This window comes from Nitrosomonas communis (assembly GCF_001007935.1).
GTDB classification, from domain to species: Bacteria; Pseudomonadota; Gammaproteobacteria; order Burkholderiales; family Nitrosomonadaceae; genus Nitrosomonas; species Nitrosomonas communis.
Window position 1 is genome coordinate 230,687 of the sequence record NZ_CP011451.1, and the last position, 115,343, is coordinate 346,029.

At 43.4% G+C, this 115,343-nt stretch carries 106 protein-coding genes, 6 tRNA genes and 5 pseudogenes (2 of these 117 running past the window's edge); 26 read left to right on the forward strand and 91 right to left on the reverse strand.

Translation table 11 applies throughout. From position 1 onward, the window contains the following. Positions 1-1,065, reverse strand: the 5' portion of a protein-coding gene (locus AAW31_RS00985; protein WP_046848816.1) for a nitrite/sulfite reductase. Its footprint begins 1,032 nt before the window's first position; the window shows 1,065 of its 2,097 coding nt (coding positions 1-1,065); it begins with the start codon at positions 1,063-1,065; its stop codon lies beyond the left edge, outside the window. A 350-nt stretch (positions 1,066-1,415) separates the two neighbouring features. On the opposite strand from AAW31_RS00985, the gene cysB reads away from it, so the two are divergent. Then, complete coding sequence (gene cysB, locus AAW31_RS00990; RefSeq protein ID WP_046848817.1) at positions 1,416-2,378, forward strand: HTH-type transcriptional regulator CysB; 963 nt, start codon at positions 1,416-1,418, stop codon at positions 2,376-2,378. A gap of 42 nt (positions 2,379-2,420) precedes the next feature. Here the strand turns inward: cysB and AAW31_RS00995 are convergent, their stop codons facing one another. Both AAW31_RS00995 and AAW31_RS01000 read right to left on the reverse strand, forming a co-directional pair. Beyond that, positions 2,421-3,698, reverse strand: a complete 1,278-nt coding sequence (locus AAW31_RS00995; protein ID WP_235264442.1) for a c-type cytochrome — start codon at positions 3,696-3,698, stop codon at positions 2,421-2,423. An 8-nt stretch (positions 3,699-3,706) separates the two neighbouring features. Then, complete coding sequence (locus AAW31_RS01000) at positions 3,707-4,420, reverse strand: c-type cytochrome (protein ID WP_046851388.1); 714 nt, start codon at positions 4,418-4,420, stop codon at positions 3,707-3,709. 29 nt (positions 4,421-4,449) lie between these two features. Here AAW31_RS01000 and AAW31_RS01005 point away from each other — a divergent pair, with 29 nt between their 5' ends. Beyond that, positions 4,450-4,938: a DUF3293 domain-containing protein gene (locus tag AAW31_RS01005; protein ID WP_052751988.1), complete on the forward strand. Its 489-nt coding sequence runs from the start codon at positions 4,450-4,452 to the stop codon at positions 4,936-4,938. A gap of 14 nt (positions 4,939-4,952) precedes the next feature. Here AAW31_RS01005 and ftsH read toward each other — a convergent pair whose 3' ends face one another. Then, positions 4,953-6,770, reverse strand: coding sequence for an ATP-dependent zinc metalloprotease FtsH (gene ftsH / locus AAW31_RS01010; protein ID WP_046851390.1), 1,818 nt, complete (start codon positions 6,768-6,770; stop codon positions 4,953-4,955). A gap of 526 nt (positions 6,771-7,296) precedes the next feature. On the opposite strand from ftsH, the gene AAW31_RS01015 reads away from it, so the two are divergent. The 7 genes and pseudogenes from AAW31_RS01015 (at position 7,297) to AAW31_RS20315 (ending at position 12,485) form a co-directional block, all read left to right on the forward strand. Continuing rightward, a complete protein-coding gene (locus AAW31_RS01015) occupies positions 7,297-8,640 on the forward strand; it encodes an IS110 family RNA-guided transposase (RefSeq protein ID WP_046848818.1) in 1,344 nt (447 codons plus the stop codon). 350 nt (positions 8,641-8,990) lie between these two features. Further along, entirely contained in the window at positions 8,991-9,341 is a 351-nt protein-coding gene (locus tag AAW31_RS01020) for a hypothetical protein (protein ID WP_046848819.1), read from the forward strand. A 126-nt stretch (positions 9,342-9,467) separates the two neighbouring features. Then, the gene (locus AAW31_RS21045; protein ID WP_158441319.1) at positions 9,468-9,638 is read left to right on the forward strand and encodes a hypothetical protein; all 171 of its coding nucleotides are present in this window, start codon (positions 9,468-9,470) and stop codon (positions 9,636-9,638) included. A gap of 178 nt (positions 9,639-9,816) precedes the next feature. Further along, positions 9,817-10,694, forward strand: a pseudogene (locus tag AAW31_RS01025) (IS982 family transposase). Positions 10,695-10,970: 276 nt separating this feature from the next. Then, positions 10,971-11,177: a hypothetical protein gene (locus AAW31_RS21630; RefSeq protein WP_046851391.1), complete on the forward strand. Its 207-nt coding sequence runs from the start codon at positions 10,971-10,973 to the stop codon at positions 11,175-11,177. 7 nt (positions 11,178-11,184) lie between these two features. Further along, positions 11,185-12,144 (forward strand): ISAzo13 family transposase, encoded by a 960-nt coding sequence (locus AAW31_RS01035; protein WP_052751990.1) that lies wholly within the window; start codon positions 11,185-11,187, stop codon positions 12,142-12,144. Between the two features lie 134 nt (positions 12,145-12,278). Continuing rightward, positions 12,279-12,485 (forward strand): hypothetical protein, encoded by a 207-nt coding sequence (locus tag AAW31_RS20315; RefSeq protein ID WP_144412801.1) that lies wholly within the window; start codon positions 12,279-12,281, stop codon positions 12,483-12,485. Here the strand turns inward: AAW31_RS20315 and AAW31_RS01040 are convergent. The 3 genes from AAW31_RS01040 to AAW31_RS23325 all read right to left on the reverse strand — a co-directional run bounded on the left by AAW31_RS01040 (position 12,438) and on the right by AAW31_RS23325 (position 16,631). After that, on the reverse strand, positions 12,438-13,328 hold the full coding sequence (locus AAW31_RS01040) for a universal stress protein (protein ID WP_046848821.1): 891 nt from the start codon (positions 13,326-13,328) through the stop codon (positions 12,438-12,440). The genes AAW31_RS20315 and AAW31_RS01040 overlap by 48 nt on opposite strands. Positions 13,329-13,349: 21 nt before the next feature. Then, the gene (locus tag AAW31_RS01045; RefSeq protein ID WP_046848822.1) at positions 13,350-16,085 is read right to left on the reverse strand and encodes a cation-transporting P-type ATPase; all 2,736 of its coding nucleotides are present in this window, start codon (positions 16,083-16,085) and stop codon (positions 13,350-13,352) included. 453 nt (positions 16,086-16,538) lie between these two features. Continuing rightward, positions 16,539-16,631: a hypothetical protein gene (locus AAW31_RS23325; protein WP_392390567.1), complete on the reverse strand. Its 93-nt coding sequence runs from the start codon at positions 16,629-16,631 to the stop codon at positions 16,539-16,541. On the opposite strand from AAW31_RS23325, the gene AAW31_RS22440 reads away from it, so the two are divergent. Beyond that, positions 16,599-16,808, forward strand: coding sequence for a hypothetical protein (locus AAW31_RS22440; protein ID WP_235264443.1), 210 nt, complete (start codon positions 16,599-16,601; stop codon positions 16,806-16,808). The two genes, AAW31_RS23325 and AAW31_RS22440, sit on opposite strands and share 33 nt — an antisense overlap. Before the next feature lie 70 nt (positions 16,809-16,878). Here the strand turns inward: AAW31_RS22440 and AAW31_RS21050 are convergent, their stop codons facing one another. The 9 genes from AAW31_RS21050 to AAW31_RS01090 all read right to left on the reverse strand — a co-directional run bounded on the left by AAW31_RS21050 (position 16,879) and on the right by AAW31_RS01090 (position 24,745). Next, a complete protein-coding gene (locus AAW31_RS21050) occupies positions 16,879-17,034 on the reverse strand; it encodes a hypothetical protein (RefSeq protein WP_158441321.1) in 156 nt (51 codons plus the stop codon). A gap of 132 nt (positions 17,035-17,166) precedes the next feature. Continuing rightward, entirely contained in the window at positions 17,167-17,652 is a 486-nt protein-coding gene (locus tag AAW31_RS01055) for a hypothetical protein (protein ID WP_052751991.1), read from the reverse strand. 65 nt (positions 17,653-17,717) lie between these two features. Continuing rightward, the gene (locus AAW31_RS01060; RefSeq protein WP_046848824.1) at positions 17,718-19,739 is read right to left on the reverse strand and encodes a CopD family protein; all 2,022 of its coding nucleotides are present in this window, start codon (positions 19,737-19,739) and stop codon (positions 17,718-17,720) included. After that, positions 19,732-20,145: a copper resistance CopC family protein gene (locus tag AAW31_RS01065; RefSeq protein ID WP_052751992.1), complete on the reverse strand. Its 414-nt coding sequence runs from the start codon at positions 20,143-20,145 to the stop codon at positions 19,732-19,734. Before AAW31_RS01065 ends, AAW31_RS01060 begins: the two co-directional genes overlap by 8 nt. 96 nt (positions 20,146-20,241) lie before the next feature. Continuing rightward, a complete protein-coding gene (locus AAW31_RS01070) occupies positions 20,242-20,799 on the reverse strand; it encodes an LPXTG cell wall anchor domain-containing protein (protein ID WP_046848825.1) in 558 nt (185 codons plus the stop codon). An 81-nt stretch (positions 20,800-20,880) separates the two neighbouring features. Beyond that, positions 20,881-21,459: a hypothetical protein gene (locus AAW31_RS01075; protein ID WP_046848826.1), complete on the reverse strand. Its 579-nt coding sequence runs from the start codon at positions 21,457-21,459 to the stop codon at positions 20,881-20,883. Between the two features lie 108 nt (positions 21,460-21,567). Continuing rightward, positions 21,568-22,830: a methane monooxygenase/ammonia monooxygenase subunit B gene (locus tag AAW31_RS01080; protein ID WP_046848827.1), complete on the reverse strand. Its 1,263-nt coding sequence runs from the start codon at positions 22,828-22,830 to the stop codon at positions 21,568-21,570. Continuing rightward, positions 22,830-23,747, reverse strand: coding sequence for a methane monooxygenase/ammonia monooxygenase subunit A (locus AAW31_RS01085; protein ID WP_235264445.1), 918 nt, complete (start codon positions 23,745-23,747; stop codon positions 22,830-22,832). The genes AAW31_RS01080 and AAW31_RS01085 overlap by 1 nt, the downstream gene beginning before the upstream one ends. A 185-nt stretch (positions 23,748-23,932) precedes the next feature. After that, on the reverse strand, positions 23,933-24,745 hold the full coding sequence (locus AAW31_RS01090) for a methane monooxygenase/ammonia monooxygenase subunit C (RefSeq protein ID WP_046851396.1): 813 nt from the start codon (positions 24,743-24,745) through the stop codon (positions 23,933-23,935). A 662-nt stretch (positions 24,746-25,407) separates the two neighbouring features. On the opposite strand from AAW31_RS01090, the gene AAW31_RS01095 reads away from it, so the two are divergent. Continuing rightward, positions 25,408-26,427 (forward strand): L-threonylcarbamoyladenylate synthase, encoded by a 1,020-nt coding sequence (locus AAW31_RS01095; protein WP_046851397.1) that lies wholly within the window; start codon positions 25,408-25,410, stop codon positions 26,425-26,427. Further along, positions 26,424-27,221, forward strand: a complete 798-nt coding sequence (locus AAW31_RS01100) for an HAD family hydrolase (protein WP_046848828.1) — start codon at positions 26,424-26,426, stop codon at positions 27,219-27,221. The genes AAW31_RS01095 and AAW31_RS01100 overlap by 4 nt, the downstream gene beginning before the upstream one ends. A gap of 399 nt (positions 27,222-27,620) precedes the next feature. Here AAW31_RS01100 and AAW31_RS23830 read toward each other — a convergent pair. From AAW31_RS23830 to AAW31_RS20320, 5 genes and pseudogenes are all read right to left on the reverse strand, one after another. Then, positions 27,621-28,317 (reverse strand): annotated as a pseudogene (locus AAW31_RS23830) (IS982 family transposase); the annotation flags it as partial. Between the two features lie 355 nt (positions 28,318-28,672). Then, positions 28,673-29,185, reverse strand: a complete 513-nt coding sequence (locus AAW31_RS22445) for a hypothetical protein (RefSeq protein ID WP_235264447.1) — start codon at positions 29,183-29,185, stop codon at positions 28,673-28,675. A gap of 9 nt (positions 29,186-29,194) precedes the next feature. Continuing rightward, positions 29,195-29,401, reverse strand: a complete 207-nt coding sequence (locus tag AAW31_RS22450) for a hypothetical protein (RefSeq protein WP_235264449.1) — start codon at positions 29,399-29,401, stop codon at positions 29,195-29,197. After that, the gene (locus AAW31_RS22455; protein ID WP_235264450.1) at positions 29,353-30,303 is read right to left on the reverse strand and encodes a transposase; all 951 of its coding nucleotides are present in this window, start codon (positions 30,301-30,303) and stop codon (positions 29,353-29,355) included. Before AAW31_RS22455 ends, AAW31_RS22450 begins: the two co-directional genes overlap by 49 nt. A gap of 196 nt (positions 30,304-30,499) precedes the next feature. After that, positions 30,500-30,753: pseudogene (locus tag AAW31_RS20320) on the reverse strand (transposase domain-containing protein); the annotation flags it as partial. A 243-nt stretch (positions 30,754-30,996) separates the two neighbouring features. Here AAW31_RS20320 and AAW31_RS22975 point away from each other — a divergent pair. From AAW31_RS22975 to AAW31_RS22480, 9 genes are all read left to right on the forward strand, one after another. Beyond that, positions 30,997-31,128, forward strand: coding sequence for a hypothetical protein (locus tag AAW31_RS22975; RefSeq protein ID WP_258920405.1), 132 nt, complete (start codon positions 30,997-30,999; stop codon positions 31,126-31,128). A 128-nt stretch (positions 31,129-31,256) separates the two neighbouring features. Next, positions 31,257-31,988 (forward strand): reverse transcriptase domain-containing protein, encoded by a 732-nt coding sequence (locus AAW31_RS01125; protein ID WP_200899680.1) that lies wholly within the window; start codon positions 31,257-31,259, stop codon positions 31,986-31,988. 106 nt (positions 31,989-32,094) lie between these two features. Continuing rightward, on the forward strand, positions 32,095-32,286 hold the full coding sequence (locus AAW31_RS01130; protein WP_046848830.1) for a hypothetical protein: 192 nt from the start codon (positions 32,095-32,097) through the stop codon (positions 32,284-32,286). A 168-nt stretch (positions 32,287-32,454) separates the two neighbouring features. Further along, positions 32,455-32,955: a reverse transcriptase domain-containing protein gene (locus tag AAW31_RS22980; protein ID WP_200899602.1), complete on the forward strand. Its 501-nt coding sequence runs from the start codon at positions 32,455-32,457 to the stop codon at positions 32,953-32,955. A gap of 55 nt (positions 32,956-33,010) precedes the next feature. Next, complete coding sequence (locus AAW31_RS22985; protein ID WP_200899681.1) at positions 33,011-33,790, forward strand: reverse transcriptase domain-containing protein; 780 nt, start codon at positions 33,011-33,013, stop codon at positions 33,788-33,790. Between the two features lie 46 nt (positions 33,791-33,836). Next, positions 33,837-34,403, forward strand: a complete 567-nt coding sequence (locus AAW31_RS01140; protein ID WP_258920427.1) for a group II intron maturase-specific domain-containing protein — start codon at positions 33,837-33,839, stop codon at positions 34,401-34,403. Between the two features lie 65 nt (positions 34,404-34,468). Further along, entirely contained in the window at positions 34,469-35,419 is a 951-nt protein-coding gene (locus tag AAW31_RS22470) for a transposase (RefSeq protein WP_235264450.1), read from the forward strand. Next, positions 35,371-35,577: a hypothetical protein gene (locus tag AAW31_RS22475; protein ID WP_235264449.1), complete on the forward strand. Its 207-nt coding sequence runs from the start codon at positions 35,371-35,373 to the stop codon at positions 35,575-35,577. Before AAW31_RS22470 ends, AAW31_RS22475 begins: the two co-directional genes overlap by 49 nt. 9 nt (positions 35,578-35,586) lie before the next feature. Then, complete coding sequence (locus tag AAW31_RS22480) at positions 35,587-36,099, forward strand: hypothetical protein (protein WP_235264447.1); 513 nt, start codon at positions 35,587-35,589, stop codon at positions 36,097-36,099. A gap of 59 nt (positions 36,100-36,158) precedes the next feature. Here AAW31_RS22480 and AAW31_RS01155 read toward each other — a convergent pair whose 3' ends face one another. From AAW31_RS01155 to AAW31_RS01190, 8 genes are read right to left on the reverse strand one after another with little or no spacing between them, the layout of a single operon-like run. Beyond that, the gene (locus AAW31_RS01155; RefSeq protein WP_187426935.1) at positions 36,159-37,661 is read right to left on the reverse strand and encodes a proton-conducting transporter transmembrane domain-containing protein; all 1,503 of its coding nucleotides are present in this window, start codon (positions 37,659-37,661) and stop codon (positions 36,159-36,161) included. Further along, on the reverse strand, positions 37,658-39,100 hold the full coding sequence (locus AAW31_RS01160; RefSeq protein WP_046848831.1) for a complex I subunit 5 family protein: 1,443 nt from the start codon (positions 39,098-39,100) through the stop codon (positions 37,658-37,660). The genes AAW31_RS01155 and AAW31_RS01160 overlap by 4 nt, the downstream gene beginning before the upstream one ends. After that, positions 39,097-39,474 (reverse strand): NADH-quinone oxidoreductase subunit K, encoded by a 378-nt coding sequence (locus AAW31_RS01165; protein ID WP_082110300.1) that lies wholly within the window; start codon positions 39,472-39,474, stop codon positions 39,097-39,099. Before AAW31_RS01165 ends, AAW31_RS01160 begins: the two co-directional genes overlap by 4 nt. Further along, positions 39,471-40,181: an MnhB domain-containing protein gene (locus AAW31_RS01170; protein WP_046848832.1), complete on the reverse strand. Its 711-nt coding sequence runs from the start codon at positions 40,179-40,181 to the stop codon at positions 39,471-39,473. The genes AAW31_RS01165 and AAW31_RS01170 overlap by 4 nt, the downstream gene beginning before the upstream one ends. 4 nt (positions 40,182-40,185) lie before the next feature. Beyond that, a complete protein-coding gene (locus AAW31_RS01175; RefSeq protein WP_144412803.1) occupies positions 40,186-40,407 on the reverse strand; it encodes a Na(+)/H(+) antiporter subunit B in 222 nt (73 codons plus the stop codon). A 17-nt stretch (positions 40,408-40,424) separates the two neighbouring features. Further along, positions 40,425-40,739 (reverse strand): cation:proton antiporter, encoded by a 315-nt coding sequence (locus tag AAW31_RS01180; protein ID WP_046848834.1) that lies wholly within the window; start codon positions 40,737-40,739, stop codon positions 40,425-40,427. Continuing rightward, complete coding sequence (locus AAW31_RS01185; RefSeq protein ID WP_046848835.1) at positions 40,736-41,005, reverse strand: monovalent cation/H+ antiporter complex subunit F; 270 nt, start codon at positions 41,003-41,005, stop codon at positions 40,736-40,738. The genes AAW31_RS01180 and AAW31_RS01185 overlap by 4 nt, the downstream gene beginning before the upstream one ends. Beyond that, positions 41,002-41,454 carry a Na+/H+ antiporter subunit E gene (locus AAW31_RS01190; RefSeq protein WP_046848836.1) on the reverse strand — a complete coding sequence of 151 codons (453 nt, stop codon included), beginning with the start codon at positions 41,452-41,454 and terminating at the stop codon, positions 41,002-41,004. The genes AAW31_RS01185 and AAW31_RS01190 overlap by 4 nt, the downstream gene beginning before the upstream one ends. Before the next feature lie 577 nt (positions 41,455-42,031). Between AAW31_RS01190 and AAW31_RS22485 the strand changes: the two are divergent. Then, positions 42,032-42,721 (forward strand): annotated as a pseudogene (locus tag AAW31_RS22485) (IS982 family transposase); the annotation flags it as partial. 23 nt (positions 42,722-42,744) lie between these two features. On the opposite strand, the gene AAW31_RS01200 reads toward AAW31_RS22485, so the two are convergent. After that, on the reverse strand, positions 42,745-43,278 hold the full coding sequence (locus AAW31_RS01200) for an IS630 family transposase (RefSeq protein ID WP_309567612.1): 534 nt from the start codon (positions 43,276-43,278) through the stop codon (positions 42,745-42,747). Continuing rightward, positions 43,211-43,570, reverse strand: coding sequence for an IS630 transposase-related protein (locus AAW31_RS01205; protein ID WP_046848838.1), 360 nt, complete (start codon positions 43,568-43,570; stop codon positions 43,211-43,213). Before AAW31_RS01205 ends, AAW31_RS01200 begins: the two co-directional genes overlap by 68 nt. 40 nt (positions 43,571-43,610) lie before the next feature. Between AAW31_RS01205 and AAW31_RS19420 the strand changes: the two are divergent. Further along, a pseudogene (locus AAW31_RS19420) lies at positions 43,611-43,796 on the forward strand (transposase); the annotation flags it as partial. 325 nt (positions 43,797-44,121) lie between these two features. Here AAW31_RS19420 and AAW31_RS01215 read toward each other — a convergent pair. The 33 genes from AAW31_RS01215 to rpsU all read right to left on the reverse strand — a co-directional run bounded on the left by AAW31_RS01215 (position 44,122) and on the right by rpsU (position 79,621). Beyond that, on the reverse strand, positions 44,122-45,279 hold the full coding sequence (locus AAW31_RS01215) for a peptidoglycan DD-metalloendopeptidase family protein (RefSeq protein WP_046848840.1): 1,158 nt from the start codon (positions 45,277-45,279) through the stop codon (positions 44,122-44,124). 78 nt (positions 45,280-45,357) lie between these two features. Next, positions 45,358-46,020: a protein-L-isoaspartate(D-aspartate) O-methyltransferase gene (locus AAW31_RS01220; RefSeq protein WP_046848841.1), complete on the reverse strand. Its 663-nt coding sequence runs from the start codon at positions 46,018-46,020 to the stop codon at positions 45,358-45,360. A gap of 40 nt (positions 46,021-46,060) precedes the next feature. After that, positions 46,061-46,810 carry a 5'/3'-nucleotidase SurE gene (gene surE / locus AAW31_RS01225; RefSeq protein WP_046848842.1) on the reverse strand — a complete coding sequence of 250 codons (750 nt, stop codon included), beginning with the start codon at positions 46,808-46,810 and terminating at the stop codon, positions 46,061-46,063. A gap of 183 nt (positions 46,811-46,993) precedes the next feature. Beyond that, positions 46,994-47,070, reverse strand: a tRNA-Pro gene (locus tag AAW31_RS01230). 415 nt (positions 47,071-47,485) lie between these two features. Further along, positions 47,486-47,794 carry an integration host factor subunit alpha gene (locus tag AAW31_RS01235; protein WP_046848843.1) on the reverse strand — a complete coding sequence of 103 codons (309 nt, stop codon included), beginning with the start codon at positions 47,792-47,794 and terminating at the stop codon, positions 47,486-47,488. A gap of 244 nt (positions 47,795-48,038) precedes the next feature. Beyond that, the gene (pheT, locus tag AAW31_RS01240) at positions 48,039-50,417 is read right to left on the reverse strand and encodes a phenylalanine--tRNA ligase subunit beta (RefSeq protein ID WP_046848844.1); all 2,379 of its coding nucleotides are present in this window, start codon (positions 50,415-50,417) and stop codon (positions 48,039-48,041) included. A 44-nt stretch (positions 50,418-50,461) separates the two neighbouring features. Further along, a complete protein-coding gene (pheS, locus tag AAW31_RS01245) occupies positions 50,462-51,481 on the reverse strand; it encodes a phenylalanine--tRNA ligase subunit alpha (protein WP_046848845.1) in 1,020 nt (339 codons plus the stop codon). A gap of 87 nt (positions 51,482-51,568) precedes the next feature. Then, positions 51,569-51,928: a 50S ribosomal protein L20 gene (gene rplT / locus AAW31_RS01250; RefSeq protein WP_046848846.1), complete on the reverse strand. Its 360-nt coding sequence runs from the start codon at positions 51,926-51,928 to the stop codon at positions 51,569-51,571. Between the two features lie 11 nt (positions 51,929-51,939). Continuing rightward, a complete protein-coding gene (gene rpmI, locus AAW31_RS01255; protein WP_046848847.1) occupies positions 51,940-52,137 on the reverse strand; it encodes a 50S ribosomal protein L35 in 198 nt (65 codons plus the stop codon). 193 nt (positions 52,138-52,330) lie between these two features. Next, complete coding sequence (gene infC, locus AAW31_RS01260) at positions 52,331-52,876, reverse strand: translation initiation factor IF-3 (protein WP_082110304.1); 546 nt, start codon at positions 52,874-52,876, stop codon at positions 52,331-52,333. A 24-nt stretch (positions 52,877-52,900) separates the two neighbouring features. Further along, on the reverse strand, positions 52,901-54,811 hold the full coding sequence (gene thrS / locus AAW31_RS01265; RefSeq protein WP_046848849.1) for a threonine--tRNA ligase: 1,911 nt from the start codon (positions 54,809-54,811) through the stop codon (positions 52,901-52,903). Positions 54,812-55,103: 292 nt separating this feature from the next. Next, entirely contained in the window at positions 55,104-55,772 is a 669-nt protein-coding gene (locus AAW31_RS01270; RefSeq protein WP_046848850.1) for a NapC/NirT family cytochrome c, read from the reverse strand. Between the two features lie 24 nt (positions 55,773-55,796). Further along, positions 55,797-56,513 (reverse strand): cytochrome c-550 CycA, encoded by a 717-nt coding sequence (cycA, locus tag AAW31_RS01275; RefSeq protein WP_046848851.1) that lies wholly within the window; start codon positions 56,511-56,513, stop codon positions 55,797-55,799. A 120-nt stretch (positions 56,514-56,633) separates the two neighbouring features. Further along, on the reverse strand, positions 56,634-57,662 hold the full coding sequence (haoB, locus tag AAW31_RS01280; protein ID WP_046848852.1) for a hydroxylamine oxidation protein HaoB: 1,029 nt from the start codon (positions 57,660-57,662) through the stop codon (positions 56,634-56,636). After that, the gene (locus AAW31_RS01285) at positions 57,659-59,371 is read right to left on the reverse strand and encodes a multiheme c-type cytochrome (RefSeq protein ID WP_046851043.1); all 1,713 of its coding nucleotides are present in this window, start codon (positions 59,369-59,371) and stop codon (positions 57,659-57,661) included. The genes haoB and AAW31_RS01285 overlap by 4 nt, the downstream gene beginning before the upstream one ends. A gap of 744 nt (positions 59,372-60,115) precedes the next feature. After that, complete coding sequence (gene rpoC, locus AAW31_RS01290) at positions 60,116-64,378, reverse strand: DNA-directed RNA polymerase subunit beta' (RefSeq protein WP_046848854.1); 4,263 nt, start codon at positions 64,376-64,378, stop codon at positions 60,116-60,118. A 52-nt stretch (positions 64,379-64,430) separates the two neighbouring features. Beyond that, a complete protein-coding gene (rpoB, locus tag AAW31_RS01295; RefSeq protein WP_046848855.1) occupies positions 64,431-68,504 on the reverse strand; it encodes a DNA-directed RNA polymerase subunit beta in 4,074 nt (1,357 codons plus the stop codon). Between the two features lie 166 nt (positions 68,505-68,670). Continuing rightward, positions 68,671-69,051, reverse strand: coding sequence for a 50S ribosomal protein L7/L12 (rplL, locus tag AAW31_RS01300; protein WP_046848856.1), 381 nt, complete (start codon positions 69,049-69,051; stop codon positions 68,671-68,673). A 77-nt stretch (positions 69,052-69,128) separates the two neighbouring features. Then, the gene (gene rplJ, locus AAW31_RS01305) at positions 69,129-69,644 is read right to left on the reverse strand and encodes a 50S ribosomal protein L10 (protein ID WP_046848857.1); all 516 of its coding nucleotides are present in this window, start codon (positions 69,642-69,644) and stop codon (positions 69,129-69,131) included. Positions 69,645-69,903: 259 nt separating this feature from the next. Then, positions 69,904-70,599: a 50S ribosomal protein L1 gene (gene rplA / locus AAW31_RS01310; protein ID WP_046848858.1), complete on the reverse strand. Its 696-nt coding sequence runs from the start codon at positions 70,597-70,599 to the stop codon at positions 69,904-69,906. A gap of 1 nt (position 70,600) precedes the next feature. Next, entirely contained in the window at positions 70,601-71,032 is a 432-nt protein-coding gene (gene rplK, locus AAW31_RS01315) for a 50S ribosomal protein L11 (protein ID WP_046848859.1), read from the reverse strand. A 108-nt stretch (positions 71,033-71,140) separates the two neighbouring features. Next, on the reverse strand, positions 71,141-71,674 hold the full coding sequence (gene nusG, locus AAW31_RS01320; protein ID WP_046848860.1) for a transcription termination/antitermination protein NusG: 534 nt from the start codon (positions 71,672-71,674) through the stop codon (positions 71,141-71,143). A 21-nt stretch (positions 71,675-71,695) separates the two neighbouring features. Beyond that, positions 71,696-72,040 (reverse strand): preprotein translocase subunit SecE, encoded by a 345-nt coding sequence (gene secE / locus AAW31_RS01325; RefSeq protein ID WP_046848861.1) that lies wholly within the window; start codon positions 72,038-72,040, stop codon positions 71,696-71,698. A gap of 187 nt (positions 72,041-72,227) precedes the next feature. Then, positions 72,228-72,303: transfer RNA gene (locus tag AAW31_RS01330), tRNA-Trp, on the reverse strand. Positions 72,304-72,386: 83 nt separating this feature from the next. After that, a complete protein-coding gene (gene tuf, locus AAW31_RS01335; RefSeq protein ID WP_046848862.1) occupies positions 72,387-73,577 on the reverse strand; it encodes an elongation factor Tu in 1,191 nt (396 codons plus the stop codon). 57 nt (positions 73,578-73,634) lie between these two features. Further along, positions 73,635-73,709: transfer RNA gene (locus AAW31_RS01340), tRNA-Thr, on the reverse strand. 39 nt (positions 73,710-73,748) lie between these two features. Then, positions 73,749-73,822 (reverse strand) — tRNA-Gly (locus AAW31_RS01345). 86 nt (positions 73,823-73,908) lie between these two features. Further along, positions 73,909-73,993: transfer RNA gene (locus AAW31_RS01350), tRNA-Tyr, on the reverse strand. A 276-nt stretch (positions 73,994-74,269) separates the two neighbouring features. Then, positions 74,270-74,346 (reverse strand) — tRNA-Ile (locus AAW31_RS01355). Positions 74,347-74,544: 198 nt separating this feature from the next. Beyond that, positions 74,545-76,425, reverse strand: coding sequence for an RNA polymerase sigma factor RpoD (gene rpoD / locus AAW31_RS01360; protein WP_235264550.1), 1,881 nt, complete (start codon positions 76,423-76,425; stop codon positions 74,545-74,547). A 594-nt stretch (positions 76,426-77,019) separates the two neighbouring features. Continuing rightward, the gene (gene dnaG, locus AAW31_RS01365) at positions 77,020-78,816 is read right to left on the reverse strand and encodes a DNA primase (RefSeq protein ID WP_046848863.1); all 1,797 of its coding nucleotides are present in this window, start codon (positions 78,814-78,816) and stop codon (positions 77,020-77,022) included. 102 nt (positions 78,817-78,918) lie between these two features. After that, positions 78,919-79,365 carry a GatB/YqeY domain-containing protein gene (locus AAW31_RS01370; RefSeq protein ID WP_046848864.1) on the reverse strand — a complete coding sequence of 149 codons (447 nt, stop codon included), beginning with the start codon at positions 79,363-79,365 and terminating at the stop codon, positions 78,919-78,921. Positions 79,366-79,408: 43 nt separating this feature from the next. Continuing rightward, positions 79,409-79,621, reverse strand: coding sequence for a 30S ribosomal protein S21 (gene rpsU / locus AAW31_RS01375; protein ID WP_046848865.1), 213 nt, complete (start codon positions 79,619-79,621; stop codon positions 79,409-79,411). A 254-nt stretch (positions 79,622-79,875) separates the two neighbouring features. On the opposite strand from rpsU, the gene tsaD reads away from it, so the two are divergent. Beyond that, complete coding sequence (gene tsaD / locus AAW31_RS01380) at positions 79,876-80,892, forward strand: tRNA (adenosine(37)-N6)-threonylcarbamoyltransferase complex transferase subunit TsaD (RefSeq protein ID WP_046848866.1); 1,017 nt, start codon at positions 79,876-79,878, stop codon at positions 80,890-80,892. A gap of 17 nt (positions 80,893-80,909) precedes the next feature. On the opposite strand, the gene plsY is transcribed toward tsaD, so the two are convergent. Then, positions 80,910-81,518, reverse strand: a complete 609-nt coding sequence (gene plsY, locus AAW31_RS01385) for a glycerol-3-phosphate 1-O-acyltransferase PlsY (RefSeq protein ID WP_046848867.1) — start codon at positions 81,516-81,518, stop codon at positions 80,910-80,912. Between the two features lie 114 nt (positions 81,519-81,632). Here plsY and AAW31_RS01390 point away from each other — a divergent pair, with 114 nt between their 5' ends. Further along, positions 81,633-81,983 carry a dihydroneopterin aldolase gene (locus AAW31_RS01390; RefSeq protein ID WP_046848868.1) on the forward strand — a complete coding sequence of 117 codons (351 nt, stop codon included), beginning with the start codon at positions 81,633-81,635 and terminating at the stop codon, positions 81,981-81,983. 109 nt (positions 81,984-82,092) lie between these two features. Here the strand turns inward: AAW31_RS01390 and queC are convergent, their stop codons facing one another. From queC to AAW31_RS01475, 17 genes are all read right to left on the reverse strand, one after another. Next, positions 82,093-82,770 (reverse strand): 7-cyano-7-deazaguanine synthase QueC, encoded by a 678-nt coding sequence (gene queC / locus AAW31_RS01395; RefSeq protein ID WP_046848869.1) that lies wholly within the window; start codon positions 82,768-82,770, stop codon positions 82,093-82,095. 51 nt (positions 82,771-82,821) lie between these two features. Continuing rightward, positions 82,822-83,511: a 7-carboxy-7-deazaguanine synthase QueE gene (gene queE / locus AAW31_RS01400; RefSeq protein WP_046848870.1), complete on the reverse strand. Its 690-nt coding sequence runs from the start codon at positions 83,509-83,511 to the stop codon at positions 82,822-82,824. Positions 83,512-83,559: 48 nt separating this feature from the next. Continuing rightward, the gene (ybgF, locus tag AAW31_RS01405; RefSeq protein WP_046848871.1) at positions 83,560-84,381 is read right to left on the reverse strand and encodes a tol-pal system protein YbgF; all 822 of its coding nucleotides are present in this window, start codon (positions 84,379-84,381) and stop codon (positions 83,560-83,562) included. After that, positions 84,381-84,908: a peptidoglycan-associated lipoprotein Pal gene (gene pal / locus AAW31_RS01410; RefSeq protein WP_046848872.1), complete on the reverse strand. Its 528-nt coding sequence runs from the start codon at positions 84,906-84,908 to the stop codon at positions 84,381-84,383. Before pal ends, ybgF begins: the two co-directional genes overlap by 1 nt. Before the next feature lie 15 nt (positions 84,909-84,923). Continuing rightward, the gene (gene tolB, locus AAW31_RS01415; RefSeq protein ID WP_046848873.1) at positions 84,924-86,243 is read right to left on the reverse strand and encodes a Tol-Pal system beta propeller repeat protein TolB; all 1,320 of its coding nucleotides are present in this window, start codon (positions 86,241-86,243) and stop codon (positions 84,924-84,926) included. Between the two features lie 36 nt (positions 86,244-86,279). After that, the gene (locus AAW31_RS01420; protein WP_046848874.1) at positions 86,280-87,443 is read right to left on the reverse strand and encodes a cell envelope integrity protein TolA; all 1,164 of its coding nucleotides are present in this window, start codon (positions 87,441-87,443) and stop codon (positions 86,280-86,282) included. Between the two features lie 14 nt (positions 87,444-87,457). After that, positions 87,458-87,874, reverse strand: coding sequence for a protein TolR (gene tolR, locus AAW31_RS01425; protein ID WP_170828944.1), 417 nt, complete (start codon positions 87,872-87,874; stop codon positions 87,458-87,460). A gap of 18 nt (positions 87,875-87,892) precedes the next feature. Further along, on the reverse strand, positions 87,893-88,576 hold the full coding sequence (gene tolQ, locus AAW31_RS01430; RefSeq protein WP_046848875.1) for a protein TolQ: 684 nt from the start codon (positions 88,574-88,576) through the stop codon (positions 87,893-87,895). A gap of 6 nt (positions 88,577-88,582) precedes the next feature. Then, on the reverse strand, positions 88,583-89,017 hold the full coding sequence (gene ybgC / locus AAW31_RS01435) for a tol-pal system-associated acyl-CoA thioesterase (RefSeq protein ID WP_046848876.1): 435 nt from the start codon (positions 89,015-89,017) through the stop codon (positions 88,583-88,585). A gap of 37 nt (positions 89,018-89,054) precedes the next feature. Then, positions 89,055-90,095: a Holliday junction branch migration DNA helicase RuvB gene (ruvB, locus tag AAW31_RS01440; RefSeq protein ID WP_046848877.1), complete on the reverse strand. Its 1,041-nt coding sequence runs from the start codon at positions 90,093-90,095 to the stop codon at positions 89,055-89,057. Positions 90,096-90,119: 24 nt separating this feature from the next. Then, on the reverse strand, positions 90,120-90,704 hold the full coding sequence (ruvA, locus tag AAW31_RS01445; RefSeq protein WP_046848878.1) for a Holliday junction branch migration protein RuvA: 585 nt from the start codon (positions 90,702-90,704) through the stop codon (positions 90,120-90,122). Further along, positions 90,701-91,216: a crossover junction endodeoxyribonuclease RuvC gene (gene ruvC / locus AAW31_RS01450; RefSeq protein ID WP_046848879.1), complete on the reverse strand. Its 516-nt coding sequence runs from the start codon at positions 91,214-91,216 to the stop codon at positions 90,701-90,703. Before ruvC ends, ruvA begins: the two co-directional genes overlap by 4 nt. A 20-nt stretch (positions 91,217-91,236) precedes the next feature. Beyond that, complete coding sequence (locus tag AAW31_RS01455) at positions 91,237-91,962, reverse strand: YebC/PmpR family DNA-binding transcriptional regulator (RefSeq protein WP_046848880.1); 726 nt, start codon at positions 91,960-91,962, stop codon at positions 91,237-91,239. Positions 91,963-92,372: 410 nt separating this feature from the next. After that, the gene (gene glmS / locus AAW31_RS01460) at positions 92,373-94,220 is read right to left on the reverse strand and encodes a glutamine--fructose-6-phosphate transaminase (isomerizing) (protein ID WP_046848881.1); all 1,848 of its coding nucleotides are present in this window, start codon (positions 94,218-94,220) and stop codon (positions 92,373-92,375) included. A 43-nt stretch (positions 94,221-94,263) separates the two neighbouring features. Then, positions 94,264-95,637 (reverse strand): bifunctional UDP-N-acetylglucosamine diphosphorylase/glucosamine-1-phosphate N-acetyltransferase GlmU, encoded by a 1,374-nt coding sequence (glmU, locus tag AAW31_RS01465; protein WP_082110306.1) that lies wholly within the window; start codon positions 95,635-95,637, stop codon positions 94,264-94,266. Positions 95,638-95,784: 147 nt separating this feature from the next. Beyond that, complete coding sequence (locus AAW31_RS01470; RefSeq protein ID WP_046848883.1) at positions 95,785-96,198, reverse strand: hypothetical protein; 414 nt, start codon at positions 96,196-96,198, stop codon at positions 95,785-95,787. 57 nt (positions 96,199-96,255) lie between these two features. Further along, positions 96,256-98,382: an Agd3-related carbohydrate deacetylase gene (locus AAW31_RS01475; protein WP_046848884.1), complete on the reverse strand. Its 2,127-nt coding sequence runs from the start codon at positions 98,380-98,382 to the stop codon at positions 96,256-96,258. 907 nt (positions 98,383-99,289) lie between these two features. Between AAW31_RS01475 and AAW31_RS18585 the strand changes: the two genes are divergently transcribed. Then, positions 99,290-100,630, forward strand: a complete 1,341-nt coding sequence (locus AAW31_RS18585; protein ID WP_052751998.1) for an endo alpha-1,4 polygalactosaminidase — start codon at positions 99,290-99,292, stop codon at positions 100,628-100,630. 240 nt (positions 100,631-100,870) lie between these two features. Here the strand turns inward: AAW31_RS18585 and AAW31_RS01485 are convergent, their stop codons facing one another. The 9 genes from AAW31_RS01485 to AAW31_RS18590 form a co-directional block, all read right to left on the reverse strand. Then, positions 100,871-101,263: a hypothetical protein gene (locus AAW31_RS01485; protein ID WP_046848885.1), complete on the reverse strand. Its 393-nt coding sequence runs from the start codon at positions 101,261-101,263 to the stop codon at positions 100,871-100,873. A gap of 57 nt (positions 101,264-101,320) precedes the next feature. Next, on the reverse strand, positions 101,321-103,447 hold the full coding sequence (locus tag AAW31_RS01490) for an Agd3-related carbohydrate deacetylase (protein ID WP_046848886.1): 2,127 nt from the start codon (positions 103,445-103,447) through the stop codon (positions 101,321-101,323). Positions 103,448-105,216: 1,769 nt separating this feature from the next. Further along, positions 105,217-107,997, reverse strand: coding sequence for a bifunctional glycoside hydrolase 114/ polysaccharide deacetylase family protein (locus tag AAW31_RS01500; protein ID WP_052751999.1), 2,781 nt, complete (start codon positions 107,995-107,997; stop codon positions 105,217-105,219). 81 nt (positions 107,998-108,078) lie between these two features. Continuing rightward, the gene (locus AAW31_RS01505; protein ID WP_158441327.1) at positions 108,079-108,891 is read right to left on the reverse strand and encodes an endo alpha-1,4 polygalactosaminidase; all 813 of its coding nucleotides are present in this window, start codon (positions 108,889-108,891) and stop codon (positions 108,079-108,081) included. A gap of 160 nt (positions 108,892-109,051) precedes the next feature. Continuing rightward, on the reverse strand, positions 109,052-110,434 hold the full coding sequence (pelG, locus tag AAW31_RS01510) for an exopolysaccharide Pel transporter PelG (RefSeq protein ID WP_046848889.1): 1,383 nt from the start codon (positions 110,432-110,434) through the stop codon (positions 109,052-109,054). Continuing rightward, entirely contained in the window at positions 110,434-111,963 is a 1,530-nt protein-coding gene (pelF, locus tag AAW31_RS01515; RefSeq protein ID WP_235264452.1) for a GT4 family glycosyltransferase PelF, read from the reverse strand. Before pelF ends, pelG begins: the two co-directional genes overlap by 1 nt. Continuing rightward, positions 111,945-112,955: a hypothetical protein gene (locus AAW31_RS01520; protein ID WP_046848890.1), complete on the reverse strand. Its 1,011-nt coding sequence runs from the start codon at positions 112,953-112,955 to the stop codon at positions 111,945-111,947. Before AAW31_RS01520 ends, pelF begins: the two co-directional genes overlap by 19 nt. Before the next feature lie 9 nt (positions 112,956-112,964). After that, positions 112,965-114,347 (reverse strand): hypothetical protein, encoded by a 1,383-nt coding sequence (locus AAW31_RS01525; protein ID WP_144412805.1) that lies wholly within the window; start codon positions 114,345-114,347, stop codon positions 112,965-112,967. Between the two features lie 783 nt (positions 114,348-115,130). Then, positions 115,131-115,343 carry the 3' portion of a hypothetical protein gene (locus AAW31_RS18590; protein WP_144412806.1) on the reverse strand. Its footprint extends 102 nt past the window's final position, so only the last 213 of its 315 coding nucleotides appear in the window; its start codon lies off the right edge, out of view; the stop codon is at positions 115,131-115,133.

Consider the following 115,343-nt stretch of genomic DNA (forward strand, 5'->3'; position numbering starts at 1 on the left):
CAATATCAAATTCTGATCCTGCGTGGCACGAACTTCTGGCAAGTCATATTGCTTTAATATGCTGGCAATGCCACGCATCTGGATCGAAGTCAATTGCCCGAGGCGTACGCTGACCGGCACTACGTACAATCCGGCTTGCTTTTGCGCGAACAGCGCCCGGGGAGCGCCAGGACCGGGCACCTCACTCTCCTCCATACCACCTGTCCACTCCCCTTTGGGATAATCCTGCTCGACCAATACTTCTTTGACACGCGCGAGTTCTTCCCGATACTTCTCGATAAACCCATCTGCACCAAATTTGTCGACTAGAAACTTGATACGCGATTTCGCACGTTTACTGCGATCAGAATACTTGTTATGCAGGGTGAGAACAGCTTCTATCACCAACAACAAGTCCTTTTCTTCGATGAACGATTCAACCTCAATTCCCTCACGAGGTTTATGCCCAAGCCCCCCACCTACCAGGACTTTAAATCCAAAACGCGTACCCTGCCTAATTGCTATCACGCCAAGATCATGAATCATCCCTTGCGCACAATCCGACTCGCATCCAGAGAAACTGATCTTGAATTTGCGCGGCATCAGCTGATTCAGAGGTTTACGTAGAAAATGTTTAACTACTCCATTAAGATGTGCACTGATATCAGTATGCTCACGTGAACAAATACCTGTCAGAGGGCAAGCTGTTACATTGCGTATGGTGTTTCCGCACGCCTCACGTGTCGTGAGCCCGCCTTTCGCCAAATGACGCATCACAGCCGGTGTATCTGCTAATGGCACATAATGCAGTTGAATATCTTGCCGCGTGGTAATATGCGCTTCGCCATGCGGCACATAATTCTCCAGTACGTCTGCAATTGCATTTAACTGCATCGGAATTAACCGTCCCCCAGGAATTTTGACACGCACCATATTGACGCCTTCCTGACGTTGCCCATAAATCCCCATTTGCAATCGGGTAGCGGTGAAACGATCGGTATCCATACGTTGCGCAAAAAAATCCTGCAATGATTGATCGTATGAATCGATTTCCTCATCATTAGCGAGATCAGTTAAATAATTCATCCTATTTCTTCTCTCCGTAATTTCTTTACCACATCAGCTTATTGCCAATGAGGATAAAAATATTAATAATTTTTATTGTTATTTTATCTGATATCTATCTTCTGGCGTTAGTGGTTATCAACATTCATTTTTTTCAAAGAAAAAGCAGTACTGGCAAACAAGTATCAGACCATTTTTATATCCTTCCCTTAATTGACTCTTCCCACCTTAAAAATTTGACTTCTCATACGATTTTATGTTTTTTGCAAGATTTCCTCTAGCTGGATGGATGCATCATAACAGCATCATTATATTTCTCATAATAATATTAAATTAGATTATTATAATATTATGTTATAATGAAAAACATTATGAGATTGCAACAATTACGTTATTTGCGTGAAATCGTTAACAAGAATCTGAATCTGTCGAAAGCTGCCGAAAGTCTGCACACATCACAACCTGGAATAAGCCGGCAAATTCAACTTCTTGAAGAAGAGCTAGGTGTGGATATTTTTGTTCGTAATGGCAAGCGTATTGTAAAAATTACCCCCCCAGGCGAGGTTATCGTCGAGATTGCTGAGAAGATGCTCAAAGATGTTGAAAACTTGAAGCAAATCAGCCAGGAATTTAGTGATAAAGCGAGCGGCACCCTGATTATTGCCACGACCCATACCCAGGCACGTTATGCACTCCCACCCGTTATCAAGCGTTTTACCGAAAAATACCCTAAAGTTAAACTCATACTACGTCAAGGTAACCCAACCCAAATCTCCACTTTGGTATCTTCAGGCGAAGCTGATTTAGCCATTGCGACAGAGGCAATCGAGTTGTTTCAAGAACTCGTCATGCTTCCCTGCTATCAGTGGAATCGTAGTATTATCGTTACCCCAAAGCACCCCCTGCTCAAACAACATCCGCTGACATTAGAAGCGATTGCGCAATATCCCATCATTACCTATGATTTCGCGTTTACCGGTCGCTCAAAAATTAACCAGGCGTTTGCATCTAAAGGACTGACTCCCAACGTGGTGCTCACTGCAATAGATGCGGATGTAATTAAAACTTATGTAGAACTTGGTTTAGGTATTGGCATTTTAGCAAAAATGGCTTTCGACACGCACCGCGACAAACATCTGCGCGCAATTGACGCCAGTCATTTGTTTGAACCTAGCACGACGCGTATCGGCATCAGCCGTAATAGCTATATTCGCAGTTATATCTATGACTTCATCGAAATGTTTGCTCCCCACCTTGATGAAGCTACGGTCAAAGCTGCTATGAAAAACCAGCTGATAACACCTGCACAAGATACACCGCAAACAATTAAATAAACCTGTATAGCATTCGCTTGCGCAGGCTATATGAACAATTTCTTAGTAGCTGTTTCCTCTGCTCTGACCTACATCTATCGCGGACACCAAACTACTCCGATTTCCCCAGGCATTTCGGATAAAGGATACTACTTGAGCGACTTCTTCGTCCCGAATGATCTGCTGAAATGGAGGCATGCCATAAGGTCTGGGATTTGCTGCTGTAGTAGGGGGATAACCTCCATTCAGTACACTGCGAATGACGTTAGTAGGAATCGTCATGATAATGCTACGATTACCCGCCAATGCAGGATAAATGCCTGACGCCCCTTGGCCTGTTATGCCATGGCATCCCTCGCAGTATCTCTTATATAACTTCTCCCCCTGTGCTAAGTACTTCCGGACATTTTCAGGCATTTCCGGATAACTCACTTCAGGCTGAGCATTACTCTCAGGTATTGACTTAAGATAAACAGCCATGGCACGCAGGTCATCCTGTGATAAGTACTGCAAGCTTTGCCTGACAACCGTTCCCATTGGCCCCGATGTCATAGCACGCTGAGATACGCCAGATGAAAGCAGCTCGATAATCTCCTCAATAGCCCAATGCATGCTTCCCGCTTCCTGCCGAGAAGTCAACGAGGGTGCATACCAGTTCGACCCCATGATTTGGCCTCCACCAACAGTATCTTCTTGAATTGCACCCAGCACATTTCTGGCAATGTGACACGCATTGCAATGGCCTAGTCCTTGTACCAAATAAGCACCTCGGTTCCATTCGTCACTCTTGCTCTGATCCGGTTCGTAGACTCCTTGTTTGAAAAAGAGGGCGCGCCACAGATATAAAAGCGGTCTAGAGTTATAAGGGAAGCGGATTTCATGAGGTGGGTTGGATTGCGACACAGCAGGAATTGACTGCAGATAGGCAAAAATCAGGTCAGCATCCGCACGTGTCACCTTCGTGTATTCGGTATAAGGAAATGCAGGATAGAGGAGTTTACCATCGCGCGATTTGCCCTCATGCATCGCCTTCCAGAAATCCTCTTCGCTCCAGGAGCCGATACCCGTTTCTTTATCAGGCGTGATATTGGGAGTGATAAAAGTCCCAAATGATGTTAGCAATCGATGTCCTCCTGCAAATGGTCGACCTCCTTTGGCAGTATGACATCCCAAGCAATTCCCCACACGTGCAAGATACTCACCTTGTGCTTGTCGCTGTTCTGATAGGATGGAATTTTCAGGAGAAGCATTGACCACAGCGGTATGAGTCACCATCAGCAAGGTCAGCATATAGCCAAGAAATAAAAAATTATTTTTTGATCCCCGAGCAATAATCATCATGGTTGGTATCATCGAGCCTCTCCATTTTCCGAAACGATACTGACACAGCGCTGCGCCATTTCAGGCGGAAGTTGATTAGCCGGCTTTCCCGAAACAGGTTGGGTAGCCAGCCATTTTGCCACAGCATTGATCTCTTCATAAGTCAATTCTTTGGCGATATCCGCCATGCAATTCGTAATTTTTCCACGAATCAACCCTCCGCTATGCCATCCTCCCAATTGTGCTATCAAGTAAGTGCTATGCAACCCCAACAAACCCGGTACAAAAGGTGCTGTTCCCATCAAATCCTCTCCATGGCAAGCACTACATGCCGGTATATTTCGTTTAAGATCACCTGAATAAACAAGTTTCTCCGCTAGATTTGCTTCCGAGGGTTGCAGGGTAATAGATTCTTGCGGAGGGTAAGGTAAATTTAATGACGCAAAATACCGGGCTATCTCTTGCAAGTATTCATCGGACATATTCTCCAGCAAAATAGCCATCGGCTGGTAATAACGTCGACCGTCCCTGAAGTGGCGCAGCTGGTTAAAGAGATAGCCCTCCAATTTTCCCGCGATACGCGGATAATATGCATCTCTGCTATACTTGTCCTCTGCACCGTGACAAATGGTACAAGCCTTGACACGTTCAGCAAGCGTATCGGGAACATTCACCGATAGCATTTCTGTAGCTTTTGCCAGACTACTAAAAAACAATAAGATAATTAAAATAGAATGTTTCATGCCGTTATTTTTATAGATGAGCAATGTCTATGCCATTTACTTTTATTAAAGATTTGTATCAACATGGCACAATTATTCTGGACGAAAGTTTAAAACAATCCATAATTTCGGCCAAACTTATCCAATGCTATGTTACAGCTCACTACCAGACAAGCGTCGATTCAATCATGTTGACATTGCTCTTGGGTCAGCATAACGAATTATTAGCCAAGCTCATGAAAAAGCATGGGAAACAGTGCGCCCTCTATATTACTGCCTGTAATCCTCATAGTAGACCTCATGATGAAGAAACGAATCTCACAGCAAACAATCAGTTATTCGCACTGTTATCGACTCTTTCCAGTTGCATTTTTGTAGGCAAAAGCTCAGATCCAGCGGGTAAATGGCCAGCAGAATCGAGTTTTTTAGCATTAGGCATTGATTTTGTTACCTCTAAAATACTCGGCAGACAGTTTGATCAGAATGCTATTGTATGGGTTGATTTTGATGCAATTCCCAGATTAATTTTATTGCGCTAGAAACTCCGCTGCTATCATACCTCACGCACCATCGTCTGCTTTAATGCTTCGATTTGAGACTGATTGAGCGTCTCAATTTTGATTAACTCTTCAGCAGTCTTTTCAAGCAGCTCACGATTCTTGCGCAGGATACTCATCGCTCGTTCAAGCGCCTGATCCACAAAGGTACGCACAGTCGAATCAATCTTGTTGGCCGTCTCCTCGCTGTAATCTCGACTCGACGGTAGCGGGAAACCCTGCTGTAAAAAAGGAGAGCGATCACGATCATATGCAACGTTACCTAATGCATCACTCATGCCATAACGCAGCACCATAGCGCGCGCCATATCAGTTGCACGCACCAGATCATCAGAGGCTCCCGTAGACACCTCATTGAATATCACCTGCTCGGCTGCTCGCCCCCCCATCATCACGGCCATTTTGTTCTCCAACTCAATCCGTGTCATTAGATATCGATCTTCGGTGGGGCGCTGAATGGTATAACCCAGTGCACCCACTCCCCGCGGAATAATAGATATCTTATGCACCTCATCCGTGCCAGGTAATGCCAGCGCCACCATAGCATGTCCTAATTCATGAAACGCCACAATCTTACGTTCTTTTGGATTAAGCAGACGATTACGCTTTTCAAGACCCGCAACAATCCGTTCTATTGCGTTATTAAAATCCTCCATTGTGACGGAATCTACTTTACGCCGAGTTGCTAGCAACGCCGCCTCATTGACTAGATTAGCTAAATCTGCGCCTGTAAACCCTGGTGTCAGAGCAGCGATCTGCTCCAGTCTCACATCCACATTCATCTTTACTTTTTTGATATGAACCGCCAAAATCTGCTCACGCCCAATCTTGTCTGGTCGGTCTACCAGTACTTGTCGATCAAAACGCCCGGCACGCAGCAGTGCGGCATCCAAGACTTCCGGACGATTAGTTGCGGCCAGCAATACGATACCGCTTGATGGATCAAAGCCATCGAGTTCTGCCAGCAACTGATTCAGAGTCTGCTCCTTTTCATCATGCCCACCCCAGGCATAGGAACCACGCGCGCGCCCCAACGCATCAAGTTCATCGATGAAAATAATCGCTGGCGCCATTTGCCGCGCTTGTTCGAAAAGGTCACGCACTCTGGCTGCACCCACACCGACAAACATCTCGACGAACTCCGCTCCCGAGATTGAAAAAAATGATACCCCCGCTTCACCGGCTACCGCACGTGCCAGTAATGTCTTGCCTGTTCCGGGTGGCCCTACCAGCAAAATTCCCTTTGGTACTCTCCCACCCAGACGAGTATAGTCAGCAGGGTTTTTCAAAAAATTAATGATTTCAAGGAGCTCCTCCTTGGCCTCATCGACACCTGCCACATCAGCAAAGGTAACCTTGGTTTCTTTCTCAACATAAACTTTGGCCCGGCTCTTCCCAATCGACATTAATCCACCGCTCATGCCGCCGCTCATGCGCCGGATGATGTACAACCAGACTCCGATGAAAAGCAGCATCGGCAAAATCCAGGACAACAAATCGCGCAACCAGGTACTCTTGACGACTCCGCTATAAGTTACATTATGTTGATCTAGGATATCAGCAAGATCGGGCTCAACACGTGTCGTGACAAACTCCTTGAATCCTTCAGATTCGAATTCTTCTTTCAACGTACCGTAAATCTGGTTCTCTGTAATCGCCACCTCGGCAACTTTACCTTGCTCTAGTAGCGTATGGAATCGGCTATAAGGGATCGGCTCAATTCGGGTATATTGCTCGTAAAAATCGCGTAAAAACATCATCACAAGAATAGCAATGACGATGTACCAGAAATTGAACTGCACTTTCTTATCCATTAAATTTTTATCCATAAGACATTTCCTTCTTTATTGGGAAAATGATTAAATTCGTGAGAATCAGCCAGTTCAGCTACGGTCCAAGCTACGATTAAGCTATCTCTTTATGATCTTATCTTATGAGAATAAATCCTGTCCATATTCTTCCTGAGTGAAAAAATAAATTTTGAGAATAGTGCTAATTATTAGTTTTCAATCTGATGTAATGGATTGTGTCATTTTGCGAGTTTAACTGTGATTAGAGATGTTTGCCCCAAGAGCAGCCCCATGTGGAAGCGTTTTTAGCGTAGTAATCCGCTAGAGGCGGCAAGGCGCGCAGAAGAAACAAGCGGCGTCAGAGCTTGAGGAGTAAAGTTGGAATGTCGCGCTGGAGAAGACCGACCCATCACTGGTGCTAATCCGCCCGTTTTTTAGCGTGGTCATGGGTCACGTCGGCGACATTGGTGAGTCCGTGGCAACGGGCATCCCGTTTGAAAGAGTGAGTACAACGACGTACCTGAACCAGCGCGACATTCCAATAGAGATAATGGAGGATGTCATAGCAAAGTTCAAGCAAAGTAAATTGGAGTTAATCCATCCGAATGCAGCGGGGATTGATATTGGCTCTGCGAGCCATTTTGTGGCGGTACCGCCGGATCGAGATAACAAGCCGGTAAGGGAATTCAAGAGTTTCACCGCAGACCTGAATGGTTTAGCGGACTGGTTAGAGGCCTGTGAAATTGACACTGTGGCAATGGAATCGACGGGGGTATACTGGATTCCACTGTATGAACTTTTGGAGTCGCGCGGGCTGACTGTGTATCTAGTAAATGCGCGGCACGTTAGAAATGTTTCTGGCCGGAAGTCGGATGTACTGGACTGCCAATGGTTACAGCAACTGATGAGCTTTGGGTTGTTGTCTGGCGCATTCCGTCCGAAAGATGAGATATGTGCACTACGAGCCATATCTCGTCAACGCGATATGCTGATCCGTTATCAGGCGCGACATGTGCAACATATGCAAAAGGCTCTGGCGCAAATGAACATACAATTGGCGAACGTGATTTCGGATATTGTGGGCGAAACCGGTCAAAAGATCGTTCGTGCCATCATTACTGGTGAGAGAGATGGGCACATCCTGGCGAATCTCAAGAGCAATCGCATCCGGGCTGGCAAAGACGAGATTGAGAAATCGTTAGTCGGGAATTGGCGGGAAGAACACCTGTTTGCACTCAAGCAAGCGATGTCACTCTATGACGCCTACAGCGAACGACTCACCGAATGTGACCGGCAGCTTGAAACCATGCTGGCGGCACTTCAGGTGCACAAGGTAGAGATCTGCCAGAAGAAGCGCCGCTCCAATGTCAAGAACGCTCCCAAATTTGATTTGCGTGCCCATCTGATTGGCATGTGTGGGGTTGATTTGACGCGAATTGACGGCATCGAAGTGACGACTGCGATGAAAGTCCTGAGTGAAGTGGGCGCTGACATGAGCAGGTTCAAGAGTGCGAAGCAGTTTGCCTCGTGGCTTGGGTTGTGTCCTGGAACAAAGATATCGGGCGGAAAAGTGCTATCGGGGGCAAGCAAGCGCACAGCGAACCGTGCGGCTCAGGCACTGCGCATGGCGGCAGTTTCATTGAAATCCAGCCAGTCTGCACTGGGTGCCTATTACAGAAGATTATGTGGCAGACTCGACAAGGCAAAGGCAATCACAGCGACAGCACACAAACTGGCGCGCTTGATCTACACGATGCTAACGAAAGGAACCGAGTACGTCGATAAAGGGCAGGAGTACTATGAGGAGCGATATCGTCAACGCGTGTTGCATCATCTGACTGTTCGCGCTCGGAAGCTGGGGTTTAATCTTACCCCTGTTCCTGAGGCTACTTAATATTTGCTGTAAAACCATTGTGTTACATTTGTTTCTTGAAAGATATCTGTATATGTTATTAAGGAAGAATAATCGGAGCAGCTTAACGGCCCTTAGAACAATTCGAAAAGAAAATTAAGCTACGAAAAATATTAAATGCGAATTGAGAGCTGAAATAGAAACCAGTTCATCAATAACCGTTAAACTACCCAGTTAAGAAATCAAGGATGATATAGGCTTTAACCTTCTCAAAGACCGATAGAATGTTCTATGTATCTTCCTATTGCCTGGATCAAAATAATTTAAACATGCTAAATATTTATAAATAATAGTGAAATTTCCTTTTATCTATCTCTCCAAGGAGACTCATCATGAAAACAAAAATATTCTTCACAAGCTTGGTTATTCTTATTTTTCTGGCTTTCATCACTCCTGTACACGCTGAATCACAAAATCCAGTTGATACCAAAGTAAAAACAATTGCTTCCCCTGATCATAATAAATTAGCTGAATACTATGAAAATGAGGCTAAAGAAATGAGTTTAAAAGTGGAAGAGCAAAAAAAGCTACTTCATGAATACGATATTCATAGTTATTACTATGGCCGTGAGGGCCAGGATTTTCAGGCACATCATGAAGCCTTATTAGACAAATATGAAAAAGCGGCAGAACGAAACAGTGAGATGGCCGCTGCTCACAGGAAAATGGCAAAAAAACGTTAAACCTGTTTTCCTCAGCTGAACCTATAAAAATAGCTGCACGTATAGTGCTGTGAAGGTTTTACGGTTGAATAAAGGAATCACCTAATGGGTGAAAAGGATTTTTGAGGAAAAAGAGTAATAAAGGCGGTGGATAGCATCGGGCAGGAGATGGAGCAATCTGCAGAGGAGTTGTGCTCATCTACTTCTGGCGGTCGACTTCATCTACGCCAAGATAAAAACGGGAGTGCCACAGCTATGGGTCAGTTGGCACTTTTTGCCAAGCTCTTGGAAGTGACAGGCTTATTCCCAGTTAGGTAAAGGAATAGTGCCCCGCCCCGCTCCGCTCCGCTCCCTGACACTAACTCTCATGTGCCTGCTGTGGTTGATTTATTAGGTAACGTGAGTTCGACATAAGAAAAGCTGTAAAAGAAACCTGAATTCCTTATGATGAAATGGTTTTGCAAAAGAATTTCATCATGAGAGGAGTCAGATTTCCATGGATACTACAACGATTTTTTGTGAGAGTGACGAATTTTGTAAAGAGTTTGAACCACATGGGAGCAGCACTTATTAGAGTCATCGCTGAAACAGCGTCGGCGGCAAGGAGCGCTGTGTCTAAGCGAAATCATGACCATCATGGTCGGGTTTCATCTATCCGGCTACCGGACGTTTAAACACTATTACCTGAATTACGTGTTGAGGTATCAGCGCGATTATTTTCCAGGGTTGGTGAGTTACCACCGCTTTGTGGAGCTGTTGCAAGGTAGCCTGGTGCCTTTGTGCTGTTTTCTGACCAGTCGCTTTGGGCAATGTAGTGGGATCAGTTTCATTGATTCGACTAAGATTAGTGTGTGCCATAATCGCCGTATTGGGTCTCATCAAGTAATGGCAGGGTTTGCTGCCCGGGGAAAGACCAGCATGGGTTGGTTTTATGGATTCAAGCTGCACCTGGTCATTAATGACCAGGGAGAATTGCCAGGGGTAAAAATAACGGCGGGCAATGTGGATGACCGTGACCCGGTACCAGAGGTGACCCGCTCCTTGTTTGGCAAACTCTTCGGTGACCGGGGCTACATTTCGCAATCACTCTTTGAGCAACTCCGCGAGCAAGGTGTGCAGCTCATCACCAAAGTACGCAAGAACATGAAAAACAAGCTGTTGCCGTTGTTTGACAAGCTGCTGCTACGTAAACGTTCGATCATTGAGAGCGTCAATGACCCATTGAAGAATATCTCGCAAATCGAGCACTCCCGCCATCGCAGCCCAGTTAACTTTTTTGTTAATCTGATAGCCGGATTGGTGGCTTACACCTTTCGCGAGAAGAAACCCTCACTTAATATCAGGCTCCCTCAAGCTCTTCCAGTCGTGATTTGATGATTCTTATGTCGAACTCACGTTAGGTAGTAGGTTGCTATCAATTCTTGGTAGGTAGCGACGTCATGCTTACACCGCTGAGCTACGAGGAGACAAAGTAGCCCCTGAGATACTTGGCATGGGCAAGATTGTCAGCGATAAGAGCTTAGTATGTCGTCAAAAATAACTTCCAGAAATTGGATTAGAATGTTCATGCAGGATTATGGATAATAAAGCCAATTTATAATTGGTGAATGACAAATTGTGGCTGTTTACGATAAAAGCATTGAACTGAAGATGCAGCGGTTGTTTCTGCTGCTATCAGAAAAGGATCGGCGGCGGTATGCGGGGATTGAAGCGGCCAAGCTAGGGCACGGCGGTATTGAGTATGTGTCTGGGTTATTTGATATGGATCCCAAGACGGTGCGACGTGGTCTGGTAGAACTGGAAGTGAGTGAGGATCCTGCGCCGAGCCGGATCAGAAAAAAAAGGTGCGGGACGTAAAAATGCAATGGTTCACAAGCCTACCCTGGAAGAAAATTTCCTCAGGCTACTTGCGGAATTTACCGCCGGCGATCCGATGCGCGAAGGTGTCTTATGGACCAATCTATCACGTTGCGAAATTAGTCGCCGCCTGGCTGAAATGGGCACATCAGCAAGTCGGTACACGGTACGTAAATTATTAAAGAAACATGGTTTAGGACAGCGTAAAACGCGTAAGAAAAAAACGCTGGGAGCCCATCCTGATCGGGATGCCCAGTTTCAAAACATTGCCAGACTTAAGGCAGCGTATATGGCCAAGGAAGAGCCTGTGATCAGTATTGATTCCAAAAAGAAGGAATTGATTGGCAATTTCAGTCGAGAAGGTTACACCTATACACAGACGCCTGTAGATGCTTTGGATCATGATTTTCCCAGTGCCGGTGAAGGCAAATTGATTCCGCATGGCATCTATGATCTGGCGCGAAACGAAGGGCATATGAACCTAAATACCAGCCACGATACCAGTGAATTTTGTTGCGACAGTATTGCGCATTGGTGGAAACAGCAGGGTTGCCAGCACTATCCCAAGGCCCGGCGGTTGTTGCTTCTCTGTGATGGTGGCGGCAGTAACGCCGCCAATCGACATGTGTTCAAGGAAGCTTTGCAGGTGCTTGCCAAACGGCTGGGACTGGAAATTCGTGTTGCCCACTATCCGCCTTACTGCTCAAAGTACAACCCTATTGAACACCGGTTGTTTTCGCACATTACGCGTGCCTGCCAGGGTGTGGTGTTTCATTCGGTCGCCATTGCCAAACAATTTATGGAGAAGACTAAAACCTGCAAGGGTTTAAAAGTAACCGTGGATATATTGACCGGGGTTTACGTTACAGGAAAAAAGTGTGCAGAGAATTTTCTTGAAAATATGAGGATCATCTTTGATGACTATCTTCCTCGCTGGAACTACCGGGCAGTCCCACAAACAATCTGATTTCGGGAAGTTATTTTTAGCTAAATCCTTACGCCGCACAATGAGCGCTTGCGCCAAGTTTACCCAGATGTTGTGAGTAAGCACAATGCTGTTTATCAGGATCATCCTGCATACATACGAAGGACAAGTCACTGATGCTGCGCAAGGAAGGCCTGGTAACCGGTACCATCTTCTTTAGTGATGAGGAACTAGTCAAAGGTATGGCAGGGCAAGTATTGCACGCTTTGCCCTTTAATCGAAAGGCCAGCCCAGGGCCGTGTCCATGCCTAAACCCTTCCCGACCTGAGCTGTATTCACCCCCTGGCGCGGGGATCAGGGACGAGCAGCATATCGCATGGTAGCCAGTCGAGCAGCTTGGCAGCGGTGCTGCCAAGCAACAGGCTCATGATCCCGCTATTGCCATGGCTGCCCATGACCACGAGATCGATCTCATGCTCACGTACGTAGCGGGTCAGCGTTGTTTCGATAGCTCCGTCCTCCACCATCGTCCTGAGCTTCGTTCCCTCGGGCAAGACCGTAGCAGACAGGAAAGATGCGCATTCGGCATCTTCGATGCTCACGCATACGTCGGAGGAGCGGGTGGAAACATCAGCCAGCCCTGCCATCGATAGAGTATGGGCGTGATAAACGATCAGCTCGCGCCCTGGAAAGAACCGCACGGCGGCCAGGAGGGCATGTCGAGAGGATTCCGAAAAATCGGTAGCCACAACGATGCGCCGATAAAGTCCATATGCACGGTTGTGCACCACCAATAATGGGATGGGCAGAGAACGTGCCAGCTTTTCGACTGTCGATCCGAGCAGGAACCGCCCCAAGGTTTCATTGCGGGAGACACCGGTGACAACCACATCCGATTGCGTTTCGGCAGCCATTCGGCGAATGGTTGCCGGGACATCTTTGCTTCGGCTGATATAGAGTTTCACTGGAACCTTGACGGTCTTGAGGTCGCGGGCAAGCTGCTGCCGCGCCACACGCAGCAGCTGCTCATCACCAGTTCCGCTGGCCCAGGCCAGCACCTGGTCAGGCGACGCAGTAGGGTCGAGGATATTGAGCGCAATCAGTTCAGCGCTCCATTCTTCGGCCAACTGGCTCGCCTGATCCAAAGCACGGTCGCATCGGGCGCTTAGGTCGGTGGCCAGCAAGAGGCGCCGGGGCGCAGTATCGGATGAAGCAATGGTGGTCATGGATATATATCTCCCTAAAAATTATTTGTTCAAGCGCGCAGCCAATGGGCTGTGGCGGATCACGAACTTTTCAAACTCGGCCACGCTGAATACAAACAGGCCAGCTGCCACAACCTTACACCACTCCAGCTGCGTCAAGTCGGTTGAATTGAAAATGGCCTGCATGGTCGGTGCGTGGGTATAGGCAATTTGGAGCGGGATACAGGCGGCGATAGCCAGTAGCACGTAACGGTTGCCGGTCAAACCGTCGAGGCTGATAACCGAGGCAAGAGTAAAGCGACTGTTGACCAGATAGAACATTTCGGCTGCCACCACCGCATTAACAGCCATCGTGCGCGCTGCCTCCATACTTGTTCCATTGTTCAGCTCCCACAGGAATAAACCCAACGCGCAGATCATCATCAGAACCGAAACCATCAGCACCCGCCAGACAAAGAAGCCCGACAATAGTGCCTCGCCGGGTGGGCGTGGCCGGCGGCTCATGATGCCGTACTCAGCTGGTTCAAAGGCAAGGGCAAGACCAAGCGTGCTCGAGGTGACCATGTTGATCCACAACACCTGTGCTGGCGTGAGCGGCAAGGCCAGCTCAAACAGGATGGCGGCGATCACCACCAGCACCTCACCACCGTTGGTTGGCAACATGAAGAGGATAAACTTCTTCAGGTTGTCGTAGACTGCTCGGCCTTCGTGTACGGCGCTGACAATGGTGGCGAAATTGTCATCGGCCAGCACCATACCGGCGGCTTCCTTGGCCGCCTCGGTGCCTTTCATTCCCATCGCTACACCTACGTCGGCGCGTTTCAATGCTGGAGCGTCGTTCACACCGTCACCAGTCATAGCAACCACCTGGCCTTCTTCTTGGAGTGCCTGTATCAAGCGCAGCTTGTGTTCGGGGCTGGCTTGCGCGAACACGTCTACATCCCACGCCAAGCGGCGCAGGGTAGCATCATCCATCATTGCAATTTCAGCGCCAGTGACAGCAGGTTTACCAACACCGATACTGAGCTGGGCGCCGATGGCGCGCGCCGTTTCGGCATGATCGCCAGTAATCATCTTGACCCGGATGCCGGCGTGGTGACATTCACGCACAGCAAGGATAGCCTCTGGGCGTGGCGGGTCGATGATGCCAACTATAGCCAGCATCACGTAACCGGATTCGGTATCAGTAAAGCTCAGGCACCCTCCCAGCGGGGATGCTCGCTTGCACGCAAGAGCCAGCAGCCGTAGCCCTTGGGCCGCTGTATCGGCCGCCATGCGTCGCCAGTAATTGATCTCCAGTGTCCGCTCGCCGTCATGGCTCCACTGCGCACCGCACATGTCGAGTATGCGCTCTGGCGCGCCTTTGACAAATATCCATGGCTCATCGTCGCTGTCACGGTGATAGGTAGCCATGAAGCGATGCTGTGACTCGAAGGGGATGGCATCCAATCGTGGCCACGCCTCATAGCTCACGTGTTGAGTAAAGCCGGCCTTTTCCCCAAGCACAAGCAAAGCCCCTTCGGTGGGATCTCCTTCTACCCGCCACAAACTGTCCTCTTCGCGTAATCGGGCGTCGTTGCACAACACGCCAGCACGGATCGCCATAGCCAGTGCAGGATAGTGATCAGGGTCAATGATGCGGCCATCGATACTCAAATTACCTACCGGAGCATAACCAACGCCGCCCACGTTGAATACATGTTCAGCGCAGACCACGTGCTGGACGGTCATTTCATTGCGCGTCAGCGTACCTGTCTTATCTGAGCAGATCACTGTCACCGAGCCCAAAGCCTCCACCGCTGGCAAGTGACGAATGATAGCATTACGGCGGGCCATGCGCTGCACACCAAGCGCCAAGGTGACGGTCATAATCGCCGGCAGCCCCTCGGGGATCGCGGAAGCAGCCAACGCCACAACCATCATAAACATTTCGGATGGGGGCTGTCCGCGCCACCAAGCCCCAAGCACGAAGGTCGCGGCCGACATGCTCAGAATGGCCAACGCCAGCGTCCTGCCGAAACGGTCCACCTGGCGCAGCAGAGGCGTGGACAGCATACGGATGCTGGACAGCATTTGGTTGATCTCGCCCAGCTCGGTAGCGGTGCCGGTCGCAACCACGATGCCGCTGGCCTGTCCATAGACCACCAGCGTTCCCGAGTAGGCCATGCTGTATCGTTCTCCCAACGGGGCGTTGATAACCACGGCTTCATGACACTTTTCCACCGGCAGTGACTCGCCAGTCAGAGCGGCTTCATCGACACGCAGTTCCTTGACCTTCACCAGCCGCAGGTCGGCTGGTATCCGGTCACCGGAGGCGAGCGTTACCAGATCTCCTGGTACCAGCTCAGCAGCGTCGATCTCACGCCACCGTCCATCCCGGATCACCGTGGCATGGGGGGATAGTATGGCGCGGATGGCGTCGAGAGCCGATTCGGCCTTGCCTTCCTGAATGAAGCCGATGATGGCGTTGATGACCGCCGCAGCCATCAGCACGCCCGTGTCGATCCAATGCCCAAGCAGGGCCGTGATGACGGCGGCACCGATCATTACGTAGAGTAAGATATTGTGGAACTGCATCAACAGGCGCTGCAACGGGCCATGCCGCTTCGGTGGAGGCAACTGATTCGGCCCGTAGTGCGCGCGGCGATTCCGGGCTTCCGCATCCGTCAGGCCACCTACTCCGGTTTGCAGCACGTGCTCGATCTGTTCCTTAGACAGTGCATGCCAATGAGTGCGTAGCGGAGTTTCCTGGTGATCAGGGATCAAGTGCTCGGCCATAAATCAGTTTTGTTGTTATTATGAGGGCAGGAATGTGCGCATTACAGAGCAAAAGAAAATCTTTGAAAATTTAAAATTTGTAACTATTCAGTCACTAGATATAGATTTTAGGGATGTTTTTTAGTCAAGAATACAAGAAATATAGTAACGTGCGTTCGACACAAGAATCATCATACTAGGACTAGAAGAGCTTGAGAAATCTAATGTTAAGTAAGGGTTCTTCTCCCGAAAGGTGTAATCCACCAGCCCGGCTATCAGATTAACAAAAAAGTTAAATGGGGTATAATGGGCGGAATGTTCGGTTTGCGAGAGGCCGTTGACTGTCTCAATAGGAGAGCGTTACGTAATAAGAGTTTAGCGAATAGCAGCAGCAGCTTGTTTTCCAAATTCTTACGTACTTTGATGACGAGCTCATGCCCTGCTCACTAATTGCTCAAAGAGTGCCAGCGAGAGTTAGCCCTGATCATCAAAGAGTTTCCCAAACAAAGAGTGTGCAAACTCCGGGCGCGGATCATGGCCCTCGACATTTCCTGTCGTGATTTGCACTCCCAGCAACTCCCCTTGATCATTGATGACCAGGCGCAGTTTGAACTCATAAAACTAACCCACACTGGTCTTTCCGAGGCAGCAAACGCTGCCATTACTTTATGCGAACAGAGTCGGCGGTTGCGGCACACACTGATCCGGCTCGAATCAATGAAGCTGGTTCCAATACTTACCTAAAGCGCCCAAAGCGGCTAGTCAGGAAGTAGCACCTCTGGTGCCTCTCAACACCTCACTCAAATATGAGTGCTTAAATGCCCGTTAACCCGACAGATGAAATCCCATCATGATCGGCCATTACTTCACGTAAATCTCTTCCCTCCTTGCCGACGCCATCCCAGCGATAATTACGACAAGTACTGCTCCCACCACGACTCAAACTCTTGACAAAAGTCGTCAATCGCACAAAAAAATCAATACTATAATATCCATTGGAATCTGACTCCTCTCGTGATGAAGTTGTTTGCTAAAAGGGCATCATCAGAAGGAAATCAGATTCCCTGTGCTGCTTTTCTTATTCCGAACTCATGTTAATTTATTAGTGTGTATGCTTATTACTCTCCTCCTCAGCAGCGTCATGGTCATAATGATGATGATGCTCTCCTCCTTCTCCATTCGACGCGAGCGGCATGAAAGTTGCGCCTTGAGTCTCATAGCCAGGAATGGCTAGAAAGACAGCTACTGTCGTCTCAGGCGTAATTTGAAAATCTCCCTTCGCTTTCATTATATTTGCATAAACTGGCTCCAATACAACGGATTGTCTTTTCTCTTCCTTACCTACTTGGATATTTGCTTTTCCTTGCCCCCCACTCGTGGGGATGGGACTATCTCCATGATCAGTTATATACAGCGTTAATTCGCCATCCTTCGCTACCAACTCTAAATGGAACGGACCAGATGCGCGAAGTTGACCACCGTTGGGTGGAGTTAATGTGGCTAAATGCCCTTCTGTATGGGCCAGAGCAAAATGTGACACCATCAACATCATACTCAATAAAACAGATGTAACAACCAGTCTTCTCATTCAGTTTCTCCTGGAGTATTAATTAAGACACAGATAATACTTTAAAAATTTTAATAATTTACACATTAGTGCACATGATCACGTGGTGGCGGAAGGATTTCCTTTTCACTATTAAGCTGAACCAATTGTTGTTTTAGAAAATCCATATTATCCCACCCACTATCATCTCTATCTGGTATCCATCTTGCACGTAAGTAGCCAAAGCGATCTACCAAAAACTCCAAATGTTCTGGAATAACTCCCTCACCAAGGATATCTGGATGAGTTAATGTCCTTCGGTATAGAACATAACTATTTTTGATCTCCTCAGCTCCTTCTGTAGCTACAGGGAAAGGCATATCTGCTGCAATCTGCATTATTTCCTGTTGATCGAGCTTATTCATTGGAACAGCCAGGATGACTGTATTGAGTTCACGTAGCTTGTCATAAGACGCGATCAATTCCTGTAAACGAGCTTGTGATTGTGGCCATGTAAATAACACGAGCATCACATTCCTTTTCTGGCGGAAATCCTTCAAATAGCCGCTGGAGCCATCATGTGCAAAATAGGAAAAAATAGGCGGCCCAATCGATGGTTTCTCAGGAACAACCATCGGACTTAGTAAACGCGCCTGATAGCCGCGTGACATACAATGCATATAATTGACCACATCCCAGCGATCTTCTTCCGACATATTATTGGAAAAACCAGGCATACCTGTTTCCGCTATGCCATAGGTTAACCAATGGAAAAAATCCCCGGCTGTATGCCTAGCTGTGTGAGGCTCGGTCAGTAAATCTGCGGGTGGTGGATTAAATGTTTTGGCAAGCATTCCATTCCCTTTACCTTGCGGGCCATGACAGGAAGTACAATTTTGCGAGAAAAGGATTGATCCATTAGAAATGGAAATAGCATCAAAAGGTACTGGCGTATTTTGATAAGTTTCCGGATAAGCGTCTACTGCTAAAGGAGGCAAGGCTATGGCTAAAGAAGCAATTGTTAAGCTAGCTGGTATTCCAACTCTCTTTTTAATTTCCCATTTATTTTTAATGCCTAACCACACCGAACCAGCTGCAAGTATCAATAACACCACACCACTCCAGACGAGAAGAGGGGTATTGGGTTCATTCCAAGTGGCATCAATTGAAAACCTAAAGGAATAAGGCCAATTTTCTACGATGGCATGCTTTGCCGGTATGGTATTAGACAAAATGGTCGCACATAACACCATGATAATGGCAAGTATGAATTCAATACTGACCCATTTCTTCAGTTGCTGCCCGCCTCTTTGGATTTGCTCAACGTAATCTACTTGCGTGAGTGAAGGTAACCATTTAGCACGTGCTCGATATGCGATGACGAGAATTATTGCTAGTAGCATAAGTTTCATGTTTATTAACCAGCCATACGCACTAGCTACTAACGCATGATAATCATCCTCTACCATTCGATCCGCAATAATAAAACCTGTCAGCATTAACACGACCATTACCGGTAAGGCGATCGTAGAAAATTTCTTCAAACTTTCAGTGCTTAATAAATCCAAGGGTTTGTCAGACTCCTTCTTATTGAATATGATCAATAGAAATGCTGGTAAAGCGCCGAACCAGGCACCTGCCAGAAGAATATGCAGGGCATAAGGAAATATTGATATAACAGATATTTCCTCTGCCGCCGAATGACTGACCAGTGAACCTGCAATCAGCGGAAGGGAAGCTGTCACCGCACCTAGGATATAGTGCCACCTCACTCTGTAAGTATGCCGAATGTATAAAATGGCCCCTAGCAAAACTAGCGCAAATAATGCACGAGCTGCCCACATTTGTCCCATGCGAGTCTGTTGCACTACTTCTAACCAAGCATCAGGTCGCCAAGCATTCGCAGCAACACCCGTCGCTTCACCGGCCGTTGTCGCTAAAATGCCGAGCAACCCAATTAGAATAATACCAGCTAACCATGGAAATCCACGTTCCAAGCGGGTTGCCCAGGGGGTCCCAAATACAGCTTTTTCTTGTCCAGCTATAGCAAGAAAAATACAACTACCAAAAATAATCAGATTAGCTACCAGCTGTGACCAACGAGCAAATGCAGCAACGATCTCAATCATCTCTTTTTTCTTTATCCGTAACTGTAAAGTTATATTCAGAATCAACCACATGACCATCTACAGAGAGTACCCGAAATTTCACTGTATATCGTCCTGAGCTCAATTCTGGTAATTCCAGAACGATAGACTTCGGATCTTCTGGATGAATCTTTACTTTATTATCAGTAACAGATTTTTTATCTTTATCCAGTACGGAAAGCGACGCATAGGCAGGCTCAATCTCTTCATTAAACCAGAGACGAACTTGTGCTGGTGCGGTAGAAAGTACAGCACGACGAGCAGGTTCAGCCTTGACCAGAGCAGCATGCGCAAATGCTTGGTTCGCATGCATAAGTGTCATTACCATAACGGTTATAGATAATGCTAAAAATTGTGTTAAATTTAATTTTGGCCATTTTATTTTCATTCGAGTACTCCTCATTTTAAAACTGATAATTTAATAAACTATTATTATTTAGATTATCAAGTATGAGCATGGTTCTAATGTGCTTTCGCTAACTTATTATGCAACTTCTGCTTTATTCTTTTTGCCGCGCATCAAGAAGAAGGCAGCAGCCACTGCCAGCAGGATGACACCGATGATATAAGGCAGGTTCGATTTTCCACCTGTTCCCACAGCAAACGGAAAGCGTGAAACATATTCTTCCTTGTCACCTCTTACTGTGACCAGTCCTACAAATTTGCCTGGCTCCGGAAAGGTATGCTCAAAGGTCACCGATCCATTCGAATAGACTTTCGGTGGTATATGAAAGATGGTTGCGGCATCCGGATTCTCTTCTGACCCGGTATCCCGTATGATGCGCACTTCGGTGGTCATAGGCCGCAGCTCCTCATTGATGTAATCCAGTGCCACCACGGTGCGGCCTGTCATGGGAATATCTTCACAAAACTCCTGCTCTTGCGTGCTCTCAGGCTGGTAACCCGTAAAATGCATGGTGTAAGGCCCGATCGTAAGCTTGCACATATCCTCAGCCAGTGACAGTCCACCATGCGCAGACAGCTGCATGGAATACATCATGCCTAATGCAACCAGTAACATTGATTTATAGATAGATTTCATTACGTTTACAAACACTCTTCTCTCCCCAGGGCGATAATAATATTTTTATTATAGGATCATTTCTTTGGCAGTACACTTACTTTAATCTTGTGAGCGTTGTGCCGTTCGCCATTTGCGCAACCGTTGCAATGGCTTGATTTTATAGATAAGCCATGCCAATAGCAGCAATACCATCACAGGCAGAATGGAAGCACGCACTATCTTCATATAATCTACCATTTCCACCCGCAGTCGATATTGATATTTTAGCGGTGGAACGCCTTCTGCCGTCACAATCACTGAATATAACCCTTTTTCCAGGTTAGTTATGCCGTTAATGACGCCATCGGGATGCAGTTCTGCAGGCAACTGCAGCACGCTTTCTCCCTCTGTCTCACTACCACGATAAACGTTGACTTTGACAGGCATGTTACGTATGGCAGCATCAATCAGATCGATGACTAAATAGGTATCGCCTGCTAACGGGATCTCGGTACAATAATGCGCGCTTTTGTCATGTTGCGGCTGATAAGTACTTAGATGCACCATATTTTCATTTATTTGGCGCGTACATGGATCTTCCTCTAAAGAAACTTTTCCGTGGGCAATTACACTACCCGCGTAAAGCATCGCAACAAGAACGAAAGCCGCAATACCCGCTTGTGTTAATTGCTTTACCACGACAATTCTCCTATTGATGATTAAAACTATTATGGTTTAAAAAAAAACCGGCACACCTTGCTGCCTCTCGACAGGGGTGCACCGGTTTGTGTTGCTTTCTGCTATTTATTAAAGCTTGGTAAAGACCGGGATAACCGCACCAGCAATACTATTAATGTGGCGATTTCCATTTTCATCCCAAGACATCAACAAACCACCAAAACGGCTTTCCGGATCACCCAACAGCGCCATCAGACGTTGAATTTCCCATAAGGCGTCCTTAGCTTCCATTTTGATTTCTTTAGTTTCACCAGGTTGAATCGCTGATTCGTCATCAAACGTCAAGCCGATTGCGATCAATTCCCGTGGATAGGATGGATCAAGATATTGACGGCCAGTGGAGTTGATGAAACGAATACCCGCTGTGGTGAATTCTCCAAATGTGACTGGGCTGTCACCATTGTTAGTCACTTCCATAGTCACACGCAGTGCACGTCCCGGTACGTCATAGTTAGCGTAAGTTACGCGAATAGCGACTGGGTTGGGTGCAACCGGCAACGGCGCTACTTTGGATTCACCTGCCTGGATGGGCACGGTATACGGATGTTTAGTTTCCGTGTAGCGATAGCCGCCCCACACCAATGCGATCGTTGCAATGGCAACACCCCAGGCCAGTTTTGTGTCCAGCGGATCCACCAGCGGGTCATCACCATAAGCCAACAACACACGGCTACGTGGCAGGAACATGGGACGTGCCACAAAGATGCCGATCCAGAAGCAGGCTAACGTCATCCAGATAATGTGCCAGGTCATCCCATTGGCAAAGTTGAAGGTTTCGGTATCAACGGTTTCGCCCGTCAATAATTTGACCGGGTTGGTAAAGTCGTCCCAGCTACCTGTGATATTCATCCATGCACCGGGTCCTGCGATCGGGCCAGCATCCTTCACATTCAACATCGCATGCATGTGATGACGACCTGGAATACGTGCTCTCAGGTTGACTTCAACTTCATAGTCACGACCAATTTCCAATGGCCCGGCGATGAACCAGGGCTGGCCATTGATCCGGGTGCTCATACGCACAAACACCGGGCTTGGGCTACCTACGTTGAAGAAGGATCGATCTGGCTTAGCTGCTGCACGCGGCCAATCCTCAGCCAGGTGGAATTTACCCTTGATCGTGGCAGAGTCATTGACTTTGGTGACTTCTGGTGACCATTTGATGTCATACCATTGTACCGTACGCATCCGCAAGAAAGGTTCTTGCGAACGTTCCCCGTGGGCTGCCACCGGTGTGACATCGACTACCAGGCTGACTGCTAATGCTGCTGCTGCGTAAGCGACTCCGTAAAGCCCCAGCACGCTTCGTTTGTATATGTTTTTTAAATTCATTATTTGATCCCCTGTGCGAAACCTTCTTCACCAAACGCGGTAACGTCATCTCTTTGCACGATACGTCCTCTTTTGCCTTTAACATAGTAGAAGGCTGTGCAATAAATTTTACCGAGATACCACCAGACGACGAACATCAGCATAGATACAAACGCCGCAAAGAAGGCAGCAATGACAGTGGTATGGCCACCAAAGGTACGCAGTGAGCCTTGCTCAATATTACGGACATATTCTGGTGTACCGGTACGCACATACAGGTGCCCCATGAAGTCTGCCATTGAAAGTAATACACCATCAGCTACGACTGGCAGATGGGTGGGTCCAAAAATTGGCCAGTTTCCTGGATAAAACAACAAACCAAAAAATCCACCGCCGACTAACGCGGTAACCAGCCAGTTACGGGTTAGATACATAGTGATATCCAGCATCAGTGCGCCTGGGAGCATGATGCCAGGGGTCACGAAGTTAAGTGGATAGTGCGACCACCAGTAAAAACCCCAGTAACGTGTTAGCCATTCTCCCACCAGCAGACAGACGATACACAGTGTCGCGCCAAATGGTTGACGATAGTTAACCCAAAGGTAATACATGATGGCTGAACAGTAGGTAATGCCTACAATCGGGGTCACGACCGGCCACCATTGACGGTCTTTCCAATCCATCCAGAAATCCCAGTCACCTGCCAGCAACATAAAATGCATGTGGTATGTTCCAACCAGCAGTATGCACAGAATCGGAAAATAAATCAGATCAATTGATCGCGACATGTGGATTGCTTCCGGTGGCATCTTGGCAGCTTGCAGAATGTCCTTGGTTTTGAACATATCTGCAAAGTAGCCTTCACTTTTTGACAGCAATGGCACAAATAGAAACAAAACAGGTATGAATATTAGTACCCATACTATACTTTCATTCATGATTCAACTCCCTCCCTTTTGAAGCTTTTAATATTTAAATATGACATGACGATTCCTTTCTTTTCTAAGTGTTTTTAACCGCCGACCATTCTATGTTTCCCTCACATAGGTCGACTCACTTTTATTTCATTCCCACTTCTGGTTTGCCAGAAGCAGGAATGATAAGCAGGTATAAACCCAGAGAATTAAGGAACAATCCGGTTGTTAAGGATTTCCTTGTTAGCGTTGTTCCAAACCACGTCTGTCAGATTGGAGTAACGGGTGATGATCTGAGCTGCAATACCGCCTGCGAATAATCCCGACCAGCCCAGAATCACAAAGCCCCAATGCAATGGTGCACTGAAGAGTTCTTCCATGAACCAGAATGCATGACCCCATTCATTCAAGCCTACGTTTGGCAGAATCATGAGCGGACCTGCAATGGCCAACACCAGTGGGAAGGAAATCCCTCTGCTGTATAAAGGCAGGCGAGTCATTGCGTACAGGTATGAAGCCACACCACATACGATATACATGGGGAAAGAACCATAGAATACGACTACATGGCTAGGAGTAAAACTAGTATCCCGGATAATTACCTGGTGCCATGATGCATCTTGCTCGGTGAAGAAGCTACCACCCCAGTATACGCCAAAGAGGTAAACACCAAGCCACATCATCCAGTAAAAATAGCGTTTGATTTCCAGTTTTGGATCCAGATTGTCCAGTTGCTCTTTGGTATCACGGGTTTTCCAAATCCAGCCCCAGGTAATCAATGCAAATAACGGCATAATAGTCATGTGAACACGCCACAATCCCATCCATACGCGATCAAATTCCGGCTCCATTGAGTCCATACCATGAGAATACGCGAATGTTCGTTGATACCAAATCCAGAATATCGCTACCAGCAGCATGGTAGCCATTCCAAATTTATACCATTTTGAGTCATACCATACCGACGTGTCATAGCTTTGGGCGCTTGACGCTGCGCTGCCCGTTCCATATGTTGTTGCCATTTGTACTTCCTCCTGTTTTTCATTCACTTATAAAAAGTAATATTCTTTCCTAGCATATTACCCTTACTCGTTAACTATCGCAGTATCCCATAAAAACCTTTTTGTCTTCAGGGTTTATCGATAGCCTTCCTTCTAAACTACTCTTCTTGTTGTTCCAGCTAAAAAGTGCTACACCCTTTGCTGGCTACACTCTACAGGCTAGTCACCTTCATCGTTTTAGTCAAGTAGTTTTTCCATATTTATAGCAGGGTATTTCAGAAAATATTAATTTCCATTACTACTTCAATAGTTTGGGTAAAGGTTCGGTTGTCGGCTGTCCTTTCAGAATTTAAATTTTTTAATTCTTTTTTGAATAGAGGTCGACAAAACGAATTTCCTAATTTTGAAATTAAGTAAACTCATTTAAAATATGACATACTCCTTGCGAACTTTAATTATCTGCAAGCACTCTTAATTAACCTACAATAAAATCTAGTAAGATTACTTAAAAACGATAGTCCGCATCGTTGTATTTGATATTTAACAATAATCTCTTACTTACCATGCTCATATCAGGCAGTGACATCATGGATACGGCACCAATTAATCCAGAATTCTAAAACTAGCGCTAAAAGAGAAAACACAATTTTTGTTTTTTTTTGTGTATATTTATTACCAAAAGTATGAGTAATAGGGAATCATTACTTTCGCTGAATGATAAAATTACTGCGGCTGTTACTCTTCTAAAAGCGGGTAAAAACGTCGCCTTTCCTACAGAAACTGTTTATGGACTCGGAGCTGATATCACCAATGTTTCAGCGATAAATCAAATCTTTGAAATAAAAGGTCGACCTATCGACCATCCTCTTATAGTGCATTTCGCAGAGGTGCATCTATTAGATTATTGGGCAATTGATATTCCGGATTCAGCCTGGTTATTAGCCGAGCATTTCTGGCCGGGGCCTCTTACCCTAATCCTGCCCAAAAGCTCACATGTACCGCTTAATGTAACGGGTGGCCAAAATACTGTCGGCTTACGCATTCCCGATCATCCTATTGCACTTGCTCTACTAAAAGCACTTGGGGAAAATAAAGCGCTTGCCGCACCTTCAGCAAATCGCTTTGGTAGAATAAGCCCCACTTCGGCAAATCATGTATATGAAGAATTTGGCAGTGAAGTGAGTATGATTTTGGACGGAGGACCTTGTAAAGTTGGCCTGGAAAGCACCATCATTAGCTTTTATAATTCTGAAGCCATTCTTTTGCGACCCGGCGGTATTCCTGTAGAATTACTTGAAGAGACACTAAAGCAAAAAATTAAATTGAAAGAAAACCTAAATACATCTTTACGGGCTCCAGGTGGTTTATCCTCCCATTACGCTCCCGTGACAGCTCTCGAAGTTTGGCCCACCGAATACATTCAACAACGTGCACAGCAATTGAATAAAAATGGGCTAAGAACTGCTCTAATTGCATGGTCTGGTTCCGATTATTTCTCCCAAGTCACAAATGAAAATACTCATCTTTTCTTAATGCCAGCTGATCCGATCGGATATGGCCATCAATTATATGCGACACTCCGTGAACTAGATCAAGACGATTTTTTTTGCATGTTAGTAGAAGCTCCTCCTACAGACCCAGCATGGCTAGCAATTTCTGATCGTCTGCAACGTGCCAGCTATAAAACATCAATTCATCTATGAAAAAAAATAATATCCCGCTTTCTGCAGTACTATTTGATGTTGACGGCACTCTTGCCGAAACAGAACGAGACGGGCATCGCCCTGCTTTTAACGCTGCATTTAAAGAGTTTGAACTTGATTGGCATTGGGATACTGAACTATATGGTAAATTACTCAAAATTACCGGCGGCAAAGAACGTATCCGTTATTACATTGAAAAATACGCGCCAGACATATTAAGCAAGCGTGATTTGTCCAATTGGATCGCTGAATTACATAAAACTAAAACTAAATATTTTGTTGACTTATTAGCAAAAGGGAATATTCCCCTGCGCTCTGGTATAGCACGACTAATTCATGAATTGCGTGAAAATGAAATAAAAATAGGAATTGCTACAACCACAACATTAGAAAATGTAACCTCCCTATTAAAATACACACTGGGGGAAGAATCTATTAGTTGGTTTGATGTTATTGGTGCTGGAGATATCGTAGCCCAAAAAAAACCTGCGCCAGACATTTATTACTGGACACTTAAAGAACTTGGGCTACCACCTCAACAATGCATCGCAATTGAAGATTCAGAAAATGGATTACAGTCCTCCTATGCTGCAGGAATTAAAACTATCATCACGATAAGCGAATACACATATTCACAAAATTTCAATGGTGCAGCAATGGTTTTAACTGATCTGGGAGAACCGGGCAAATTGCCTTCTATTATCTCAGGTGATATTGCTAACCTCAATAACAGATGGATTGATGTCTCGACCTTGATGACTTTATTAGCACCTAATGATCGGCAAACTTTATAGTTCTAGCACGATAATAATTCAACTATTAAAGTTTTTTAATTGGCTGTGGATTCAAATTCAAAGTACAGCTTTTGATATTTGTACTCGTAGGAATGTGACAGATTGCTGATCCTTTCTATTATCTCTTTAGCATGCTTAGCTGGTAGTCGGCTCGTCAAGATATGGCGCGAGTTTCGCTCTGTCAAGATGACCAGGTGCTACTGACAACGCTTGCCGACCAAGTATCGCTTTCCTAACCACCTATACGCGCACCCTGCTTCTACATAGCGCTTGCGTCGAGGTTTCTGGCAGCGCATAGATTGCCTGCCACTAACCATCCCCTGCCAGTTTGTCTGCATAGAGGTATTGACAGGGGGAGTTCATGGTTTATAGTAATTCAACGTGAGTTCGACATAAGGATTACGCTACCACAACTGGAAGAGCTTGAGGGGATCTGATATTAAGTGAGAATTCCTTCTCGCGAAAAGTGTAAGCCACCAATCCAGCTATCAGATTAACAAAGAAGTTAACTGGACTGCGATCACGGGAATGCTCGATTTGCGACATATTCTTCAATGGGTCATTGACGGTTTCAATAATCGAGCGTTTACGTAACCGAGGCTTGCCAAACAGTGGCAACAGCTTGTTTTCATATTCTTGCGTACTTTATGGTAACGAGCTGTATGCCTTGATCCCAGAGTTGCTCAAAGAGTGACGGCAAGAGATAACCCCGGTCACCAAAGAGCTTTCTAAATAAGGAGCGCATCAACTCTGGTACTGGGTCACCGTCATCCACATTGCTCGCCGTGATTTTGACTCCCAGCAATTCCCCCTGCTCATTGATGACCAGGTGCAGCTTGAACCCATAAAACCAACCCACGCTGGTCTTTCCTTAGGCAGCAAACTCCGCCATTACTTGATGAGACCCAATGCGATGGTTGTGGCACACACCGTTCTTGGTCGAATCAATGAAGCTGATCCCACCGCAGTGCCCAAAGCGGCTGGTCAGAAAACAGCATAAAAGTAGCAGGCTACCTTGCAGCAAATCAACAGAGCAGTTGTAGCCTACTCACCCTAGAAAATAATCCCACTGATATTTCAATACGTAATTCAGATATAGCTTAACCAGTTAAGAATGATTCAGAATGTATAAGATTTGAAAAGCATCTCAACGGATTGATTTTGTTGTTTACGCAGCGCTTTGGTAGAGTAAAGGACTGGCTTTCAATCGCCATTAGGAGTTGCTTATCTGTTTCCGCCCCTTTCGTTTGGCGGTGCCTCAATAGCCATTCCATAGTCAATTTCACCAGCCCTTCCTCATCAAACTGTGCATGCGTTATTAACGCACACGGCTTTCCGATGCTCTTCACGTCGAGGCATGCGCCATCTTCCAGCCAGCTATCGTTGATAATTTGTAGAGTCCATGCTTCTCATACAGTACGCACCTCGGAAATTGAACCTAAATTCCTCTTTTAACCCGAATTGGAAGCCAAATGAAAGGTTGGCAAATCGAGAACTGGTGGATTTTTTGGTCCGGCTGCAAAGATTTTGTCGATAATGTAGCGTACCAAGGTAGGCCAACGTTCCACTTTTGGCAACTGAGGCGCATTTGCTAGAATGAAATCAAAACCCTTACGGATACTGCTGATCATTGTTTTGATTTGATCACCCGCCTCATGAGTTAATGTAAGCAATAGTCGAGATTGACCTGCATGTCGAGTCAGACGAGCAACCCCATTTAGTAGTAAAGGGCGACTGGTAATTGCTTCCAGATGTGTTTTGGGGTGTGCCAGGCGAACATACCCGCTCCACCAGTTATAAATGAGCGCGACTGCTCGTGCTGAGAGGTTACAGCGCTCCAGGTCATGAGTGGTATAGCCACCCCAACCCCATTGGTTTTTCAACTCATCAAAGCCATTCTCGCAATCTGCCCGATCCCGATACCATTGACCGAAGGCTTCCAATGAATAATCAGCATTGGTCACTAAAACAGCCTATTCCCATACTTTGATCTTATCTAGATGGTCAACGAAGTGCAGGGTTCCCTGTTGAGTATCAGCATTCATTTCGACTGCCAGATTGTTTTTGACTTGACGCCGCAGCACCACTATCCGCCGCGCGCGACTCCAGCCTGCCAATTGGATTTGATCCTCTACTGCGTCAAAGCCTTGCCCCACGGCTGCCACTGGTTTTGCTGCCATTTCCGCTCGATCAAACGTTTAATTCCAGCAGTCTGGCGCAGTTTGAACAGATAACGCTGATTAATCTGTTCCATTCCAGCCATCACGCCTTCATTGCCAAAAGCACTGTCGCCACGCACCAACGCAGGACGCTTTTCAAGAGCCAAGTCTTCGATTAACTGCCGCAGACGGGGTAGGCTATGTTTGGCAGCATGAGATTTACCGCTTTGCACTTCGACATCAAGCACCAGACGAACATTGCTAATCCAATACGTATGCAAGGTGTGGCTTGGCCGTCCCGGCTTGCTAGGATTGTAGCCGATCTCAGCACCTGTTTGACGGCCATATAACAGCTTGACGCTGCTATCAGCGTCAAGAATCCAGGCAGTATTCAAGGCTTCACGAGTACTCTCGCTGAGCGCTGTATCCATCCAGCTTGTACTCTTCATCAGTTGAGCCAGGCAGACAGCACGTTGCGATTCATCGCAACGTTTGGGTAAACCTGGCGCAAGCGCACTCAGCGCGCGACGCAAGCTCTCATCGCTGACAATCTTGCCCATGCCAAGTATCTCAGGAGCCACTTCGTCTCCTGGTAGCCCGGCGATGTGGGCATAGCGTCGCTGCCCATCAAGAATGGAGAGCAACCAGGTACCCAGTAAATCAACCACAGCAGGCGCATTAGGACTCGTGTAAGAAAGCGGGCATCCTTCTACCCAACGGGCAAATAAGCCGGTAACTTCCAGGAATTCAGCAAAAAATGCCAACTGACCCATGGCTGTGGCACTTCCGTTTTCATCCCAGCGCACGTGAAATCGACCACCAGGAGTCGACAAACACATCTCCTCTGCAGATTGCTCCATCTCCTGCACGGCGTTACTTACCGCCTTTGCCGCTCCTTTTTCCTCAAAATCCTTTTCACCCATTGGGTGATTCCTTTATTCAGCCATAAAGCCTTGACAGTACTACGTTTTCGGTTGTTTTTATAGGTTCAACTGAGGAAAATAGGATTAACTTATCAGTTCACGATGATGGTACAAGCGTCTTCATAAAATAGTTGAACAACTTCTAGGCGCCTATAAAATTCAGAGTTGTAAAGTAAGCGCTCAACGACACCACCTGTCATTCTCTCTGGCTTAGTGATTTAATGAACTCCGGTGTTAGGGGTAACAATTCATCGATACGGCTATTAGGCCAGGCGGGAAGTTTAATGAGCGTATCTTTGAGCCATGCAGATGGGTCCAGTCCATTGAGTTGAGCGGTACCGAACAGGGTTTGGATAGCGGCTGCGCGTTGGCCGGCACGCTCTGAGCCGGTAAATCGCCAATTTTTTTACCCAGTGCAATGGGACGGATAGCATTTTCCACCGGCTTGTTGTGTGTGCCTTGCTAAGGCGCATCTGATTCGTCGGTGCAAATCCGACCTGGCTAACTATCGCTCCAGCCGGAAGTACTTGTAGCGGTCCAGGAGGTAACAAATGGGCTGAAGCACTACAAGAAAAGGTCTCCCCGGGAGATCAACGGGCCATGCGGGCCGTAACGAGAGTGAACACTGAGCAGGCCTCGAAATGTCGTCGTGGGAGCCGACCCGCCACAATAACGGGGAAGGCCGTTGTTCTTGTGGAAGCTGAGCGACTTAGCCTCAAGAATCCCACCGGGGTAGTAGTGACAGCACGCATGGGAGAGATCAGATGCGCAACAAGGGAAGTCCTCAAGGGTGTCCGGTGGCAACGGACAACGATGATCCTGTGAGGGATGGAGCCGGCCAATGGGGATGACGGATGGGCGTGTATTAGTGTTGAGGCCGGGTAATGCCGGAAGAGCGAAGGCGCCCTGTTTCGAAACGCGATGAGGAAAGTAATAAGAGCGAGGGGATTGATGTGAGTCTACCAACCTTGATGAGTAAAGTTCAGACATTACAGACTTCATTACAGACGAAAGCCAAGGCAGAACCAGCCTTTCGTTTTTACAGTCTATGGGACAAGGTCTACCGGGCCGATGTACTGCAGGTCGCTTATCGGCGTTGCCGCGCGAATCGTGGAGCGCCGGGCTACGACGGCATCAGTTTCAAGCAGATCGAGGGCCAAGGGGTGGACGAGTGGCTGGAAAGATTGCAGCAGGAGTTGCGGGTGGGTGGCTATCAGCCCCAGCCCTTGCTGCGCGTATGGATACCCAAAGCCCAGGGGGGACAGCGCCCTTTGGGCATTCCGACGATTCGGGATCGAGTGGTGCAGATGACAGTACTGCTGGTTTTAGGTCCGATTTTCGAAGTCGACCTATTGCCGCGGCAATATGGATTTCGCCCAGGATTGGATGCCAAGATGGCGATTAGGGCGATTCATTTCGGCATTACTCAACGGGGGAAGCGGGAAGTGGTAGACGGAGATTTATCCGATTACTTCAACACGATTCCTCATGGCGAGCTGATGCGCTGCGTGAGCCGCCGAGTGAGCGATGGTACTGTGCTGTCAGTGATCCGGAAATGGCTGAAGGTCGCTGTCATTGAACGCGACGAGCGCGGCGAACGCCGAACCACCGAAGCCAAGGACAAACAACGAGGCACACCACAGGTGCGCTGTAGACGCGCAACAAACGCAAAATTATTTGCGTAAAGCTGAGCTTAAGCTCTATAGATGATGGAGGAATCGACCCTCCGATATCGGCGTTCAGGTGCTGGTATCAAACCACTTCAAGCGGCTGCTGTAAAAGGCGGTGGTCGTGAGCGTTGAAGAAAGTCAGAGGATAAAATCTGGCGAGGTATGGACTAGAGAGACGAATGAAACTGAATCTCTGTTGAAGCATCGTAAAGCCCTTATGACATCAAAACTGCAGCTATTTGTGGGGCGGCGGGATAAATCCACAAGCAACCTGATTACTGGGTGGGTGGTGTCCGGTGTGCAGGAGGCGTGAGTCTAGTTCAGGCATTTATAGGGAACTACAGGAAGCAGTCGCTTGGATGAAAAGGGAAAAATTCAAGGAAGTGACCTTCCAAGAATGAGCGTACCAAGGCCAAGAACTGTGGCGGGACTACTCGTAGTAGTGATGAAGTTTCTGTAATGGAAATGGAGCGAAGGGGTAGTGTTAAACAAGCTTAATTTATTATTCAACTTGCAGAAGGATGAAATAATGAAGGCAGCAAAACCATTTGATATTCCCAAGGCATTAGTGTGGGAAGCGTTCAAATTAGTCAAAGCCAATCAAGGGTCTGCTGGTATAGACCAGGAGTCACTTGAGGATTTTGAACAGAACTTATCGGGAAACTTATATAAACTTTGGAATAGATTATCATCAGGTGCTTACTTTCCTCCGGCCGTTAAGGGGGTAGCGATACCCAAGAAACAAGGAGGAGAAAGAGTGTTAGGCATTCCAACGGTCTCGGATCGAATAGCCCAAATGACAATTAAACTGGCGTTTGAGCCATGCGTTGAACCTCACTTTTTGGACGACTCCTACGGATATAGACCAAATAAGTCTGCACTAGACGCGGTGGGAGTCACGCGGCAAAGATGTTGGCAGTTCAATTGGCTATTGGAGTTTGATATCAAAGGCCTGTTTGACCATATCGACCATAATTATTGATGAAGGCGGTGAGGAAACACACCAATAATCGGTGGATAATACTGTACATAGAACGATGGTTGAAAGCTCCTATGCAGATGCCAGATGGAAAGCTCGTCAAGCGGGCGCTAGGTACGCGCCTCAGGGCGGTGTGATAAGCCCCGTGTTGAGTAATTTATTTATGCACTATGCGTTTGATGTGTGGATGACACGTAATCATCAAGAAAAACCATGGTGTCGGTATGCCGATGATGGGATAGCCCATTGCAGAACAAAATGGTCGGCAGAAAAGTTGTTAGCTGAGCTTAATCAACGTCTTGTCGAGTGTGGTTTAGAACTGCATTCTGAAAAGACAAAAATAGTCTACTGTCAAGATGGCGCACGAAAAGGGTACCATCAAAGCACAAAGTTTAAATTCTTAGGTTATGAATTTCGCCGAAGAATGGTGAAAGGCTTCGAAGGCAGAATGTTTTTGAGCTTTACGCCGGCGATAAGTAAAGAAGCCAAGAAATCAATAAATAGAACGATAAGAAGAACGGGGGTGCGAAACAGAAGCGATTTGAGTTTAGAAGAAGTAGCTCTTTGGCTCAATCCTATGCTTAATGGATGGATCAACTATTATGGGAGGTTCAATAAATCAGCATTGAAACCTGTTATGCGTCAAATAAATTTCACACTTATAAAATGGTGCATGCGCAAATACAAGCGGTTCAGATACAGTAAGGCCAGAGCGTGTCAATATCTGATAAAGACTTTTGAGACGCGCCTTACCTATTTGCGCACTGGAAAAGGGGAATACAAGGTTCATTTGTTTAATGGGAGCCGGATGAAGCGAGAGCTTCACGTCCGGTTCTAAGAGCGGCTGAGGGGAAAGTACTCTCGGCCGACTCACCGGAGGAGTCATATCGCCGTTGCTATCGAACATCTACCTGCACCTGATGGATCGTATCTGGCAACGCGGGGAACTGGCAAAGAACCAGCAAGCGAAGTTGGTGCGATATGCTGACGACTTTGTCGTGCTGTGCCGGAAAGACGTTGCCACGCCGCTGCGCATCGTCAGGGAAATACTGGGGAGGCTGGAACTGGAACTCAATGAAGGCAAGACAAAGATTGTTGATGCCGGCAAAGAGAAGTTTCGCTTTCTGGGATTTGAACTGAAGATGAATGTCGGCTCAAAGGGGATGGCTTACCCGCACATCAATCCGTGCGATAAGGCGGTAGAGAAGGTAAAGACCCGCATCAGTGAGATAACGGCGAGGAACCAGACATGGAGACCGTTGGACGAGGTAGTGCGTGATATGAATCGAACGCTGCGCGGTTGGTCGGAGTATTTTCATTTCAGGAATTCATCGGCGGTATTTCTCAAGGTGAAACGTTTTGCTGAAGAGCGGTTGAGAATTCATCTACGCAAGCGGTACAAGGTGACAAATTGGAAATCAGCAATGATTCAACCTATTTTCCTCAGTTGAACCTATAAAAACAACCGAAAACGTAGTACTGTCAAGGCTTTATGGCTGAATAAAGGAATCACCCAATGGGTGAAAAGGATTTTGAGGAAAAAGGAGCGGCAAAGGCGGTAAGTAACGCCGTGCAGGAGATGGAGCAATCTGCAGAGGAGATGTGTTTGTCGACTCCTGGTGGTCGATTTCACGTGCGCTGGGATGAAAACGGAAGTGCCACAGCCATGGGTCAGTTGGCATTTTTTGCTGAATTCCTGGAAGTTACCGGCTTATTTGCCCGTTGGGTAGAAGGATGCCCGCTTTCTTACACGAGTCCTAATGCGCCTGCTGTGGTTGATTTACTGGGTACCTGGTTGCTCTCCATTCTTGATGGGCAGCGACGCTATGCCCACATCGCCGGGCTACCAGGAGACGAAGTGGCTCCTGAGATACTTGGCATGGGCAAGATTGTCAGCGATGAGAGCTTGCGTCGCGCGCTGAGTGCGCTTGCGCCAGGTTTACCCAAACGTTGCGATGAATCGCAACGTGCTGTCTGCCTGGCTCAACTGATGAAGAGTACAAGCTGGATGGATACAGCGCTCAGCGAGAGTACTCGTGAAGCCTTGAATACTGCCTGGATTCTTGACGCTGATAGCAGCGTCAAGCTGTTATATGGCCGTCAAACAGGTGCTGAGATCGGCTACAATCCTAGCAAGCCGGGACGGCCAAGCCACACCTTGCATACGTATTGGATTAGCAATGTTCGTCTGGTGCTTGATGTCGAAGTGCAAAGCGGTAAATCTCATGCTGCCAAACATAGCCTACCCCGTCTGCGGCAGTTAATCGAAGACTTGGCTCTTGAAAAGCGTCCTGCGTTGGTGCGTGGCGACAGTGCTTTTGGCAATGAAGGCGTGATGGCTGGAATGGAACAGATTAATCAGCGTTATCTGTTCAAACTGCGCCAGACTGCTGGAATTAAACGTTTGATCGAGCGGAAATGGCAGCAAAACCAGTGGCAGCCGTGGGGCAAGGCTTTGACGCAGTAGAGGATCAAATCCAATTGGCAGGCTGGAGTCGCGCGCGGCGGATAGTGGTGCTGCGGCGTCAAGTCAAAAACAATCTGGCAGTCGAAATGAATGCTGATACTCAACAGGGAACCCTGCACTTCGTTGACCATCTAGATAAGATCAAAGTATGGGAATAGGCTGTTTTAGTGACCAATGCTGATTATTCATTGGAAGCCTTCGGTCAATGGTATCGGGATCGGGCAGATTGCGAGAATGGCTTTGATGAGTTGAAAAACCAATGGGGTTGGGGTGGCTATACCACTCATGACCTGGAGCGCTGTAACCTCTCAGCACGAGCAGTCGCGCTCATTTATAACTGGTGGAGCGGGTATGTTCGCCTGGCACACCCCAAAACACATCTGGAAGCAATTACCAGTCGCCCTTTACTACTAAATGGGGTTGCTCGTCTGACTCGACATGCAGGTCAATCTCGACTATTGCTTACATTAACTCATGAGGCGGGTGATCAAATCAAAACAATGATCAGCAGTATCCGTAAGGGTTTTGATTTCATTCTAGCAAATGCGCCTCAGTTGCCAAAAGTGGAACGTTGGCCTACCTTGGTACGCTACATTATCGACAAAATCTTTGCAGCCGGACCAAAAAATCCACCAGTTCTCGATTTGCCAACCTTTCATTTGGCTTCCAATTCGGGTTAAAAGAGGAATTTAGGTTAATAAATCAGTATTTGCTTTTTTACTAAGGAAAAAAGATGACCTTAAAGCAAGTATTCGCGTTTAACAATCAGTTTTACCCAGTATAAGGGACTCCAGTCGGTATCCGCAAATATACCCGCTAATAAAGTTGCAGTAGCAGAAACAAGAGGCGGTATCAGTAAGAGTCCATGAGTTTCCCATCGACCCTTGGTGTAGATACGTTCTTGTACCCAAGTCTGTGGCTGAGTTTTAAACCAGAATCGATACATGATTGGCAAAAAATAAGCTGCATTAAGGAGGCTCGAAACAGTCAATACCCAGCTTGCCCACATCTGATCTGCTATCTCTGCACCCTGGTTGAGATAGAGTTTACTAATATAGCCCGCCGTCAATGGCGCCCCAATCATACCAAGAGCAGCTATGCAAAAAGCTATTGACGTCCATGGCATACGCCATCCTACCCCATTCATCTCGCTTATTTTATGGATACCTAAAGTCTCAGCATAATTACCAGCGCAGAAAAAGAGGGTAATTTTCATGATGCCTTGATGAACAAGATGAACAATTCCGCCAATAGTACTTACTGGCCCAAATAAACTCATTCCAAGAATAATATACGAGACTTGGCTAACAGTTGAATAAGCAAGTCGTCGTTTTAGATCGCCTTGCCAGAGAGCACACAGTGATCCCCAGATAATGGTAATCGAAGCTGCTATAGCAAGTGGTATAAGCAAATTCATGCTTTGCAAATATTCCACACCATAAACTTCATACACGATTCGTATGATGCCAAAAGCTCCTGCCTTCACGACTGCTACTGCATGGAGCAAAGCTGATACTGGCGCTGGCGCCACCATTGCTTGCGGCAGCCAGCCATGTAACGGCACCAAAGCTGCTTTTACACCCAGTCCAATAATGAGTAACAGAAAAATTATCTGTAACTGAGGTGAATATTTTGAATCCAATACGGTTACTACACCACCATACATAAACTCAACTCGGCCCAGCAAACTGTACAACCAGATTATACCTACCAGCAATACTGCCCCACCAGAAAGTGTATAGATCAGATAGATATTTCCAGCGCGAATGGCTGCTTCTGTCCCTCGGTGCACCACCAGAGGATAGGTGGATAGCGTCAGCAGTTCATAGAAAATGAAGAAAGTAAACAGATTACCCGCCATTGCCACACCTACAGTGGCGGTAACACAAAGACTGAAGAAACCAAAAAAGCGGCTACGATGAGGCGAACGTTCTAAATAACCGACAGCATAAAAGGTCGTCAAGAGCCATAATGCTGCTGACAAGGTGACAAAGAGTGCAGCTAGTGCATCTACCTTGAGTACTAGCTCCAGATTAAGTAATAAATTGTAACGCAAAATGTAGATCTGGCCATGTTGAATGCCCCATAGCATGTAACCTATCAGCAGCAGCTTGAGAATTGCGCCTGTCAGATTTAATAAGGTGCGCAAGCGAATGCGTGACTCTGGCAGAAAGAAAATGATCACTCCTGGCACCAGTGAACTGGCCAGAACGAGTAAAAGTAGGCTCTCGTTGATGCTCAACCCGCCCCCAGTATATTTAAAACATTACCAGATGCAAAACTCAACGACAAGCTAATAAAAGCAAGCAAAAAAGCAGGCCATTCCAGAGGAGGGTTTACAGGGCTGAATTTCATCTCCGCTGCTGCTGGCAAAAAAGCCTGGCGTAACACTTTAAATACATACCCTGCACTCAGCAGCCCTCCCAGAATCATCACGACTACCCAGCTCCATTGACCACTAATCACAGCACTGCTAATCAGTAACCACTTAGCTATAAAACCCCCGGTAGGAGGTAATCCCATTAAGGTTACTCCTGCCAAAGCAAAAGTAAACAAAGTAAGTGGTAAACGTCTGGAAATTCCGCTTAGCAATGCTATGTCATCTTTGCCCACCGATAGTATCATTACACCCGCAGCGGCAAACATTGCTGCCTTGGCTAAAGCGTGCGCCACAAGCTGAATCACACCGCCTTGCATTGCAATTCCAGCCGCTTCTGAGCCAACCTCAGTAATCAAAGGAAAAAGTAAGAAAAAATAGCCAATCTGAGCTACAGTAGAATAAGCTACCAGCATCTTCAGCCGTGTTTGGTTAAATGCCATGATTGATCCCCACAGTATGGCCACCGCACCCAGCCCTCCCAGCAGTTGAGCTGTCTGTATTGTCGCCAAAGGAGCATACAGGCCAAGCCACATGCGCAGGATGAGATAAAAAGAAGCTTTAATGACTAATGCCGAAAGCAAGGCTGATACTGGGGTTAGCGCCCCACCATGAACTGATGGTAACCAAAAATGAAAAGGGAATAAAGCTGTCTTAAGCAATAATCCGACCAGCATCAATATAGCTGCGAGGAATACTGCAGCAGAAACTTCATTTTCAATTAATGGCTCTAGCACAGCTAACGATACACTGCCATAACTACCATAAATCAGCGCAACACCAGCCAAATATACACCTGAGCCAAGCAGAGTAACCAGCAGGTAGCGTATGGCTGCCAATATCGACTCTGTTTTACCTGCCATTCCTACCAGTCCAACTGCTGCCAAGCCTAATAACTCTAGAGTAACGTATATATTGAATAAATCAGCTGACATGAATAGCGTATTCATAGCTGCTAACAGAAAACCGAGCATTGGCCAAAAATAACCGACACTCTCGACATTATGAGAATAATAGTAGCGCGCATAGATCCCTAGCGGCAAGATCACCACATGGGTAAGCAATAGCATTACACTAGCCAGACCATCCACGTATAAATCAATTCCCAGAGGAGCGCCCCAACCACCGACGGCATAATACCGCCCCCCCTCCGCGACAGCCTGCCCTACCAATAATGCTACCAAAGCTAGGTGAATTGCCAAACATGCGACCGCTAACCGACCTCCCCGCCTCACACCTAGCAGAAAAGATAGTGATCCCCATAGTAAAGGCAGCAAAATTAACCAAGGTATAGGATCACTCACGTGAAACTATCTCCCTCTCTATTTCCTTCGCTCTTCCCTTCGCCCGTTATGAGTTTTTCCTCGGTTTGAGCTAAGCTTTTCGAACTCACTACCAATTGCGCCTTGCTGGTAAGATACAATAATCGCCGGACGAAGGCCAAAGCCAAAGCCGTAGCAGCAACAGCCACAACAATTCCAGTAAGAACCATGGCCTGTGGTATTGGATCCGGTACATTATCGTGTTGTCCTAAACCCACCAGCATAAGAAATACACCACTACCCATGATATTGAAAGCTAATATTTTGCGTAGCAGATGTGGCAGCAGAATCAACCCTGCCACACCACAAACAAACAATACAGCGCCGACACAGGCATAAATAAGTGCACCTGTCATTCATCAGCCTCCATATTATTTACTTCATCAGATAGTAATAAAAAGAATCCTGCCAGAATAAGACCAAGAGATAAGGTAAGCCCCACCTCAATTATCAATATAAACATGCCGGCCAAAGTTATTGGATATTGCAGTAGCACGCCAGGGGATAGAAACAATGTTATTGCAGCGATTAGCAAAAACAACAGCAAACCGGAGATAAATCCTACGCGGAGACGCCATGATGGCTCTCTCCAGGAACGTAATAAGCCAGACAAGTTAAGCAATACACCCGCTGCGGCCAGAACAGCAGCCGCTTGGAATGCGCCACCTGGTTGGTATTCCCCTACCCCTAGCAGGTAACCTGCTACTAAAATCATCATTGGCACAAGCACACGTGCTGACCACAGCAGAACTTGCAAGTAGGGCTGAGTTAATAGAATGTTTATACTTAAATTATTTGTTCTACATTTTTTTGTTTGATCCAAGACCCCTAGCAAAGCTAATAGCAATACCATTACTTCCAATAGCGTATCAAAACCACGAAAATTGAGTAGCACTGCTGTTGTTGGATGTCTTACACCCGAAGCATCAAGTTGTATCAGTACCTGCTCGGACAAATGAATGTGGTTTGAAACCGGCAATTCTAAGATAGCCCAAATCAGCGTTGCACCCAAAATGGCAGAAAAAATTATAACCACAGCATTAAGCAAGCTCTTCATCGACATAGTTTTAATGGTTTCTGCGTAAATATCCTATTGTATCCAGTAACAGTGCCCCAGTAAGTCCAGCACCAATTGCAGCTTCAGCTAGCGCGATATCTGGAGCATCAAGTCGAACCCAAGTCAATGCCATAAGTAAGCCAAAAATCATGAATAACACTACTGCATGAAATAAATCTGGAGTAATCAGTGTTTTTAAAGCAATCCAAAATAAAACCGTAGCCAATAACATATCCAGGATCAAGTTGCTCAAATTGTATGCTCCCTCGCTCTCCATGGAATGACTCTTCTCTTCATCGCACGTCTGGCAATTAAAAAACTTAGAGTAGAACTTGCAACCAAAGCTAGTAACCAGATTAGAATAATCTTCAAAGCAATGATCAGCCCTGGTGCTTGAAATAATAAGCCGATACTGGTAAAACCCAGTCCCAGATTATCCACTTTGGCTAAGGCATGCAATCGGGTATAAACGTCAGGAAAGCGCAACACCCCTATTGTGCCCGCTAAGAAAAAAATAGCCCCTGCTACTAGAAAAAAAATACTGCATAACTCAAGAATATTCATTTTTTTTCCTCTTTTGTTCGCCAAGCACGCTGGGTAAAGACCACGCCAGAGATGACTGCGAGCAGAGAAAATACCAAGGCAACATCTAAAAGTATCAGTGTCTCTTCAATATAGGCTAATAATAACAATATAGCCACACCGGACGTACCAAACAGTAGAGCTGCCAGCAGACGATCTGCAGTTGTAGGTCCACGTATTACCCGCACTAAAGCAATTGATAAATTGGCAAGTATAAATACCGCCAAGAGTTGATTAAGACTATTCATGAATTTTTCAGTTCTAAGCGCAGCATGTGTGCAATCTTTTCTTCAATACCCCGTACGTCTGTTTCTATAGATTGTCGCTCATCCAGCACATGTATATACACACTGCTTGAAGTGAGATCTACAGTCAATGAGCCTGGCATCAAATTTAAGGTATTAATTAGAATCACTCGCCCCACACCCTCTGGCAAACGTAGAGTAATAATATGTATGTTGGGATGAAGATCAGGATTTAGGCGTATAGCCATCCAGGCTACAGCGATACCCCCTTTCAACGACAAACCAAAAAAATTGATTAAAAAAAGGGCAAAACCTGAGAAGGAGAACTTAAATTGATTCGGCGGCAGCAAAATGAGGCTAGTCACTAGTGCCAATGAAATACTGATCAAGCCCACAAACCAACTGTCTGTCTTGCCTTGTATCAGAATCCACCAAACAACGATAAAAAACATGGATCTCCAAAGAGTAGTTCGCAAGATCAAGATCATATTCTTACCTCAAGAGAATTGAACAGCTTTAACAAATCAGCTGGTTACCGCCCAGTTCAACACGAGAGTATTATCGAGTGACAGGTAATATTGCTCCCCGTGACTTTTCCTGTCCTTGAATATTCTTTCTTCCAGGATGAGTACAAATAAGGAAGAGATCCTCCATACACCACTTTCCTGAGTAAAAGCAAGATAGCCAAGAATACCACAGCTTGGTCACATGCATTGCACCATTGTCTGATCATCCTATAAAACGAAGGAATTAATTTCTGATTGTGTCTCGTGTATTGAAATTCTGCATCAATTGCTTTTATATACTTTCTATAAATTTTGCAATATGTTGATTAACTTATACTTATGCAGCTTTTTCTTCTAACAGGCTATAGCGTTGGTAAGAATAACCCTTCTGCTATAAAAAAATAATCATGCAAGTATTTAAAATAACGTGAGTTCGACATAAGAAAAGCTGTAAAAGGAATCTGAATTCCTTATGATGAAGTAGTTCTGGAAAGAATTTCATCATGAGGGGGGTCAGATTTCAATGGGTACTACAACGATTTTTTGTGAGAGTGACAAATTTTGTAAAGAGTTTGAACCACGATGGGAGCAGCACTTATTAGAGTCATCGCTGAAACGGCATCGGCGGCAAGAAGCGCTGTGTCTAAGCGAAATCATGACCATTATGGTGGGGTTTCATCTGCCCGGCTACCGGACATTTAAGCACTATTACCTGAATTACGTGTTGAGGTATCAGCGGGGTTATTTTCCAGGGTTGGTGAGCTATAACCGCTTTGTTGAGCTATTGCAAGGTAGCCTGGTACCTTTGTGCTGTTTTCTGACCAGCCGCTTTGGGCAATGCAGTGGGATCAGCTTCATTGATTCAACCAAAATCAGCGTGTGCCACAATCGCTGCATTGGATCGCATACAGTAATGGCAGAGTTTGCTGCCCGGGGAAAGACCAGTGTGGATTGGTTTTAAGGGTTCAAGCTGCACCTGGTCATCAATGAGCAGGGGAAATTGCTGGGAGTCAAAATCACGGCGGGCAATGTGGATGACCGTGACCCGGTATCAGAGTTGACGCGTTCCTTATTTGGCAAGCTCTTTGGTGACCGGGGTTATCTCTCGCCGTCACTCTTTGAGCAATTCCGGGAGCAAGACGTGCAGTTCATTACCAAAGTACGCAAAAATATGAAAAACAAGCTGTTGCCACTTTTTGACAAGCTGCTGTTATAGCAGATCCCATATAAAATGATTTAAATTTCATAAGCGGCAAAGAGCTGCTCGATGGAACAACCTTCCTTTTTTCTGATGGCTTTGGCCTGAGCCCATTTGGGTTCAATGTCATTTAAGTCAGGGGAATAAGGCGGTAGGTATTCAAGTGTATGCCCGGCATTGGCAATGGCGGTTTGGATATCCTGCCGTTTATGAAAGGTTGCGTTGTCCATGACAATCACGCAAGCGGGCAAAAGTTTAGGCAACAGGTCCTGCGTCAGCCACGCATAGAAAATGTCAGCGGTGATATTGGCGATGAACAGACTTATAGTCAGCAGCGTCTTTCCGATGAGAGCGCCAATCACATTGGTTCGACCTCGTGCATGCCAGTCTTTTACGCCATGGACGCGCTCACCCACTGGCGCATAGCCATGCGTGCGTGGCATGTCGTGCGCAAAGCCGCTTTCATCAAGGTAGACGATAACGCGGCCTGCTCGCTCATAGTCTTCAATTTTTTTCTGGAAGATACGCCGCTCTTTTTCGCTGGCTTTGGGGTGACACAGGCTTTTTTTTATAAGTCACGCTCAGACGCTTTAAAGCATGGTTAATGCCTTGCTTGCTGACACCCAACCGTTTGGCGCGCTCGTACTGATACGCGTCCGGATAATTCTTGATGTCCTGCGCCAACATTTCCATGTTGATCTTGGTGGCAGGTTTGTTGCGGGTGGTCTTGGGATCGGGAGTTTTGATCCAACGCATCACGCTGGCGACCCCTACACCAAAACGCTTGGCCACTTGCGCGATTGAGAGGTTCTCCTTCTCACGAACGGATAATACTTTACGGCGAAATAATATCGGATAGGTCATCTGTAAATTATAATCAATTTATAGGGGACATGCTATACCTAAACGCTCGATTATTGAAACCGTTAATGATCCATTGAGGAACTTGTCGCAAGTCGAGCATTCCCGTCATCGCAGCCCAGTTAGCTTCTTTGTCAATCTGATAGCCGGACTGATGACTTACACTTTTCGCGAGAAGAAACCCTCGCTTAATATCAGACTCCTTCAAGCTCTTCCAATCGTGATGTGATGATTCTCATATCGAACTCACGTTAATAGCATTTCCAGAAACTGCATAGGAAAAATACATCTTTTAATTAGATTTGCCGCATTAACACAATTATTTCTCGGTTTCTTGCAAAAGATTCGCAAAATATGCCCTAACTGTTGATGAAAAATCTGTTTTTATAGAGTTTTCAAAAGAATAGGAGGTTTTATAAACATCTCACCAATTTTTATTACAAATTAAAATTACCAAGCTCATCAATCATAATGAACCACAAACTCAGGAATTATTATTACTCTTTCAGTTTCAACCGCACGAATTCTACAGCGATAACAAGGCCATTTTCTAATTAATTAGATAAAAACTTAAGAGGATCAACAGGCTTACCTCGCTCTCTAATTTCAAAATGAAGTTTCACAGTATCACTATCAGTATTTCCCATTTCTGCTATTTTTTGACCTTTCGTCACAGTTTCACCTTCTCGAACCAGAATCTTGCTATTGTGCCCATAAGCACTAAGATAAGTATTATTATGTTTAACGATAATTAACTTTCCATATCCGCGTAGTCCACTACCACTATAAACCACCGTTCCGTCCGCAGAGGCTAATACGGGCTGGCCAGGTTGACCAGAAATACTCACTCCCTTGGTTTTTTCAGTATATCTGCTCAGCAGTTGCCCATTTGCTGGCCAACTCCACTTAATATTGCTGCGATTAGCTTCAACCTTTTGAGAACTATTTCTTGGAGGGCTCTCATTTTCAACAATTTTTTGTGTTGTTGGAGCCATAGCTATATTTTGTGTTGATGGAGTTACGGCTACAGTCTCTGCTTTAGGTTCTATTTTTGGTGTTATTGAAACCGTTTCTGCTTTTTGTGTGGTTGAAGCTATTTCTGGTTTCTGTATTACTGGAGCGATTGCTACCGTCTCCGCTTTAGTAGGGAGTGAAGTAGATGTACTATTAGAACCTCTTACCTGAGCCACAGCTGTTTCGGAATAGGGCAATTTTATTCCTTTCGGTTCCGCTACAATCGAACTAGCTGATGCCTCTACGTCAGGTTGTGAAGCTGATGGCGGAAGTTGCTCAGTTTTCTCGGAAGATAATATTGGCTGAGAAACTGAATACAGTGTCGGCTGAGCCGTAGTCGCTTGCTCTGGTATTACTACTTTTTCCTGTTGAGAAACTAGCTTTTGCTTAGATGGCACGGACAAATCAATTTCCTGGCCAATCTTAAGTGCATTAGGATTTACAATCCCATTCCACTGCGCCAGTTCCTTATAATCAATGCCATGTCTGAGCGCTACCCCATAAAGGGTATCTCCTCTTTGAATAATGTAGGTTTGCTTACCAGGTACCTTATCTATTGCCTGATTTAAGTTTCTTTGAGACTCAACTACTGGAGCTGGGTAGGGTGCGACGCAACCAGTTATTAAAAAATAGGGAAAAACAAATAATACGCCAGATAAAATAGTAAATAATTTCGCTTTTACTATTGAGATAGCCATTGTGATAACTCCATAAATTCCTAAACAGGCTTTTTCCTGATCATAATACCCAGCATCTCTATCATGCTCTTGTTTCGCTTATTTGCTAATGACCCCAGATAAAATCGGAACAAACTTCACCTCATCCAGTATGGTCTCAATAAAACCCTGAGAAGTATGCTCTATCACACACAAATTCTGCTTTTGACTTCCTTTCGGATAAACTATTCTACCGCCTATCATCAATTGCTCTAGGAGTGATTCTGGTACCTGCGTGGTAACAGCTGTCATCATAATGCTGTCAAAGGGAGCTACTTCAGGAAAACCAAGTAATCCATCCGCATGTCTCAGATGAATATTGTTAATTCTAAGCTCACGCAAACGAATACGTGTTCGAGTAAGAAGTGACCCTATACGTTCAATTGAATACACTTCCTGCGCTAGTTGAGCAAGCACTGCGGTCTGATATCCGCTGCCAGTACCGATCTCAAGAACCTTACCAAGAGAGGAATTTGCACGAAGGAGCTCGGTCATTCTAGCTACAGTCCATGGGCTTGAAATTGTTTGGCCAAAATTGATTGGTAATGCTACATCATCATAAGCTCTAGATGACAGAGCTTCTTCCACAAAAAGATGACGAGGGATTGTGTTCATTACAGTTAACACCCTTTCATCGGTGATGCCTTGTTCACGTAAACGCTCGACCATTCGCATCCGCGTTCGTTGTGAAGTCATGCCAATACCAGAATGACGCATGCTCACAAATCAATCTCCCATCATATTTTTTTCTACACAAACAAAGTTAGCATGACAACCCTAACCAATCTTTTAGATATTCTATTTGATCATATCGGGTAAGATCTATTTGCAATGGAGTAACTGATACTCGATTATTCTGAACTGAGAAAAAATCTGTTCCCTCTCCGGCATCTTGCGCTGCACCTGCGGCACCTACCCAAAAAACAATATTTCCTCGTGGGGTGTGAGATTTAATTACCCCTTCGGCCTTGTGACGGCGTCCTAAGCGTGTGACATCTAACCCTTGTAATTGCTCTTGTGGAACATCAGGCACATTGATATTTAATAGAATAGGCACATGGAATTTTTCTTTCATGAACTGTTTTACCATATTCAACGTAACATTTGCTGCCGTTGAAAAATTACCATTAGAAACACTTACGAGAGATACAGCAATTGAGGGTATACCCAGGAGAAATCCCTCAGTCGCAGCAGCAACAGTACCTGAATAAATTGTATCATCTCCCATATTAGCTCCATCATTAATACCAGATATGATCATATCCGGCAAATCATCTAACATACCGGTTACTGCCAGATGCACACAATCTGTCGGAGTGCCATTAACATAATAAAAACCATTATGTGACTTGCGAAAACTCAATGGACGATCGAGCGTTAATGAGTTACTCGCCCCACTACGATCACGCTCCGGAGCTACCACAATTATATCAGCTATACTTGAGAGGGTTTCAGCTAGACACGCAAGACCTGGCGCAAAATACCCATCATCATTACTGAGCAATATGCGCATTTGAATTAACTTTTTGGAAATTAATGAGAAGCCAAAATATTATATAAATCTCCTCAGTATACATAAGAGATTCAAATAAACTCGCCTACCAAATTCATACTTAATTATATGAGAAGAGATTACACTACATTATTTAAATAATTATTTATCATATGCTGTCCATCATATGATAATCAATTAAACTGGTCGGGGCGAGAGGATTTGAACCTCCGACCACTTGCACCCCATGCAAGTACGCTACCAGGCTGCGCTACGCCCCGACGATTTAAATTATAGCAAATACAAACTCCAACATTAGAATTACTTACTAGACAAATCAGGAAAGAAGCATTGATCCTGTATTCTTGATTGCTGCACTCTATCTAATAAGTAACATTCTACCTTTAAATAATATGAAATCTCAGCACATCTATCAAAATTTACTTCTATAGGCTGCAAATAGTGATGTGCCATTTATAGTAAAATCGAGATTCATAATATCATTCAGATGTCAAATAAGTGAGGCCTTCCTTGATACTGGATAACAGATAAAATCAATTTCCGCGCCACTTAATCGAGCAATGCTGTGAAAAGTCCCGCTATTGCAAAATATGAGATTTATGAGATTTAGCTCCAAATAATTTGCTTACTCCCCAAGCTGTAAAACAATCTTTTATATGTACGGAAGAAAAAATACTATTTAATTTCATTTTTTCCATGATAGTTTTTCTCTACCATTAACTTAAGTTTTTGGCTCGCATGAAAAGTAACAACACGACGTGCTGAAATAGGAATTTCTTCACCTGTTTTGGGATTACGTCCAGGACGTTGAGGTTTAGTACGTAATTGAAAATTACCAAAACCAGAAAGCTTAACCCCTTCCCCTTTTTGAAGAGCTAAGCGTAATTCCTCATAAAAAGATTCCACTACTTCTTTAGCTTCTCGCTTATTGAGTCCTACATTTTCAAACAACAGATCAGTCAATTCTGCTTTTGTTAACGCCATGTTTAACCCACCTATATGAACAAATTTTAGCACGTACACAAAAATAAGATTCTATGAAACTCATAGATAAAATTTATTTTAAGTGCTTTATTTTTAAAATTATCGTATCAAAGACTTTTCACACTTGAGAAATGGATATAAATATTTTGAAATCAATAAAAAATCCATGCAGGGAAGACATTAGAATGCCCTTTAATAATTAAATCAATAAGATACACACTTCATAATCTTACTTAAGATAAGATTATCTGCGTAGCTTAGCATTATATTTTGATTCTAATACGTTAAGCAATTGTGCAATTGCTTCCTCTACTTCCTTGTCAACTAAGGTTTTTTCTGTATCTTGTAATAAAATACGAAAAGCTAAACTCTTCTTGCCTGCTTCCATTCCTTTTCCACTATAAATATCAAATAAGTGGATTTCAGAAATAATATCGACTTTCTCTGCATTCATACTATCTAACAACTCCTGAGCACTGATATGATTATCTACCACGATAGCGATATCACGTTGTACAGGGGGAAACTTGGAAAGTTTCTTAACTTTTGGCAGCGTTTTCATGGATAAAGAATCAATATGCAATTCAAATAATATTGCTGATCTGGGCAAATCATATTTTCTTTGCAAATGCGGATGCAACTCCCCTAACCATCCTGCAATTTCATTGTTTCTGTAAAGTTGAGCAGATTTTCCTGGGTGTAAAGCTGGATGGATAAATTTTTCAAATCTGACCTGTTCCGGCCAGAATAGAGACTCTACATCCATCTTGACATCAAAAAAATCTATATTTCTAGCAGGCTGTCCCCACTGCTCTGGCGCTGCATTACCATAACAAAGACCAGCAATATTCTCAGTTTGCTGATAATGACCTTGATCATTTATAAAACAGCAACCTACTTCAAATATTCGAACTCTTGTTTGTTTACGATTTAGATTAAATTGCAAATTAGCCATGAGTCCCCCGATCAAGCTACTACGCATCACACTCATCTGACTAGCAATAGGATTTTTCAATACCACTGGTGCAGCATTATTCGCAAAATCTAATTCCCAATTGGCATCGACGAATGCGTAATTAATTACCTCCTGATAATCTCGGCATATTAAAATTTGTTTCAATCGGCCAGGAGAAAGGTTAATTACTTCAGACTCTGGAAGCATTGACATCTCTGCACGTGGTAAACTCACAGGAATATGATCATACCCATAGATGCGCGCGACTTCTTCAACAAAATCTTCTTCTATTGCTAAATCAAAACGATAAGATGGCGGGATAACATAAAATACATCGTCATCAACAGAAAAATTAAATCTCAAGCGTTTAAAAATTTCTGAAATTTGTCCGCTTTCCAAATCAATTCCCAGCAGCTGTTTTATACGCTCCAGACGAACTTTAACAACGTCACGTTTCGGTAATAAATTTTTAACCTCAGTTATAGGGCCAGCTTTGCCGCCACATATACTCAGAATTAAATGAGTAGCTCGCTCCAAGGCATCTCGAGCTACAGCAAAATCTACCCCTCGTTCAAACCGATGTGCAGCATCTGTGCTGAATCCCAGGTGAAATGATTTGCCGCTTATCACTTCGGGAGAAAAAAATGCACTTTCCAAAAATAAATCCGTTGTGCCCAGTTGGACGCTACTTTCAATCCCGCCCATAATTCCTGCTAAAGCCAAAGGTTCATTCTCATCCGCAATGACCAGCATATCTGGCTGCAGCTCAATTTTTTGTCCATTTAGCAATTCTAGATGCTCACCTTTTTTTGCATAACGCACAAAAATTTTTCCTGCTTGCCCATCCTTAATTTTTGCTAAATCAAATGCATGCATGGGCTGACCCATTTCCAGCATTATATAATTAAGAATGTCTACTACTACATTAATCGCACGTACTCCGCCTCGTTCCAAACGTTGAGTCATCCAAAGAGGCGTAGCTACAGCAAGAGATACTTCATGCATCACTCTTCCATAATAAAGTGGGCATGTCTCAGGCTTTTCTACATACACTGGTAGAGTATTATTGATTTCGCACTTAACTGATTCAATTTCTGGAGGAATAAAATCTGTGGCAGTAATTGCTGCCACCTCTCGCGCCACACCTAATATCCCAAGGCAATCTGCTCGATTAGGTGTAAGTTTAAGCGTAAAAATTTGATCATCCAATGCATAAAATTCCCTAAAACTCATACCTTTCGGTGCATCCTTAGGTAGCAAAAGTAAACCTTCTGCTTTTTCACTTAATCTTAGTTCTTTTGCTGAACACAACATACCAAAAGATTCCACACCACGTAATTTACTTTGCTTGATGACAATATCTGGCAAATGAGCGCCTATTAAGGCACAAGGTACTTTCACTCCAACCTCAACATTTGGCGCACCGCATACGACTTGAATGAGTTTATTGTCGGTTGTTCCAGTATCAACTTGGCACACATTAAGTCGATCTGCATCAGGATGCTTTTGTATAGATATTACTTCAGCCACAACCACGTTATCGAAAGGTGGCGCTACTGCTTCCACACTTTCCACCTCTAGTCCAGCCATAGTTAGAACTTGCGCTAGCTCATTACTCGAATAGGGTGGGTTTACAAGCATACGAAGCCAATTCTCTGAAAATCTCATGACAATAGTTTACTAAAAAGGCGGGTTTTAACGAGAAAATTTATTTAATTAAATTGCTCTAGAAAACGCAAATCATTATCAAAAAATAGCCGCAAATCATTTACGCCATATCGTAGCATCGCTAACCTTTCTACTCCTAAACCAAAGGCCAATGCGGTATATTTTTCAGCATCTATCTCCCCATGCTTCAAAACATTAGGATGTACCATGCCACAACCGAGCACCTCTAACCAACCTGTATTACCGCATACTCTACAGCCTTTCCCATCACACATGACACAACCAATGTCCATTTCTGCAGAGGGTTCTGTGAAAGGAAAGAACGAAGGCCGAAAGCGTATCGGTAAATCATCACGCTCGAAAAATTTTTGCATAAAATCTATTAATACGCCTTTCAAAGCTGAGAAATTCACGTTTTCGTCCACCCATAATCCTTCCACCTGATGAAACATGGGGGTATGCGTTACATCAGAATCGCAGCGATAAACTCGCCCTGGTGCAATAGCTTTTAGAGGGGGTCGATGATTTTTCATATAACGGATTTGTACTGGCGAGGTATGGGTACGCAATAAGTTCATACTGTCCACATAAAAAGTATCGTGCATTGCACGAGCTGGGTGGTTTTGTGGAATATTAAGCGCAGTAAAATTATAAAAATCAGTCTCAATTTCTGGGCCTGATGCAACAGCAAAACCAATCGAGCGAAATAGAGACTCAATCCGTAACAATACTCGCGAAATAGGATGTGCCCCCCCTACACCCAATCCGCGCCCCGGCAACGTTACATCTAATGTTTCTCCTTCTAGTTGCGCTATCATATCCTTTTCTTCAATAATTTTTTTGCGTAGCGCTAATGCTTCATCTAATGATTTTTTAGCTTGATTAATCAGATTGCCCATAACAGGACGATCTGCCTGTGGCAATTCTCCTAGCCCTCGAAGCAATTTAGTGAGTTCTCCTTCCTTCCCCAGATAGCGAACCTTTATATGCTCGAGTTCAGTTGCATTCTCTGATCTATCTATAAGAATCACTGCTTCATTTACAAGATTTTCAAGGTTTTTCATAAAACGTAATACATAAAATCATGCAAGAAAAAGGGAGATCAAGTTCATTAATCCTTGATCTCCCTTAACTTATTATTTTCAAATAAATTATGATGCCAAGTTTATTTTAGCCCTTTCTACTATCTTCTCAAAAGCAGCTTTATCAAATACAGCAAGATCTGCCAGCACTTTTCTATCCAGCTCGATACCAGCCTTTTTTATCCCATTCATAAAATTACTATATGATAGCCCATGCTCACGTGCTGCTGCATTAATACGAGCAATCCATAAAACACGAAATTGGCGTTTTCGTTGACGGCGATCGCGGTATGCGTATTGACCCGCTTTCATTACCGCTTCTTTGGCTATTCTATAAACATTTTTGCGCCGGCCTCGATATCCCTTAGCCAGTTTAAGTATTTTTTTATGGCGCGCATGAGCTGTTACACCCCGTTTCACTCTTGGCATCGCAAACCTCCTTACGCGTAAGGTAACATAGCACGCACAGATGCTATATCCCTTGGATGAACACCAGCAGTTCCACGCAACTGTCTTTTGTTTTTAGTCGTTTTCTTGGTTAGAATATGCCGTTTAAATGCTTGGGATCGTTTAATAGTGCCACCAGCTCGCACTTTAAAGCGCTTAGCGGCGCTTTTCTTGGTTTTCATTTTAGGCATAGCTTAACTCCTCTATTTTATTTATATGATTCAAGGTGTTTCTATTCATTAGAAAACTTTGGAACCTGTAATCACTTATTTTTATCAATACTCCAATTAATTTACTAATCCGATTACATCATTTGAATGATGAGCATGCTCACATAAATATTAATGCTGTTGAAACTTATTCTTTTATATTAATCTCTTCGATTTAGGTTTTTTCTTTTTTTACTTCTTTCTTTTTAGGTGACAATACCATTACCATTTGCCTACCCTCTAGCCTGGGAAATTGTTCTACTACTGCATGTTGCTGAAGATCATCTTTTACTCGTTCCAAAAGACGAATACCAAACTCTTGGTGTGCCATTTCCCGACCCCTAAATCTTAGAGTAACTTTGACTTTATCACCCTCATTCAGGAAATTAATCAAATTACGTAATTTGATGTTGTAATCACCCTCATCAGTATTTGGCCGAAATTTAATTTCTTTGATTTGGATCTGCTTTTGTTTGAGCTTTGCATCATGTTTCTTTTTACTTTCTTGATAGCAATATTTCCCATAATCCATCAAACGGCATACTGGTGGCTGAGCCCCTGGTGCGATTTCAACTAAATCCACGCCTTTCTCTTCTGCTAAAACATTTGCGATAGAGAGAGTAACAACACCAATTTGCTCTCCATCTAAACCGATTAACCGTACTTCCGGGGCATTAATTTCCTCATTTATACGTACATGTTTTTCCTGGCTTATGGCAATTCCTCCAAGCTATATAAGAAGTTATTAATTTATCTTTTCTGAAATTTCTAATTTTAGACGATCAATCAATGACTGTAGAGACATCAGACCTAAATCAATATTTGATCTCCCACGTACAGAAACCATATTATCCCTTACTTCAGTATCACCCACAATGATTTGATAAGGCAATTTCTGTAAACTATGTTCCCGAATTTTATAGTTTATTTTTTCATTTCTCAAGTCCGAATCCGCACGAATACCATGATTTTTGAGTTCTTTTACTACACTCTGAGCATAATCTATCTGGCTCTTCGAAATATTTAGAACGATCGCCTGAACAGGAGAAAGCCAAAGCGGAAGTGCACCTGCATGATTTTCAATAAGAATACCGATAAATCGCTCTAAAGAACCTAGAATTGCACGGTGCAGCATCACTGGAGTTTTTTTCGAATTATCTTCAGAAACATAAATTGCACCCAGTCTATTTGGCATCGAAAAATCTAATTGCAAAGTGCCGCATTGCCAGACCCGCCCAATACTGTCTTTCAAGGAAAACTCGATTTTAGGGCCATAAAAAGCGCCTTCTCCTGGTTGCAATTCCCAATCAAGCTGTTTCAGATTTAATGCAGAACTTAGCGCCATTTCTGCTTTATCCCACTGTTCTTCTGTTCCCACCCTTTTTTGTGGGCGCGTAGAAAGTTTAACTAATATTTCATGAAAACCAAAATCTTTATAGACACACTGTAACAAATCAATAAACTGTATCACTTCATCCTGCACATGCTCCTCTGCGCAAAAAATATGGGCATCATCTTGAGTAAAGGCCCGAACGCGCATGAGACCGTGTAAAGCCCCAGACGCTTCATTCCGGTGGCAAGAACCAAATTCCGCAAGTCGTAATGGCAAATCTCTGTAACTTCTGAGCCCCTGATTGAATATCTGCACATGTCCAGGGCAATTCATGGGCTTGATGGCAAAATATCGCTCTTCAGCTTCTGTAATAAACATATTTTCACGGAAATTTTCCCAGTGACCCGAGCGCTCCCATAACAGTCTTTCAAGAACCTGTGGGGTACGAATCTCCAAATAGCCATTTTGGTTCAGTATTTGACGCATATATTGCTCGATCTGCTGCCAGAGAGCCCAACCTTTGGGATGCCAAAAAATCATTCCAGGCGCTTCTTCTTGCATATGAAACAGATCTAATTGTCTACCGAGTTTCCGATGATCACGCCTTTCAGCTTCTTCTAAACGCTGCAAATAAGCTTCCTGGTCATCTTTTTTTATCCATGCTGTCCCATATATCCTTTGCAGCATTTCATTATGAGAATCGCCCCTCCAATACGCGCCCGCTACTTTCATTAATTTGAAAACTTTGAGCTTGGAGGTGGATGGCACATGCGGTCCGCGACACAAATCAGTAAAATCACCTTGCGAATAAAGTGAAATGGTTTGTTCTTCAGGAATCGATTCAATTATTTGAGCTTTATAATGCTCCCCTTGATTCTTGAAAAAATTTATGGCAGCAGAACGATCCCACTCCTTTCGTTCAATCTTTAAGTTCCGCCTGCTAATGTCCACCATTCTTTTTTCTATTTCGTTGAGATCCTCTGGTGTAAATGGGCGTTTATATGAAAAATCATAATAAAAACCATCCTCTATAACAGGACCAATGGTCACCTGCGCCTCAGGAAACAATTCCTTGACAGCTTGTGCTAACAAATGCGCACATGAATGCCTTATGATCTCTAAACCTTCAGTATTCTTCTCAGTAATAACAGCTAGATTGCTATCGGTTTCGATAAGATAAGACAAATCAACCAATTTATCATTAACTTTTCCTGCTAATGCTGAGCGAGCAAGACCTGTACCTATCGATTCTGCAACTTCTAATACAGTCACTGGACGATTAAATACCCTTTCTGAACCATCTGGCAAGCGTATAACAGTCACTAATTTTTCCCTCTAGTTAAGTAATTCAAGTAATGTATTTTTACTCTGAGTAAAGTAATAACTACTTAAACCATTCGCTCTATTTTTTTATGACTTATTCTATTTCCAAATCAAAAATGACGCGAAAGCGAGCCGCAGACAGCATCCATAATACGGCAAGGTGAAGCCGACAAAATCAGTTTTGATTTAGCAATGGAATTAAATAAAGAAACCCGCGCAGCTCTCATCTCAACGCGGGTTTCACTAGAAACAAAAGGAGCTAAACTTTTAACCTCTCCGGGATCAGACTTAATTAAACATCATCATCGGAGCCTTCTTCGGAAGCATTTTCTTCAGCTTCTTCACTATTTCCCTCTTCTTCGTCATCTTCATCCTCAGCCTCCTCGTCTTCTTCCGGCTTCAACACCATCTTGCCAGCAGCTAGGCTCGCATTTAAATCCGTCATCGGAGCTTCTTCATGGACCAGGTTCTGATGGCAATCGATACAGGTGGCTCCCTCAGTTTCCATTTTCTTGTGCTCGGCCTGAGCGCTTTCGCCAGGTGGTTGCGGATCTTTATGACAGGTTCTGCAGGTGATGCTATCCCACTTTTTGAGGTTCATACGCGCATCATGCGCCATGATGAGTCGACGCTCATTGAATTTTTCCAATGTGGAATAATCATTAACCAGTTCAAGGTAGAGCTCACGCGCACCATCCACAATATGGGTGGCCACTGCCAGATGGAAGTTCTCAAAGCCTTGCGGAATATGACAATCCTTGCAGCCGGGATTAACGCCTAATGCGCCATAGTGTGAGGACTGCTTCAATTCTTTTTGCGGATAACTCATCGAGTGGCAGCTCGTACAGAATTCTTCTGTGGAAAGCGCTGCTTCCCCTCCGAATACGACGGCTACCAATACTATTCCCAGCAACCCGCCAATCAGCAAGCTGCCAATTGATCCTTTTTGTAGTGCGGTCATTATTCTTTTCCTTTTTTTACAGTTTTACTCTTCTTTTCCTTTTTCACCTTCTTTAGCACTGGCCTGGAATTCATCGTGATACTTGAATTTAGGTTCACCCACAAACACACCATCGAGTTTGAAGTGCTCGTGCATGGCTTTCACATCTTTGACCATTTTATCAAAGTCAAAGGCGTATTTCGGATCCACGTCCGGAGTAAAGGGGGTGTAAGGCGGTTTCGCATCTTTCCAGGGCGAACCTTCATAGTTCAGGTGACAGGCATTGCAGCTTTCTTCAAACGCAAAGTCTTGTCCTTTGTCTGCCAGGGTTTTACGCGGCGTGGTCTTGTTTGATTTCTCAAAAGCTTGCCCGGCCTTGCGGTGATCGCCACGGTAATTTTTGCCCGGTCCATGACAGGATTCACAGCCTACTCCTGTCAGCGGTTTTTTCGGGGCATCAATGCTATAGCCGCCTGTTTTGCCAAATCCGTCGACATGACAGCCGACGCAGTCTTTGTCCTGGGTATAGTCTTTCTCAGGATCCAGCTTGGCTTTGACTTTGGCTTCCTTTTTGGTATTGGGCTTGAGCGATTCCATCGCTTTGGCATGGGCGGTGTCTTTCCAGGATTTGGCTTGCGATTTGTGACAGTTGCTGCATTTGGTGCGACCTTCAAATGGGGCGTCTGAGGCGGCGATAGCAGCGCCTGTCATGAATGCAAACATGGCTGCGATAGCAACGGCATAGGCTGTAATGTACTTCATGTTCTCTCCTCTCTTTTAATTTGGGTCTTGATTATCATCCGGCTAAGCCTCAATTGTACGCGATCATCGGATTGTGTAAATGGTTTTGATGCGATCAGGGGTATTGGTTGGCGGCTCGCTTCATGGCAGCTTGTATACCCAGTATCCCCCTTGTTGATAAACGAGTTGCACCGCCTGGAGGTTCAGTGGCGGCTCTTTCTCAGTAAAAGGCAGCAGACGCGCCATGAGGGTCTGCGTGCTGGGCTCGTCGGCAAGAAAGAATGCCCGGATGTCGCGATCAGACAGGGATTGCAGGGTATAGGTGTTGTAATCATGTTCTTTCATCTCGACTTTCATGTGGTTGATCAGCCCATGGATATTGCCGGTCAGCATGAAGTTTTTGTAGGCAACGCCAAATTTGTCCGGGTGCAGCAGTCCTAATTTGTATAAGTCAGAGACATGGATCACGAGGTAGGCTTCCTGGTTGGGGCCAATCAGGTCACGCAGTTTGGCTGCGCCTGCTTCGGGCGGTTGCAGCAGGGCTTCAGTAAAGCGCTGGAACTGGTCTCGTTCTTGTGCGGTGGGCACACTGTGTGAAAGGTCGCTTTCATAGGTACGGATGGTGTCGGCATGCTGCTGCCAGCGCGCCGGAATGATGAGCGGTTCATTTAAGTGTGCGTTAAACAGGGTGTTGCGTTCGGACAGCAGGTGTATTTGACGCGAGGTATCCCACCAGGCCAGGATAAGGGCGTCCGGCGAGACGTATTTGCCGATGGCGCTGGCTAATGCGCTCAGCTCCGAGGGTTTGCGCTCCAGGGCAAGCAGCGGTTCTCCCGTTTGATTTTCCCAGTTGAGCAGTACCGGCCCTTCTTTTTCCTTTTGCCCGAAATAGGCCAGCGCAATGGGCTGGTCTTTTTCTGCTATGTGTATTTCATATTTGCTGACCTTGAGCGTCGGCCAGGCTTCCAGTTCGAGTTCCGGAAATTGGTTCGCTTCCCCTTCTGCGATCAGCTGGTAGTGATAGGGGGCTGTCTGCGGTGTCAGCCAGAGATAAGCAAACCAGCTAAGTAAAATGAAACCTCCCGTTACGAGCGTGATGCCTAGTAACGGGAGGAGCTTGTCTTGCCAGCGCCCCCCGGGGGGGCGCTGTTTGTCATTGGCAGTACTCAAGCTTTGTTTTGCTTACGTTTACGCCAGCCGATCAGCGCGAGCGTGCCAGCCAGCAGCAGGCCACCGCCGAGTCCGCCCAGTGAGATTTTTTCACTGTTGCTGTTCAGGTCAAGCAGACTGGTTTTGCTTCCTTCCAGTTTGTTGACGCGTTCCTGCAGGGTGAGCATTTCGCGCAGTCGGGTGTGTTCGTCCTGAATTTCGACATAGGCGCGATTCATTGGACCCCATCCTTCCGTATAGGTCCAGCCACCGGGGTTGACGTGGGCAAAGCCTACGTGCATTTTAGCAAGGTCGTTCTCAGCCATTTCGAGTACTTTGAGTTCCATCGAGGCCGGGTTGTTGCCTTTTGACCAGAACAGCTGGGTGAATTGGCCAAAGCCCGGTTTGTCAGGAGCAGGCGGGGCCGGACGGTTGGTTTTTTGTCCGGTCAGCAGGCCTTCATCGTAGAGCTTCTTGACGATGTCATGGGCTTCCTGATATTTGGCCAGGCCTTCGAGCGTGCCTTTGTCCATGAGTTCCAGGTAGGTGCGCGCAAAACGCTCGGAGTGACATTGACTACAGGTGGCTGCCCAGGAGTCGAGTCGTTTTTCTGACCATTCGCTGGTGATGTTTTCAGCCACACCGGGTACAAACGGATAGTTGGCCCAGCGTACTTTTCGTACCATGTTGTGCGCGTATTCGCCTTCATATTCCATGTGGCAGCTGGCACAGGTGGGGGCGCTTTGGCCGCCTTTTTCAAAGGCGTCTTTCAAGGGCACGTCCCAGTTCCATTTGTCGCCCATCATGGCGGTGACTTTGCCGTGTTTGGACATGGAGTAGGCTTCCCAGTTGTTGTGGTCTACCCCGCTGTGGCAGGTGGCGCAGGCTTCCGGTTTACGGGATTCTGCCGCAGAAAATTCATGCCGGGTATGACAGCCGTCACATTTGTTCTGGTTGTAGTGGCACATGGAGCAGCCTTCAGCCACTTCGCGCTGCGGCATAGCAGCCCAGACGGTGGTTTCGATGTTGGCTTTCCAGTCCAGTGCATGCGAGGGGCGTCCTTCCGGCCATTGTCCATTCGGGAAAATCATGGTGTCGCGTTCCGATTCACGCTCGGCAAATTCGCGCAGGTGACAGGTGCCGCAGGCGTCAGCGGTCGGCATGCGGATGTCTTTGGTGTGATCCGCTTTCTTCTTGGTGTTTATTTCGACGTGGCAGTCGATACAGCCTACTTCCTTCAGATTCTCCTTGGCACCCAGTTTACCGAGAGAACGCAGGTTATTTTCGACTTCCTCCAGCTTTTCCTTTTTGTAATATTTTGCATCTTCCGGTTTCAGTTTACGTACTTCGTCCAGGTTAGCATGGGTGCTGCGTTTCCAGGCTTGTACCCAGACCGGTGATTCGTCGGAGTGACATTCGACGCATTCTTGACGCGTGACGACTTCCTTGACCGATGAAGGGGATTTGTAAAAGGTGGTCGGGTCCAAATACATGCTATAGGGAATCGGCTCCCAGTATTCAGCCATCGTGCCACGTCCTGCTCCCTGAGCAGGATCCTTGTAGCGCTTGACCAGCGCGTCGTAGGTCTCCTTCGGCGTTGCCTTGCTACGATCCAGATTCAGTGCCTTGTATGTCTCATCCGGCACGGTCGACAGGTTCGCATGCACTGCTCCCGCCATCATTACTCCACAGGCTATCGCTAGCCCTTTCAGCCATTTTCTGGCATCCATTCCTCTCTCCTTCTTTCTTATGTTGTTATCCATTCATGCCCATCTAAAAATGCCTATCCATTTCTTCCGATAGCTTGAGCATAAAGTCAATACTAACCCATACTTCTTTTTCTTTACTTGTAACTCCCAAGCCTACTTCTTTGACCATATCTGTGTCAAGGATTTTGAAATATGAATTATTCTTCTTACGTAATATTAAGATGAATTTTATGGTTGGAAGATATGATCAGTATTTTTTATTAATCAAGATTTCATGGTTAAGCTATGGATTAGATTAAGCTAACGAATTAAGGGTACCTCTAAAAATTCAGAGCTTTAAACAAGACAAAGCGAAAACAAAAATTTTAATGCAGCATACGATGGATCTATGAGGAAATATTTTTATGAACAACGCTATATTGTGACGAAATATCGATTTCTAGAGGTGTCTTTAATTGGGTAGTGTGTAATACCTAACTAAAATCGTCTGATTCCTAGCTGAATGCACATGAAAATCCATATCTCTGCTTAAACCTAAAACAGTAGCCGTCCATTTGGTTGAAAAATAACTATATGATATATAGAGGCATTCTTGAAATTTTCTTATTCACCAGAAGAGTGAAACTATTACAAAATGCCTCATATATCGCTCCAGGTACGAATACAATGCTGCTCTTCGTTGCAAAGGATATTCTCTGCAGCTTGATAGTACTTTCCTCGTACTTGGCACCCTTTACTTACCGACCGCGATTTTTAGTTCAAATGCTATTTGAAAGAGACGTCATTATTAGCAGTTATAGATTCACTATCTGTTTCTTCCGCAACTTTTTGAGGTAAATGACTGTTTATATTAGCCATTGATTGCTGTCTTTGCTTTTTACGGATATTATGAAACGATAACCCTGTTCCTGCAGGAATTAATCTTCCTACAATAACATTTTCTTTTAATCCGCGCAGATCATCTCTTTTTCCCATGATTGCTGCTTCTGTAAGAACACGGGTTGTCTCTTGAAAAGAAGCAGCAGAGATAAATGAATCTGTTGAGAGCGATGCTTTAGTAATGCCTAGTAACATGTATTCATATGTTGCAGGAGTTTTATTTTCAGCAAGCAGTTTCTCATTTTCTGCTAGCACATCAGCTCGCTCAACTTGTTCGCCAGGAATGAAAGATGAATCTGCTGCATCAATAATTTGTACACGACGCAACATTTGGCGAACAATCACTTCAATATGCTTATCATTTATCCTTACGCCCTGTAAACGGTAAACATCTTGTACCTCATCAGTAATATACCGGGCTAATGCCTCTACCCCCTGAAGACGTAATATATCTTGTGGATCAGCAGGACCATCAACAATCGTCTCACCTTTATTTACAACTTGGCCATCATGCGCCATAACATGCTTATCTTTTGGAATTAGATATTCATGTGCAATATTATCAAGATCAGTGATGACGAGGCGTTGCTTTCCTTTAGTATCTTTACCAAAAGATACTGTACCAGTAACTTCCGCTAATAAACCTGCATCTTTAGGCGATCTGGCTTCAAATAATTCAGCCACACGCGGCAAGCCACCCGTAATATCACGGGTTTTTGAAGTTTCCTGCGGAATACGAGCTAATACCTCTCCAACACTTACTTGCTGTCCATCCCGTACAGAAATAATGGAGCCAATTTGGAATGTGATACTAACTGGCAAATCACTACCCACAATTTTAATTTCTTTTTCTTCTTCATCCAAAAATTTAACCAATGGACGCAATCCCTTAGTTTGTGTAGCGCTACGACGCTTGGGATCTATGACAACAAGTGTAGATAAACCTGTTATATCATCAATTTGTTTTGCTACTGTCACACCTTCTTCAACATTTTCAAAACGTACCTTGCCACTATATTCTGCGATAATAGGACGTGTATGGGGATCCCATGTTGTTAATACTTTGCCCACTTTTACTACTTCACCATCATGCACGAGTAATGTTGCACCATAAGGTACTTTATGGCGTTCTCGCTCACGTCCATTTTCGTCATAAACAACCACTTCTCCACTGCGAGAGATGACTATCAATTCACCGCGAGCATTTTTTACATATCGCATCGTAGGAGAATAATGAATCACGCCATTTGATTTACTCTCAACCTGACTCACCACTACTGTTCTTGAAGCAGCGCCCCCGATATGGAATGTTCGCATGGTCAATTGTGTCCCAGGTTCGCCAATAGATTGTGCAGCAATCACACCAACTGCCTCACCAACATCTACTGCGGTCCCTCGGCCTAAATCGCGTCCATAACACTTGACACATAACCCGTACCGAGTTGCACACGTAAGCGGGGTACGTACTTTAACCTCATCAATTCCATATAATTCAATTTTTTCAACAGTCTCTTCATCAAGTAAAATGCCTGCAGGATAAATAATCTCCTGGTTTTCTGGATTAACGATGTCTTGCGAAGTTACTCGGCCGAGTATGCGCTCACGTAACGCCTCAATAACCTCACCACCTTCAATCAGCGCTTTCACTACAACACCATTATCTGTGCCGCAATCCTCTTCAGTAATCACTAAATCCTGAGTAACATCCACCAAACGACGAGTAAGATAGCCAGAATTAGCCGTTTTCAAAGCTGTATCAGCAAGTCCTTTACGTGCGCCATGAGTAGAAATAAAATATTGCAGTACATTCAGCCCTTCACGGAAATTTGCTGTAATAGGTGTCTCAATGATAGAACCATCAGGCTTAGCCATTAATCCACGCATGCCCGAAAGTTGCCGAATCTGAGCTGCCGAGCCGCGCGCACCTGAATCGGCCATCATGTAAATTGAATTAAATGATTCCTGCATTATCGGTTTGCCATTTTCATCTTGTTTTACCATTCCTGCTAAGGGATCATATACCGGTTCTACACTTAATTGATCCATCATCGCTTTAGCAACCTGATCACCGGCACGTCCCCAAATATCCACTACTTTGTTATAGCGCTCGCCCTGGGTCACTAAACCTGAAGTATATTGAGCCGCTATTTCCTGTACTTCCTTCTCCGCAATTTTTATGATGTCATTTTTTTGAACAGGTGTAAGCAAATCATCCGCACAAATAGAGATACCACCTCGCGTTGCATAGGAAAAACCTGAATACATGAGTTTATCTGCGAAAATAACTGTTTCACGTAAACCGCATAAACGAAAGCATGTATTGATCAGCTTTGAAATTTCCTTTTTCTTGAGTACCTTATTGATCACAGAAAAAGGAAGTCCATCTGGCAAGATTTCCGATAATAACGCGCGACCTACAGTTGTTTCATAGCGTGTAATTTTTTCTACTTGTTCTACTTGTTCTCCTTCTTCCTTCCTCTTTTCAACTTCCTTTATTCTTACTACCACTTTGGCATTAAGCTCAACAACGTGATTTTCATACGCGCGTGATACCTCCGCAACATCCGGAAAAAACATACCCTCACCGCGCGCATTAACCTTTTCCCGAGTCATATAATACAACCCGAGCACGATGTCTTGTGAAGGTACGATGATAGGATCGCCGTTAGCAGGAGACAAAATATTATTAGTTGACATCATCAAGGTACGGCATTCCATTTGCGCCTCAAGAGATAATGGAACATGTACGGCCATCTGGTCTCCATCAAAGTCCGCATTAAAAGCTGCACAAACAAGAGGATGTAGCTGAATTGCTTTGCCTTCAATTAACACCGGCTCAAACGCCTGAATACCCAATCGATGAAGTGTTGGCGCTCGGTTTAACATTACCGGATGCTCTCGGATAACCTCTTCCAGAATATCCCACACGACTGGACTCTCATTTTCCACTTCTCGCTTGGCTGCCTTAATAGTGCTGGCAATACCCATAGATTCTAACTTATTGAAAATAAACGGCTTAAATAGCTCAAGCGCCATTTTTTTCGGTAAGCCACATTGATGTAACTTAAGCTGAGGACCCACCACAATGACTGATCGCCCAGAATAGTCGACGCGCTTACCCAGTAGATTCTGGCGGAAACGTCCTCCCTTGCCTTTAATCATATCGGCGAGAGACTTTAATGGCCGTTTATTGGCTCCTGTCATTGCCTTGCCACGACGCCCATTATCAAGAAGTGAATCGACTGACTCTTGTAACATACGTTTTTCATTACGCACGATAATTTCCGGCGCTCGAAGTTCGAGCAGACGTTTTAGTCGATTATTCCGGTTAATAACACGACGGTATAAGTCATTTAAATCAGAGGTTGCGAAACGCCCTCCATCTAATGGCACAAGCGGCCTCAGTTCTGGTGGCAGTACTGGCAGTACCGTTAACACCATCCATTCTGGTTTTATACCTGATCTATTAAATGCTTCCAGTACTTTTAAACGTTTAGCTATTTTTTTTAGCTTAGTTTCAGACCCTGTACTCTGCATTTCGCGACGGAGAGAATCAATTTCTGCAACAATATCCAATTTATTCAACAGATCTCGTATACCTTCTGCACCAATCCCTGCAGAAAAATCATCTCCATATTCTTCCGTTTTATTGAGATAATCGTCTTCAGTCAGCAACTGACAGTCAACAAGGGGGGTCATGCCTGGATCAGTTACTACATAAGCTTCAAAATAGAGCACACGCTCAATGTCTCGTAATGTCATGTCTAATACCAGTCCCAAACGGGAAGGTAATGACTTCAGAAACCAGATATGCGCTACGGGAGAGGCTAATTCAATATGCCCCATACGCTCGCGCCGAACCTTAGATAAGGTCACCTCTACGCCACATTTTTCACAAATCACGCCACGATGTTTTAAGCGTTTATATTTTCCACACAGACATTCGTAGTCTTTTACTGGACCAAAAATCTTGGCACAGAATAACCCATCCCTTTCTGGTTTAAAGGTACGATAGTTTATCGTTTCAGGTTTTTTTACTTCACCGTATGACCAAGAACGTATTTTTTCTGGAGAGGAAAGACCAATTTTAATTGAATCAAACTCTTCTTTCTGAGTAACTTGTTTAAATAAATCAAGCAACGCTTTCATTTGTCACTCCTAATAATCTATCGGTCGGCATAAAATATCTTCAACTAAGGTTTCAATGTTGTTCCAAATCAACATCCAACCCCAGCGATCGAATTTCTTTCACCAATACATTAAATGATTCCGGCATTCCCGCATCTATTTTGTGATCTCCCTTGACAATACTTTCATATACCTTGGTACGTCCATTCACATCATCTGACTTAACGGTCAACATTTCCTGCAAGGTATAGGCAGCTCCGTATGCTTCTAGCGCCCATACCTCCATTTCACCAAAACGTTGGCCGCCAAATTGAGCTTTGCCGCCAAGCGGTTGTTGCGTCACTAAGCTATAGGGACCCGTAGAACGAGCATGCATTTTGTCATCCACTAGATGGTGAAGCTTAAGCACATGCATATAACCTACGGTAACAGGTCGATCGAAAGCAGCACCTGTTCTACCATCATAAAGAGTTATCTGCCCTGATCGGGGCAAACCAGCTAATTCAAGCATATCCTTTATTTCAGTTTCTGTTGCACCATCAAAAACAGGCGTCGCAAAGGGTACGCCATCAACTAAATTTTTTGCGAGCTCTAATATTTCTTCGTCATTTAATGAATTAATTTCTTCTCTCTTACCGCTGCTGTTATAGATTTTATCGAGAAGCGCTCTGAGCTCGGTAATTTCTCTCTGCTCACGCAACATCTCATTAATTTTCTTACCCATTCCTTTTGACGCCCATCCTAAATGAACTTCCAATATCTGTCCTACATTCATACGCGATGGCACGCCTAAAGGATTCAATACGATATCAACAGGAGTACCATCGGCCATATAAGGCATATCTTCTACAGGCACAATTCTTGAAATGACACCTTTATTTCCATGACGGCCCGCCATTTTATCTCCAGGCTGTAGACGCCTTTTAACGGCAACATAAACTTTGACCATTTTCTGGACACCTGGTGGCAATTCATCCCCTTGTGTAAGTTTTTTTCTTTTTTCCTCAAGAGCACTATCAAACATTTTCTGCATTTGTGCCGTGCTGTCTTTTATCTGCTCTAACTGTATGCTGGTATCTTCATCAGCCAAGCGGATATCAAACCAATAGTGTGGATCAATACTTTTCAGATATTCTTTCGTGATTAACGTCCCTTTAGCAAGCTTCTTAGGACCACCGGTTGCTGTTTTGCCGATAAGTAAACGCTCTATGCGCATAAATGCATCTGTTTCCACTATGCGCATCTGGTCAGCCAGATCTTTTTTATAGCGAGCCAATTCATCATCGATAATTTTCTTAGAACGCTTGTCGCGTTCTACCCCCTCTCGGGTAAATACTTGCACATCAATCACGGTACCGGATATCCCGGAAGGTACGCGCAAAGAAGTATCTTTAACATCAGAAGCTTTTTCACCAAAAATGGCTCGTAATAACTTCTCCTCTGGGGTTAATTGCGTTTCACCTTTCGGAGTAACTTTACCCACCAATACATCACCTGCTTCAACTTCAGCACCGATATAAACAATCCCGGATTCATCCAGGCGTGCGAGTTGACGCTCAGATAAATTGGGAATATCAGCAGTAATTTCTTCTGTACCCAGCTTAGTATCACGACTTACTATTGATAATTCCTCAATGTGAATGGAGGTAAAACGAGCATCAGATACGACATGCTCAGAGATAAGAATGGAATCCTCAAAGTTATATCCATTCCATGGCATAAAAGCCACCAACATATTTTGCCCTAATGCAAGTTCGCCCAAGTCAGTCGATGCACCATCGGCGATGACATCGTCGCGCGCCAGAATATCACCTACTTTCACTAATGGGCGTTGATTAATATTGGTATTCTGATTTGAACGGGTATATTTAATCAAATTATAAATATCTACACCCACCTCTCCTGGACGTGTTTCAATATCATGCACGCGCACTACGATACGGCTTGCATCTACATAATCCACGACTCCTCCACGCACTGCTCTCACAGCGGTACCAGAATGAACTGCCACAACCCGTTCTATTCCAGTCCCAACAAATGGTTTCTCCGCACGTAAACAAGGAACAGCTTGTCGCTGCATATTAGAACCCATCAAAGCACGGTTGGCATCATCATGCTCTAAAAAAGGAATCAACGAAGCGGCAACGGAAACAATCTGAGCTGGCGCAACATCTACATACTCGATTTGATCTTTAGGCGCCAATGTGAATTCATTCTTTTGACGACATGAAACGATTTCATCTACAAACTTTCCTTCTGAATCAAGCCTTGCATTCGCTTGAGCAATCATATATTGACTTTCTTCAATAGCAGAAAGATAAACGATCTCGTCAGTTACTTTCCCATCTATTACTTTTCTATAGGGTGTTTCAATAAATCCATATTCATTAGTTTGTGCATAAAGTGCCAGCGAATTAATCAGACCGATATTGGGCCCTTCCGGCGTCTCAATAGGACAGACACGTCCATAGTGAGTTGGATGGACATCGCGTACTTCAAAACCTGCTCGTTCACGTGTTAAACCACCTGGCCCCAATGCAGAAATACGTCTTTTATGCGTAATCTCTGATAAAGGGTTCGTTTGATCCATAAATTGGGATAATTGACTAGAGCCAAAAAATTCACGCGCTGCAGCCGATACCGGTTTAGCATTGATTAAATCATGAGGCATAAGATTCTCTGATTCTGCCTGACTAAGCCGTTCTTTAACCGCCCTTTCCACTCGCGCCAATCCAGCTCGGAACTGATTCTCAGCTAATTCTCCAACTGAACGAACACGACGATTCCCCAAATGATCAATATCATCTATCTCTCCACGACCATTGCGTAACTCCACCAATATTTTGATCACATCGATAATATCAGAATTAGATAAGGTAGAAGAACCTGTCAGCTCTGAGCGCCCAACACGGCGATTGAACTTCATGCGCCCCACTACTGACAAATCATAGCGCTCGGGTGAATAGAATAATCCGTTAAACAAAGCAGTAACAGCTTCCTCAGTAGGAGGTTCGCCAGGACGCATCATCCGATAAATTGCCACTTGAGCTGCAGTCTGATCAATGGTTTCATCTATTCTCAATGTCTGCGAAATAAAAGAACCGTAATTAAGATCATTCACATACAGCGTACTAATTTGCTCAATTCCAGCTCGTCTTATTTTCTCAAGTATAGCTTCTGTAATTTCGTCGTTAGCCAGCGCTATAATTTCACCGGTTTCCTTATCTATAATATTTAGTGCCAGGATTTTTCCAATCAAAAACTCTTCTGGAATCGCGATCTGTTTTATACCAGTTTGCAATAATTCTCGAACATGTTTTGCTGTTATACGTTTATCTTTTTGAGCAATTACTTTACCTTTATCATCAGTAATATCAAAACTTGCTACTTCACCCCGCAAACGTTCAGGCACTAAATCAAATAAAATTTCATTTTTAGAAAAATAAAAATGATCAAATACAAAGAAATCAGCGAGAATTTGTTCCGGCGTACAGCCCATTGCTTTTAATAAAGTTGTCACCGGCATTTTGCGGCGGCGGTCAATGCGAAAATAGACATAATCTTTGGGATCAAACTCGAAATCAAGCCATGAGCCTCGATAAGGAATAATCCGTGCAGAAAAAAGCAGCTTACCTGACGAATGCGTTTTTCCACGATCATGCTCGAAAAACACACCCGGAGAACGGTGCAGCTGAGAAACAATTACTCGCTCCGTTCCATTAATAATAAATGAGCCAGTGTCTGTCATGAGCGGGATCTCTCCCATGTATACTTCTTGCTCCTTAACTTCTTTTACTGTCGGTTTAGAAATTTCTTTATCTAAAAGCGTCAAGCGTACTCTGGCGCGTAAAGGAGATGCATAAGTCAAGCCTCGTTGCTGGCATTCCTTAACATCAAATACAGGTGTCCCAAGAGAATAGCTAATAAAATCAATGCGAGCATTTTTCGAATGACTCTCAATTGGAAAAATTGAATTAAACGCTGCCTGCAACCCTTGATTAGTACGCTTATTAGGCGCTACTTTCTCTTGCAAAAAAGCTGCGTATGATTCAAGTTGAGTGGCGAGAAGAAAAGGGATTGGTAAGACGCTGGCACGTTTAGCAAAACTTTTTCGAATGCGTTTTTTCTCAGTGAACGAATAGTTCATCAATTTTCTCCAGGCGCAGAATAATGAGGATTAAATAATTATATTTATCCAAATAGTCATTTACTGGCTGCCACAGTAAATGCTCGGCAAAACATCAAATCATCAAAGAAAGCAAAGGCCGGCAGTCTTTTTACTTCTGCCAGCCAATACTTTCATAACAGCAATATTATTTAACTTCGCAAGCAGCTCCTGCTTCAATAAGTTGTTTCTGAATTCCTTCTGCATCAGCTTTGGAAATTCCTTCTTTTACTGCTTTTGGAGCGCCATCAACCAGATCTTTCGCTTCCTTTAACCCAAGACCTGTTATTGCCCGAACGACTTTAATTACATTTACTTTATTATCTCCTGCAGAGGTTAGTACGACAGAAAATTCAGTTTGCTCTTCTGCTGCCGGAGCTGCTGCTGCAGCAGCAGGTGCAGCAACGGCAACAGTAGCCGCTGCAGCGGAGACTCCAAACTTTTCTTCCATATTCTTAATTAACTCAGACAGCTCTAATACAGTCATATTAGCAATTGCGTCTAAAATTTCTTCTTTGGCCACAGCCATTTCTTTCTCCTAACAATAAATAAAATACTGATTAATTCTAAAGATGCGCAAAAATTTGCTTTCTAAAGCTGAATAGATCATTTATGATCACGTATAGCAGCTAATCCACGCACAAAACTGGTAGGCACTTCATTAAGCGTTCTCACAAATTTAGCTATAGGTGCTTGCAGCGTTCCCATCAGTCTCGATAACAGTTCTTCTCTACTCGGTAAGCTGGCTAAGGCCGCAACTTCTTTGTTAGACAAGACAGTGCCAGTTATTGCTCCAGCTTTAATAACAAATTTATCATTATTTTTTGCGAACTCATGAAGTACTTTGGCCGTAGTCACCGGATCACGACCAATACCATATACCAAAGGACCAACCATTTGATCAGCAAGAGTAGAATAGGGCGTATTCTTCACTGCACGGCGTACAAATGAATTTTTAACTACGCGAAAATATATTCCACTCTCACGTGTTTTAGCCCGTAATTGGGTAAATTTACTCACTTCCAATCCACGGTACTCAGCCAATATAATCGCCTGCGCGTCAGCTATTTGCGCACCAACTTCTGCTATTATTGCTTTTTTCTGTTCAAGATTAAGACTCAAGATACATTCTCCACGTTAAACTCTGGAGTTATATCGGAAAAATCACGATATCTTCCATACTAAAAAGCGGCGATCTATATTCAGGAGAAAAATAAATCCTGTTCTGGATACGCCATCTGCGTTGGGCACCATTCGATAAATTCATGATAATTAAGTCTCAGTTTGCAAATTTGATCCTCTTTATTTAAAGCGAACATGAAACCCCAACGGTCTTTGATAACCTATTGACTATAAAAGTCAATAGCCCAAAGTCTGTAAATCAATACTCTACACCGGATTGATCGACTCTTACCCCCACGCCCATGGTACTGGAAAGAGTCATTCGTCTTAGATACACACCTTTAGATGTAGGTGGTTTAGATTTATTTAGCGCATCTACTAACGCCAAAATATTTTTCTTAAGCGCATCAGGCTCAAATGATGCCCTGCCGATTGTACAATGCACAATACCGGCTTTATCTGCTCGAAACTGTACTTGTCCTGCTTTGGCATTCCGCACAGCAGCTGAAACATCCGGTGTTACCGTACCTACTTTTGGATTGGGCATGAGTCCTCGCGGCCCCAGGATTTGGCCTAATTGACCAACAATACGCATCGCATCTGGACTTGCAATAGCGACATCAAAGTTAATCTCGCCTGCCTTAACTCTTTCTGCAAGATCCTCAAAACCGACAATATCTGCACCCGCATCAAGCGCTTCTTTAGCTTTATCACCTTGGACAAAAACAGCAACACGCACCACTTTACCTGTGCCTGCCGGTAAAACTACTGATCCACGTACCGCTTGATCTGATTTTCTTGCATCTATCCCCAAATTGATGGCAACATCAACCGATTCATCAAATTTTGCAGTTGCAGTTTCTTTTATAAGTGTAATGGCTTCTGCTAGCGAGTAGGATTTATTACGATCTATCCTTTTGTTTATCAACGTATATCGTTTAGAAACATGTGCCATTTTATAATCCCTCCACTTCCACACCCATGCTTCTTGCACTACCAGCAATAGACTTAACTGCAGCGTCCATATTTGCTGCAGTTAAATCCGGCATTTTTAATTTAGCTATTTCTTCCGCTTGATCACGACTTAATTTCCCTACTTTATCAACGTGTGGCTTAGCACTTCCTTTACTTATCCCTGCCGCCTTTTTAATTAATACCGTGGCAGGTGTTGTTTTCATAACGAATGTAAAGCTTTTGTCCGCATAAGCCGTAATAATGACCGGGACAGGCAAACCCGGCTCCATTTTCTGTGTGGCTGCGTTAAATGCTTTACAAAATTCCATAATGTTAAGTTGACGCTGCCCAAGAGCTGGGCCAATAGGGGGGCTTGGATTAGCTTTTCCAGCCGGTATTTGTAACTTGATATAGCCGATAATCTTTTTTGCCAAAATTATTCTCCTTTTTGGGTTTTATCGAATGCTTACAACATTCTCCCCGATGTCGTACAAAACAATAACCACTTCTATTTTCTAAATTTAGCTATATTTTATGAGAAATTAGGATTTTTCGACTTGATCAAAATCTAATTCAATAGGTGTAGGTCGACCAAAAATTGAAACGGACACTCTTAACTTATTTTTGTCGTAATTAACATCCTCAACATTTCCATGGAAATCTGTAAATGGCCCTTCTTTAACACGCACAGCCTCGCCAATCTCAAACAATATCTTGGGTTTAGGCTTTTCTACGCCTTCTTGAATCTGATCAAGTATATTTCGAACTTCCTTTTCACTGATGGGTGTTGGTTTTGTTAGAGAACCACCAACGAAACCACTGACCTTGGCTGTATGTTTAACCAAATGCCAAGTTTCATCAGTCATTTCCATTTCTATCAATACATAGCCAGGGAAAAATTTCCTTTCACTGATATTTTTTTGGCCACCTTTGATTTCCATAACCTCTTCTACAGGAACCAATATTTGACCAAATTTATCCTCCATATCAGCACGAGCAATGCGTTCCTGCAATGCTCTCTTGACGCTATTTTCAAAGCCAGAATATGCATGAATCACATACCATTTTTTGCTCATTTCACCACCCGGATCATTTAGCTAGCCCTCTTGATCCATTACATACCTCACGACCGTCATCAATCCGGTATCTACTAACCACAAAAAAGCCGCCATAGCCACAACAAAAGCGAAGACCACCCCCGCGGTTTGCATCGTTTCTTTTCGACTAGGCCAAATCACTTTCTTTGTTTCTTCAATTGACTCTCTGCTAAATGTATAAAATTGCTTGCCTTGATCCGTAAACCAAGCTATCGTAATTCCCAGAATTATGCCTAGCAACAAAAGCAAAATGCGAATAACCATTGCGCTCTCACGCAAATAGTAAAAACCTACGACACCAGCTATTATCGATAATATAGCAAGCGCCAACTTAAATTTGTTCACCCAGATACCATCCTTGACAATAGATAACCAGCCTTGCCTTCTTAATAATTTCTTAATTTCAGATTGATAATAAGATCAATAAGTAAACTCAATAACCTCTTACTTAAATAGCATGACTTACTTTTAATCAAAAATTAAAATCCGTTATAGTTTTGACTCAATCAATTTTCTGAAATGAATTCAATTTTGGCAGGCCAGGAGGGCATCGAACCCCCAGCCTTCGGTTTTGGAGACCGACGCTCTGCCAATTGAGCTACTGGCCTACTTTCTACACAACAATTTATATTTAATATATTACTTTTATAACATAATTCAAAACTTAAAAATAAATTTACATCCCATTTATCTACTCAATAATTTTAGCCACCACACCCGCACCAACAGTTCTGCCACCTTCACGGATTGCAAACCGCAATCCTTCTTCCATCGCAATGGGAGCTATAAGGTTGACTGTCACCGAAATATTATCTCCAGGCATGACCATCTCAGTGCCTGCTGGAAGCTCTATCGATCCCGTAACGTCTGTTGTTCTGAAATAGAACTGAGGGCGATATCCAGCAAAAAATGGCGTGTGTCTTCCACCTTCCTCTTTGCTTAAAACATATATCTCTGCGGTAAATTTCGTATGCGGCAATATACTCCCAGGCTTGGCAAGCACCTGACCACGCTCAACCTCTTCCCGCTTAGTACCGCGCAACAATATTCCCACATTATCGCCAGCCTGCCCTTGATCAAGTAGTTTCCTGAACATCTCCACACCGGTGCACACCGTCTTCAATGTCGGCTTCAAACCCACTATTTCAATCTCATCACCCACTTTAACAATGCCCCGCTCGACACGCCCCGTTACAACCGTACCCCGTCCGGAGATGGAAAACACATCTTCCACCGGCATGATAAAAGCACCATCTACGGCTCGCTGTGGCTCAGGAATATAACTATCCAGCGCATCCGCCAATTTATATATGGAGGGCTCTCCAATATCGCTCTGATCTCCCTCCAGCGCCTTTAATGCCGAACCCACGATGATCGGTGTATCATCCCCCGGAAAATCGTATTTAGACAAGAGCTCACGTATTTCCATTTCCACCAGCTCAAGCAATTCAGGATCATCTACCATATCTGCTTTATTCATATAGACTATGATGTACGGCACGCCCACCTGCCTTGCCAGCAAGATATGTTCGCGCGTCTGAGGCATCGGCCCATCAGCAGCTGATACGACCAATATAGCCCCATCCATCTGAGCTGCGCCGGTAATCATGTTTTTTACATAATCTGCGTGACCAGGGCAGTCTACATGCGCATAATGACGCTTCTCAGTCTCATATTCTACGTGAGACGTGTTAATGGTAATTCCCCGCGCACGCTCTTCCGGTGCAGAGTCAATCTGAGCATACGACTTTGCCTCTCCCCCAAATTTTTTCGTCAATACCATCGTAATGGCTGCCGTCAATGTCGTCTTGCCATGATCCACATGACCTATCGTGCCAACGTTTATATGTGGCTTCAATCGCTCAAATTTACTCTTCGCCATGCTATTTCCTCATCATCAAAATTGCTTTATTTTACGACAGCACTCTAACTATGACTATGGAGCCCATGGCCAGAATTGAACTGGCGACCTCTCCCTTACCAAGGGAGTGCTCTACCACTAAGCTACATGGGCAAACTACATCCACTTTACTTGCACTGCCTTTCTAATATTTGGAGCGGGTGAAGGGAATCGAACCCTCGTCGTAAGCTTGGAAGGCTTCTGCTCTACCATTGAGCTACACCCGCATACTTTAGAAAACTCACCCATCCCTATAATTTATGATTAAGCACTGAATTCACATACCTAACCGTTCTTTCAGCAACTAAAAATATGGTGGAGGGGGAAGGATTCGAACCTTCGAAGGCAGAGCCGTCAGATTTACAGTCTGATCCCTTTGACCGCTCGGGAACCCCTCCAAATTAATCCATCATTATGGATGCATTATAGCCCTAAGTCAATAAATACATTATTATTCCTTAGCACGATTAATATCTGCCAATGATGAGCTTAAGTCAGAATTGGGATGAATAGGTATATTCCTGATTATTATTCCTCGGATCACTCACATCAATCTCCCCACTGAACAATGAAGCTAGCGCAGATTTCAATATTTTTATAAAAAATCAATCTAAAAATCTGCTTCAAATAATAAAAAAGAGTTGCATTATAACATTGCAACCCTTTCCTTTCATTGGTGGGTCTGGCTGGACTCGAACCAGCGACCAAGGGATTATGAGTCCCCTGCTCTAACCAACTGAGCTACAGACCCATTTGAGCTATTAATTTATTATGAATATATAGTACACACAGTCCGTTTCTATTACCCGGTATTAATTTGTGCTGGATAACGTATTTATAAAGTCATCCGCATTTCCATATCGGCCAATCTGCAAATTGATATATCAGCAGCTCAAGAATTAAGAATACGAATATTATATCTTATGTAGCGCGATAATAAATTATGAGTTTATGAATTTCCTGTGTCCAAAAAGCTACGCAGGCGATCGGAACGAGCTGGATGCCGTAGTTTTCTCAATGCCTTTGCCTCTATTTGACGAATACGCTCACGAGTAACATCGAACTGTTTTCCAACTTCCTCTAAGGTATGATCAGTATTCATTTCAATACCAAAACGCATGCGCAAAACTTTTGCCTCTCGTGGCGTCAGAGAATCGAGCACATCCTTAGTAGCGTTGCGCAAACTAGCATAAACAGCAGCATCAGCGGGCGCCACAGTAGATGAATCTTCTATAAAATCTCCCAAGTGGGAATCTTCATCATCACCAATAGGTGTTTCCATCGAGATTGGCTCTTTAGAAATCTTGAGGATTTTTCTAATCTTCTCTTCAGGCATCTCCATTTTTTCGGCTAACAATGCTGGTTCTGGCTCTTGCCCCGTTTCTTGCAGAATCTGACGCGAGATACGATTCATTTTATTAATTGTTTCAATCATATGAACAGGAATTCGAATGGTACGAGCCTGATCAGCAATAGAACGTGTTATTGCCTGACGTATCCACCATGTTGCATAAGTAGAAAATTTGTAACCACGCCGATATTCAAATTTATCGACAGCCTTCATCAAACCAATATTACCTTCTTGGATGAGATCCAAAAATTGTAATCCACGATTAGTATACTTTTTAGCAATCGAAATCACCAATCGCAAATTAGCTTCTGTCATTTCACGTTTTGCACGCCGCGCTTTAGCCTCACCAGTAGTCATTCGGCGATTAATCTCTTTCAGTTCTTTGATAGGGATTTTGGCTTGCTCTTGCAGAGAAAGCAAACATTGCTGCTGCTCCATAATAGCGGGCATGAAATGCCTTAGTGACTGACCGCAAGGCTTATTAGATTCAACCTCTGACTTAACCCACTCCAGATTGGTCTCATTACCAGGAAAACCCTTGATAAAATAATTTCTTGGCATGTTTGCTTTGGTGACGCACAGATCCATAATTTTACGCTCGCAATTGCGAATTTCATTAACAAGATCGCGCTGTGAATCACATAATTTTTCCACCATCTTGGCCGAGAATCTCATAGCCATGAGTTCGGATGAAATTTTTTCCTGAAGAGCTTTATATTTTTTATCCTCCCGCGAACCATTTTTTTCGATTATTTTTTGCATTTCGTTATAGGCTTCGCGAATCTCTAAAAAACGTTCTAACACATCATTTTTTAACTTAATCAAGCTGGCGCTCGCTACCGCAACTCCGCTCTCATCTTCCATGTCATCAGAAACAAAATCCTGTTCAAGCGGCTCATCAGACATCTCTTCATTAAGGATTTCTTGAGCATCATCATCAAGAAATCCATCCACCAATTCATCAACACGCAACCGATCATTTTCAACTTCGGTTGCCAAATCTAGAATATCTGCAATAATCGTTGGGCATGCAGAAATAGCCTGTATCATATGCCTCAAACCATCTTCAATACGTTTTGCTATTTCTATCTCACTTTCGCGTGTCAATAATTCTACCGACCCCATCTCACGCATATACATGCGCACTGGATCAGTAGTACGACCAAATTCCGAATCTACACTAGAAAGCGCTGCCTCAGCCTCTTCAACCACATCCTCATCAGTTACAGCAGTTGCTGTATCAGACATTAATAATGCTTCTGCATCTGGCGCCTCATCATGAACAGAAATTCCCATATCATTGATCATGCTAATGACACCTTCAATCTGCTCTGCATCTAGCATATCATCAGGCAAGTGATCATTAATTTCAGCATAAGTTAAATAACCCCGTTCCTTACCCTGAACAATCAATTTCTTAAGCCGCATCTTCCTTGCCTCGATATCTTGAGGCGCAGATGACAAGGTTTCCTCAACCATTTCTTCTACATTATCATTATTCGATGCTTTAATTTTTTTGGATGCTTTCATTTTCGCCGATTTTATCTTAGTTAACTCCGACTGATTATCAATAATCGGATTCTCTGTATTTAATTCTGGTGTTAATTGTTTTGTATCCATATTTCAAGTGCCCGAGCACCCATCACTGCAAAAAGATCCCATCTTTATTTTTGTTACCCAATCTATGTATACCCATTAACTTTAGTAACCAGGTCTATTTTTTGTTCAAGGGCTATCGCTTGCTCAGTTATTAACTTTTATCATTCTCTTAGTCACCGCTGACTAATCTACTAAATTTGCTAAAATTTAGATAATATAGACCAATAAATTCTAAAATCTTTGAGTATATCAAAAATTCATCATGACACATCTCATTCAGAGGTGGTTTTATAACTCTCTTTCATTTTTCGCAAATATATCTTGCTAACTATCAACACCACGTCACCTTGTTATTTTTTGTTCAATTAACCAATGAAAAGTTCAAATATATAACAGCTATTTAATTAATTATTAAATAATAAATACCCAATCTGCATTTGCCCCTTCCAATAAATATTATGATAATAAACTTGTTTAAGAAACATATAATTGCTGCAATTCTCGTTTTTCTTCTGAGGTAAGCAAATTTAGAGGTTTACTATGCAGCACAGCCATTCTTTGTTTGCGGCGCATTTCTCTCAACCGCAGCAATATTCCGGTAAACTCTGCGTCTATATCGACCCCTTCTCCCCACATACTTATTTCTTTTTCTATTGTTTCTAATAATTCATAACATGGGTTATCACAGAAATATGCCTTAATCGATAACAATGTTGCCTCTTCTAAGTCCTGCGGTGATAAAGCATTAAAAAAATCCATCAGTTCTATCAATAATGTCTTTTCATCATTTTCTTCATCATCTCCTGTCAGCATACTTTTTTCTAGCTTCCCGACATATACTGGATCGTGTAGGATTAATTGAATTAGTTTACGATAAGGTGTGACTGGTTGCGGTCGCTTCAGATTAGGCCGAGAAAAAAGATCTTTTCGCTTAATTTGCAATAACCCCTCCAATTCGTTTTGGTTAATAGAAGTGAGTTGTGCCAACTGTTTTATCAGCATAAGCGCAAGAACCGGAGCGCCACTTATCTGAGCCAATAACGGCCGTGCATGTTGCACCAAACCAGCACGTCCTTCGCTAGTTTGCAGATTCACACGCCCAGATAATTCACCATAAAAAAACTTGGAGAGAGGTAGCGCCTGATCGACAAGCGCTTCAAATGATTCTTTACCATGCTTACGAACATAGCTATCGGGATCCTCATTCTCTGGTAGAAACAGAAAACTTATCTCTTTTCCATCCCGTAATTGAGATAAACTATTTTCGAGCGCACGCCAAGCTGCTTTCCTTCCCGCACTATCACCATCGAAACAAAAAATGATTTTATCTGTTTGACGCAGTAGCTTCTGGATATGAAACGGTGTAGTAGCAGTACCAAGCGTAGCAACCGCATAGTCTATATCATGTTGCGCAAGCATAACTACGTCCATATATCCTTCTACCACTAAAGCTCGCCCTGCTTTACGGATCGCCTTGCTGGCTGCAAACAAATTATAAAGTTCACGCCCCTTTATAAATAAAGGCGTCTCAGGAGAATTTAAATACTTTGGCTCTCCAGCATCCAATACCCTTCCACCAAAACCGATTACCCTGCCTTTCTGGTCTAAAATTGGGAACATAATGCGGTTACGGAACCGGTCATAATGTTTACCATCATTGCCACGTATGACCAAGCCTACTTTTACCAACACATTTTCGGATTGCTTTAGCGGGTATTCAGAAAATACAGAAGCAAGATTCTGTCGGTTAGCCGGCGCATAACCAACTCCAAAACGAACCGCGATTTCTCCCGTTATACCGCGCTTTTTTAAATAAGCAATAGCCTGCTCAGCGTTCTTAAGTTGACTACGATAATATTGAGCGGCAGTTTTCATCGATTCAACCATCTGCTGCACAGACTCCTCAGCTTTATCTTGCTCACCTTCTTTTTTAGTAAGCGAGAAGTGAGATTCAAATACTCGAGAATAAGTTACAACTTGTTGAGATGGAATTTGCAATCCAGCAGAAGCAGCCAAATTCTCAACCGCATCAATAAAACTCATTCCGGTATGCTCAATCAGAAAATTAATGGCGTTACCATGCTTTCCGCAACCGAAACAATGATAGAACTGTTTTGTTGGACTAACCACAAATGACGGGGTTTTTTCATTATGAAACGGGCAGCACGCGCTAAAATTGCCACCAGCTTTCCTCAATGGCACATAACGCCCAACTACATCCGTTATATCTATGCGATTGAGCAACTCTTGAATAAACGATTGAGGAACCATTTATTAAAGTAGGCCAATAATTAACTGATTATCGATGAGGTGAATAAATACTTGACTACTACCCCAAACACATAAACTAAGATAAGTTGTCCTTTAATAAAATCAAGAGGAAATTTTTTTCTTCACTAGCGCGGCTACTTGAGTCATATCTGCACATCCAGTCAATTTAGATTTTAACAAAGCCATGATCTTACCCATCCGCTGCTGCCCTGCATCTCCTACTAAAGCGATCACTTCGTCCACTATCCTAGTAACTTCAGCCTCACTCATCATTTGAGGCATATAAGTAAGCAGCACGTCCACTTCATATTTTTCGGCATCAGCTAAATCTTGCCGGCGCGCAGCCTCATATTGCGTGATCGAATCTCTACGCTGTTTAAGCATTTTCTCAATTACTGCAATGATCGCTGTATCATCTAGCTCAATACGCTCATCAACTTCTCGCTGTTTAATAGCTGCTTGCAATAATCGAATAGCGTCACGCTTTTTTGAGTCCCCCGCGCGCATGGCAACCTTCATGTCTTCTGTAATTTTCTGCCTCAAATTCATAACAAAGCAGCCTAGTAAGTTTGTCTTACGAATTCATGACCAACTAATAAAGTTTTTTCGGGAGTAATTGACTACGCAAACGTTTATAGGTACGCTTGACAGCTGCTGCATGTTTACGTTTACGTTCTGCAGTTGGCTTTTCATAAAATTCGCGCGCGCGCAATTCAGTAAGTAATCCAGTTTTCTCAACCGAGCGTTTAAAACGACGCATGGCAACTTCAAATGGCTCATTTTCCTTGACTTTAACAGTGGTCATAAAGTAGTAATCCCTTTCGGTCTCCTTCTATTTTTATTGAATGTTAATAATTCTGCAAAAGCTTATAAATATAACATTATTATTTTCTTAATAAAAGCATGCAATAAGAAAAGCTTTTGGATGCAATGAAGAAGATATTAAGCAAACATCAACCATATTTTCTCATACACCACTTTTTACTCTTCTCTTTCTCTCACCAAAAGGTTTAAAATTGGACACAAAGAGATTCAATATAGTTTCTATTGACATTAAAAATGATTGTGCTTGGTATTGAAACGTCATGTGATGAAACAGGTATTGCCCTTTATCACACAAAATATGGTTTATTAAGTCACACGCTATATTCACAAACTGAAATACATAATGAATATGGCGGAGTTGTACCAGAACTAGCCTCACGCGACCATATTCGCCGTGTCATACCGCTTATCAAACAAGCTTTGAAAGAAGCCAATATTTGTTTGAAAGAAGTTAACGCTATTGCCTACACTCAAGGACCTGGTCTGGCAGGAGCTTTACTAGTAGGCGCATGTATTGGTTCCGCACTGTCATTCGCTCTTGAAATCCCAATACTGAATATTCATCATCTTGAAGGCCATCTTCTGTCTCCTCTATTATCGACACCTTCCCCTACGTTTCCTTTTGTAGCCCTTCTCGTTTCTGGTGGTCACACTCAGTTAATAAAGGTTAATGGAATAGGAGAATATATATTGCTTGGCGAAACGGTAGATGATGCGGCAGGTGAAGCTTTTGATAAAACAGCAAAACTTCTTGGGTTAGATTACCCCGGCGGGCGAGCACTTGCCGAACTTGCGGAACAAGGTCAATCGGGTCGTTTTAAACTTCCTCGCCCTATGCGGTATAGCGGGGACTTTAACTTTAGTTTCAGCGGATTAAAAACTGCGGTATCAACTTTAATCAAAAATCATCATATTACACAGCAAACCGGTGCTGACATTGCACTTGCCTTTCAAGAAGCGGTCATAGACATTCTGGCAGAAAAATCTTTGTCCGCTCTCATGCAAAATGGTCTTAGTCAACTGGTCATAGCGGGTGGAGTAGGAGCAAATATCCAATTACGTAAAAGGCTCGTTCGCGAAACAACCAACATAGGCGCAACAGTATTTTTTCCAGAATTTGAATTCTGTACTGACAATGGCGCCATGATCGCTTTTGCTGGAGCAATGCGTCTACAACAACAAGAGATTAACTACCAGCATAGTATGAGCTGCTTTACAGTAAGAGCCAGGTGGGATCTGGAAATGTTGTAAGCATCTTCGATTTCAACTCACAATCTGCTTTTTTCTCCAATGCGTGCTTCTTTACCTATAGCTAGATTGATGAAATTTGATTTATGCCGCCAAAGAAGTAACAATGAAATAATAGTAGTAGCCCAGACATTTATTTTGGAGTCAAATAGAATAAACGCATAAATTGGCGCTAACAGAGCAGCAACCATAGCAGATAATGAAGATATACGCCAAAGCATGGCAACTAAAATCCACGTAAATATTACCAATAGTCCTAATAAAGGATCCAAACCGAGTAGCACACCTGCCGATGTCGCCACCCCTTTGCCACCTTTAAAACCAAGAAAGATTGGAAACAAGTGACCAAGAAAAACAGCTATTGCAACACCCGCAACCGCTTCATTTCCTAGTTGCCAAGCTTGTGAAAAATAATTAGCGAGTATCACTGCCAGCCAACCTTTGCCAGCATCACCTAGTAATGTCACAACTGCTGCCACTTTCTTGCCACTACGCAACACATTTGTTGCCCCGGGATTTTTCGAGCCATATGTTCTTGGATCAGGTAAATTAAATAACCAACTTGCTACCACTGCAAATGAAACTGAACCCAGCAAATAAGCGGCTAACAACAATAATCCTACTTCCATATCATCACCAAAATAGCATCACCTTCATAAATAGACTAGAATCGCGATAACAACACACAAAAATATTTCTTTAATTTATTCCACCAAGGTTATAGATCATTTTAAATCCTAATAATGGATATCATCTTTCTTCATGACTTCAAAGCAAAAACACTGATTGGAATTTATCCATGGGAAAAAAAGATTGCTCAAACAATCGAACTTAATCTTGAAATCGCCCTACCAACCAATCGAGCTTGTTTTACTGACAAACTTGAAGATGCACTGGATTATTCTCTGATTATCAAGCGCATCAACGATATTTTAGCCACCAAACAATTCTCTTTACTTGAGGCATTAGCTGAACATATCGCACAAATTATTTTGACAGAATTTAATTCACCTTGGGTAAAAGTAAGTGCAGCCAAACTTGACATTATTAAAGGAGTAAAAAAGCTAGGTGTATGTATTGAACGAAAATCATAGCCCTTCTCTTAGCCTATTCCTATTTTGCTACCCGCCTATTTACTTTATTCTATTTGATCAGGAATTCTCTTGATCCTGAGGTAACTTTAAACGATGTTTGCCCACATTTTTAACCTACTCTATACCGCGTCGGATCAGAGATATCTGCCGCTAAAAATCCTGCTCTACGAATGCGACAAGCATCACATAGGCCACAAGCAGAGCCACTTTCATCAGCTTGATAACATGATACAGTCAAGGCATAATCAACCCCTAGCTCTTTTCCTAAACTAATAATTTCTTTCTTAGAAAGGTTAAGAAGTGGCGCATGCAGCATCAGCTTATTCCCCTCTCTGGCAGTTTTGGTAGCAAGATTGGACATTTTCTCAAAGGCTTCAATGTAATCAGGTCGGCAATCTGGATAGCCAGAATAATCGATAGCATTCACTCCAATAAATATATCGTGACTTCCGAGCACTTCAGCCCAGGCTAAAGCTAAAGAGAGCATGACCGTATTTCTGGCAGGAACATAAGTAACTGGAATACCTGTGGTTGTCCCTCCAGTAGGCACCGCAATAGACCTGTCAGTAAGAGCAGATCCTCCCAATGCGCTCAAGTCAATACTAATAGTTCGATGCATCTTTATACCCATGGATTGGCCGACCTTCCGCGCTGCAGCCAACTCTGATTGATGACGTTGCCCATAATCAATACTTAAGGCATAACATGCAAATCCTTTATCGCAAGCCATAGCAAGCGTCGTCGCAGAATCCAGGCCCCCCGATAAAAGTACGACTGCTTTTCTCATAAAACCATATGTTGATTTAAAGGAAGAACAGTTTTCAAAAATGCTGAATCTTCACCGCCCTGCTACCTCTCCCCAGAGTATCTTATGCAGCTGAAGCTGTAATCTAACCGGTAAGCGATCTTTTAATATCCAGTCAGCAAGCTTGGCTGGATCGAGTTGACCATACACTGGTGAAAATAATACTGGACAAATCTGATGGAGACATCGTTCGTAAAATACATCCACTGCCCATCGATAATCTGCTTCATCACATAAAACAAACTTCAATTCATCCTGGTCAGTTAAATAATCGAGATTGGACCAACGATTTTTTGCAACTTCTCCCGAACCGGGTGTTTTAATATCCATAATCTTGGAAACCCTTTTATCCAGTTTGGATATATCGAGCGCACCGCTCGTTTCAATCGATACCGAATAACCTGTATCACATAATACTTTTAGCAGGGTGGAACAAGCTTTCTGCGCCAGTGGCTCACCTCCAGTAACTGTAATATAACGAGAGGCATAATTTGAAGCTTTATTCAGCACATCAGCAATTGACATATTCTCGCCCCCTGAAAATGCATACTCCGTATCACAATATCCACACCGTAGCGGACAGCCAGTCAAACGGATAAACACGGTTGGTAGACCAGTGCGACTGGTTTCACCTTGGATAGAATAAAATATCTCACTTACACGCAATACTTCTGCTTCGGGTTTTTGTGTAGCATGTTGTCGTAGTAGAGAGAGGGAATGCATTACGTCTTTAGAGACAGCTTTAACAATTGCTTCTTTCATTGTTAAATCTTATTTAAGGTTAGCAAGACGCCGTCTAGCTTTATCAGCAGCGTCACTATTGGGATATTTTGTGACTAAGCTTTGTAATGTTGTTTTGGCTGCAGCAACCTCAGCCATTTCTATTTGGCTACTTGCAATATTGAGCATGGCATCAGGCGCCTTTCCACTTTTCGGATAATTCTCGATCACTTTTTGCTGTGCCCGGATGGCAGAACTAAAATCACGTAATGCATAATAAGCATTTCCAATCCAGTAGGCAGCTCCTGGTGCTAAATTAGAGGTAGGGTAACGCGTAATAAAATTCTCAAATTGCGTGATCGCTCCTGAATAATTACCTTCTTTGAATAAGCTATAACTTGCGTTATAAGCATCGCGCTCTGATAGGTCTGTAGCCCGATCTTTAGACTGTACTACGCTGCTCGTTTCGGCCTCTGGCGTAGCAGAAGGAGCCGTTTTAGCTGTTGTCTCTGGTGGAGAACCCAACCCTATCGAAGCATCATGGGATGTCGGCTCTACTTGTCTCAATCGGTTATCCAAATCCAGATAAAAATCTTTCTGCTGTTTCTTCAAAATCTTATTTTCTTCATGCAATATCTCAATTTGCCCACGCAGTTTCCCAAGCTCAATTTTAAATGTTTCGATCTGAGTATAAAGCTCCAATACCGCCTGATTCTTAAGCGCTTCCTCCATGCTGACAATACGCGCCTCCAACTCTTGCATTTGTTTTTGCATAACCTCTATCTGCTCACGGGCATGTGCATCATCAAATAGCCCCGCGAAGCTTACATTATAACTAAACAAAAACAATAGTATGGAAGCACGTACCAACATTAGTATTCCCCTTGATAAAGAATATCGGCTCGACGATTCTCAGTCCATGCAGATTCATCACGTCCTGCTGCACGAGGTTTTTCCTCACCTAGGCTTACTGACTCAATTTGATGATCACGAGCGCCCGAGAGCAACATAGCATTTTTTACGCTATCTGCCCGACGCTGACCAAGTGCAAGATTATACTCACGGCTTCCACGTTCATCGGTATTACCTTGTATTAATACCTTAGAGTTTGAGTTATCCCGCAGGTACCTAGCATGCGCCAGCACTAAATCTCTGTATTCGTTTTTTATTGTATAGTTATCAAAGTCAAAATAGATACTCCGCTGAGAAAGAATGTTAGAAGGATCTCGTAATGGATCCATGCCAAATCCACCTCCACCGGCTCTCATACCTTCTTGTGCCCCCGCACCCATCCCACCCCCACCCATAGTTCGGTCTTCCAATTCACTGGTAGGTTGTGTAGTTTTGCTTGCGCACGCTGACAATAAACAGATTATCAACACACTCAAAATTTTTTTCATTCTTTACCTTAAAAATTAATTAATAAATTTGCTTGTACGCTGCGATCTCAGCAAAGGACCCCATACTGGCTCTCTGATATCGCCAGCTTGTGAAGTCAGACGCTGCTTTGTTTGTCCATCGCTCGAAACGGCGGATAATATACCACGCCCTCCTATTTCAGTAGCATATAAAATCATCTTGCCATTGGGTGCGAAACTAGGAGATTCATCAAATTTTGAATCGGTTAATATTTGGACTTGTCGCCTAGCAAAATCCTGTACAGCAACATTAAACTTACCATCATGACGATGAATATAAGCAAAGCTTTTTCCATCTGGGCTAAAACGCGGACTTACATTGTAGCTTCCTTCAAATGTTAGTCGCTCAGCTGTACCAGCTTGATTTCCTGTTATTGCCACGCGGTATATTTGTGGACTACCACCACGATCTGAAGTAAAAATAATCGATCGGCCATCGGGTGAGAAACTTGGTTCCGTATCAATTCCTGAACTTTGGGTAAGCCTTTGCGCCCCACTTCCATCTGCATTAATCAAGAATATTTGTGATCCACCCTGCATGGTCAACACGACAGCTAGCTTACTGCCATCTGGAGACCAAGCTGGCGCGCTATTACTTCCCTTAAAATTAGCGACCGCTTTCCGATTGCGCGTCAACAATTCCTGCACATAAACCACAGGTTTTTTGTTTTCAAATGAGACATAGGCGAGTTTGCTGCCATCAGGTGACCAAGCAGGAGAAATAATAGGCTCGGTATATTCGATGACTGATTGTGCATTATGACCATCAGAATCAGCCACCTGCAGCGCATATTTATTACCTTGCTTCAATACATAAGCAATACGAGTACTAAATACTCCAATATCACCTGTCAATGCTTCATAAATGATGTCAGCAATACGATGGGCAACAGCGCTTAGCTGATCGGCTGAAACGGTACTGGTAAATCCAGTTAACTGGACCTGCTTGGCAACATCCATCAAGCGAAAGCGTACCTCAATCCGCCCATCGGGTAGCATTGCCGTATTGCCTATCACGAGCGCACTTGCTCCTTGATTCTGCCAATCTGCATACACAATTTCTTCCGGTTCATGAGGTGTATGACCCAGTGAATCTACTAACTTAAATAAACCTGTGCGCCCTAAATCAGCTGCTACTATTGTAGTTACACTCTGCGGGAGTCTGGATTCAGCAGAAAATGGAACAATAGCAATAGGAATTCTAGTTGCACCACCACCAAATATTTCGATATTAAGTGCTGCATTTAGCGGTACATACACCATCGATAAAAATAAAGTAAGTGCATACAAGGAAGCACGATGTAAATAATTTTGCATAGCAGCAACTCTCAAAAAAATTGCGTTTTGTAAAAATCAAAGCGATTCACGATAATGTACGGTAAGATTAAAATCACGAAATTCTCTGAATAACGTTACATCCGGCGGTATAGGTAAGGGTGTGGATAAAAAGATAGCTCTTTCTACTGCTTCATCAAATGCGGCATAACCACTGGTTCTGCGCAACACTACGTTCAATACTTCCCCTCCCGGTAACAGCGTCACTCTGTACTCAACAACCGGATTGCCGGGCAAATTAGGCGGCATGACAATACGACTTCTGATTTTTGCCTGAATCATTGCCTTATATCTAGCTATTTCATCCATTTGTCTGGTTTTCTCCGCGGCAGCTTTTTGTGCAGCGGCCTCTTGCTCACGTTGTTGTTGCCGCTTGATTTCTTCAGCCTGTTGCTGTTCCTTAAGCTGTTGATCTTTCTCCAGATCGGATCTTCTCGTTGTTTCTTTGGTTATTTCCTTAGCAACCTCTGATTGGGTTATCTTCTCCTTGATTGGTTCAGCCTTAGGAGGGATCTCTTTAACTGGCTCAGGTTGCTTTGTGGCTTCCTTCATAGGCTGAGGCTTTACCGTTTTTTCCTTGATCTCAGTAGCCGGTTTTGGGGATGGCGATGACGCATCTGCCTTGATTAACTCAGGTTTAGGAGTTTCTTTAATTGGCTCAGGCTGCTTTGCGGCTTGCTTCGTAGGTTGAGGTTTTACCGTTTTTTCCTTGATCTCAATAGCCGGTTTTTGGGACGGCGGCGGCGCATCTGCCTTGATTGGCTCAGGTTTAGGAGAGGGCTCTTTAACTGGCTCAGCCTGCTTTGTAGCTTCCTTCATAGGCTGAGGTTTTACCGTTTTTTCCTTGATCTCAGCAGTCGGTTTTGGGGATGGCGACGGAACATCTGCCTTGACTGATTCAGATTTAGGCAGCGTCTCTTTAACTGGCTCAGGTTTCGCTTTGATGAGTGGTTGCCGCACAGGTTCAGTTCGCGGTGGTGTTACTCTAGCAGGCGCAGGTTTAATCGGCTGTGGCAAGTCACTCCACAAGTCAACAATCATCGTTTCAGGTGGATCATTTTTCCAGCTTAAGCCAAAAACCATAAATGCAAAAAAAATAATATGTACTAGCAAAGCTAGTACAGCAGCCCGTAATAATCCAGGTTCTGTATAGGAAGCATCCCGCCAAGCTGTCACATTCATCGTTACTTGCGATCTTATCTGGGTTTTGTGAGCAGCCCAACCTTATTAACTTGTTCTTGTTGTAATATATCCATGACATTGATCACTTCTTCATAGCGAACATTTTTATCGGCTGCAATCACGACAGGTTGTTCAGTATTCTGTGCCTGTCTATTTTTGATTGCCTTTACAAGTTCGCTACGGCTCATTTTCTGCTCGCTTCCTATTTTACTACGATCACGTAATGTCAAATTGCCATCGGCTGCAATAATCACTTCCAAAGGTTCAACAGGGGCTGTTGAAGATTTGCCGATTTGAGGAAGTTCAATTTGGCCAGGATGAATAAGCGGTGCTGTGATCATGAAAATAACCAATAACACCAGCATCACATCAATATACGGCACAACATTGATTTCGTTCATTAGACGACGTTTAGTACGACGATTAATCATGTGATGGCTATCATCCTCTTATAATTTTGCTGCTCGTCGCTGCAACACATTAGATAGTTCTTCCATAAAACTCTCATAGCGTGTGGCTAATTGGCTGGTATCACTTGCATAACGATTATAGGCAATAACCGCTGGAATTGCTGCAAACAAACCCATTGCCGTTGCTATTAGCGCTTCTGCAATACCTGGTGCAACATGCGCAATGGTCGCTTGGGTTAAATTGGATAATTCACGAAATGAATTCATAATACCCCAGACCGTACCAAACAAACCAACATAAGGGCTTACTGATCCCACAGTCGCTAAGAAAGAAAGATGGGATTCCAATCTGTCCATTTCACGTTGATAGGCAGCACGCATTGCACCCCGGGTACTATCCATTATCGCACCAATATCCATACCGGCTTGATGCTTGGTAAATTCACGAAATCCTGCTTCAAAAATACGCTCCATACTTCCCGCCATGTCACGCGCACCTGCTGCGCGGTGGTAAAGCGCGTTAAGATCTACCCCTCTCCAAAAAGTATTCTCAAACTCGTCGCTTTGTTTAATAGCTAATCTAATCGCAAACATCTTACGAAAAATAAACCACCATGATACCAATGATGCAATCAATAAAAGCAGCATCACCAGTTGTACAGGTAAGCTAGCGCTGCCAACCAGGTAAAAAAGCGATAAGTCTTGAGTTACATTCGTATTCATAATAATTTATTTCTTGATTTTTTGACGAAGCGGCATGGGAATACTCACTGGCTTGAGATTTTCCATACTGACACATACCACATGAATGATTGCACTGACTAACATAACCTGATCTCGCAAGACTTGTTGAAATAATGTGATGCGGCTTCTACCTGTCTCTGTTACTTGAACTGTAACATGCAGCAAATCATCAAGAAGCGCTGGCTTGAAATATTCGATATTAAGTGACCGCACCATAAAAACCGTTTTGTGCGCTCGGATTAATGTATCAACCGAAAATCCCATTTCTCGCAGCCATTCGTAACGGGCGCGTTCCATAAAATTAAGATAACTCGCATGATAAACGACTCCTCCTGTATCAGTGTCCTGATAATAAACGCGCACTGGATGGGAGAAGATATGATCCGGTAAAGTAAATTGCGTTTGATGCTCGAAGCTCATTTATGACCTATTGTTCACAAAATTTTTTATTAACACTTCAACATTCACTCCATAACTCATCCATTAAACTATTTTTCGGAGGAATAATATTAAAATGCTGATAAGTAATGGTTGTTGCCATACGGCCGCGCGGTGTACGTTTCAAGAATCCTTGCTGAATTAAATAGGGCTCCAAAACATCTTCAATTGTGTCACGCTCTTCATTGATTGCCGCAGCAAGATTATCTATACCTACTGGGCCACCTTCAAATTTTTCCAGAACGGCCAATAACAGCTTTCTATCTAACACATCAAGCCCTATCGCATCCACATCAAGCATCTTTAGTGCTGCATCTGCCACGGGTTGCGTAATATATCCTTCGGCCTTGATTTCAGCAAAATCTCGAACCCTTCGTAACAACCGGTTCGCAATACGAGGTGTACCACGCGATCGACATGCAATCTCCTTTGCCCCCTCAAAAGAGATTTTGACATACAGCAACCCTGCTGAACGCATTACGATTTTACTTAACTCATCAGTGGTATAAAACTCTAACCGTGACACAATACCAAAACGATCTCTCAGCGGATTGGTTAGCATTCCTGCACGAGTTGTCGCCCCTACCAGGGTAAAAGGTGGTAAATCAATTTTAACTGAGCGAGCAGCTGGGCCTTCCCCAATCATGATATCAAGCTGATAATCTTCCAATGCAGGATAAAGAATCTCCTCCACTACCGCCGAGAGCCGGTGAATTTCATCGATAAACAATACATCATTAGGTTCAAGGTTGGTTAGCAAAGCAGCTAAATCACCCCGCCTCTCCAATACTGGTCCTGATGTTTGGCGCAAGTTAACACCCATTTCTCTAGCAATAATATGCGCCAACGTCGTTTTACCTAAACCCGGAGGGCCAAATAATAGTACGTGATCTAAAGACTCCTTCCGTCGTCGTGCTGCCTCGATAAATATTTGTAGCTGCTCTCGAATTTTTTCTTGACCAACATATTCCTCAAGTTGCCTGGGACGTAAGGCTCGCTCTAATACTTCTTCTTGAGAAGAAAATGATGTTGCAGCAATAATTCGATCTGTCTCAATCATTTGACTATCCAGAAAATGAATGCACTACTTTTCTTTTGAAAGGAGCTTTAAGGCTTGTTTAATGCCATCTGAAACAGTGATATTGTTAGGTAATTGTTTGACTGCCCAATCCACTTCCCGGTCATTATAGCCTAGCGAGCGCAACGCATTCAGTATGTCACTATCACTTCTTGCAGAAACGGTTACAGCATCAAAATGATTTGTATCAAAATCAAGTTTATCCCGCAACTCTAAAAGTAAACGTTCAGCAGTTTTTTTCCCTATTCCTGGAATTCTGGTAAGCCGTACAGAATCCTGGGTGGATACTACATGATGTATATCCGCTACACTTAATCCGGACAATAGAGCCAAAGCAGTTCTTGCACCCACACCCGAGATTTTCATTAGCTGGCGGAAAACAGAACGTTCGGCCTCAGTACCAAATCCAAATAATAAATGAGCATCTTCCCTAACGATAAGTTGGGTATAAAGGGTCACAGCTTCTCCAATCGCAGGGAGATGGTAGAACGTACTCATCGGCACATCGATTTCATAGCCAATTCCTTGCACGTCTACTACCACTAAGGGGGGGCGTTTTTCAAGCAATGCACCTGTGATTTTTCCTATCACAACATTCTTCCGTTCTTTAATTGGCTATATATGCCCGCGAGTGTCCCCACTCCACCATGAGCATGACAAATCGCACAGGCAAGCGCATCAGACGCATCGACACCGGGCTTTCCTTCCAGTCTTAGTAATCTTACAACCATCTCCTGGACTTGCTCTTTTTTAGCATGCCCATTACCCACTACTGCTTGTTTGATCTGCAATGCCGTATATTCAGATACGTCAAGATTATTAAGCACAGCAGCACAGATTGCCACACCACGTGCTTGTCCAAGTAATAAAGTTGATTTTGGATTAATGTTAACAAAGACTTGTTCTATTGCGGCATGTTCGGGAACATGCCGCAGAATGATGTGGTTAAGCCCGTCAAGAATCAATTTCAAACGGGGTGGTAGCTTATTGTCTGAAGATGTTTTGATACAACCGCTGGTCACATAAACCAATTTGCTGCCAATTTTATCGATTATCCCAAAGCCAGTAATATGCAGACCAGGATCTATACCGAGAATACGAATTTCCTCACCTTCCCTCCCAATTACTCAACAAGGACCGCAGTAGTATAAACCTCCTGTACATCATCGATATTTTCTAATGCATCTAACAGTTTTTGCATTCTGACTGCATCATCCCCTGTCAGCACAGTCTCGTTTATCGGTTTCATAGTGACTTCAGCGAGGTCAGCTTTAAAACCAGCTTTTTCCAAACCAGCTTTAACTGCAATAAATTCATACGGCGCAGTAATGACTTCTATACTATTATCTTCATTATTGATAACGTCTTCAGCCCCCGCTTCCAATGCTGCTTCTATTAATCGATCTTCATCAGCCCCAGGTGCGAAAAGCAATTGACCACAATGCTTAAATAGAAATGCAACTGAACCATCTGTACCCAGGTTACCACCATATTTAGTGAATGCATGACGCACATCGGCAACAGTCCGTGTCCGATTATCAGTCATGCAATCTACCATAATCGCAGCTCCCCCCACTCCATAACCTTCATAGCGAATTTCTTCATAACTTACCCCTTCCAGATCCCCATATCCACGCTTGATAGCACGCTCGATGTTATCTTTAGGCATATTGTGTTCGTATGCCTTATCAATAGCGAGCCGTAAGCGAGGGTTACTCCCAGGATCAGCCCCTCCTAACCGGGCTGCAATGGTTATTTCCTTGATTAATCGCGTGAAAATCTTACCACGCTTGGCATCCTGGGCGGCCTTCTTGTGTTTAATATTAGCCCACTTGCTGTGACCTGCCATCAGTGTCCTTTCTTAATGAAAAGTATCCAATCCTATCATCCCATACTTTATGAATAAAGTAATCATGGTTTAAACAGGATTGGTTTGCATGAAAAGATATTTTCGAAAAGCAGAATCATACATACTTCTGAATTTCGTATCAGCGGCCGGAGCTTATGTGTCGCCGTTTGGGAATACAGCAGAAGACTATGATTGCTCAATACTGCCAAAATATGGCAATAATTACTGCTAATCTATGTTTAAAATAACTAAAATAATAAAGTAAGTACAGAGATTCTATTCCATACTTACTTTATTGAAAATACCCTTGGTTCTGGACAAGAGATAATCAAAAATTGCACTTCCTGTTACTCCCTTTCCCGGTTCCTTTTATCTTAAGATAAAAGGAACCTTCCTAATCCAAACTTAAGCTATTCGACTGTTACAGCTTTTGCTAAATTTCTTGGTTTGTCTACATCTGTACCTTTCTGCAGAGCGACATGATAGGCTAGCAATTGTAATGGAATAGTATGTAAAATAGGGCTTAGCATATCAGCATACTCCGCTAATCGGATAATGTGCACGCCTTCGCTCTCCTGAATTTGGGAATCAGCATCGGCAAAAACATATAGCTCTCCTCCCCGCGCGCGAACTTCCTGTAAATTGGATTTAAGCTTCTCCAATAATGCATCATTAGGTGCAATGGCAATCACAGGCATTTCCTTATCAACCAGAGCAAGCGGACCATGTTTAAGCTCACCAGCCGCATAAGCTTCTGCATGAATATAGGAGATTTCTTTGAGTTTGAGCGCACCTTCTAAAGCAATAGGATAATGTACTCCTCTTCCAAGGAATAAAGCATGGCGTTTTTGAAAGAAATTGGCAGCCCATTGAACCACTTGCGGCTCAATTTGCAGTGCAAGCTGGATAGCAGTAGGCAAACGCCGCATTGCCATCAACATTTTCTGCTCACACTCGTGAGAGAACTTGTTACGAAGTTTGGCTAGAGTGACAGTCAACAGCATCAATGCAGCTAATTGCGTTGTAAATGCCTTGGTAGAAGCTACGCCGATTTCAGGCCCCGCACGTGTCAGAAAACGCAGATCTGTCTGTCGAATCAATGCACTTTCAGGAACATTACAAATTGCTAAACTATACTGATGCCCTAATGATTTAGCATAACTGATTGCGGCCAGGGTATCTGCCGTTTCACCCGATTGAGAAATCCCTACCACGAGTGTATTTTTATCTGCTATTGGATCCCGATAACGGTATTCGCTTGCGATTTCTACACTGCATTGTAAGCCAGCTATGGTCTCCAACCAATATTTGGCAACGAGACCCGCATGATAGCTTGTGCCGCAGGCCAGGATCAAAATACCATTTGTCTGTCTAAAAATTTTCTCAGCTTTACTGCCGAATAATTGTGGAGAAATGGATTGTGCATTTGATACCATTTCCAATGTATTAGCGACCGCTACGGGTTGCTCGAATATTTCCTTTTGCATGAAGTGCGCATAGGGACCCAATTCTACTGCATCGCGAGTTAGAGTACTTTCTTGGACAGGACGAGTCACCTCTTTACCTTTCTTACCTTTGACACAGCTCAATATGCGGTAGCCGTCTTGATGTAATTCAGCCACATCTCCTTCCTCTAAATAAACCATATTTCGCGTTACCTGAACTAAGGCTGACGCATCTGATGCAACATAGTTACCTTCTGTTCCCAAACCCAATAATAGAGGCGCACCGTTCCGCGCAACCACAATATGATCAGGTCGCGTTTCTTCAACTACCGCAATCGCATAGGCGCCTTGCAACTCTGCAACAGACGAGCAAACGGATTCAAGCAGGTCATGAGTTGTCTTGAGATTGAATGAAATAAGATGTGCTATTACTTCGGTATCAGTATCCGAAGAAAATTTGAATCCTTCAGATTCAAGACGTTTCCGTATTGCTTCATGATTTTCAATAATACCATTATGGACGACAGCTATTTTTCTTTCATCTCCTGACAAATGGGGATGTGCATTACGTTCGCTAGGAGCCCCATGGGTCGCCCAGCGTGTATGAGCAATGCCGGTGAATCCATGTGTTTTCTGGAGATGAGCAAGCTTGCTCAATTCACTCACGCGCCCGGTAGTACGTAATCTATGCAATTTTCCGTTTGCAATAGCAATCCCTGCCGAATCATAACCACGATATTCCAGCTTCGATAAACCTTCTAACAAAACAGGTACTACGTCGTTTTTAGCAATGGCTCCCACTATTCCGCACATAATGTCTCCTCTCACGCTTATTTTTGTTTAATACAATCATGAACTATGCTTTGTTCTTTTTGGGACGTTTCCAACCATTAATACTCACTTGCCTGGCACGGGCCAACGTTAACTGATCTTCAGGAGTATCCCGGGTAATTGTAGAACCTGCACCGATAGTAGAACCTCGCGCTATTCTTACGGGCGCTACCAGTTGCGTATCTGAACCGACAAAAACATCATCCTCAATAATAGTCTGATGCTTAAGAGCACCATCGTAATTACAGGTGATTGTTCCAGCCCCAATATTTACCTTAGCACCAATTACTGCATCACCTATGTAACTGAGGTGATTTGCTTTGCTCCCCATGCCAATTTTGCTATTTTTTATCTCGACAAAATTACCAACATGCGCTTCATCATAAAGCCTGGTTCCGGGACGGATGCGCGAATAGGGCCCTACATGACAGTTTTTTCCTATCTCTGCGTTTTCTATCAAACTAAACGGGAAAATTGTTGATCCCGGGTAGACAGTGACATTTCGTAAAATACAATGAGCACCAATTTTGACGTCATCACCAAGTTGCACATTGCCTTCAAAAATACAATTAATATCGATTTCAACGTTACGGCCACAGACTAACTGCCCACGTACATCAATACGGGTAGGATCCGTGATCATAACACCCCGTTCTAACAGATTTTTTGCATTATCACGTTGATAAATGCGTTCAAGCTCGGCCAAATGCAATTTACTGTTAATTCCCAGTACCTCCCAGCTATGAGCTGGATGGGCAGCATCTACCCTCACACCTGCCTTTACAGCCATCTCAATAACATCGGTAAGGTAATACTCGCCTTGCGAATTTTTGTTTTGCAGCTTAGGCAAAAACTCACGTAAATATGAATTAGGCAATACCATAATCCCTGTATTAACTTCCCGGATTTGGAGCTGAAATTCACTGGCATCCTTTTCCTCGACAATAGCTTGAATCGCACCTGTTTCTTGATTCTTGACGATCCTGCCATAGCCAAATGGGGCATCCAGCTCTGCCGTCAACAGAACAAAATTGTTTTCGGTTGCCTTTGAGATCAGCCTGTCTAATGTATCGACTTTTATTAAAGGGACATCACCCAGCAATACCAGCGTTACCCCCTCATTATCAAGATAAGGCAGAGCCTGTAACAAAGCATGGCCCGTGCCTAGCTGAACTTCCTGTGGCACCCAATTAATTTCACTATCATTGATCGCACTTTGCACCATCTCACCACCATGCCCATAAACTACGCAGATTTTTTTAGGTGAAAGTGCTCTGGCAGCATCAAGTACATGTCCTAACAAGGGCTTCCCAGCCAGCAAATGTAATACTTTAGGCTGAGATGATTGCATTCTTTTACCCACTCCAGCAGCCAAAATAACTATGTTTAGATCAGTCACGACTGTATATCCCTCTTAATGATTTAAATACATTTTTTGCAAATTCATTTCAGTTAATTCAATTTTGTCACCGCTACTGCCCGCATGGCTATCACATTGCCCCGGCTTACCGGGGCTATTTAAATTATCAATCAAACAAAAAAGCGATTATTCCGCATCCTTGTCAAAATAAGCAGCCGCATCAAGAAGCGGTTGGGCATTGCCGCCTTGTTGAGCAACAATGGCTGCCGATTCTCTAAGTCGCTCTGCCAGCGATTTCGCTTGCTGAGGGTAAAAAGAATTTTTCTCTCCCTGTTCCCGCCCATCTCTTATCCCCCTTCCTTTTTTTAACTTATGCTCTTCCTCTTTCCGTATTTTATTTCTCTGGTACTCAAACTCATCTTCATGATGCTTTTTGTAGTTTTTTTGTCTCGGTGCTGCATCAGATTCCCAGGAATTATCGGGTTCTTGTCCTGCGGCAGCTGCATGTGCTGATATTGGCGCTCCTGTACCTGTCACTATAGCCACGGCGACAATCAGCAGCACATGAGCGGTTCTCAACGGGTGAATGTTATGTTTCATTTGATTATCCTCTTAATGGTTAACCTTTTTCTATTAAATTACCGAAGGAGCAGTCGCTTACTGCGTCAGCCCCCGATTAACCGTGAATACTGTTGGTGTCGTAGTTACGTTAACTGCACGGACAAATTGACCGCCATATGTTCCGCCACCGGTAATTCCCGTCATCTCTAGAGTGATAGCTTTGTTTGCCGATAAGGCGACTTGGTTGGTGCTCCGATTCCATTTCGCCTGAATAATCGCAGTCTTCGCGTCGAGTCTCTGTTTTGTCTTATCGCCAATTTGCCAATATGGCAAATTCAAGACTGGCAATTTAAACAATCGCTCGTAGGCTGCAAAGACAGCGTTTAACCAATCAAATATCAGCGTATTGCCATTTGCATAATTGGCTGCATTCGATTGATGAAAAAAATGAGGCCATTTATTAAAGGACAGCATATGGCGTACCGCATTGTCGGCTTCGGCTGCGAGAATTTCTGCATAACTCCGGGGAGTGCAGATTGCCCCGGGTATCGAGCAAGGATCTTGGCCGGCATTGACAAACCGATCGTGAAACATATAGTTGTATTCATCAACCAATTGATCCGGATTAATGACATTCACGAACACATTGGTTGGCCAGCGCGGCAGCATAATGCGATCCGTCGATTTGCCATCATCGTACTGAGTAATATATTGCTCAACGTTCTGTGCTCGCTGCGAGGAGTCGGAAGCTATATATTGGACATTGGTATTGGCAGCGGCGCGTAGGAATAGCGGATTGGCGCCACCTTGATCAAACGCTACATCGTCATCCTGAACATTGGCCATATTTGTGTGCAGCAAAGGATCATCGGTGCATTTGCGGTCTTTCAGCCCAGCGTGATTGCCCGTTAGCAGGACCCGGTTGTTATTCGCTTGCTCAGGCAGCCCCAACAGTCCCCACACCGTCCGGTTCTTGGTAATTTCTGCCTGGATAGGCGCCACGGTAGTAAAGGTTTCATAATCACACGGGGCATTCGCTGGCACGGGTGGTTTATCCATGTCTGCATGTGTGAAAGTGTGGTTGATGTAACGGAACGCATCTTTGTTGGCGATTACTGCGGCCACCAAATCTTCTGTCAGGTTCGCCACCGGTGCCGGTGCTTCCGGATCAATCACTGCCCCGGATCCATTGAATGGGAAATCCAGTTTGAAAGCGCCAGCCGTTGGATGAGTAGCCCGAAAAGCAGCCTGCTTCTCCACGAGATTGCTGATATCGCTACTGTTCAAGCGATAGCTTTGCAACGGATTATCCGCTTTAAGGCTGGGATCATATAGTGTATTCGCTAAGAACAAATCATCCAAATGAGCAGCCATATGCACGCGACGTGCACCCACGAACACACCTTGCGTCGCCCAGTTGATAAACTCGTAGGCCAGTACTTTTGAATGGATGAGAAACGAAGCATGGGAAATGGTCGAGATCATTACTTCACGCAACGGTGTGGTCTGGTTGGGCAGCTTGTATTGTACGATCGATAACAGCGCCTCTCCATTGGTGGTTTGCAGCAGTGGCATAACGCTCGGGATAGTGCCGTCGCGTGGACCCACAGCATCATTTCGGGGAGTGGCGGCAAAGGCAAAGTCGGTGATCGGCAACGGATTGGCCAGGTTTACCGATTCAAGTACCTCTTTTTGATAGGCAGCCGGTACTGACCACTGCGTATTGTAGCTGGCCCCACTGGATGAAAACACCAGACCATAATCCAGGTAGATGCCGAACGGTGCATTGGGGTCAAAGTAAGTGGCGGGCCAACCCGATAAGACGGCTTCACGGACCTTAAAGTCCTTTTCATAATTGTGCAGAATGTCCCACTCTGCCGGGGTGAAGTTGGGAGTCAAATCGGAGATTGTGAGGATAATGCCGTTGTAGCTACCTACACAACCCGCATCTACGGAGTTGCAGGCTACGCCATTCAAAGAGGCGAGCATATCGGCAGTTAAATCCTGGGTGTTAGCATTCAATACGTCATAGAGCACGCCTATTTCATCCAGCACAGGCTTGATGTAGCTGAGTCCCAGATCCTGGGTTTCATCTCCTGTTGAAATGACTAATACTTTCAAATTGACCGTATTATCGGCAAAGGCAGGCGGCGCTATCATTAATGCTAGCCACATTGCCACGGTAGCAAGCAGCCCCCCTGTTAATCTCCAATTCTTTATCATAAATACTCTCCTCTCAGCTCACATAAATATCTCATGAAGTTAAAGCACCTATTTTCTGCAATTTCTTATTCCCTTCATTACCTTCGAAGATTACAAGGGCATAAACTGTATTAAATTACAAAGCATGATCTATGCCAAACAATATAAATTCAGAATAATCAGCGTGTTATAGACAAAAGAAAGCGTAACACCGAATTGAAGTGTAAAATCCTGCGACATAATTTTGCTGCGCTTAGAAAGAAATCACACTCTCGATTTCGTACAAAAAGATCGAGTTTTGGAGACTAAGTGAGCTTGGATTGGTGAGGTAAAGAAGAGCCAAGAATCGAGTATTAATGCATTGGCGTGAGCAGCGCAAGCAGTTTGTGCAAGTGTTACCGTAATAGGACGTACATAATGCGAGCGATCGAGTTGAGCAGATTAAGCTCGTCCGCCGGGCAGTGAATAGAAATGTCCGCACTCACTGACAGGTTGTTGGAAAAACTATCTATACTACCGCTGAAGTGTTAAAAAAAACGCAAAATGCTCATTTATCAGGTATAAACTCTGCTTCCCCGTCTGCTTTTGTCTATCATCAGCTAGCGAATAAATAGTTAAAAATTTCATCATTCCATGATTCTTGTGCTGTTTGGAAATTCAGAAATTAGGATGAGTCGCTCAATCATGTGGAAAGCTGAAAATAAAAAGCAAAAAAATGCTTGAGAATTAAAAATATCGATTTATTGAATATACTGCTTAATCAAAATGTAAAATTTTCCGACAGAATTTTATTCAAAGCTTAAATAAATTATTCCATTTCGGTGCATTATCACTTTATATACATACAAATAACATTGATAAAACAAAATATTAATTAATTTACACCTTTTTGTAGTCAAACAGAGACATTAAATATTTACCAGTAAAATTGTTCACTTTTAAAATTTATTTACCCAAAAAAATAAAAAGATCACTTCAGCTGTTATTGGTCTCGGCGCTACTTACAGCCAATGTCAATTTTACCGAGTTCATTTCCCTATCCCGTTCAATCAATATAGGCTCAACCTCTTCACCACCGTTCAATGCTCTTACTGTTCAAGACCAACAAGGTTCAGACAATAACTTGAATAGCCATGTAGAATTTAAACCAATTGACAAGCGATATGTAGGAATTTCTCAATTCAATGCGCCCTCCATTCCAAATCCTACAATTCAGGAATTAAAATTTCACGCGAATTATCGTGGTCCAGAAAAATCCACAGAACACCAGGAATTTCAACTACTTAATAATTTCGAGAAATGGTTACCTATTGCAGACAACTTTAATGCTCAAAACGGGTTAAGGAGCAATGATATCAATTCATCAATAAAAGATGCCGGTCAATTTATAGACAACAATCAGCAGGAGGCTTTGCGCTATAAAACAAAAAGTAGCGTAGATAAAAATCAACCCGACTATTTTGCTTTCAAAATAAATAGCTCGGGATCAAATTCTACCATGGCCATATCAGGGTTTACGGATGGCACGACTGCTATGCCAAGGACAACTACTAGAAACAGGAGAGGCCGTTGGCAACCAGTTCCTGGATTAAAATGGCAAATTCAATATACAGGCACACTCGATACTTCCTTAAATGTCGATGTTTATAATATTGACTTGTTTGATATCAGTGCAAAAGTCATCTCGGAATTACAATCAAAAGGTAAGCATATCATTTGTTATTTTAGCGCAGGCAGCTATGAAAACTGGCGTCCCGATGCTAACGCATTTCCAGCATCGATTCTCGGTCGAAAGCTTGATAGCTGGGCGGGCGAGAAATGGTTAGATATCCGGCAATTAGATATTCTGATTCCCATCATGCAAGCACGCATGAAGTTGGCCGCCGACAAAGGTTGTCATGCTGTCGATCCTGACAATGTTGACGGTTACAGTAATAATACGGGATTCCCTCTTAGTTATAATGATCAGCTGGCTTACAACATCGCTATTGCTAATACGGCTCATAATCTTGGATTAGCTGTAAGTTTGAAAAATGATGTTGAACAAATCAAGGATCTTGTAAATCATTTTGACTTTGCTGTAAATGAAAAGTGTTTTCAATATGACGAATGCACTATGCTCATACCATTCATCTCTGCGGGAAAAGCAGTGTTCGGTATTGAATATTATCTTTCAGATTCAAGTTTCTGTCCGCGCGCAAATGCAATGAATTTTGATTTTCTCAAGAAGAAATTATCTCTGGATGCTTGGAGAAAATCCTGCAGATAGTTGAAGCAGAGGATGTGCACAACCCAATATAGAAGAATATCTGTATCAAACAGATTGGTTTGATATAATTCAAAGATCTTGGTGAGCATATTTTGAATTAATTCGACCAGAAAAACAGGTGCTATTTGATCCTTTCTCCTGATCGAATTAATGATTCACTCTTATTTCATATTTTATTATCAGTATATTAAATGATCATTCAGGGATGAAAATTTAAGCTGCTCATTGAACAAAAAGCGGTTACTGACCTTCCTTGTCAAAATAAGCAGCCGCATCAAGAAGCGGTTGGGCATTGCCGCCTTGTTGAGCGACAATAGCTGCCGATTCTCTAAGTCGCTCTGCCAGTGATTTCGCCTGCTGAGGGTAAAAAGAATTTTCCTCTCCCTGTTCCCGCCCCTCTCTTATCCCCTTCCCTTTTTTTAATTTATGCTCTTCCTCTTTCCGTATTTTATTTATTTGCTCTTCAGATTCATCCTTATTATGTCCCGGTGCCGCCTCAGATTTACCGGGATTATCGGGTTTTTGTTCTTCGGCTGCATGGACCGATATCGGTAACCCTGTACCTATCATCATAGCCATAGTGACAATCAGCAAAGCAAGGGCAGTTCTCAATGAGTGGATGTAGTGTTTCATTTGATTATCCTCTTAACGGTTAACCTTTTTCTATAAAATCACCGAAGCAACGATTGCTTACTGCGTCAGCGCGCGATCTACTGTGAACACTGCCGGTGTCGCAGTTACGTCAACTGCCTGGATAAACTGACCACCATATAAATCCCCACCGGCAATCCCCGTGACCTCTAGATTCACCGCTTTGTCTGCCGATAAAGTGACTTGATTAGTAGTTCGATCCCACTTTGCTTGAATAACCGCAGTCTTAGCATCAAGCCTGTTTTTTGTTTTATCGCCAATCTGCCAATAGGGCAAATTCAAGACCGGTAAATTAAATAATTGCTCGTAGGCTATGAAGACAGCATCTAACCAGTCAAATATCAGCGTATTGCCATATGCATAATTGGCCGCATTCGATTGATGGAAAAAATGAGGCCATTTATTAAAGCTCAGCATATGTCGTACCGCGTTGTCGGCTTCAGCAGCGAGAATTTCTATATAATTCCGAGGAGTGCAGATCGCCCCTGGTATGGTGCAAGGATCCTTACCGTCATTGATAAATCGATCGTGAAACATATAGTTGTATTCACCCACCAATTGATCCGGGTTAATGACATTCACGAACACATTGGTTGGCCAGCGCGGCAGCATAATACGATCAGTGGCACTACCATCCTCATACTGAGCAATATACTGCTCAACGTTTTGTGCTCGCTGCGAGGCGTCGGAAGCCACATATTGCACATTGGTATTGGCAGCAGCTTGCAGCAACAGCGGATTGGCGCCACCTCGATCAAACGCCACATCGTCATCCTGAACATTAGCCATTTCCGGATGCAGCAAAGGTTCACCAGTGCACCTGCGATCGTTGAGGCCTGAATGATTGCCCGTAAGCAGAACCCGGTCGTTTTCAGCTTGCTCAGGAAGAGCCAATAGTCCCCACACCGTCCGATTCTTGGTAATTTCTGCCTCGATAGGTGCTGCGCCAGTGAAAGTTTCATAATCACATGGGGCATTCGCCGGCACGGGTGCTTTATCCATGTCTGCATGCGTAAAAGTGTGGTTGATGTAACGAAACGCATCTTTGTTGGCGATCACTGCTGCCACCAGATCTTCCGTCAGGTTTGCAACCAGAGGGGTTGCGGCCGGATCAACCACTGCCCCGGATCCGTTGAATGGAAAATCCAGTTTGAAAGCGCCAGCCGTTGGATGAGCAGCCCGAAAATCAGCCTGCTTGCTTATGGCATTGCTGATATCGCTGCTGGTCAAGCGATAAGTTTGCAACGGGTTAGACTCCTTGAGGTCGGGATCCCACAGCTCATTCGCAATGAATAAATCGTCCAAATGAGCGGCCATATAAACGTAACGCGCCCCTACAAACACCCCTTGAGTTGCCCAGTTGATAAACTCGTAAGCCAGTACTTTTGAATGAATGAGAAATGAAGCATTGGCGATGGTCGAGATCATCACCTCGCGCACCGGTGCTGTCTGGTTGGGCATCAGGTACTGAACGATCGATACCAGCGCTTCTCCATTGGTGGTCTGCAGCAGTGGCATAACACTCGGGATAGTGCCGTCACGTGGACCCACAGTATCATTTCGCGGGGCGGCGGCGAAGGCAAAATCGGTAATCGGCAATAAATTTGCCTGATTTACCGATTCAAATATTTCTTTTTGGTAGGTGGCAGGCACTGACCACTGCCCGATATAGCTCGCTCCACTGGATGAAAACACCAGACCATAATCCAGGTAAATGCCGAACGGCGCATTGGGGTCAGAGTAGGTAGCCGGCCAACCCGATAAGACGGCTTCACGGACTTTAAAGTCCTTTTCGTAATTGTGCAGAATGTCCCACTCTGCCGGTGTAAAGTTGGGAGTCAAGTCGGATATGGTCAGGATAATGCCGTTGTAGCTACCCACACAACCCGCATCCAGGGAGCTGCAGGCTACGCCATTCAAAGAAGCAAGCATATCGGCAGTTAAATCCTGTGTGGTAGCATTGAATACGTCATAGGGCACGCCTATTTCATCAAGAACAGGCTTGATGTAGCTGAATCCCAGATCCTGGGTTTCGTCTCCTGTTGAAATGACCAATACCTTCAAATTGACAGCATTATCGGCAAAGGCAGGCGGTATCATGAATAATGCTAACCACATTACTACTGAGACAAGCAGATTAATTCCTTTTTCATAGTTCTTTTTCATCAGCATTCTCCTCGCACTCTCAACTTTGCTCACATAAAAAATCTAACTTATGAAGTTTTACAAGCTATATAGTTTCTGTAATTATTATCACCTTCCAAAATCATAAAAATAAACTATATTAAGTAGCGAGCATGATTCATGCCATATTATATAATCAATGAATAATCATGTAGTTACAAACAAAGGGGAATATTGAAAAATATAGCGCCGGCTCGAAGTGTAAAATTCTTCGACAAAATTCTGTGAGTAGACTTCTCTTACTTACAATTCAGTCCACATAAACATTTTATGAAGTTTTTATAATCTATCTAGTCTTTATTATTTTTTATTCTCTCCAAAAATCACAAAGGCATAAACATCACTTAATATAATGCAGAATTCATGCCAAATTATAATGTTATAAAGGAATACAAACATAGTACTGGGATGGAATGTAAAATTCTTCGACATATATTTATCATGCTTAAGAAAGAAAATTATATTATCGATCTGGTACAAAAAGATGTCCGCTGGATACCAAGTTAGTTTGAAGTAACAAGGTAAAAAGAAAGCACTAAAAATCAAAATTTAATGCATCGGTATAAGAAGCAGATGCGTCTTATGCTTTGTGTAAATGATATTGTAATAGGGGGATACTCATAATATGAGCGACCAAGTTGAGCAGGCTGAACTAATCGGTCGAGCAGCGAATAAGAATACCCACGCTCGCTAAAGCCAAACTGAAAATAAATGCAGAAATGATGCTAGAAAGTTAAAAATATTGATTTTTTAAATACACTGACTAATCAAAATGTAAAATTCTTCGACAGAATCTCTTATTCAAAATTCAAATCGGCCTTCAGAAGTTGCACTTCGAATTTGAATCCACGTATTATTAACTCGAAAGAAAACCACCTTTCGATACCACAAGAACGGTTATTAAGAGTTTGGCTATGATAGATAAAATTCGCACTTGGCATCAACTAGTTGAGCAGATTGAATATAATTTTCTGTATCAGTGGGTTTGTTTACCAGTATGTGTTGGACTGGACATAGACGAATCGGTTTACGAGCAAACCATCTTTACCCAGAATTTTAATCATATGTTGAGTAACAAAATGGCTGGACATTTTGTTGCTGGAGCATGGAACTGCTATCATGTTAGAACCTTAGCAATGACCAACATTTCAGCATGGATTGCACACCACTAGGTGTAAGAGCTTCGCATAAAAGCTTTATGGGTACAAAAAATGGAAAAAGCCATCACTGGATGATAATGTTCATAAAGAGTATATACTCAAAATATCCGCCGTAAGTGTACAGGTAAAGTTTAAAAAGTGAGAAATCCCAATTACTTGAATAAAAACTGCCCCAAAATGAGCAGTTTCAGCTTTTTTTGAAAAAATAGCTAAAGAGTAAACTAATACATACAATCATTAAAAAGATTCCAGACTGTAAGCATCAAATTTTTCAAAATCCCGTTAGAGCAATATAAATCCCTGATGTTCTCGCTAAGTATTGATCTCTTGCATCCAATCAATACTACTCCACTGAATGGCATTAATTAGAATAAAAAATATTTTGTATTTGCCATTGATCCAGCTTACAGAAATATTTGTAACATCTTGTATTTAAGTTTTTATTTAAAGATAATCCTTCTCACTGCCTAATTCCATTCCCCAATCAAAAATGGCGCGAAGACGAGCCGCAGACAGAAGAAGAATACGGCAAGGTGAAGCCAACAAAATCAGTTTTGATTTAAAAATGGAATAACACATCAAAAAGACCTTTTAATGGCAAACTAGCGAGGCATTCTCCAGCTTGGTTATAGGGAAAACAAATTTCCAGCTTCGGTTCTGTTGCTGTCCATCAAGCTTTCCATCTCTCCAATTAATATAGCATTTACGTTTTGAAGATGCTATGACTAATTCTAACGGCATATGCGCATGTACATGTAAATTAGCGCCTTCCGCAGTCTTTTGCCACTTTCCGACCTCTCCGTTGCTATGTAATAGATAGGTGGAAGAAGGAAGCTCAGATGTTGTATTCAATAGAGCTTGCCCATGATTAGGTAAAAGATGCACATACCGCCCCTGCTTAATGTCACGAACGCCGATTATTCCTTCAGAATTTTCCAAATCTGGCCATCCTAGCGATACTGGCAAACGTAAAGTACGTAATTTATTGAGTCCTCTGATATCCCAAGTACCATCGATTCTGCGGGACAAAGTAATACTCCGAAATTCATTTGCCTTCTGAGCATACTCACTCACCCAAATAGCTCTTGGTTCCTGTTTAATGCTCCAGTCATAAACGGATTGAAGCGCATTGATAGATGCTATCTTACTTCCCGAATAAAAGTGATAATGGATATGCAATGGTTTCAGGCGCAGCGGGCTATCGGTAAGCTGCATAGTTTCAATGACTCGATTAAATCCGTAAAAAGGGCCTTGCCAGCTGTTCGTAAAAACATGCTCACTTGCAATGGGAGCATATACCTGAAATTGATCGCCAATTGCATAGCCCAGAGGGGGCACACGTGTCATGGTTTTTTCATCTTTGCTTATAGTCGCACCACCGCCATTCATATTCTCCAACCCAAGTGAATGCGTCAGAGTTAAAGCTTCTTTATCTGCCAGCGCATCACCAGTCCAGAAAAAAACACGAACTTGCTTTTTCTCAGGCGCCAGCTTTTTATTAATATAATTTACCGACCCAGCGATTTCCCGTTCCAAGCTAAACTTATAATCAGGAATGGAAAAGTTAAAATCATCACCTCTCGCATCAATATTGTTCTTTGGAAACCATGTTGAAGGATGACTATAAGAATGGCTAGCGATCTCAACATTATTTAGATCAAAAATGTTTCGCGCCACTTTCTCGATTTCAGTAAGCCTATCTGTAGAGTTACCGTTTGATACTTCTCCTTCAATTATAGAAACCGTCGATGGCAATTTATATTTTTTTAAGAAATAATCCTGAATCACTTTTATTGTTAAGGGTGTTCCCGGTATCTCTGCTTTATTGCTGGATCCATCACCATCAATTTGCACCAGTAATAAGCGTCTGCCATTCTCAGTGGTGACATCAGGAACAGGTATTTCTGGTAGGTCGAGAGCCTTGGTTAAAAATTTAAATGGGTCAATAATCCACCGCTGACGTCCCTCATAGCCAGTCTCAATTACATAAGGATGGAAGGCAACTCCACCCCACTGTCCAGTAAATACAGCGACCCAAGATTGTTTATTTTGATCTATCAAACTTAGATGTGTATCAATATTTCTTGAAGCTTGCCAGGTGGTGAACCCGCGTGTTTTTGGCTGAGGTTTCACTTCATAACCAATAATTTGATCGCTCCGTTCAATTTTGAGCGGCTCTTTTATTGCTGACTGACTTAATTTGACCTGCAAATGCTGCAAAAAAGTATTATTAGCTTTAAAACCTAGATTACCCAGAATAGCAACCTTTATGCCAGAATCTATTTGGCTTAATAGCCAATCTCTATAATTTATTGGTCCTCGTAAAGTATCGTTGTTGAACCAGGTGACAATCCCGGCATATTGTCCTATCAGTGATTGAGTGGGTAGTCCACTGTTTACATCTAAATAATCAACTGTATAACCCATATATTCTAGTGGCATGGCAAGTAATTTATGCACATCAGTTCGCTGCAATCCTTCTGGATGCTCTTGCCCATCATAAAGCGCTAAAATTCGTCTTGGAAATATTTCCGACAATCCGACACCAAGAATATCGAGTTTTGGAGTGGCCACCCAAGGGGTAAAACCCAAGTCAGATATTCGTTTAGCAGTCTTTCGCGCCAATTCTCTCTGCTTTGGGTCAACATAATCGATAACAATTATCTGTAATCCATATTGATCTCGTGTCTGCCTGAGCTTCTCCAGCAACCAGTGATGATCTGCTTCTTTAACTTCGGTATATTCTTGTTTAGCTGGGTCCCAGCCTTCGAATAGTGATTCTGCAGCCAGCGCGACAGCATATCGACCCACTTCCGGTAAAACCTCAAACCCACGGTTAAAAATAAGTTTAACCCCTGGGAAATGTTGATGAATACGACTAATGAGGCTTGCCAATGCTTTTTCCTGAAGCAATCGACCATCAGCATCATGGACAGCGCTTTGATAGCTATCCATGGTATCCAGAAAAAAGCCGCGATATCCTTCTTTCCACAGCTTGCTTAAATATTTATTAATGAGATAGTCATGCCACCCTTGTTGGGTTAAGTCAATAATACGACTCCCCCATTTTTCATTACTGCCCAGAATCCAGGATTTAGGAATTTCTGAATACCAAGAGCGCGTCAGATGGATTTCTCCTATACTTATATAGGCAAATACGTTTGTTCCTTTAGCATGGAGATCATCCAGATTATCCATATTCTCTGGCTCCACCACCACTTGCTGATAATGTGAAAGTAAATTCACCGGAACAGGCCGACCATAGAAAAATGCGATACTCTGGTTTGCCTGTAGGGGCAAGCAGATACTTAATAAAATTATGCTATGAATAAGGAATACAACTGCTCGATAGTTCAAGAAGATTAATTTCATATTTTTCTCTTTTCCATGAGATAAGCACGAAGCCAACTACCTTCAGCAAAACCGAGAAACTTGCCTCTTAGATGGGTTAAATTAATTTTTAATTTCTGATTTTATGATGATGCGGGGAAATATTTCCGACAATCCGACACCAAGAATATCGAGTCTTGGAGTGGCCACCCAAGGTGTAAAACCTAAGTAAGATATTCGTTTAGCAGTCTTTCGCGCCAATTCTCTCTGCTTTGGGTCAACATAATCGATAACAATTATCTGTAATCCATATTGATCTCGTGTCTGCCTGAGCTTCTCCAGCAACCAGTGACGATCTGCTTCTTTAACTTCGGTATATTCTTGTTTAGCTGGGTCCCAGCCTTCGAATAGTGATTCTGCAGCCAGCGCGACAGCATATCGACCCACTTCCGGTAAAACCTCAAACCCACGGTTAAAAATAAGTTTAACCCCTGGGAAATGTTGATGAATACGACTAATGAGGCTTGCCAATGCTTTTTCCTGAAGCAATCGACCATCAGCATCATGGACAGCGCTTTGATAGCTATCCATGGTATCCAGAAAAAAGCCGCGATATCCTTCTTTCCACAGCTTGCTTAAATATTTATTAATGAGATAGTCATGCCACCCTTGTTGGGTTAAGTCAATAATACGACTCCCCCATTTTTCATTACTGCCCAGAATCCAGGATTTAGGAATTTCTGAATACCAAGAGCGTGTCGGATGGATTTCTCCTATACTTATATAGGCAAATACGTTTGTTCCTTTAGCATGGAGATCATTCAGATTATCCATATTCTCTGGCTCCACCACCACTTGCTGATAATGTGAAAGTAAATTCACCGGAACAGGCCGACCATAGAAAAATGCGATACTCTGGTTTACCTGTAGGGGCAAGCAGATGCTCAATAAAACCATGCTTGATTAAGCAATACAACTGCTCGATAGTTCAAGAAGACTAATTTCATTTTTCTCTTTCCCACGAAATAAGCATTAAGCTGATGACCTTCAGCAAAATCGAAAAACTTACCTTTTAATGGTATTTATAATTAATTTTTTAATCTCCAGATTTATAATGTAGCATAAATGTCTCATACACTAACAGGTTAAGTCTTTTTGAGACGATGACCATTCCAACTACTGTTGTTAACGCAACGGATAAGGCAAATCCATAACCATAAAATACAGGGCCCAGATATTGGCTCAGAAACGTCAATATAATATTTGAGGCTAGAAATAAAAAACAGAGATAGAGTGCATCTTTACGATAATCAAAATAAAACAATAAATTGAGAACCGCCAGCAGTAATACTTGTATTCCGACCGCAATCAAATCAATATTTAACAATACTTTATAAAAAGGTGATATCCCTACCCATATTAGTAATTTATCTCCTAAAGCCAACAGGATAACGATAGTCACTCCCTGCACTTTAATGATTTCGAAAAATCCTCTTCGAATGGTTGCAACCATTTCTTCATAGATTTCTAAAATAAGCCTTAAGGAAGCACCGCCATTAATAGCACCATAAAACTTTGTATATTTTTCTACAAAATCTGTTTCTATTCGCAATAAAAATACGGCCATCCCAGGTATGATTGATAAATAAGCAAGAAAGATTGGAAGATCATAAAGCTCTGATCCTCTTAAAGGAAAAATGATCGAAGTACTTGTTTGAGGATTGAACCAGAAAATAAACTTATCAGCCCAAATAGCTACGTTATAAAGTAAGCCAGTAATTGCCAAGCTTGGAAATATCTGGTTTCGTCGCAAAAAATCAAAAGCAATCAGTTTATTACTAGAATAGGAGTTAAAAACTACAACCATAAGCATAAATAATAAGATGCCTTGTCCTACAACAAACCCAGAAAGCAAGCCTTCCAGTCCAAACTTACCCAATTCTTTAGAAGCCCATACCGTTATCCCATAACCTAACAGAAATGCTAACAAAATTTCACGATATGCCTTGAGTCCCGATAAAATGATCACTACTATCCAAATAGTAGAAAGAATAATCAAACCACTTAACATTAATAAGCGATACAATACAGAACCAGCAAAGAAATAAATTAAACACAAGCTTGCAAGTGTTCCGATTACAGTGATTACAAGACATATGGCACCAATCAGGTTTGGCAGAACTAGTTCCTCATGCTTTTCATACACCCTGTCAGCAATAAAACGCGTGATGATTAACTGTAATGGACCAGTCAGAATTAAAGATATCGCCATCAGATAAGTTACAGATATCTGGAACTGTCCTACAAAATAAGGGACAGAGGAGCTATCTGTGCTGATGAAACCAATTAATAGTATCCCAACGATCGATAATACCCATGGGCCAGAACCAATAATTCCGGCGAAACTATACGCTAACAGTACTCCAGATAGAGTATCTGCCTTCATCAGTTCACGTAGTCTGAACCCAATGCCTGCCATTATTGTATCAATGCCTGATCATAAATTGTTTTATAGCCGTCTAACATTCTAGACTGCGTATAATAGCTCTCAACTCGTTGAATGCCAGCTCTTTGTGCTGAATACCACCGATTCTCATCGGTCAGCAGTGTAATAATTGCTTCTGCAATGGCTTCTGGATTAGCGATGGGAACTACTATTCCCGCGCATCCCAAAGCACGGTCTTCGTCGCTACTGCCTTCGATGATTTCCCGGCAGCAACCCACATCAGTTGTCACAACTGGTAAACCGCTTGCATAGGCCTCAAGTAATACTAGTGGAAAAGCTTCACTGATTGATGACAATACCAACAATCCTAGACGAGGAAGCACATCGCTTATTTTTTGGAATCCTAAAAAATGTACGTTTTTTTCCAATTCCAGCTCCAGCACTAAATCCCTACATTCTTGTGCGTACTCTTTATCTTCATCATCTGGACCAATCAGCCAACCTTCAGCTTCAGGTAATTGAGTAACCACCGTACGCATGGCCCGAATAAAAGTTTTAATATCCTTTATAGGTACTATCCTTCCCAGCAATCCAATCACGAGAGGAATTTTTTCTGGTCGTTGCGCGCGTAGAGTAAGAAAACGCTCGATTTCCATTCCGTTTGGTATAACCTTTGTACGGTCGCGATCTGCGCCATCAGTAATCTGCCGTTCTCTATTTTTCTCATAAAGACTAATAATAGGGTTCGATGCTTTATAAATAAGCCGTCCCAATGATTCAAAATATCTTAGCCATAATAGTTCCTGATATTGCATTCCCATATGATAAGCATCACTTAATAAATCACGATGCTCCTTGATAAAAAGAGACTGCAAATCTATTTTTCTTTCTTTTGTGTAAATACCATGTTCCGTTAGTATTAACGGTCGGTGGGTTAAATAATGCAATAATACTCCTAACAAACCTGCAAAACCTGTAGACACAGTATGAAATGTTCCTGTACTAAGCGCAAATTGGTGAGCAATGTTGGCAATCTTAAATAACGGAGCATGCATGGATTTAATTGCCCATATGTAATCTATGAATGAATTGTCTGCATTATTTTCATTATATTGCTTACAGATCTGCTCCCATGCCGCTACGCTATAAAAAAACTCCTCCACAGTAAAGCCAGACGGTTGTCCCAAAGAAACCAAAATTTTACTTACTAGTGCTTCATCGAAGCTTGAACAAGGATTGCGAAACCAATCGTGGAGCTTGCTTGAGCTCTGAATATACTCATCATTACCGTTACAAGCTTTTGGCTTAGAGAATGAAAGAGGGTCCCACAAGTAATGGCATTCCAGATGAACTACATTACTAGGTACGGCATATTTCTGATCGGTATAATCTTTTTCCTTTGATCCTAAAAAAACCAGTGCAAATGTGTACTGTGGAAGTCCTTCTATTAACTGGTGTACCCAGCCTGAAACTCCTCCCCTAATAAAAGGATAAGTGCCCTCTAGCAAGAGAGTGATATCTGCATGCTTTTGTTTTTTTTGTATTAGTTTCTTTTCTGCCAAAATTGTACTACCGATGTTAATTGAGGATAAGCTGCTGGATAATCTATCTCTGCCATTAATTGCTTTACCTTGTAGTATTGATGTCTATGAAAAGCAATTTCTGCATAGTAAATCAATAATTTTTTATGCTCCATTCCCAGACTCTCAGCTTTTTTAAATTGTTCATATGCACGCTCAAAATTTCCCAGCTTCAGCAAGATTTGTGCATACTGGAAGCATAATCCCACATCTTGGGGGTAATATTTAAGACCCAGTTCAATATATTTGCAGGCCATATTAAGCACATAATTTCGTGCTTCCCCTTGAGTTAGACCAAGATTTGCTAATTCCCAATAGTCATTTGCAATCTGACGATACAAGCGTTTATTTCTTGAGTTTTCTATTTTTTCAAGTTTTTGCTTCGAAAGCTTAATTCGTTCGCTGATCCCATGCTCTTTTCTGTCCAATAAAGCGTAAGCAAGCAACCTGATATCATCAACTGGATCACTAAGTGCCATACGCAAAAGTGGAATGGCATCCCGATCCTTTATTTTTAATGAAGCATATATCGCCTTAAGTCTTTTATCAGGATTTCTGGACCGATACAAACTATGTAAGTTTGCAAAATTATCATCTATAGCTTGCGCCGGTATATCAGGTAGATTCCTGATTTTACTTAAGCTCATAGCAAAATTGGTTTTTTTGGGTTTAGGAGAATGACGAATGATGAATGGTACTGCCAAGGTTAATCCTACTAATCCTAACACCGGCAAATAAAAAACAACCACAAAAAAGAAAATATTGATCTTCAACTGAGGTTGTTTTCGATTAGATGCCATTATTGTTGGAAAAATACAGGCAGCTATGATACTCGCAATAAAATGAAGAAAAAGAGATGTTATTAAAATTTGTTCAGATAAAGATTCATTTAGAATTAACTTAAAGCCGTATATTTCTAATCCTAATGCTAGAACAAGTAGAATTAAATTACACAGAATTAGAAATAATCGCATTCTTATTTCTTATCTTTGAATATCAAAATAAGCCGTTCTTTTCTTATAAAATTGAAAAATTTCTGATACTAATTTTTTTAGTGAAGTTTTATTATTTAAGCTCCATATATTGAGACTAACTTCACTGTCATGGTAACCAGCGCCCTTAGTATTGGACTCATTGCAAACTTTTTTAGCTAATAATTCTGATAATCCAATACGGTTTAAGAACTCATTAGCACCATTTTCATCCGTATAAGGCAGCAGGATCAGATAAGTTTTATAATTTTGTTCTTCATTGAAAATCCAAATTTTATCGACCCCTCGCAAATTAGCTTGAAATCTAGTCAGATATTTATTTTGTACTTCTTCAGAATCGATAATTGCGCCAATCAACATAGCAGATGTCTTTAAAAGTTTAATTTCATTTAAAACACGTCGCAATTTAAGTTCAACATCTTTTCCTTTATCATCTATATAACTATAGGCCTCTGCACGCCGCTTTACCAGATCACCGATACTTCCCCCTAGTACAGCAAATAAATCCATGGTACTTTCCTGCAATGCAAATAGCGGCATCTCATTCACAACAACCAATCCCCAGATTTTCTGATAAACGTCAATTAAAGGAATAGCGACAAGCGTTTCAGGAGTATCCATTGCATTTTCATTTTCTAATTTAATACTCGCAACAAGCCCTGTTTTTAGGGCTTCTTTTACTAAGGGATCTGAAATTAATAAAGGTGGTGCATGCCCTAAATAAGCCACAGGCTCAGGATTAATTTCTTTTCGCTCATCATCTGTTATCGCGTATATTGCAGCTATTTGCACACTTGCAAAGTCACCAAAGAGTTTAAGAATACTTGCACCGATACCCTTTAGAGGTTCACCTTCATTTTTCTCTAAAGATAAAATATGTCGCTCTAAATCATGCAAGAAAGAACGTAAACTTTTTGCCTGACTTGCTACATGTAACTCTAGCTGACGATGTGAACCTTTGAGAAGGTGATATTCGCGAGTAAACTTATCCATTCTCGCGTTAATATGATTATATTTGCTCTCTAAGTATTTTATTTTCCGCATCCAAATTTCATGAAATTCAGCTGAAATTATTGTGACCAGCAATAAACCAACTATCATTTCTTTTGGAAAAAAAGGAACCTCTTGCCAATCAAATAAAAAGCCCGTCGCAACTATTCCTACAAGCACTGTAGTAGCTACTATCCCATAAGCAAGCCCATGTCGAAGAGCGATTAATAAAGGAGCTAGAATCAACCAGGGAAAATGATAATTTACAAAAAAAGGATCTGATGAATTAATAACATAGCCGATTACCGGAAGTAATATCGTAATAATAATGGATTCTATCCATTTAGTTATTTCTCCTTTTCTTGATGGTATCAACTTATTCAATTTTTGAAAGTAAAAATTATAAATTAGATTTAAAAACTAGATCTGATATAAAACGCTTTTGCTTAATGCTATTTGCATCTCCAAGAAATTTTTCATGCTTTTCAAGCATAGCACTAGAAGATGATGCATTTGACACACTTAACATATCTTCAAGAATTTAGCTCATCATATCTTCAATTGAACTGATCAAATCTTTCAATCTTTCAAATAAAATTTTGGAATCCGAAGACTCAAGGAACACCTTAATAGATAAGGATGCGTGAATTCTAATTCTCTACTCAGGCATAGTATTGGTTAACTTGACGGTCCAACTAGCAAAGTGCCAATGTATCTTGCCATAAAGATCACAGAACTGACAACCCTAACCCAAATTCTATGATTTAAATTTTAACTGCCCATCTATGAAGAAGGTAACGAGTACCTACAGCTAGTCAGTAGAATTTGCACAGCCCTGATCAAGCTTTTCCTTATACTAAGGATAAAAGGAGACACAGCTTTATGCTGACTTTAGGGTATATGTCTCATGTAAGGTCTATTTTTAATTTCTTACTATACAGTATTTTCCAATACAGAAATGAGTCTGAAAGAAGGCTGTTGAATTTGAGTATTCGAACTGATTCTGTTTTGGTCTGGCTTGAATTCAAGTAATAAGTGCATAACCCACCAATCTTTCGGTATCTGTTCCTGACAATTCTCGGAACACCTCGTAAAGCGTCCTAAACCCCAGGCACTTTCTTGGCCTGTTGTTAAGTTTGTGTACAGCATATAATACTTGCCAAGTGGTTACATCCAGCAGCCCCATCGTTTTAGGGAAATATTAGCGTGACAGTCCATTGGCGTTCTCATTCTGGCCACGCGCCCACGAGTGATAGGGTTTAGCAAAATAGTTTCACATTCAAGAATATTCGCTACTTCTTCATGCTTAGCGAACTCCTTGCCATTGTCAAAGGTGAGCGTCTGTACCCAATCATTGAATACACCCAGCAGAGTGATGAT

Bases quoted from the DNA above. Each gene is read 5' to 3' on its own strand.
- cysB (WP_046848817.1), top strand. From the start codon at position 1,416: ATGAGATTGCAACAATTACGTTATTTGCGTGAAATCGTTAACAAGAAT.
- AAW31_RS00995 (WP_235264442.1), bottom strand. From the start codon at position 3,698: ATGATGATTATTGCTCGGGGATCAAAAAATAATTTTTTATTTCTTGGC.
- AAW31_RS01000 (WP_046851388.1), bottom strand. From the start codon at position 4,420: ATGAAACATTCTATTTTAATTATCTTATTGTTTTTTAGTAGTCTGGCA.
- AAW31_RS01005 (WP_052751988.1), top strand. From the start codon at position 4,450: ATGCCATTTACTTTTATTAAAGATTTGTATCAACATGGCACAATTATT.
- ftsH (WP_046851390.1), bottom strand. From the start codon at position 6,770: ATGGATAAGAAAGTGCAGTTCAATTTCTGGTACATCGTCATTGCTATT.
- AAW31_RS01015 (WP_046848818.1), top strand. From the start codon at position 7,297: ATGGAGGATGTCATAGCAAAGTTCAAGCAAAGTAAATTGGAGTTAATC.
- AAW31_RS01020 (WP_046848819.1), top strand. From the start codon at position 8,991: ATGAAAACAAAAATATTCTTCACAAGCTTGGTTATTCTTATTTTTCTG.
- AAW31_RS21630 (WP_046851391.1), top strand. From the start codon at position 10,971: ATGCAGCGGTTGTTTCTGCTGCTATCAGAAAAGGATCGGCGGCGGTAT.
- AAW31_RS01035 (WP_052751990.1), top strand. From the start codon at position 11,185: ATGGTTCACAAGCCTACCCTGGAAGAAAATTTCCTCAGGCTACTTGCG.
- AAW31_RS20315 (WP_144412801.1), top strand. From the start codon at position 12,279: ATGCTGCGCAAGGAAGGCCTGGTAACCGGTACCATCTTCTTTAGTGAT.
- AAW31_RS01040 (WP_046848821.1), bottom strand. From the start codon at position 13,328: ATGACCACCATTGCTTCATCCGATACTGCGCCCCGGCGCCTCTTGCTG.
- AAW31_RS01045 (WP_046848822.1), bottom strand. From the start codon at position 16,085: ATGGCCGAGCACTTGATCCCTGATCACCAGGAAACTCCGCTACGCACT.
- AAW31_RS22440 (WP_235264443.1), top strand. From the start codon at position 16,599: ATGGCCCTCGACATTTCCTGTCGTGATTTGCACTCCCAGCAACTCCCC.
- AAW31_RS01055 (WP_052751991.1), bottom strand. From the start codon at position 17,652: ATGAGAAGACTGGTTGTTACATCTGTTTTATTGAGTATGATGTTGATG.
- AAW31_RS01060 (WP_046848824.1), bottom strand. From the start codon at position 19,739: ATGATTGAGATCGTTGCTGCATTTGCTCGTTGGTCACAGCTGGTAGCT.
- AAW31_RS01065 (WP_052751992.1), bottom strand. From the start codon at position 20,145: ATGAAAATAAAATGGCCAAAATTAAATTTAACACAATTTTTAGCATTA.
- AAW31_RS01070 (WP_046848825.1), bottom strand. From the start codon at position 20,799: ATGAAATCTATCTATAAATCAATGTTACTGGTTGCATTAGGCATGATG.
- AAW31_RS01080 (WP_046848827.1), bottom strand. From the start codon at position 22,830: ATGAATTTAAAAAACATATACAAACGAAGCGTGCTGGGGCTTTACGGA.
- AAW31_RS01085 (WP_235264445.1), bottom strand. From the start codon at position 23,747: ATGAATGAAAGTATAGTATGGGTACTAATATTCATACCTGTTTTGTTT.
- AAW31_RS01090 (WP_046851396.1), bottom strand. From the start codon at position 24,745: ATGGCAACAACATATGGAACGGGCAGCGCAGCGTCAAGCGCCCAAAGC.
- AAW31_RS01095 (WP_046851397.1), top strand. From the start codon at position 25,408: ATGAGTAATAGGGAATCATTACTTTCGCTGAATGATAAAATTACTGCG.
- AAW31_RS01100 (WP_046848828.1), top strand. From the start codon at position 26,424: ATGAAAAAAAATAATATCCCGCTTTCTGCAGTACTATTTGATGTTGAC.
- AAW31_RS22450 (WP_235264449.1), bottom strand. From the start codon at position 29,401: ATGGCAGCAAAACCAGTGGCAGCCGTGGGGCAAGGCTTTGACGCAGTA.
- AAW31_RS22455 (WP_235264450.1), bottom strand. From the start codon at position 30,303: ATGGGTGAAAAGGATTTTGAGGAAAAAGGAGCGGCAAAGGCGGTAAGT.
- AAW31_RS22985 (WP_200899681.1), top strand. From the start codon at position 33,011: ATGGTTGAAAGCTCCTATGCAGATGCCAGATGGAAAGCTCGTCAAGCG.
- AAW31_RS22470 (WP_235264450.1), top strand. From the start codon at position 34,469: ATGGGTGAAAAGGATTTTGAGGAAAAAGGAGCGGCAAAGGCGGTAAGT.
- AAW31_RS22475 (WP_235264449.1), top strand. From the start codon at position 35,371: ATGGCAGCAAAACCAGTGGCAGCCGTGGGGCAAGGCTTTGACGCAGTA.
- AAW31_RS01165 (WP_082110300.1), bottom strand. From the start codon at position 39,474: ATGACAGGTGCACTTATTTATGCCTGTGTCGGCGCTGTATTGTTTGTT.
- AAW31_RS01170 (WP_046848832.1), bottom strand. From the start codon at position 40,181: ATGTCGATGAAGAGCTTGCTTAATGCTGTGGTTATAATTTTTTCTGCC.
- AAW31_RS01175 (WP_144412803.1), bottom strand. From the start codon at position 40,407: ATGTTATTGGCTACGGTTTTATTTTGGATTGCTTTAAAAACACTGATT.
- AAW31_RS01180 (WP_046848834.1), bottom strand. From the start codon at position 40,739: ATGAATATTCTTGAGTTATGCAGTATTTTTTTTCTAGTAGCAGGGGCT.
- AAW31_RS01185 (WP_046848835.1), bottom strand. From the start codon at position 41,005: ATGAATAGTCTTAATCAACTCTTGGCGGTATTTATACTTGCCAATTTA.
- AAW31_RS01190 (WP_046848836.1), bottom strand. From the start codon at position 41,454: ATGTTTTTTATCGTTGTTTGGTGGATTCTGATACAAGGCAAGACAGAC.
- AAW31_RS01205 (WP_046848838.1), bottom strand. From the start codon at position 43,570: ATGACCTATCCGATATTATTTCGCCGTAAAGTATTATCCGTTCGTGAG.
- AAW31_RS01215 (WP_046848840.1), bottom strand. From the start codon at position 45,279: ATGGCTATCTCAATAGTAAAAGCGAAATTATTTACTATTTTATCTGGC.
- surE (WP_046848842.1), bottom strand. From the start codon at position 46,810: ATGCGCATATTGCTCAGTAATGATGATGGGTATTTTGCGCCAGGTCTT.
- AAW31_RS01235 (WP_046848843.1), bottom strand. From the start codon at position 47,794: ATGGCGTTAACAAAAGCAGAATTGACTGATCTGTTGTTTGAAAATGTA.
- pheT (WP_046848844.1), bottom strand. From the start codon at position 50,417: ATGAGATTTTCAGAGAATTGGCTTCGTATGCTTGTAAACCCACCCTAT.
- pheS (WP_046848845.1), bottom strand. From the start codon at position 51,481: ATGAAAAACCTTGAAAATCTTGTAAATGAAGCAGTGATTCTTATAGAT.
- rplT (WP_046848846.1), bottom strand. From the start codon at position 51,928: ATGCCAAGAGTGAAACGGGGTGTAACAGCTCATGCGCGCCATAAAAAA.
- rpmI (WP_046848847.1), bottom strand. From the start codon at position 52,137: ATGCCTAAAATGAAAACCAAGAAAAGCGCCGCTAAGCGCTTTAAAGTG.
- AAW31_RS01270 (WP_046848850.1), bottom strand. From the start codon at position 55,772: ATGACCGCACTACAAAAAGGATCAATTGGCAGCTTGCTGATTGGCGGG.
- cycA (WP_046848851.1), bottom strand. From the start codon at position 56,513: ATGAAGTACATTACAGCCTATGCCGTTGCTATCGCAGCCATGTTTGCA.
- AAW31_RS01285 (WP_046851043.1), bottom strand. From the start codon at position 59,371: ATGGATGCCAGAAAATGGCTGAAAGGGCTAGCGATAGCCTGTGGAGTA.
- rpoC (WP_046848854.1), bottom strand. From the start codon at position 64,378: ATGAAAGCGTTGCTTGATTTATTTAAACAAGTTACTCAGAAAGAAGAG.
- rpoB (WP_046848855.1), bottom strand. From the start codon at position 68,504: ATGAACTATTCGTTCACTGAGAAAAAACGCATTCGAAAAAGTTTTGCT.
- rplL (WP_046848856.1), bottom strand. From the start codon at position 69,051: ATGGCTGTGGCCAAAGAAGAAATTTTAGACGCAATTGCTAATATGACT.
- rplA (WP_046848858.1), bottom strand. From the start codon at position 70,599: ATGGCACATGTTTCTAAACGATATACGTTGATAAACAAAAGGATAGAT.
- nusG (WP_046848860.1), bottom strand. From the start codon at position 71,674: ATGAGCAAAAAATGGTATGTGATTCATGCATATTCTGGCTTTGAAAAT.
- tuf (WP_046848862.1), bottom strand. From the start codon at position 73,577: ATGGCGAAGAGTAAATTTGAGCGATTGAAGCCACATATAAACGTTGGC.
- rpoD (WP_235264550.1), bottom strand. From the start codon at position 76,425: ATGGTTGAGGAAACCTTGTCATCTGCGCCTCAAGATATCGAGGCAAGG.
- dnaG (WP_046848863.1), bottom strand. From the start codon at position 78,816: ATGGTTCCTCAATCGTTTATTCAAGAGTTGCTCAATCGCATAGATATA.
- AAW31_RS01370 (WP_046848864.1), bottom strand. From the start codon at position 79,365: ATGAATTTGAGGCAGAAAATTACAGAAGACATGAAGGTTGCCATGCGC.
- rpsU (WP_046848865.1), bottom strand. From the start codon at position 79,621: ATGACCACTGTTAAAGTCAAGGAAAATGAGCCATTTGAAGTTGCCATG.
- tsaD (WP_046848866.1), top strand. From the start codon at position 79,876: ATGATTGTGCTTGGTATTGAAACGTCATGTGATGAAACAGGTATTGCC.
- plsY (WP_046848867.1), bottom strand. From the start codon at position 81,518: ATGGAAGTAGGATTATTGTTGTTAGCCGCTTATTTGCTGGGTTCAGTT.
- AAW31_RS01390 (WP_046848868.1), top strand. From the start codon at position 81,633: ATGGATATCATCTTTCTTCATGACTTCAAAGCAAAAACACTGATTGGA.
- queC (WP_046848869.1), bottom strand. From the start codon at position 82,770: ATGAGAAAAGCAGTCGTACTTTTATCGGGGGGCCTGGATTCTGCGACG.
- queE (WP_046848870.1), bottom strand. From the start codon at position 83,511: ATGCATTCCCTCTCTCTACTACGACAACATGCTACACAAAAACCCGAA.
- ybgF (WP_046848871.1), bottom strand. From the start codon at position 84,381: ATGTTGGTACGTGCTTCCATACTATTGTTTTTGTTTAGTTATAATGTA.
- pal (WP_046848872.1), bottom strand. From the start codon at position 84,908: ATGAAAAAAATTTTGAGTGTGTTGATAATCTGTTTATTGTCAGCGTGC.
- tolB (WP_046848873.1), bottom strand. From the start codon at position 86,243: ATGCAAAATTATTTACATCGTGCTTCCTTGTATGCACTTACTTTATTT.
- AAW31_RS01420 (WP_046848874.1), bottom strand. From the start codon at position 87,443: ATGAATGTGACAGCTTGGCGGGATGCTTCCTATACAGAACCTGGATTA.
- tolR (WP_170828944.1), bottom strand. From the start codon at position 87,874: ATGATTAATCGTCGTACTAAACGTCGTCTAATGAACGAAATCAATGTT.
- tolQ (WP_046848875.1), bottom strand. From the start codon at position 88,576: ATGAATACGAATGTAACTCAAGACTTATCGCTTTTTTACCTGGTTGGC.
- ybgC (WP_046848876.1), bottom strand. From the start codon at position 89,017: ATGAGCTTCGAGCATCAAACGCAATTTACTTTACCGGATCATATCTTC.
- ruvB (WP_046848877.1), bottom strand. From the start codon at position 90,095: ATGATTGAGACAGATCGAATTATTGCTGCAACATCATTTTCTTCTCAA.
- AAW31_RS01455 (WP_046848880.1), bottom strand. From the start codon at position 91,962: ATGGCAGGTCACAGCAAGTGGGCTAATATTAAACACAAGAAGGCCGCC.
- glmS (WP_046848881.1), bottom strand. From the start codon at position 94,220: ATGTGCGGAATAGTGGGAGCCATTGCTAAAAACGACGTAGTACCTGTT.
- AAW31_RS01470 (WP_046848883.1), bottom strand. From the start codon at position 96,198: ATGAAACATAACATTCACCCGTTGAGAACCGCTCATGTGCTGCTGATT.
- AAW31_RS01475 (WP_046848884.1), bottom strand. From the start codon at position 98,382: ATGATAAAGAATTGGAGATTAACAGGGGGGCTGCTTGCTACCGTGGCA.
- AAW31_RS01485 (WP_046848885.1), bottom strand. From the start codon at position 101,263: ATGAAACACTACATCCACTCATTGAGAACTGCCCTTGCTTTGCTGATT.
- AAW31_RS01490 (WP_046848886.1), bottom strand. From the start codon at position 103,447: ATGAAAAAGAACTATGAAAAAGGAATTAATCTGCTTGTCTCAGTAGTA.
- AAW31_RS01500 (WP_052751999.1), bottom strand. From the start codon at position 107,997: ATGAAATTAATCTTCTTGAACTATCGAGCAGTTGTATTCCTTATTCAT.
- pelG (WP_046848889.1), bottom strand. From the start codon at position 110,434: ATGGCAGGCATTGGGTTCAGACTACGTGAACTGATGAAGGCAGATACT.
- AAW31_RS01520 (WP_046848890.1), bottom strand. From the start codon at position 112,955: ATGCGATTATTTCTAATTCTGTGTAATTTAATTCTACTTGTTCTAGCA.